Annotated in this window: 94 protein-coding genes and 1 pseudogene (1 of these 95 only partly in view); 40 read left to right on the top strand and 55 right to left on the bottom strand. The window is 68.9% G+C overall.

The window, feature by feature from the left end; translation table 11 throughout:
• Nucleotides 1-198: 198 nt before the first annotated feature.
• Nucleotides 199-468 carry a DUF2061 domain-containing protein gene (locus AC1RCS_RS13755; protein WP_492245127.1) on the bottom strand — a complete coding sequence of 90 codons (270 nt, stop codon included), beginning with the start codon at nt 466-468 and terminating at the stop codon, nt 199-201.
• Between the two features lie 265 nt (nt 469-733).
• Between AC1RCS_RS13755 and AC1RCS_RS13760 the strand changes: the two genes are divergently transcribed.
• The 6 genes from AC1RCS_RS13760 (at nt 734) to AC1RCS_RS13785 (ending at nt 7,742) form a co-directional block, all read left to right on the top strand.
• On the top strand, nt 734-1,789 hold the full coding sequence (locus AC1RCS_RS13760) for an SPFH domain-containing protein (RefSeq protein WP_218297064.1): 1,056 nt from the start codon (nt 734-736) through the stop codon (nt 1,787-1,789).
• Between the two features lie 104 nt (nt 1,790-1,893).
• Nucleotides 1,894-3,405, top strand: a complete 1,512-nt coding sequence (locus tag AC1RCS_RS13765) for a DUF4178 domain-containing protein (protein ID WP_492245128.1) — start codon at nt 1,894-1,896, stop codon at nt 3,403-3,405.
• A gap of 98 nt (nt 3,406-3,503) precedes the next feature.
• A complete protein-coding gene (locus tag AC1RCS_RS13770) occupies nt 3,504-3,725 on the top strand; it encodes a DUF350 domain-containing protein (protein WP_370627755.1) in 222 nt (73 codons plus the stop codon).
• Between the two features lie 91 nt (nt 3,726-3,816).
• A complete protein-coding gene (locus AC1RCS_RS13775) occupies nt 3,817-5,337 on the top strand; it encodes a polyamine aminopropyltransferase (RefSeq protein ID WP_492245265.1) in 1,521 nt (506 codons plus the stop codon).
• A 195-nt stretch (nt 5,338-5,532) separates the two neighbouring features.
• Nucleotides 5,533-7,239 (top strand): NAD(P)-binding protein, encoded by a 1,707-nt coding sequence (locus AC1RCS_RS13780; RefSeq protein ID WP_492245129.1) that lies wholly within the window; start codon nt 5,533-5,535, stop codon nt 7,237-7,239.
• A 5-nt stretch (nt 7,240-7,244) separates the two neighbouring features.
• Nucleotides 7,245-7,742, top strand: coding sequence for a L,D-transpeptidase family protein (locus AC1RCS_RS13785; RefSeq protein WP_492245130.1), 498 nt, complete (start codon nt 7,245-7,247; stop codon nt 7,740-7,742).
• A 61-nt stretch (nt 7,743-7,803) separates the two neighbouring features.
• Here the strand turns inward: AC1RCS_RS13785 and AC1RCS_RS13790 are convergent, their stop codons facing one another.
• Nucleotides 7,804-8,355, bottom strand: a complete 552-nt coding sequence (locus tag AC1RCS_RS13790; RefSeq protein WP_492245131.1) for a GNAT family N-acetyltransferase — start codon at nt 8,353-8,355, stop codon at nt 7,804-7,806.
• A 34-nt stretch (nt 8,356-8,389) separates the two neighbouring features.
• Nucleotides 8,390-8,989 carry a helix-turn-helix domain-containing protein gene (locus AC1RCS_RS13795; RefSeq protein ID WP_218339391.1) on the bottom strand — a complete coding sequence of 200 codons (600 nt, stop codon included), beginning with the start codon at nt 8,987-8,989 and terminating at the stop codon, nt 8,390-8,392.
• A gap of 187 nt (nt 8,990-9,176) precedes the next feature.
• On the opposite strand from AC1RCS_RS13795, the gene AC1RCS_RS13800 reads away from it, so the two are divergent.
• The gene (locus tag AC1RCS_RS13800; RefSeq protein ID WP_492245132.1) at nt 9,177-10,532 is read left to right on the top strand and encodes an esterase-like activity of phytase family protein; all 1,356 of its coding nucleotides are present in this window, start codon (nt 9,177-9,179) and stop codon (nt 10,530-10,532) included.
• 205 nt (nt 10,533-10,737) lie between these two features.
• On the opposite strand, the gene ggt is transcribed toward AC1RCS_RS13800, so the two are convergent.
• Nucleotides 10,738-12,369: a gamma-glutamyltransferase gene (gene ggt, locus AC1RCS_RS13805; protein WP_492245133.1), complete on the bottom strand. Its 1,632-nt coding sequence runs from the start codon at nt 12,367-12,369 to the stop codon at nt 10,738-10,740.
• Nucleotides 12,370-12,450: 81 nt separating this feature from the next.
• Nucleotides 12,451-13,401, bottom strand: a complete 951-nt coding sequence (locus AC1RCS_RS13810; protein WP_492245266.1) for a Bug family tripartite tricarboxylate transporter substrate binding protein — start codon at nt 13,399-13,401, stop codon at nt 12,451-12,453.
• Between the two features lie 139 nt (nt 13,402-13,540).
• On the opposite strand from AC1RCS_RS13810, the gene AC1RCS_RS13815 reads away from it, so the two are divergent.
• The 3 genes from AC1RCS_RS13815 (at nt 13,541) to AC1RCS_RS13825 (ending at nt 15,841) form a co-directional block, all read left to right on the top strand.
• A complete protein-coding gene (locus tag AC1RCS_RS13815; protein ID WP_492245134.1) occupies nt 13,541-14,497 on the top strand; it encodes a LysR family transcriptional regulator in 957 nt (318 codons plus the stop codon).
• A gap of 88 nt (nt 14,498-14,585) precedes the next feature.
• Nucleotides 14,586-15,290 (top strand): riboflavin synthase subunit alpha, encoded by a 705-nt coding sequence (locus AC1RCS_RS13820; RefSeq protein WP_218297073.1) that lies wholly within the window; start codon nt 14,586-14,588, stop codon nt 15,288-15,290.
• Nucleotides 15,291-15,337: 47 nt separating this feature from the next.
• Complete coding sequence (locus AC1RCS_RS13825) at nt 15,338-15,841, top strand: GNAT family N-acetyltransferase (protein WP_492245135.1); 504 nt, start codon at nt 15,338-15,340, stop codon at nt 15,839-15,841.
• On the opposite strand, the gene gcvA is transcribed toward AC1RCS_RS13825, so the two are convergent.
• A complete protein-coding gene (gene gcvA / locus AC1RCS_RS13830) occupies nt 15,814-16,716 on the bottom strand; it encodes a transcriptional regulator GcvA (RefSeq protein ID WP_492245136.1) in 903 nt (300 codons plus the stop codon). The genes AC1RCS_RS13825 and gcvA overlap by 28 nt on opposite strands.
• A gap of 80 nt (nt 16,717-16,796) precedes the next feature.
• Here gcvA and AC1RCS_RS13835 point away from each other — a divergent pair, with 80 nt between their 5' ends.
• Both AC1RCS_RS13835 and AC1RCS_RS13840 read left to right on the top strand, forming a co-directional pair.
• Nucleotides 16,797-17,696: a DMT family transporter gene (locus AC1RCS_RS13835; RefSeq protein WP_218297075.1), complete on the top strand. Its 900-nt coding sequence runs from the start codon at nt 16,797-16,799 to the stop codon at nt 17,694-17,696.
• A gap of 74 nt (nt 17,697-17,770) precedes the next feature.
• Nucleotides 17,771-18,268, top strand: coding sequence for an NUDIX hydrolase (locus tag AC1RCS_RS13840; RefSeq protein ID WP_218339396.1), 498 nt, complete (start codon nt 17,771-17,773; stop codon nt 18,266-18,268).
• Nucleotides 18,269-18,375: 107 nt separating this feature from the next.
• Here the strand turns inward: AC1RCS_RS13840 and AC1RCS_RS13845 are convergent, their stop codons facing one another.
• The 5 genes from AC1RCS_RS13845 to AC1RCS_RS13865 form a co-directional block, all read right to left on the bottom strand.
• Complete coding sequence (locus AC1RCS_RS13845; protein WP_218339397.1) at nt 18,376-19,353, bottom strand: Bug family tripartite tricarboxylate transporter substrate binding protein; 978 nt, start codon at nt 19,351-19,353, stop codon at nt 18,376-18,378.
• 38 nt (nt 19,354-19,391) lie between these two features.
• Nucleotides 19,392-20,573 carry a tricarballylate utilization 4Fe-4S protein TcuB gene (gene tcuB / locus AC1RCS_RS13850; protein WP_492245137.1) on the bottom strand — a complete coding sequence of 394 codons (1,182 nt, stop codon included), beginning with the start codon at nt 20,571-20,573 and terminating at the stop codon, nt 19,392-19,394.
• Nucleotides 20,560-22,026: an FAD-dependent tricarballylate dehydrogenase TcuA gene (gene tcuA, locus AC1RCS_RS13855; RefSeq protein WP_492245138.1), complete on the bottom strand. Its 1,467-nt coding sequence runs from the start codon at nt 22,024-22,026 to the stop codon at nt 20,560-20,562. The genes tcuB and tcuA overlap by 14 nt, the downstream gene beginning before the upstream one ends.
• A 192-nt stretch (nt 22,027-22,218) precedes the next feature.
• Complete coding sequence (locus tag AC1RCS_RS13860; protein ID WP_218297080.1) at nt 22,219-23,202, bottom strand: LysR family transcriptional regulator; 984 nt, start codon at nt 23,200-23,202, stop codon at nt 22,219-22,221.
• A 152-nt stretch (nt 23,203-23,354) separates the two neighbouring features.
• Nucleotides 23,355-24,170: an IclR family transcriptional regulator gene (locus tag AC1RCS_RS13865; protein ID WP_492245139.1), complete on the bottom strand. Its 816-nt coding sequence runs from the start codon at nt 24,168-24,170 to the stop codon at nt 23,355-23,357.
• A gap of 101 nt (nt 24,171-24,271) precedes the next feature.
• Between AC1RCS_RS13865 and AC1RCS_RS13870 the strand changes: the two genes are divergently transcribed.
• The 12 genes and pseudogenes from AC1RCS_RS13870 (at nt 24,272) to AC1RCS_RS13925 (ending at nt 40,826) form a co-directional block, all read left to right on the top strand.
• Nucleotides 24,272-25,294, top strand: a complete 1,023-nt coding sequence (locus AC1RCS_RS13870) for a tripartite tricarboxylate transporter substrate binding protein (RefSeq protein ID WP_492245140.1) — start codon at nt 24,272-24,274, stop codon at nt 25,292-25,294.
• Between the two features lie 34 nt (nt 25,295-25,328).
• On the top strand, nt 25,329-26,816 hold the full coding sequence (locus AC1RCS_RS13875) for a class I adenylate-forming enzyme family protein (RefSeq protein WP_492245141.1): 1,488 nt from the start codon (nt 25,329-25,331) through the stop codon (nt 26,814-26,816).
• Nucleotides 26,817-26,829: 13 nt separating this feature from the next.
• The gene (locus AC1RCS_RS13880; protein WP_492245142.1) at nt 26,830-27,621 is read left to right on the top strand and encodes a citryl-CoA lyase; all 792 of its coding nucleotides are present in this window, start codon (nt 26,830-26,832) and stop codon (nt 27,619-27,621) included.
• The gene (locus AC1RCS_RS13885; protein WP_218339403.1) at nt 27,618-28,448 is read left to right on the top strand and encodes an SDR family NAD(P)-dependent oxidoreductase; all 831 of its coding nucleotides are present in this window, start codon (nt 27,618-27,620) and stop codon (nt 28,446-28,448) included. Before AC1RCS_RS13880 ends, AC1RCS_RS13885 begins: the two co-directional genes overlap by 4 nt.
• A gap of 102 nt (nt 28,449-28,550) precedes the next feature.
• Entirely contained in the window at nt 28,551-29,672 is a 1,122-nt protein-coding gene (gene mnmA, locus AC1RCS_RS13890; RefSeq protein WP_218339404.1) for a tRNA 2-thiouridine(34) synthase MnmA, read from the top strand.
• 326 nt (nt 29,673-29,998) lie between these two features.
• Entirely contained in the window at nt 29,999-30,475 is a 477-nt protein-coding gene (bcsD, locus tag AC1RCS_RS13895) for a cellulose biosynthesis protein BcsD (RefSeq protein WP_492245143.1), read from the top strand.
• A 46-nt stretch (nt 30,476-30,521) separates the two neighbouring features.
• Nucleotides 30,522-31,076, top strand: a complete 555-nt coding sequence (gene bcsP / locus AC1RCS_RS13900; RefSeq protein ID WP_492245144.1) for a cellulose biosynthesis protein BcsP — start codon at nt 30,522-30,524, stop codon at nt 31,074-31,076.
• Nucleotides 31,073-31,855: a cellulose biosynthesis protein BcsQ gene (bcsQ, locus tag AC1RCS_RS13905; RefSeq protein WP_218297088.1), complete on the top strand. Its 783-nt coding sequence runs from the start codon at nt 31,073-31,075 to the stop codon at nt 31,853-31,855. The genes bcsP and bcsQ overlap by 4 nt, the downstream gene beginning before the upstream one ends.
• Nucleotides 31,852-34,038 carry a UDP-forming cellulose synthase catalytic subunit gene (gene bcsA, locus AC1RCS_RS13910; protein WP_218297089.1) on the top strand — a complete coding sequence of 729 codons (2,187 nt, stop codon included), beginning with the start codon at nt 31,852-31,854 and terminating at the stop codon, nt 34,036-34,038. Before bcsQ ends, bcsA begins: the two co-directional genes overlap by 4 nt.
• A gap of 49 nt (nt 34,039-34,087) precedes the next feature.
• On the top strand, nt 34,088-36,409 hold the full coding sequence (bcsB, locus tag AC1RCS_RS13915) for a cellulose biosynthesis cyclic di-GMP-binding regulatory protein BcsB (protein WP_218339406.1): 2,322 nt from the start codon (nt 34,088-34,090) through the stop codon (nt 36,407-36,409).
• Nucleotides 36,410-36,556: 147 nt separating this feature from the next.
• Nucleotides 36,557-40,081, top strand: a pseudogene (locus AC1RCS_RS13920) (tetratricopeptide repeat protein); the annotation flags it as partial.
• A gap of 37 nt (nt 40,082-40,118) precedes the next feature.
• Nucleotides 40,119-40,826, top strand: a complete 708-nt coding sequence (locus AC1RCS_RS13925; protein ID WP_492266993.1) for a cellulose synthase subunit BcsC-related outer membrane protein — start codon at nt 40,119-40,121, stop codon at nt 40,824-40,826.
• A 234-nt stretch (nt 40,827-41,060) separates the two neighbouring features.
• Here the strand turns inward: AC1RCS_RS13925 and AC1RCS_RS13930 are convergent, their stop codons facing one another.
• The 13 genes from AC1RCS_RS13930 to cysC form a co-directional block, all read right to left on the bottom strand.
• A complete protein-coding gene (locus AC1RCS_RS13930; protein WP_255590975.1) occupies nt 41,061-42,701 on the bottom strand; it encodes a hypothetical protein in 1,641 nt (546 codons plus the stop codon).
• Nucleotides 42,702-43,136: 435 nt separating this feature from the next.
• Nucleotides 43,137-43,850, bottom strand: coding sequence for a Bax inhibitor-1/YccA family protein (locus AC1RCS_RS13935; protein WP_492245146.1), 714 nt, complete (start codon nt 43,848-43,850; stop codon nt 43,137-43,139).
• An 83-nt stretch (nt 43,851-43,933) separates the two neighbouring features.
• The gene (locus AC1RCS_RS13940) at nt 43,934-44,509 is read right to left on the bottom strand and encodes a hypothetical protein (RefSeq protein ID WP_218297092.1); all 576 of its coding nucleotides are present in this window, start codon (nt 44,507-44,509) and stop codon (nt 43,934-43,936) included.
• Nucleotides 44,510-44,798: 289 nt separating this feature from the next.
• The gene (gene ssb / locus AC1RCS_RS13945; protein ID WP_369643757.1) at nt 44,799-45,359 is read right to left on the bottom strand and encodes a single-stranded DNA-binding protein; all 561 of its coding nucleotides are present in this window, start codon (nt 45,357-45,359) and stop codon (nt 44,799-44,801) included.
• Nucleotides 45,360-45,511: 152 nt separating this feature from the next.
• A complete protein-coding gene (locus AC1RCS_RS13950) occupies nt 45,512-46,690 on the bottom strand; it encodes an MFS transporter (protein WP_492245267.1) in 1,179 nt (392 codons plus the stop codon).
• Between the two features lie 440 nt (nt 46,691-47,130).
• A complete protein-coding gene (locus tag AC1RCS_RS13955; RefSeq protein WP_492245147.1) occupies nt 47,131-51,498 on the bottom strand; it encodes a DUF4347 domain-containing protein in 4,368 nt (1,455 codons plus the stop codon).
• Nucleotides 51,495-52,352: a sulfotransferase gene (locus tag AC1RCS_RS13960; protein WP_492245148.1), complete on the bottom strand. Its 858-nt coding sequence runs from the start codon at nt 52,350-52,352 to the stop codon at nt 51,495-51,497. Before AC1RCS_RS13960 ends, AC1RCS_RS13955 begins: the two co-directional genes overlap by 4 nt.
• A gap of 66 nt (nt 52,353-52,418) precedes the next feature.
• Nucleotides 52,419-52,955 carry a phage tail protein gene (locus tag AC1RCS_RS13965; RefSeq protein WP_492245149.1) on the bottom strand — a complete coding sequence of 179 codons (537 nt, stop codon included), beginning with the start codon at nt 52,953-52,955 and terminating at the stop codon, nt 52,419-52,421.
• Nucleotides 52,956-52,971: 16 nt separating this feature from the next.
• A complete protein-coding gene (locus AC1RCS_RS13970; RefSeq protein WP_492245150.1) occupies nt 52,972-53,499 on the bottom strand; it encodes a phage tail protein in 528 nt (175 codons plus the stop codon).
• 18 nt (nt 53,500-53,517) lie between these two features.
• Nucleotides 53,518-54,036 carry a phage tail protein gene (locus AC1RCS_RS13975; RefSeq protein ID WP_492245151.1) on the bottom strand — a complete coding sequence of 173 codons (519 nt, stop codon included), beginning with the start codon at nt 54,034-54,036 and terminating at the stop codon, nt 53,518-53,520.
• Nucleotides 54,037-54,041: 5 nt separating this feature from the next.
• Nucleotides 54,042-54,605 carry a GNAT family N-acetyltransferase gene (locus AC1RCS_RS13980; protein WP_492245152.1) on the bottom strand — a complete coding sequence of 188 codons (564 nt, stop codon included), beginning with the start codon at nt 54,603-54,605 and terminating at the stop codon, nt 54,042-54,044.
• Nucleotides 54,595-55,596 carry an aspartyl/asparaginyl beta-hydroxylase domain-containing protein gene (locus AC1RCS_RS13985; RefSeq protein WP_492245268.1) on the bottom strand — a complete coding sequence of 334 codons (1,002 nt, stop codon included), beginning with the start codon at nt 55,594-55,596 and terminating at the stop codon, nt 54,595-54,597. Before AC1RCS_RS13985 ends, AC1RCS_RS13980 begins: the two co-directional genes overlap by 11 nt.
• 2 nt (nt 55,597-55,598) lie before the next feature.
• The gene (gene cysC / locus AC1RCS_RS13990) at nt 55,599-56,279 is read right to left on the bottom strand and encodes an adenylyl-sulfate kinase (protein ID WP_492245153.1); all 681 of its coding nucleotides are present in this window, start codon (nt 56,277-56,279) and stop codon (nt 55,599-55,601) included.
• Nucleotides 56,280-56,626: 347 nt separating this feature from the next.
• Here cysC and uvrA point away from each other — a divergent pair, with 347 nt between their 5' ends.
• Entirely contained in the window at nt 56,627-59,707 is a 3,081-nt protein-coding gene (uvrA, locus tag AC1RCS_RS13995) for an excinuclease ABC subunit UvrA (RefSeq protein ID WP_492245269.1), read from the top strand.
• 67 nt (nt 59,708-59,774) lie between these two features.
• On the opposite strand, the gene AC1RCS_RS14000 is transcribed toward uvrA, so the two are convergent.
• Nucleotides 59,775-60,746 carry an alpha/beta hydrolase gene (locus tag AC1RCS_RS14000; RefSeq protein ID WP_492245154.1) on the bottom strand — a complete coding sequence of 324 codons (972 nt, stop codon included), beginning with the start codon at nt 60,744-60,746 and terminating at the stop codon, nt 59,775-59,777.
• A 53-nt stretch (nt 60,747-60,799) separates the two neighbouring features.
• The gene (locus AC1RCS_RS14005; protein ID WP_492245155.1) at nt 60,800-61,396 is read right to left on the bottom strand and encodes a hypothetical protein; all 597 of its coding nucleotides are present in this window, start codon (nt 61,394-61,396) and stop codon (nt 60,800-60,802) included.
• A 216-nt stretch (nt 61,397-61,612) separates the two neighbouring features.
• Between AC1RCS_RS14005 and ompR the strand changes: the two genes are divergently transcribed.
• Together ompR and AC1RCS_RS14015 are read left to right on the top strand one after the other, a co-directional pair.
• On the top strand, nt 61,613-62,368 hold the full coding sequence (gene ompR / locus AC1RCS_RS14010; protein WP_492245156.1) for an osmolarity response regulator transcription factor OmpR: 756 nt from the start codon (nt 61,613-61,615) through the stop codon (nt 62,366-62,368).
• The gene (locus tag AC1RCS_RS14015) at nt 62,365-63,768 is read left to right on the top strand and encodes an ATP-binding protein (protein WP_492245157.1); all 1,404 of its coding nucleotides are present in this window, start codon (nt 62,365-62,367) and stop codon (nt 63,766-63,768) included. Before ompR ends, AC1RCS_RS14015 begins: the two co-directional genes overlap by 4 nt.
• Before the next feature lie 56 nt (nt 63,769-63,824).
• On the opposite strand, the gene AC1RCS_RS14020 is transcribed toward AC1RCS_RS14015, so the two are convergent.
• The gene (locus AC1RCS_RS14020; RefSeq protein ID WP_492245158.1) at nt 63,825-65,807 is read right to left on the bottom strand and encodes a methyl-accepting chemotaxis protein; all 1,983 of its coding nucleotides are present in this window, start codon (nt 65,805-65,807) and stop codon (nt 63,825-63,827) included.
• Nucleotides 65,808-66,062: 255 nt separating this feature from the next.
• Here AC1RCS_RS14020 and AC1RCS_RS14025 point away from each other — a divergent pair, with 255 nt between their 5' ends.
• Nucleotides 66,063-66,503: an acyl-CoA thioesterase gene (locus tag AC1RCS_RS14025; RefSeq protein ID WP_218297101.1), complete on the top strand. Its 441-nt coding sequence runs from the start codon at nt 66,063-66,065 to the stop codon at nt 66,501-66,503.
• A gap of 103 nt (nt 66,504-66,606) precedes the next feature.
• Here AC1RCS_RS14025 and AC1RCS_RS14030 read toward each other — a convergent pair whose 3' ends face one another.
• The 6 genes from AC1RCS_RS14030 to AC1RCS_RS14055 all read right to left on the bottom strand — a co-directional run bounded on the left by AC1RCS_RS14030 (nt 66,607) and on the right by AC1RCS_RS14055 (nt 70,581).
• The gene (locus tag AC1RCS_RS14030) at nt 66,607-67,530 is read right to left on the bottom strand and encodes a DKNYY domain-containing protein (protein ID WP_492245159.1); all 924 of its coding nucleotides are present in this window, start codon (nt 67,528-67,530) and stop codon (nt 66,607-66,609) included.
• A 42-nt stretch (nt 67,531-67,572) separates the two neighbouring features.
• Nucleotides 67,573-67,938 carry a hypothetical protein gene (locus AC1RCS_RS14035; RefSeq protein WP_218297103.1) on the bottom strand — a complete coding sequence of 122 codons (366 nt, stop codon included), beginning with the start codon at nt 67,936-67,938 and terminating at the stop codon, nt 67,573-67,575.
• 12 nt (nt 67,939-67,950) lie between these two features.
• Nucleotides 67,951-68,367 (bottom strand): globin domain-containing protein, encoded by a 417-nt coding sequence (locus tag AC1RCS_RS14040; RefSeq protein WP_492245160.1) that lies wholly within the window; start codon nt 68,365-68,367, stop codon nt 67,951-67,953.
• A 96-nt stretch (nt 68,368-68,463) separates the two neighbouring features.
• Entirely contained in the window at nt 68,464-69,132 is a 669-nt protein-coding gene (locus tag AC1RCS_RS14045; protein ID WP_492245161.1) for an IPTL-CTERM sorting domain-containing protein, read from the bottom strand.
• A 58-nt stretch (nt 69,133-69,190) separates the two neighbouring features.
• On the bottom strand, nt 69,191-69,676 hold the full coding sequence (locus tag AC1RCS_RS14050) for a hypothetical protein (RefSeq protein WP_492266992.1): 486 nt from the start codon (nt 69,674-69,676) through the stop codon (nt 69,191-69,193).
• A 236-nt stretch (nt 69,677-69,912) separates the two neighbouring features.
• Nucleotides 69,913-70,581 carry a hypothetical protein gene (locus AC1RCS_RS14055; RefSeq protein ID WP_492245163.1) on the bottom strand — a complete coding sequence of 223 codons (669 nt, stop codon included), beginning with the start codon at nt 70,579-70,581 and terminating at the stop codon, nt 69,913-69,915.
• Nucleotides 70,582-70,792: 211 nt separating this feature from the next.
• Between AC1RCS_RS14055 and AC1RCS_RS14060 the strand changes: the two genes are divergently transcribed.
• A complete protein-coding gene (locus tag AC1RCS_RS14060) occupies nt 70,793-71,911 on the top strand; it encodes a helix-turn-helix transcriptional regulator (protein ID WP_492245164.1) in 1,119 nt (372 codons plus the stop codon).
• 80 nt (nt 71,912-71,991) lie between these two features.
• On the opposite strand, the gene AC1RCS_RS14065 is transcribed toward AC1RCS_RS14060, so the two are convergent.
• From AC1RCS_RS14065 to def, 12 genes are all read right to left on the bottom strand, one after another.
• Nucleotides 71,992-72,984, bottom strand: a complete 993-nt coding sequence (locus AC1RCS_RS14065; RefSeq protein ID WP_369643742.1) for a M14 family metallopeptidase — start codon at nt 72,982-72,984, stop codon at nt 71,992-71,994.
• Nucleotides 72,981-73,970 (bottom strand): Bug family tripartite tricarboxylate transporter substrate binding protein, encoded by a 990-nt coding sequence (locus AC1RCS_RS14070; RefSeq protein ID WP_492245165.1) that lies wholly within the window; start codon nt 73,968-73,970, stop codon nt 72,981-72,983. Before AC1RCS_RS14070 ends, AC1RCS_RS14065 begins: the two co-directional genes overlap by 4 nt.
• A 197-nt stretch (nt 73,971-74,167) precedes the next feature.
• Nucleotides 74,168-75,064: a LysR family transcriptional regulator gene (locus tag AC1RCS_RS14075; RefSeq protein WP_218339419.1), complete on the bottom strand. Its 897-nt coding sequence runs from the start codon at nt 75,062-75,064 to the stop codon at nt 74,168-74,170.
• A 54-nt stretch (nt 75,065-75,118) separates the two neighbouring features.
• Nucleotides 75,119-75,946 (bottom strand): orotidine-5'-phosphate decarboxylase, encoded by an 828-nt coding sequence (gene pyrF / locus AC1RCS_RS14080; RefSeq protein WP_218297112.1) that lies wholly within the window; start codon nt 75,944-75,946, stop codon nt 75,119-75,121.
• Between the two features lie 165 nt (nt 75,947-76,111).
• Nucleotides 76,112-76,669, bottom strand: a complete 558-nt coding sequence (locus AC1RCS_RS14085) for a FlgO family outer membrane protein (RefSeq protein WP_218297113.1) — start codon at nt 76,667-76,669, stop codon at nt 76,112-76,114.
• Nucleotides 76,666-77,355: a hypothetical protein gene (locus AC1RCS_RS14090; RefSeq protein ID WP_218297114.1), complete on the bottom strand. Its 690-nt coding sequence runs from the start codon at nt 77,353-77,355 to the stop codon at nt 76,666-76,668. The genes AC1RCS_RS14085 and AC1RCS_RS14090 overlap by 4 nt, the downstream gene beginning before the upstream one ends.
• A gap of 209 nt (nt 77,356-77,564) precedes the next feature.
• Nucleotides 77,565-78,764, bottom strand: a complete 1,200-nt coding sequence (locus AC1RCS_RS14095) for a phosphoglycerate kinase (RefSeq protein ID WP_218297115.1) — start codon at nt 78,762-78,764, stop codon at nt 77,565-77,567.
• A 99-nt stretch (nt 78,765-78,863) separates the two neighbouring features.
• Nucleotides 78,864-79,217, bottom strand: a complete 354-nt coding sequence (locus AC1RCS_RS14100) for an AzlD domain-containing protein (protein WP_218297116.1) — start codon at nt 79,215-79,217, stop codon at nt 78,864-78,866.
• Nucleotides 79,214-80,038, bottom strand: coding sequence for an AzlC family ABC transporter permease (locus tag AC1RCS_RS14105; protein WP_369643740.1), 825 nt, complete (start codon nt 80,036-80,038; stop codon nt 79,214-79,216). Before AC1RCS_RS14105 ends, AC1RCS_RS14100 begins: the two co-directional genes overlap by 4 nt.
• A complete protein-coding gene (gene fmt, locus AC1RCS_RS14110; RefSeq protein ID WP_369643739.1) occupies nt 80,035-81,024 on the bottom strand; it encodes a methionyl-tRNA formyltransferase in 990 nt (329 codons plus the stop codon). The genes AC1RCS_RS14105 and fmt overlap by 4 nt, the downstream gene beginning before the upstream one ends.
• 28 nt (nt 81,025-81,052) lie before the next feature.
• Nucleotides 81,053-81,523, bottom strand: a complete 471-nt coding sequence (locus AC1RCS_RS14115; RefSeq protein ID WP_369643738.1) for a hypothetical protein — start codon at nt 81,521-81,523, stop codon at nt 81,053-81,055.
• A 35-nt stretch (nt 81,524-81,558) separates the two neighbouring features.
• Nucleotides 81,559-82,068 (bottom strand): peptide deformylase, encoded by a 510-nt coding sequence (def, locus tag AC1RCS_RS14120; protein WP_218297120.1) that lies wholly within the window; start codon nt 82,066-82,068, stop codon nt 81,559-81,561.
• A 199-nt stretch (nt 82,069-82,267) separates the two neighbouring features.
• On the opposite strand from def, the gene AC1RCS_RS14125 reads away from it, so the two are divergent.
• Both AC1RCS_RS14125 and dprA read left to right on the top strand, forming a co-directional pair.
• Nucleotides 82,268-83,485 (top strand): LysM peptidoglycan-binding domain-containing protein, encoded by a 1,218-nt coding sequence (locus AC1RCS_RS14125; protein ID WP_369643737.1) that lies wholly within the window; start codon nt 82,268-82,270, stop codon nt 83,483-83,485.
• A 90-nt stretch (nt 83,486-83,575) separates the two neighbouring features.
• Entirely contained in the window at nt 83,576-84,760 is a 1,185-nt protein-coding gene (dprA, locus tag AC1RCS_RS14130) for a DNA-processing protein DprA (protein WP_369643736.1), read from the top strand.
• A 64-nt stretch (nt 84,761-84,824) separates the two neighbouring features.
• Here the strand turns inward: dprA and AC1RCS_RS14135 are convergent, their stop codons facing one another.
• The 5 genes from AC1RCS_RS14135 to AC1RCS_RS14155 form a co-directional block, all read right to left on the bottom strand.
• Nucleotides 84,825-87,200: a DUF1631 domain-containing protein gene (locus tag AC1RCS_RS14135; RefSeq protein WP_492245166.1), complete on the bottom strand. Its 2,376-nt coding sequence runs from the start codon at nt 87,198-87,200 to the stop codon at nt 84,825-84,827.
• 17 nt (nt 87,201-87,217) lie between these two features.
• Complete coding sequence (gene secF, locus AC1RCS_RS14140; RefSeq protein ID WP_218297124.1) at nt 87,218-88,168, bottom strand: protein translocase subunit SecF; 951 nt, start codon at nt 88,166-88,168, stop codon at nt 87,218-87,220.
• 26 nt (nt 88,169-88,194) lie between these two features.
• Nucleotides 88,195-90,078 (bottom strand): protein translocase subunit SecD, encoded by a 1,884-nt coding sequence (gene secD / locus AC1RCS_RS14145; protein WP_218297125.1) that lies wholly within the window; start codon nt 90,076-90,078, stop codon nt 88,195-88,197.
• A gap of 156 nt (nt 90,079-90,234) precedes the next feature.
• Nucleotides 90,235-90,570 carry a preprotein translocase subunit YajC gene (yajC, locus tag AC1RCS_RS14150; protein ID WP_218297126.1) on the bottom strand — a complete coding sequence of 112 codons (336 nt, stop codon included), beginning with the start codon at nt 90,568-90,570 and terminating at the stop codon, nt 90,235-90,237.
• 300 nt (nt 90,571-90,870) lie between these two features.
• On the bottom strand, nt 90,871-94,449 hold the full coding sequence (locus AC1RCS_RS14155; RefSeq protein ID WP_492245167.1) for an indolepyruvate ferredoxin oxidoreductase family protein: 3,579 nt from the start codon (nt 94,447-94,449) through the stop codon (nt 90,871-90,873).
• Nucleotides 94,450-94,639: 190 nt separating this feature from the next.
• Between AC1RCS_RS14155 and AC1RCS_RS14160 the strand changes: the two genes are divergently transcribed.
• The 3 genes from AC1RCS_RS14160 to AC1RCS_RS14170 all read left to right on the top strand — a co-directional run bounded on the left by AC1RCS_RS14160 (nt 94,640) and on the right by AC1RCS_RS14170 (nt 97,585).
• Nucleotides 94,640-95,125, top strand: a complete 486-nt coding sequence (locus tag AC1RCS_RS14160) for an Lrp/AsnC family transcriptional regulator (RefSeq protein ID WP_218297128.1) — start codon at nt 94,640-94,642, stop codon at nt 95,123-95,125.
• Nucleotides 95,126-95,278: 153 nt separating this feature from the next.
• On the top strand, nt 95,279-97,018 hold the full coding sequence (locus AC1RCS_RS14165) for an MFS transporter (protein ID WP_218339426.1): 1,740 nt from the start codon (nt 95,279-95,281) through the stop codon (nt 97,016-97,018).
• 123 nt (nt 97,019-97,141) lie between these two features.
• On the top strand, nt 97,142-97,585 hold the full coding sequence (locus AC1RCS_RS14170) for a hypothetical protein (RefSeq protein WP_255594852.1): 444 nt from the start codon (nt 97,142-97,144) through the stop codon (nt 97,583-97,585).
• A 117-nt stretch (nt 97,586-97,702) separates the two neighbouring features.
• On the opposite strand, the gene mltA is transcribed toward AC1RCS_RS14170, so the two are convergent.
• A complete protein-coding gene (gene mltA, locus AC1RCS_RS14175; RefSeq protein ID WP_369643732.1) occupies nt 97,703-98,833 on the bottom strand; it encodes a murein transglycosylase A in 1,131 nt (376 codons plus the stop codon).
• A 295-nt stretch (nt 98,834-99,128) separates the two neighbouring features.
• On the opposite strand from mltA, the gene AC1RCS_RS14180 reads away from it, so the two are divergent.
• Together AC1RCS_RS14180 and AC1RCS_RS14185 are read left to right on the top strand one after the other, a co-directional pair.
• Entirely contained in the window at nt 99,129-99,287 is a 159-nt protein-coding gene (locus AC1RCS_RS14180; RefSeq protein WP_218297131.1) for a hypothetical protein, read from the top strand.
• A gap of 204 nt (nt 99,288-99,491) precedes the next feature.
• The gene (locus AC1RCS_RS14185; protein ID WP_218297132.1) at nt 99,492-100,139 is read left to right on the top strand and encodes a YiaD family glycine zipper/OmpA-like lipoprotein; all 648 of its coding nucleotides are present in this window, start codon (nt 99,492-99,494) and stop codon (nt 100,137-100,139) included.
• A 42-nt stretch (nt 100,140-100,181) separates the two neighbouring features.
• On the opposite strand, the gene AC1RCS_RS14190 is transcribed toward AC1RCS_RS14185, so the two are convergent.
• Genes AC1RCS_RS14190 through AC1RCS_RS14205 form a run of 4 tightly spaced genes read right to left on the bottom strand, consistent with a single transcriptional unit; the run spans nt 100,182 to nt 107,843 of the window.
• The gene (locus AC1RCS_RS14190) at nt 100,182-100,811 is read right to left on the bottom strand and encodes a response regulator transcription factor (protein ID WP_492245168.1); all 630 of its coding nucleotides are present in this window, start codon (nt 100,809-100,811) and stop codon (nt 100,182-100,184) included.
• Nucleotides 100,811-102,865 (bottom strand): two-component system sensor histidine kinase NtrB, encoded by a 2,055-nt coding sequence (locus AC1RCS_RS14195; protein ID WP_492245270.1) that lies wholly within the window; start codon nt 102,863-102,865, stop codon nt 100,811-100,813. Before AC1RCS_RS14195 ends, AC1RCS_RS14190 begins: the two co-directional genes overlap by 1 nt.
• Before the next feature lie 2 nt (nt 102,866-102,867).
• Entirely contained in the window at nt 102,868-103,683 is an 816-nt protein-coding gene (locus AC1RCS_RS14200; protein WP_218297221.1) for a carbon-nitrogen hydrolase family protein, read from the bottom strand.
• The gene (locus tag AC1RCS_RS14205) at nt 103,683-107,843 is read right to left on the bottom strand and encodes a YhdP family protein (protein ID WP_492245169.1); all 4,161 of its coding nucleotides are present in this window, start codon (nt 107,841-107,843) and stop codon (nt 103,683-103,685) included. Before AC1RCS_RS14205 ends, AC1RCS_RS14200 begins: the two co-directional genes overlap by 1 nt.
• Before the next feature lie 98 nt (nt 107,844-107,941).
• Here AC1RCS_RS14205 and glnE point away from each other — a divergent pair, with 98 nt between their 5' ends.
• From glnE to AC1RCS_RS14225, 4 genes are all read left to right on the top strand, one after another.
• Entirely contained in the window at nt 107,942-110,689 is a 2,748-nt protein-coding gene (gene glnE / locus AC1RCS_RS14210) for a bifunctional [glutamate--ammonia ligase]-adenylyl-L-tyrosine phosphorylase/[glutamate--ammonia-ligase] adenylyltransferase (RefSeq protein ID WP_492245271.1), read from the top strand.
• A gap of 105 nt (nt 110,690-110,794) precedes the next feature.
• Nucleotides 110,795-111,523, top strand: coding sequence for a TetR/AcrR family transcriptional regulator (locus AC1RCS_RS14215; RefSeq protein ID WP_218339431.1), 729 nt, complete (start codon nt 110,795-110,797; stop codon nt 111,521-111,523).
• On the top strand, nt 111,520-112,905 hold the full coding sequence (locus AC1RCS_RS14220; protein WP_492245170.1) for an efflux transporter outer membrane subunit: 1,386 nt from the start codon (nt 111,520-111,522) through the stop codon (nt 112,903-112,905). Before AC1RCS_RS14215 ends, AC1RCS_RS14220 begins: the two co-directional genes overlap by 4 nt.
• Nucleotides 112,906-113,097: 192 nt before the next feature.
• Nucleotides 113,098-113,139 carry the 5' portion of an efflux RND transporter periplasmic adaptor subunit gene (locus AC1RCS_RS14225; protein WP_492245171.1) on the top strand. It continues 1,164 nt past the right edge of the window, so only the first 42 of its 1,206 coding nucleotides appear in the window; it begins with the start codon at nt 113,098-113,100; its stop codon lies off the right edge, out of view.

A 113,139-nucleotide genomic window follows, 5' to 3' on the forward strand; every position in this document is an offset into this window, starting at 1 on the left:
TTGAGTGGCTTGGCCTGGTAACCACAGCTTCCCAAATCCGAGACGGATGAACAACCTATTGAGACATCACACCTAGCCGGGGCCGGCGGGGGCCAGCCCGGCCAGGCGCTGGACCAGCCAGCGCTGAAAAGCCAGGCCCGTGGCGGTGCGGCTGCGCAGGGGGATTGTGTACATGGTGGCTCCTTGGGATGACGGGGGTCAGCCGGCCTGCAGCGCCGCGTTGGGCGTGTGGGCCAGGGCGGCATCGCGCGCGCGGCGCCGGGCGGCGCGGTCCCAGGCCTTCTCATGGAAGAAGAAGGCCACCGCCTGCACCGTGGGTTCGAGCAGGCTCAGCGTGAGCGAGGCCCACAGGTTGCCGGTCACGGCGTAGGCCACCAGGGCGGCCACGCCAATGTGGATCAGGTAGTAGCTGCCCGTCTTCAGCAGCATGGTCTTGTTCTGGCGGGCGGCGCGGCGGATGTGGGACATGGAGGACTCCGGGTATCTGCAGGCCCCGCCGTGGCGGCAGGGATGAAGGAATGGTAGTCATTCTCAATAGCAAAAGCCAATTGGTACTGGCTAATACAAACATAGGCGCTATCAAACGCCCGCGCCGGACGGGTGGTGCGGCGGGGCCGCGCCCGGGTGGGAAGCCCTTCACGCCGGCGGGCTGAAAAAAGCGCCGGCCGGCACCGGTGCCGTTGCTATGATGGCCGCTCTTTTCAACCCCCTCTTACAACCGCCGGGAGCACACATGGCCCTCATGGACTTCATCAAGAAACAGTTCATTGACATCATCCAGTGGACTGAAGAGGGGGACGGCACCCTGGCCTGGCGTTTCCCGATGGCGGGCATGGAAATCCAGAACGGCGGCACGCTGGTGGTGCGCGAGTCGCAGATGGCGGTGTTCGTGAACGAGGGCCAGGTGGCCGACGTGTTCGCGCCCGGCACCTACAAGCTCACCACGCAGACGCTGCCGGTGCTCACCTACCTCAAGAACTGGGACAAGCTCTTCGAGTCCCCCTTCAAGAGCGACGTCTACTTCTTCAGCACGCGCCAGCAGATCGACCAGAAGTGGGGCACGCCCCAGCCCATCACGATCCGCGACAAGGACTTCGGCGCCGTGCGCCTGCGCGCGTTCGGCAACTACGCGTTCCGCATCGCCGACCCCAAGCTGTTCCACACCGAGATCTCCGGCACGCGCGAGTCCTACCCCGTGGCCGACCTCGAAGGCCAGCTGCGCGGCCTGGTGCTGCAGAACATCAGCAACGCCATCGCGGGCAGCGGCCTGCCGTTCCTGGACCTGGCGGCCAACCAGGTCATGTTCGCCGATGCGTTGACCAAGGAACTCGCGCCCGTCTTCGCCAAGCTGGGCCTCCTGATCGAGAACCTCACGGTGCAGAACGTCTCGCTGCCCGAGGAGCTGCAAAAGATCCTCGACCAGAAGATCGGCATGGGCATGGTGGGCAACGACATGGGCAAGTTCATGCAGTACCAGACGGCGCAGGCCATCCCCAAGTTCGCCGAAGGCGCGGGCAATGGCGGTGGCGGCATCGCGGGCGACGCCATGGGCCTGGGCGCGGGCGTGGCGCTGGGCCAGGTGCTGGCGCAGAACCTGCAGCAGGGCCTGCAAGGCGGCGGTGCGGCCGCGCAGGCAGCGCCTGCGGCGGCTGCTGCTGCCGCAGTGGGCGTCAAGCCCGAGGACGTGATGGCCACGCTGGAGAAGCTGGGCGAGCTCAAGTCCAAGGGCATCCTGACCCAGGAAGAGTTCGACGCCAAGAAGGCCGAACTGCTCAAGAAGCTGGTCTGATTCCGGTTGCTATCATAAATATAGCTGCTTGCGCTGGAGGGATCAGCGCCAGAGGCCAAAAAGGCCCCAAAGCCGCGTAGCGCGGCGCAGGCAGCAGCCCCCCGATGGCCACCGACCCCACACAGCGTTACTACCGCGCGCCCTGCCCGGGCTGCGGCGCGCCGGTTGAATTCCGCAGCGCGCAGTCCACGCACGCCGTCTGCGGCTACTGCCAGAGCACCGTGGTGCGCAACGGCGACGTGCTCCAGCGCCTGGGCAAGATGGCCGAGCTGTTCGACGACCACAGCCCGCTGCAGCTCATGGCCAGCGGGCGCATCCAGCTCGATGGCAAGGATGTGCCCTTCACCCTCATCGGCCGCCTGCAGTACAAGGGCGACGCGGGCACCTGGACCGAATGGGCCGCCTTTTTGCAGGACGGCACCCTGGCCACGCTGGGCGAGGACAACGGCGCCTACGTCTTCACCCGCCCCATCGACCCGGGCCGCGAGATGCCCGAGGCCGCGCGCTTTCGCATCGGCAGCACCACCGCCATCAACGGCAAGCCCTACAGCGTGGCCTACACGGGCCAGGCATCGCTCATCTCGGCCCAGGGCGAGCTGCCCAAGCTGCCGCCGCTGGGCCATCCGTTCGGCATGGTCGAGCTGCGCAGCGCCGACGGCGAAGTGGTCAGCATCGACTACGGCCACACGCCGCCCAACGTCGAGCGCGGCAAGGCCGTGCTGCTGGAAGACCTGCAGCTCACCGGCCTCAAGGACGAATCGGCCAAGGACGAAAAAGGCCGGCAGTTCAACTGCCCGCACTGCGGCGCGCCCGTGCAGGTGCAGCTGTCCACCTCCAAGAGCGTCACCTGCGGCTCGTGCGCCAGCATCATCAGCCTGGACAGCGGTGTGGGCGGCGAGCTGCGCTCGGCCGAGCAGGACGAGCCCGTGCAGCCCCTCATTCCGCTGGGCAGCAAGGGCCAGCTGCAGGGCGTGCACTGGCAGGTGGTGGGCTTTCAGCACCGCATGGGCGTGGAGCCCGGCGACGACGAGCATTTCGGCTGGAGCGAATACCTGCTCTACAACCAGAAGCGCGGTTTTGCCTTCCTGGTCGATTCCGAAGAAGGCTGGAGCATGGTGCGCCCCACCACGGGCGCGCCGCAGATGGCGGCCACGGGGCGCTCGGCCACCTACATAGGCACCAAGTACGACCTCAAGTACACCTACGAGGCCGAAACCACCTATGTGCTGGGCGAGTTCTACTGGCAGGTCACGCGCGGGCAGAAAACCACCAACCGCGACTTCGCCAGTGCCAAAGGCCTGCTCTCGATGGAGCAAAGCCCCAATGAGATCACCTGGTCGGCCGGCGACAAGCTCGCCAGCGACACGGTGGCCAAGGCCTTCAAGCTCGACGACAAGAAAGACGTGCTGCAGCGCGACGACCCGGGGCCCTTCGTGGCCAAGTCCGGGCTGGGCTGCGGCACCGTCATCCTCATCGCCATTGTCATCCTCATCCTGCTGTTGCTGCTCAGCCGCTGCAGCCGCTGCGACCCGCGGGTGGAGAACTGCTCGTCGTCCAGCTACCGCAGCTCGGGCGGCTCGTATGGCGGGTATTCGTCCGGCGGCAGCCACAAGTAGCCCCGGGTTGCCGCAAGCCCCCGGGGGGCGCCGGCAGTTTTGCAACCTTTCCCGCCAGCCTGTCTGGCGGCAACCTTTTCGTTCAAGGAGATCACATCATGATGGGAATCGAATGGCTCAGGCCCGCGGCGTTCCTCGGGTCCATCCTGTATGCGCTGATTGGCGTGGTCATCTTCTGGCTGTGCTTCGTCATCGTCGACAAGATCACGCCGTATGACCTGTGGCGCGAAATCGTCGAGAAGCAGAACCAGGCGCTGGGCCTGGTGGTGGCGGCGATGTGCCTGGGCATCAGCATCATCGTGGCGGCGGCGATCCACTGACGCACCTTGCCTGAAGCGGCGCCCCCCCGGGGCCGCGCCGGTGACCGCCTTGCAATCCGACCTGAATTCCCCCGCCTCCCCGCCCGAGGCCATGGGCGCCCGCTCCGGCCCCCGCCCCATCGAGATCGCCCTGCTCACCAGCGTCTTCGTCGTGGCCGCCTGCGGCCTGCTGTACGAGCTGGCCGCGGGCGCGCTCGCGTCCTATGTGCTGGGCGACTCGGTGCTGCAGTTCTCCACCATCATCGGCACCTACCTGTTCGCCATGGGCGTGGGTTCGTGGCTGTCGCGCTACTTCGAGCGGCAGCTGCCCGCGCACTTCCTGCGCATCGAGCTGCTGGTGGCGCTGGTTGGCGGCGCGCTGCCGGCCACCCTGTTCCTGGCCAACGCCTACACGCCGGGCGCGTTCCGCTTCCTGCTGTACGGCATGGTGCTCATGGTGGGCACGCTGGTGGGGCTGGAGATCCCGCTGGTCATGCGCATCCTCAAGCGCAACGTGGCGCTCAAGGACCTGGTCTCGCAGGTGCTCACGTTCGACTACCTGGGCGCGCTGGCGGTGTCGCTGGCGTTCCCGCTGCTGCTGGTGCCGCACCTGGGGCTCATCCGCACGGGGCTGCTCTTCGGCCTGATGAACGCGGCCGTGGCGCTGTGGGCGGTGTGGCTGTTCCGGCATGAATTGCGGCGCCTGAAGGCGCACCTGGTGGCCTGCGTGATGGTGCTGGGCATTTTGCTGGCCGCCCTGGCGGGGGCCGAGTACATCACCAGCGTGGCCGAAGACAAGTTCTACCAGGACCGCATCGTGTTCAGCACCGCATCGCCCTACCAGCGCATCGTGGTCACGCACGGGCGTGTGGGGCACCGGCTGTACCTCAACGGCAACCTGCAGTTCGCGCAGTCCGACGAGTACCGCTACCACGAGGCCCTGGTGCACCCCGCCATGTCGGCACACGGCGCGCCCAAACGCGTGGCGGTGCTGGGCGGTGGCGACGGCATGGCGGTGCGCGAGATCCTCAAGTACCCGTCGGTCGAGTCCGTGACGCTGGTCGAACTGGACCCGGCCATGACAAAGATCTTCAGCGAGAACCCCACGCTCGCGCGCCTGAACGGCAACGCCTTGCAGAACCCCAAGGTGAAGATCGTCAACACCGATGCCTTTGGCTGGCTGCAGGAGGGATCGGACACGTTTGATGTCATCGTGGTGGACTTTCCCGACCCCACCAATTTTTCCATCGGCAAGCTCTACACCAACAGCTTCTATGCGCTGCTGGACAAGCGCCTGGCGGCCAGCGGCTACGCGGTGGTGCAGACCACGTCGCCGCTGGTGGCGCGCCAGAGCTTCTGGACCGTGGTGCAGACCATCGAGTCCGTGGGCCTGCAGGCCGCGCCGTACCACGCCCATGTGCCCAGTTTTGGCGAATGGGGCTTCATCATCGCCAGCCGCAGGCCCTGGCGCCTGCCCGGGGCCTTGCCCGATGGCCTGCGGTTTCTGGGCACCGACTCGCTGCCCCTGCTGTTCGATTTTCCGCGCGACATGGCGCGGGTGCCCGCCGAGGTGAACCGGCTGTCCAACCAGGCGCTGGTGCACACGTACGAGCGCGAGTGGGGAAAACATTGAGAAGCCCCCCTGAGCCGCTTCGCGTCTTCCCCCCGCTCTCGCAGCGCTGCGCGCAGCGGGCAGGGGGACGCCCCCAGCGCACGCCAGCGAAGCGCCGCCAATGCGGCTTTGTGGCCCTTGCGCGGGGGCCGCTGGTCTGGGCCGCGCCGGTCGCAAGCCGCGCAGGCGTTGCGTACACCCGGAGACACTGACGCCATGCAACGTCGCCATTTCCTAGCCACCGCCGCCGCCTCGACTGCCGCCGCGGTGCTCCTGCCGGGTTGCGACAAGGCCCCTCGCGTCTTGGAAGGCGGCTTCACCGGCATCGACATGGCGCGCGGCCACCAGCTGCGCGACTGGCTCAAGACCGGCTCCTGGCCCGCGCCGGCCGTGGTGCGGCGCGCGCAGGTCATCATCGCGGGCGGCGGCGTGGCGGGGCTGGCGGCGGCGCGGTCGCTGCGGCTGGCGGGCATCGCGGACTTCGCGCTGCTGGAGCTGGAGGACAGCGCGGGCGGCAACAGCCGGGGCGGCGCGGTCCAGGGCGTCGCCTGCCCGCTGGGCGCGCACTACCTGCCGGTGCCCGGCGACGATGCGCGCGAGGTGCAGGACCTGCTGGAAGAGCTGGGCCTGCGCCAGCGCGTGGCCGGCCGCTGGCGCTACGACGAGCGCCACCTGTGCCACAGCCCGCAGGAGCGCCTGTTCTTCGAGGGCGCATGGCAGGAAGGCCTGCTGCCGGTGCAGGGCGTGGACGATGCAACCCTGGCCCAGTACCGCCGCTTCGCGCAGGCCGTGGCGCAGCAGTCCAAGGCCGCGCGCTTCACCATGCCGGTGCTCAAGTCGCTGGACGCCAGAAAGCCCCTGGCACCCGCGCACCAGGCGCTGGATGCGGTGACGTTCGACGCCTGGCTGCAGCAGCAGGAGCTGGACGATCCGCACCTGCGCTGGTACCTCGACTACTGCTGCCGCGACGACTACGGCGCGGGCACCGCGCGCGTGTCGGCATGGGCGGGCATCCACTACTTTGCGAGCCGCCATGGTTTTCACGCCCCGGGCGAGGCCGCGGACGAGGCACGCGAAAGCGTGCTCACCTGGCCGCAGGGCAATGGCTGGATCACCCAGCGCCTGGCGGCCCCGCTGCAGAACAGTGCCCAAGGTGGCGGCCAGCTGCGCGCCGCCACCAGCGTATTGCGCATCACCGAGAATCGCCACGGCGTGGAGGTGGATGCCTTCAACCACGCCACCGACAGCGTGGAGCGCTGGCAGGCGCCGCGCTGCATCGTGGCGCTGCCGGTGTTCATGGCGGCGCGCGTGGTGCAAAACCCGCCCGCGTTCCTCACCGGCGCCGCAAGGCGCCTGGGCTGGGCGCCCTGGCTCGTGGCCAACATCCACATCGACAGTGCCCTGACCGACAGGCCCGGCGCCGCCCCCGCCTGGGACAACGTTCTGTACGCCGACCCCACGGCGGGCGGCCTGGGCTACGTGAACGCCGGACACCAGCGCCTGGACGCGCGTGCCGTGCTCGCGGGGCCCACGGTGCTGACCTACTACCAGGCGCTGGGCGATGCTCCCGACGGCCGCCAGCAACTCGCCACCCAGCCCTGGCAGCACTGGGCCGATCCGATCCTGGCCGCACTGGCGGTGCCCCACCCCGACCTGCGCCAGCGTGCCACGCGCGTGGACATCACGCGCTACGGCCACGCCATGGCCATCCCCACGCCCGGGATGCTCGGCTTTTTAAGTCAAATTGGCCTCCAGCGCTTACCAGGAAAGCGCAGGCAGCTATCAAATGGTGAGCAAACGCCCTGGATTCCCACCCCCGCCACGGCGCGGCTGGCGTTCGCGCACAGCGACTGGTCGGGCTACTCGGTGTTCGAAGAGGCCTTCACGCGCGGGCACGGCGCGGGGCTGGTGGCGGCGGGCTGACCCCGATGGCCGGGCCTGAACTGCACATCCACGTGGCGCAGCAGCGATTGCACCTGGTGGTGGCCGGGGCCATCGAGCGCAGCTACCAGGTATCGACCGCCCTGAACGGCGTGGGCGAACGCAAGGGCAGCGGCTGCACCCCGCGCGGCCAGCACCGCGTGCGCGCCAAGGTGGGCGCGGGCTGCGCGCCGGGCACGGTGTTCGTCGGGCGGCGGGCCACCGGCGAGATCTATTCGCCCGCGCTGGCGGCACGGCACCCGGGGCGCGACTGGATCCTGTGCCGCATCCTCTGGCTGGCCGGCTGCGAACCCGGCGTGAACCGGGGCGGCGCGGTGGACACGCTGCGCCGCTTCATCTACATCCATGGCTGCCCGGAGGGCTCGCCCCTCGGGGTGCCCGCCTCGCACGGCTGCGTGCGCATGGCCAATGCCGACGTGATGGACCTGTTCGACCGGGTCGCCGTCGGCACGCTGGTGCGCATCGAGGAGGGCGCCGCCTCCTGACAGGGGGCGGGCGCCATGACACCAGGCCCCACCCTTGCCAGGGGCGGCGCCCTCCTCGGTGTCAGCCGTCGATGGGGGTGCGGGGGGTGTCCAGCGTGAGCTGGTAGAACGCCGCATCCAGCCATCGCCCAAACTTGAAACCCACCTGGGGCATCGTGCCCGTGTGCACGAACCCCAGCTGCTGGTGCAGCCGGATGCTGCCTGCGTTCGCCGCGTCGATGCACCCCACGATGGCGTGGATGTCGGCGGCCTTCGCCCGCTCGATCAAGGCCCGCATCAGCCAGGCGCCCAGTCCGCGGCCCCGGCAGTCCTTGTGGACATAGACACTGTGCTCGACCGTGTACTTGTAGGCCGGAAACGCGCGGAATGTGCCCCACGAGGCAAAGCCCAGCAGCCTGCCCTGGGCATCGGCGGCCCCCAGCACCGGGAATCCGCCGGCCCGCTTGGCGGCGAACCAGCTGGCCATGGCCGGCGGCGGGCGGGGCACATAGTCATACAGCGCCGTCGAGGTCACGATGGCATCGTTGAGGATGTCCAGAATGGCGCTGGCATGCGCTGGCTCGGTGCAGTCGATGAGATGGACGTCGGGAGAGGGCGTGGTGGTGGAGTTCATGGTGGCGGAGATGGACAAAGTGGCGGGAATCCGGTCAGCGGTGGCCGTGGGCGGCCACATCGCAGAGAGCGACCAGGTAGTGGGCCTCCTGGTCGGCGGGATTGGAAAAGACCAGGGGCTCCGTGAGCCGCACGGCCAGGCAGTCGCCCTTGCGCAGCACATGGAGCGTGTCTCCCTGCGAGATCTCCATGCGGCCTTTGAGCACCCACACCTGCTGGTGCAGCGAGCCGTCCAGCCGGCCGCCCTCGTAGGCCACGCGCGCGCCGGCGGGAAACCGCACCTCCGCCAGCTGCAGCGGTGAGGGCCACGCGGGGGGCGACACCTGCTTTCTCACATAGCCGGACTGCGGGTCCACCCACTCCACCTGGTCGCCATGCCGCACCAGCGGAGCGGCCCGCGCCGGGGTGGGCGGCGCCTCGCCGAACAGTTCGCCCAGCGACACGCCCAGCGCCGATGCCAGGCGGTCGAGCACCACCGCCGTCGGGTTGGTCTGGCCCCGTTCGATCACGGAGATCATCGAGCGGCTCACGCCGGAACGGGCGGCCAGGCTGTCGAGGCTGTCGTTGCGCGACGCACGCAGCCCATGGATGCGGCGGCCAATCCTGGCGCTGATGTCCTCGGCGGAGAGGGGCATTGGATTTCCATCAAATGGGATTTTGTCCATCATATTGGATTTTTGGCCGCGTCGGACCACCCGCCCGCACGGCAAGGGGGGTGTCCAGGTTTTCCGGTGCGTAGAAAAGAACGCGCGCGTGCCCTCCGTCACTTCCCTGTCACACCGCCCCGGCATCGTCCGCCTTTTGTTTCTTCAAAGTCGACGCATGTTTCACCTCTCACGCATTGCTGCTGGCGCCACCTTGGCCTGCGCTGCCCTGGTTCCTTCCCACGCCCAGCAGGCCTACCCCGCCACGCTGGCGGGCCACGCCGTGCTGCCGGCCTTCACGCTGATCGCCGCGCCCAAGGACGCCCCGCAGGACCTGCAGGCCAGCGGCAAGTTCACTACCCCGCGCCGCGTGGAGGCCGTGGGCACCGTGATGGGCCAGTCGGGCGGGCGCGACACCGGCGTGTCCGTGCCCTTCAGGGGCCAGCCCATCCAGGGCCATTCGGGCATCAAGCGCATGGCCGACGGCTCGTTCTGGATCCTCACCGACAACGGCGCGGGCGCCAAGGCCAATTCGCCGGATTTCATGCTCTACCTCAACCACTACGCCGTGGACTTCAAGAGCGGCCAGTTCAACCGGATCAAGACCGTGTTCCTGCACGACCCGGACAAGAAGGTGCCGTTTCGCATCACGCACGAAGGCACGGAACAGCGCTACCTGACCGGTGCCGACTTCGACCCCGAGAGCTTCCAGTTCGCGGGCGGCGCGCTGTGGATCGGCGACGAGTTCGGTCCCTCCCTCATCAAGGCCGACCTGAACGGCAAGGTGCTGGGTGTGTTCGAGACCAAGGTGGGCGGCAAGGTGGTGCGCTCGCCCGACGCCCCCGGCGTGCTGATGCCCGGCGCGCCGGACGCCAAGCCCACGCCGTTCGAGGTCAAGCGTTCCAAGGGCTACGAAGGCATGGCCGCGTCCAGGGACGGCAGCAAGCTCTATGCGCTGCTGGAAGGCGCGCTGTGGAACGAGGAGGCCAAGGCGTATGAGAACGTGGGCGGCAGGCAGTACCTGCGCGTGCTGGAGTTCGATGTGAAGTCCGAGCAGTGGACGGGCCGCCACTGGAAGTACGTGCTGGAGGCCAACCACCACGCGATCGGCGACTTCAACATGATCGACAGCACCACGGGTTTGATCATCGAACGCGACAACGGCGAAGGCACAGCCGACAAGGCCTGCCCGGAAGGCCACAAGCGCACCGACTGCTTCCACGACCTGGCCAAGTTCAAGCGCGTCTACAAGGTCGAGATGAGCGACGCCAACGTGGGCGGCGAGATCCGCAAGGTGGGCTACATTGACCTGATGAACATCCAGGACCCGCAGCGCCTGGCCCGGAAGCCGCTGAACAACGGCGTGCTCACCTTCCCGTTCTTCACCATCGAGAACGTGGACGTGGTGGACGGCACACACATCGTCGTGGGCAACGACAACAACCTGCCCTTCAGCAGCAGCCGCGAGCCGAACAAGGCCGATGACAACGAGCTGGTGCTGCTGGAAGTGGGCGAACTGCTGCGGGCCAGGTAGGGGCAAGCCGGTCGGCGCATGCCGGGAGCGGGCTGATGATGCCTTGGCGCCCCGGCCCGCGCACCCCGCCCTGCGCTGCGTTACGTTGAGCGGCCGATCAGGGGCCGGCGAGGCGGGTGCGCTGATCGATGAATCGCCACCAGCTATCCAAAGAGGAGCGAGTGACGCGGCTTCGCCGCGGGCCCGCCTGCCCGCCCGCTGGCGCTCAGTGCGCCGCGTCCATGCGCAGCTTGTACGCCACGCCATCGCGCCCGGGGTCGGCGCCGCCGTGCAGGCCGTCGGGCTGCACCTGCACGCCGTGCACCCAGCCAATGGTGTAGTTGTAGGGGTTGCGGCCGACCGCGTAGCCCTGGGCTTCGAGCGCGCGCGTGGTGTGGCGCGGGATGCGGTTGCACACGTCGATGGCGTTGCTGGTGGACGAAAACCGCGGCGCCGACACGGCGGCCTGCATCTCCATGCCGTGGTCGATCACGTTGAGCAGCACCTGCAGCACGCCCATGGCGATCTGCGTTCCACCCGGTGCGCCCAGCACGGTGTCCAGCCCGCCGTCCTTGAACGTCATGGTGGGGCAGGACGACGTGAAGCGGCTCTTGCCCGGCTGGATGCTGCCCGCACGGCCCGGGCGCGGGTCGAACACGCCCATGCAGCCGTTGTACAGGAAGCCCATGCCCGGCGTGATGATGCCCGAGGGCATGGCCAGCGAGTGCGTCATCGACACGGCGTTGCCGTCCGCATCGACCACGCTCAGGTGCGTGGTGTCGCGTGGCACGGGCGCGCCGGGGTTCACGCGCTCCACGCTGAAGCGCTGGCCCGCGCGGATCTGTTCGGCCGCCTCGCGGGCCATGTCCTTGGACAGGAGCTTGTCGAGCGGCACGTCGAAGAATTTCGGATCGCCGATGCAGCGGTCCTTGTCGGCCGTCGCCTTCTTCATCGCCTCGCACACCAGCCGGAGGTATTCGGGGCTGTTGTGCTCCATGCCGCGCAGCTCGAAGTGCTCCAGGATGTTGAGCATCTCCAGCAGCATGGCGCCGCCGCCGGGGGGCTGGTTGGTGGTGACGGTGCGGTCGCGGTAGCTGCCCACCAGCGGCGGGTTGCGCGTGACCTCGTACCGGGCCAGGTCCTCGAGCGTGATCAGCGCGCCCAGCGACTGCAGGTGCGCGAACATCTTCTGGGCCAGATCGCCCCGGTAGAACGGCTGCGAGCCCTCTTCGGCGATCTGGCGCAGCACGCTGGCCATGCCAACGTTCCGCAGCGGCGTGCCGATGGGCTTGGGGCGGCCGTCGGGGCGGCAGTATAGGTTGCGGCTGTCCTCGCAGTACTGCAGGCGCTCCAGGTTGCCGACGCGGCCCATGGCGGGCTCGTCGATCCAGAAGGCGTGCATGCCGGGGCGCACAAAGAAACCGTCCGAGGCCCAGCGGATCGCGGGCTCCACCACCTGCTTCCACGGCAGGCGGCCGTGCGCCTGGTGCATGGCTTCCAGGCCCTTGAGCGTGGCGGGTGTGCCAATCGACTGGGGGCCGATGTCGTTGACGCGGCCTGTCAAGATGAAGCCGAAGCCGTCCTTGGTCTCGCCTTCGAGCAGGTGCTCCCACATGTTCTCCCGGGCCGCCAGCGGCGCGGGCGAGTGGAAGTCGAAATACTCATGCACTTGGGCGCCGGGCAGGTACACGGCGGCCGTGCCAAAGCCCGCAATGCCGCACATCAGCGGATCGACCACCGTCTGGGCCAGGGCGCAGGCGACCGCCGCATCCACGGCATTGCCGCCGGCGCGCAGGATGTCGATACCGGATTCGGCGGCCTCGGGCTGCGGGCAGACCACCATGGCTTCTTTTTTCATAGCATTCAAGGGCGAACCCCGTGCGGCATCAGTGACACGGCACGGGGTGGATTGAGAGAGAGGGGCTTGCGGGGCGCGGGCTTACTTGGCGCTGAGGTTCAGCTTCTCGAGCGTGGGGCCCCAGGCCTTGGCGTCGCGCACCGTGGTTTCCATGACCAGCGACGCAGGCCCGGACACGGCGATCACGCCCATGGTCTTGAGCTTGGCCTGCACTTCGGGGCTCTTGTGGAAGCTTTCCGTGGCCTTGTTGAGCTTGTCCACGATGTCGGCCGGCGTGCCGGCGCGCGCCACCACGGCGCTCCATCCCAGGGAGTCAAAACCCTTCACGCCCAGCTCGCCCAGGGTGGGCACATCGGGCAGCTCGGGTGCGCGCTGGGGGGACAGCACGGCCAGCGCATTGAGTTTCTTGGCCTTGATGTGCGGCAACGCTGTGCCATACACCACGCCCATCAGTTCGGTCTGCCCGCCCATGGTGGCCATGACGCCGTCGGCTTCGCCCTTGTAGGGGATGTGGGTCATCGAAATGCCCAGCGCTTCATTCACCAGTTCCACGGCGAGGTGGGTGGAATTGCCCAGTCCGGCGGACGCGAAGTTGAGCTTGCCGGGGGCCGCCTTGGCCTTCTCCGTCAGGTCTTTCAGCGTCTTGATGCCCGTGGCGGGATTGGCCGACAGCACGATCGGCACGGTGGTCAGCATGGCCACGCCCGTGAAATCCTTCTCGGGGTTGTAGGCCAGGGGTTTGTAGGTGAACTGGTTGAGCACCATGAGCGACACGCTGCCGTACAGCAGGGTGTAGCCGTCGGCGGGCGCGCTCAGCGCGTTCTGTGCGGCAATGAGCCCCCCTGCGCCGGGCTTGTTTTCCACCACGATGGTGCCGCCCAGGGCCTTGCCGGCATGTTCTGCCCACAGGCGCGCGATCGTGTCGGAGCTGCCGCCCGCCGCCTGCGAGACCACCAGGCGCACGGGACGGTTTGGGTAGGCGCCTTGCGCATGCGCGGCGGTGGCCGTGGCGGCTGCGGCAGCGACGCCCATCAGTAGCCTGGAGACGTTGTTGATTGTGTTGAACACGGTGACCTCGACGGGGAAGTTACAGAAAAGATGAGCACATTGTCATGACGAATACTGCTGATTGCCTAGTGAAAAGGCAGAATGGGGCCATGAGGATTTGTTCATGATTGATCGTTCGGAAGGCACGTCCTGGGCGCGGCGCATCAAGGTCCGGCACCTGGAGTCGTTCCTGGTGCTGGACGAGGCGGGCACGCTCACGCTGGCGGCGGCGCGGCTGCACATGACGCAGTCGGCCATGTCGCACTGGCTGGCCGAGATGGAGGGCGTGGTGGGCTCGGCGCTCGTGGTGCGTGGGCGCAAGGTGCAGCTCACGCCCGCCGGGCACCTGCTCAAGCGGCTGGCCATCAACGTGCTGGGCGACATTGCCCGCACGGGCCGGGAGATGCACGCCATGGCCGAGGGACGCGTGCCGCGCCTGAACGTGGGCAGTGTCTGGGCGGGTATCGCCGGCGGCCTGCCCGAGGCCGTGAGCGCCTTTCAGCAGGACCATGCCGATGTGGCCGTGTCGATCCACGACGGGCCGTTCGACCATCTGCTCAAGGGGCTGGAGACGGGCGCGCTCGATGCCGTGATCGGCGTGCTCGATGCGCGGGCCCACCGGCCGGGGCTGGACCACCAGGTCCTGTTTGACGACCAGGTGGCCGTCGTCATCGGGCACGGCAGCAAGCACTGGTCGCGCAGCGCGGGGCTGGGCTTCGCGGACGTGCTGCACGAAAACTGGGTCATGCCGCCCAGCGGCACGCTGACGCGCATCCAGATGGATGCCTACCTGATCGCGCAGGAGGCCTCATGGCTGGTGCCGAAGGCCGAGACGGCGTCGCTGGCCATGATGCAGGCGCTGTTGCACAAGGGCGACTATGTGGGCGTGTGTTCGGAATCCATGGCCGACTACATGGCGTCGCTGGGGCTGTTCAGGAAGATCGCCATCGACTCCAGCATCCGCTTCGGGCCCATCACCGTGGTCTGGCACCGCGAGCGTGTCTCGGCCACGCTCATGGACTTTGTCGGCTGCCTGGTGGGCCAGGCGCGGCGTGCGCCCCCGCTGGCGCACAGCCCGTAGGCGCGGCGGGACCGCGCCGCCCCGGCGCGCGGGGCCGGGTGGCAAAATTGAAGGCCCTCCCCTCTGCCACCTACCCGGAAACCGCGCCATGTTCACAGGCATCGTCCAAGCCACGGCAGGCATTGCCGCCATCCACGATCGCGCAGGCCTGCGCACCTTCACGCTCGACTTCCCGGAAGGCTTCTGCCAGGACCTCGCCATCGGCGCCAGCGTGTCCACCGACGGCGTGTGCCTCACGGTGACGGAAATCCTCTCGCCCACGCAGGCCAGCTTCGACGTGATGCTGCAGAGCCTGAACATCACCACGCTGGGCGGCTACCAGCAGGGCGACCGCGTGAACGTGGAACGCGCGGCCAAGGACGGCGCCGAGATCGGCGGCCACCCGCTGTCGGGCCATGTGGACTTCACCGGCACGCTCATCGAGCGCCGCGAGTTCGACAACAACCTGGTGTGGCGCGTGGCCGTGCCCGAGGCGTTTCGCCGCTACATCTTTGCCAAGGGCTACATCGCCATCCACGGCGCGAGCCTCACGGTGGCCGAGGTGAACCGGCAGGAGGGCTGGTTCGAGATCTGGATGATTCCCGAAACGCGCCGTGCGACGGTGTTTGAACACAAGAAGGTGGGCGACCCGCTCAACATCGAGATCGAGCGCAGCACCCAGGTGGTGGTGGACACGGTGCGCGAGGCCGTGCAGGAAAGCCTGGGCCGGCTGCAGCCGGTGCTGGAAGCCCTGCTCAGGGAAAAGGGCCTGTCGCTCGACGACTTCGTGCAGCCGCCGGTGTTGCCGCATTGAATGGAACACATCCGGGCCCTGGCGTGGTGGCCCCTTCCGATGATCCGATGACGAGGGTGCGCCCCCTGGCCGTCACCGACCTGCCCGGCCTGCTCGCGGTGCAGCTGGCCTGCTATGGCGCGGGCTTCGTGGAGAGCGGCGAGGTCTTCGCGGCCCGCCTGGCCAGCCCGGCCAACTGCTCGCTGGTGCTGGAGCGCGCGGGCGTGGTGTGCGCCTATCTGGCGGCCTACCGGTCGGTGATGGGCAAGGTGACGCCACTGCATGGCGGCTTCGAAGCCGTGCCGCAGCCCGATACGCTCTACCTGCACGACATGGCCGTGCTGCCCGGCTGCGCGGGCCGGGGCCTGGCCCGTGCGCTGCTGCAGCCGATGTGGGAAGGGGCGCGGGGCCAGGGCCTGCGGCACACGGCGCTGGTGTCGGTGCAGGGCTCGCAGGCGTACTGGGAGCGGCAAGGCTATGCCGTGCAACCCCTGGCCGATGCGGCGCAGCGCGAACGGCTGGCGAGCTATGGAGACGGCGCGGTCTACATGGTGCGTGCACTCGCTCCCTGACCGGCGCTCCCCTGCGCCATGACCCAGTCGCGAAAGCGGCGCAGCGCGGGGTCGATCAGGGCTTCGGGCCGGTACACCAGGTGGTAGGCCAGCGGCGCCGGAAGGGGCTTGCAGTGCACGCAGACCAGCTCGCGCGCGTCCAGCTCCTGCTGCACGAGCGCACGCCTTGCCAGCGCAAAACCCCGCCCGGCCACGGCGGCCTCGATGGCCGCGTTCGAATGCGCGAACACCACGCCGCCGTCGCAATCCACGCCCGCCACGCCATGCGCCTCGCACCACAGGCGCCAGTCGCCACGGTGCTCGTCGTGCAGCAGCCGGGCGCTGGTGATGTCGGCCACGCGCGCCGACCGGCGCGGCGCGAGCAGGCGCGGGCTGCACACGGGCACCAGGTCGTCGGCCACCAGCACCTCGGAGCGCAGGCCGGTGTATGCACCCTGCCCATGGCGCACGGCAAAGTGCACGCCTTCGGCCGCGAGGTCCACCGCGCGGTTGGTCGTGCCCACGTGCACGTCCATGTCCGGATGCTGCTGCAGGAAGCCATGCAGGCGCGGCACCAGCCACTGCACGGCGAAGCCCGGCGTGCAGCTCACCAGCACCACGTGCCGCCGGTTCGTCGACGCGATGCGCGAGGTGGCATGCCCGATCAGGGCCAGGCCCTCGGCACAGGCCGCCTGGTAGTCGCGCCCGGCCGCCGTGAGCGCCAGGCCGCGCGGCTGGCGCTCGAACAGCGCGCAGCCGAGGAACTCCTCGAGCTTGCGCACCTGCTGCGAGACGGCGCCGGGCGTGACATGCAGCTCCTCGGCCGCGCGCCGCACGCTGGCGTGGCGGGCCGTGGCCTCGAAGAAGCGGACGGCGATCAGGGGCGGCAGGCGCATGGTGCTTGTATAGCGTGGCTAAACGGGTGTGCAGGATAAATGGTTTGCCGCCACGGCACCATGCCCCGAAGATGCCGGGCATGAACCTCCCCAGCCTGCTCCGTCTTTTCGCCCTGGCCGCCCTGTGGGGCGGCAGCTTTCTCTTCATGCGCATCGCCGCGCCGGTGTGGGGGGCGGTGCCCACCGCGTTCGGCCGCGTGGTGCTGGGCGCGGCGGGGCTGCTCGCGCTGCTGGCGGTGGTGCGGCTGCGGCCCGCGTTCGGGGGCAAGCTGGGCGCCGCGCTGGTGCTGGGCGCCATCAATTCGGGCATACCGTTCCTGATGTTCGCGCTGGCCGCGCGCGTGCTGCCAGCGGGCTACAGCGCCATCCTCAATGCCACCACGCCGCTCATGGGCGTGGTGATCGGTGCGCTGGCATTCGGTGAGCGCCTCACGCCCGCCCGCGTGGGCGGCGTGCTGCTGGGCATGGCGGGCGTGGCGGTGCTCGCGCAGGCGGGGCCGGTGGCGCTCAGCGCGCCGGTGCTGGGCGGCATCGCCGCCTGCCTGGTGGCCACGGCCTGCTACGGCCTGGCGGGCTTTCTCACGCGGCGCTGGATCACGCAGCGCGGCGGGCTCGACAGCCGCCTGGTGGCGCTGGGCAGCCAGTGGGGGGCCGTGCTCGCGCTGGCGCCGTTCGCCCTGTGGGAGGCGGCGCACCAGCCGGTGGCCACCTGGCTCGCGGCCGGCCCCGCCGTCTGGGGCGCGATGCTGGCGCTGGGCCTGCTGTGCACCTCGGCCGCCTACGTGCTGTATTTCCGGCTCATCGCGGACGTGGGGCCCGTCAAGGCGCTCACCGTGACCTTCTTGATCCCGCTGTTCGGCGTGGCCTGGGGCTGGCTGGTGCTGGGCGAGGTGGCCACGCTGGCGCACGCCGCTGGCGGCGTGCTGATCGCGCTGGCGCTGTGGCTGGTGCTGCGGCCCGCACCGGCCCCGCAGCGCTGAGCGCGGCACGGAGCTGCGAAGGGCGATGCCGGCCGCGGCAGCGCGCGTCATGGCCCGTGGTCATAATGCGCGCCATGCCCCACCGCTGGAAACCCAACGTCACCGTGGCCGCCCTCATCGAGCGCGATGGCCGTTTTTTGCTGGTCGAGGAAGAGACGACCGACGGTCTCAAGCTCAACAACCCCGCCGGCCACCTGGACCCGGGCGAATCGCCCATCCAGGCCTGCGCGCGCGAGGTGCTGGAAGAGACGGCCCATGATTTCGTGCCCACGGCGCTCGTGGGGGTGTACATGAACCGGTTCACCAAGACGCGCACGGGCGACGACATCACCTACATGCGCTTTGCGTTCGCCGGCACCCTGGGCACGCACCATGCGTGGCGCCCGCTGGACGCGGGCATCGTGCGTTCGGTCTGGATGACGCTGGACGAGATCAGGTCCTGCGCCGACCGCCACCGCACGCCACTGGTGCTGCAGTGCATCCAGGACTACCTGGCCGGGCAGCGCTTTCCGCTGGACTTGATCCATACCGACCCCAGCGTGCTGCAGATGCCGGACACGGCGCGGCCCTGAGGCCCGGGACTGCCGCATCCTCTTCACCGGCGTGCCGTGCTGGCAGCGGTCACGGCCCCAGGTCCACGCACGCCGTGCAGTGCCTCAAGGGAGTGATTCTTCCCCCTCTACTCCGCCGTGAGCTTGCGCTCCTTGATGATGGTGGCCCACTGGGTCGATTCCTTCTTCATGAAGGCCGTGAGTTCGGCGCGCGTGGTGGGCTGGGGCGTGAGGCCATGCTTGTTGAGCGCCTCTTTCACGCCCGCGTCGTTCAGCACCTTCACGATCTCCTGGTTCCAGCGTTCCAGCAGCGGCACCGGCGTTTTGCCCGGCGCCACGAAGGCGTACCAGTTGAGCGCCTCGAAGCCGGGAAAGCCCGATTCCGCCACGGTGGGGATATTGGGCAGATAGGCCGGCCGCGTGAGGCCCGTGGTGGCCAGCGGGATCAGCTTGCCCGTTTCGACATGCGGCAGCGCGGTGGGGGGCGCGGCAAAGTACGAGGTGACGCGTTCGCCCAGCAAATCCTGCAAGGCGGGTGCCCCGCCCTTGTAGGGCACATGGGTCATGTCGATGCCCGCGCGCTGGTTGAACAATTCGCCCGCCAGGTGGGATGCCGAGCCCGCGCCCGTGGAGGCGAAGTCCACGCTGCCGGGCTTCTTCCTGGACAGCTGCACGAATTCTGCGAGCGTCTTCGCGCCCGCAGCCTTGTGCACCACCAGCACGTTCGGAAAGTTCACACCCCCCGACACCGCCGCCAGGTCCTTGAACGGGTCATAGGTGAGCTTCATCAGGTGCGGCGCGATGGTGAGCGGTCCCACCGAGCCCAGCAGCAGCACCGTGCCGTCCGGCGCCGCATTGGCCACGAACTGGTGCGCGATGTTGCCGCCCGCCCCGCCCTTGTTGTCCACCACCACCGACTGGCCGATGTTCTCGGAGAGCTTCTTGGCGATCAGGCGGGCGGCCGCATCGGCCGCGCCGCCCGCGGCAAAGCCCACGACCAGGGTGACGGGCTTCTTGGGCGGAAAGTCTTGCGCGGCGGCGCCGAAGGCCAGGGGCAGGATTGCCAGCGCCAGGGCGCATTGCAGCAGGGTTCGTTTGGGGGTCATGGGGTCTCCTTCATCGTGGGTTGTGTGGTGTCAGTGAATCAATCAGCGCCCAGCCCGATGGGGTTGGGCTGGCGCTTTTCCACCGCATGGCGCAGCAGCGATGCGGTGCGGAAAATGCCGTGCGCGAACTTGCCGTAGGGCAGGGTGGCGAACAGCGCCATCACCGCGCCCAGGTGCAGGCACAGCAGCAGCGGCAGGGCGGGCGTGCCGCGCGCGGCCCAGAGCAGCAGGCCGCTGGTGGCGGTGAGGAACAGCAGCGCGATGAAGGCGCGGTCCATGGGCTTTTGCGCGGCGTCGCCATGCTGTGGGTGACGGCGCAGGTTCAAGCGCCACAGGCCCGCCGTGCCGATGGCAAGGCTGATGCCGCCCACGCCGCCCAGCAGCTTGGGCAGGCTGGGCAGGTCGTACGGTGCGGGCGCGCCCAGCAGGTAGTGGTACAGCGTGGCGACGCTGGTGGCGGCAAAGCACAGCATGAAGCCGTAGAACGTGAGGTGGTGAAACCGCCGGCGCGACAGGGTGTAGGCATCGTCCTCGTTGTGGCAGCCGTCGCCATGGCCGCCGTCCAGGTATTTGAGGCGCAGCACCGCGTCGGCGGCCTCGGCCGTGGCGGGCGCGCTCAGTGGCGCGCCGCTGGTGGCGGGCGTGATATCGCGCCAGAAGCGGCGCACGCCCAGGCCCAGCGCCAGCGTGGCGAACAGGAACACCGGCGCGAACAGGCCCACCAGCAGGTTGTGCGGAAAGATGCCGTAGAAGCCGCCCACGGGCGACTGCCACAGCGCACCCAGGCCCTGGCCATGCAGCGCTACGGCCAGCACCATGAACAGCGTGAGGCCTGCCACCAGGGCCAGTGCCAGGGTCAGCCCGTTGCGCTGGTAGAGCGCACCGAGCGCCAGGGGCCAGGCGTAGTCGGTGTAGGTCTGCCCCCGCACCTGGGCCATGGCCTGCGGTACGTTCACCGCAAATTCATGCGGCGGCGCGTATTGGCAGGCGTGCAGGCAGGCACCGCAGTTGTGGCACAGGTTGGCAATGAAGTGGATGTCGGCCTTGCCAAACTCCAGCCGCCGCGTCATGGCGGGGAAGACGGCGCAAAAGCCCTCGCAGTAGCGGCAGGCGTTGCAGATCTGCAGCTGACGGGCCACTTCGGTTTCGGGGGCCGACAGCACGATGTTGCCGTTCGCCAGCGCCCGGGCGTCGCGCGTCAGGGCTTCAAGCGTTTGCATCACTAACTCCTGTTTTCATAGCTGCTGGCGCTTTGTGGATAAGCGCTGGAGTCTGTTTGGATGCCAAAGCGGCCTGTGCGCCCGCGATGCGGCCGAAGGCCGTGCCGATGCTCATACCCACCCCGGCCGTGTAGCCCTTGCCCAGCACGTTGCCGGCCATCATTTCGCCGGCCACGAACAGGTTGGGGCTCGGCACGTCGCCAAAGCGCACGGCGGCGGTGTCGTCGGTGCGCAGGCCCAGGTAGGTGAAGGTCACGCCGGGCCTGAGCGCGTAGCCGTAGAACGGGCCGGTGGCGATGGGCCGCGCCCAGTGGGTCTTGGCGGGCGCGATGCCCTCGGTGTGGCAGTCGTCCAGCGTGGTGTGGTCGAAGGTGCCCACGCGGCAGGCGGCGTTGTAGCTGTCCAGCGTGCGCATGAAGCGGTCCACGGGCAGGCCGAGTTGTTGCGCCAGCTCGGGCAGGGTGTCGGCCTTCACGCCCGGGAACACGGGCGGCATGAAGCGGCCGATGGCCTGGCTGTCGATGACCGAGTAGCCGATCTGCCCCGGCTGCTGCGCCACCAGGCGGCCCCAGATCGCGTATCGCTTGGGCCAGAAGTCCTCGCCCTCGTCGTAGAAACGCTCGCCATCGCGGTTGACCACCACGCCCAGCGACACGCAGTCGATGCGCGTGCAGATGCCGCCGTCGTACAGCGGCGCGCGCGCGTCGATGGCCACCATGTGCGCCTGCGTGGGGTCGCCGATGCGGTCGGCGCCGTGGTCGTCGAGCAGGTGGCGCAGCAGCACGCCCCGGTTGTAGGCCGTGCCGCGGATGAGGAAGTTGTCCGACGGCCACTCGCCGCGTTCGTTCTGGCCCCAGGCCTCGCGCAGCCATTCGCGATTGGACTCGAACCCGCCCGCCGCGAGCACGCAGCTCTTGGCCGTGATGCGCTCGCCGCCGGCCAGGTGCGCCGCGACGAAGCGGCCGTTGTCGATGTCCAGGCGCTCCACCGGGGCTTCGTAGCGCACCCGCACGCCCAGCGCCTCGGCGCTGCGGTAGTAGGCATTGACCAGCGCCTTGCCCCCGCCCATGAAGAACGCGTTGGTGCGCGCCACGTGCAGCGTGCCGGCCAACGCGGGCTGAAAGTGCACGCCGTGGCGGCGCATCCAGGGCCGGCAGGTGCTCGACTCGCGGATCACCAGGCGCGCCAGGTGTTCGTTGGTGAGGCCGCCCGTCACCTTGAGCAGGTCTTGCCAGAACTCTTCTTCGGGGTAGGCGCCGACCAGCACGTCCTGCGGCGCGTCGTGCATGCAGCGCAGGTTGCGGGTGTGGGCCGAGTTGCCGCCGCGCCAGGCGCGTGGGGCCGATTCGAGCAACAGCACGCTGGCGCCCGCCTCGCGCGCCATCAGGGCGGCGCACAGGGCGGCATTGCCGCCGCCGATGACGAGCACATCAACCACAGCGTCGCCGCTCATGGCCGGTAGCTCCAGGCCATGCGCTGTGCGTGGGGGAATGAAGAAGGGGTTTTGGGGCCCATGGGGTGTCTCCTGGCGAGGTCGCCGTGTCGTTCATCGTGGTGATGGCGACTGTAGGGAGACGTGGGCCCTCCGTGCAGCAGGCTCAGGTCATGGGGGTATCACGGATCGAGATGGCAGCGCGTGGCAGGTTCAAGCGGGCGCGCCCTCGCCACCGATCCATGTCGTTCCGAACCACTGGCCGGTGGCCACGAGTTGGCGCACGCAGTCGGCCACCACCACGCGCGTGGCCAGCGCGGCGGGCGAGAGCTCTTCGTCCGGCAGGCTGCACAGCAGGTTGACGCGGCGCGCGGGCGCGTCGGTCAGGCGCGCGCACTGGAAGCGCAGGGCGGCATCCGGGTAGCGGCCCATGGCGGCCCAGGGCTGCACGGTGGAGCCCAGGCCCGCGTCCACGGCGGCCATCACCATGGCGAGCGAGTCCACCTCCAGCACCACGTGCGGCGCCACGCGGTCGCGCGCGAAGGCGGTGTCCAGCGTGCTGCGCAGGCCGTGCGGGCCGGTGGGCAGGATCAGGGGTTCATGGACCAGTTCGGCCACCGTCAGGGTCTCGGGCAGCTGCCGGCCGCCGGGGTTGCCGGGGCCGCTGCGCGCGCAGATGAGGAACAGGTCTTCCTCGAGCAAAGGCGCCATCTCCCAGCGGCGCGCGCCGCTGGCCTGGCGCGCCTGGTGCAGGCGGGTGTCGAACAGCACGGCCAGGTCCAGCTCGCGCGCGTTGAGCATGGCCGTGAGGTGGCCCGACATGCTCTCGACCATGTGCAGCCGCACGTCGGGGTAGCGCGCGCGCATGGCCTGCATCAGCGGCAGGCCCAGCACGCTCGACGTGGTGGGCGCCAGGCCCACGGTGACGGTGCCCGACAGCCGCGCCTGCTGCGCGGCGCGCACGGCCTGGTCGGCATGGCGCAGGGTGAGCTGCGCCTCGCGGAAGAAGGCCAGCCCCGCCTCGGTGGGCGCCACGCCGCGCGGCGTGCGGTGCAGCAGGCGCGTGGCCAGCTCGCCCTCCAGCCGGGTGATCTGCTGGCTCAGCGCGGACTGCACCACGTCCAGGTCCAGCGCGGCGCGGCTCATGGAGCCGCGCTCCACCACGCGCACGAAGTAGCGCAGTTGTCTCAGTTCCATCGGGGTCCTCGGGGCCGCGGCCATCACGGCGCGTGATGGGGCGGATGTTCGCACATTCCGGCGCGACCGAGGTTTTGGTCGAAATAGGCCTGTAGCGCTTTATCCATAAGCGCTGACAGCTACTGTTTTGATAGTATCTGGCGCCCGGCCGCTCACACCCCGCCCGGCAGCAGCGCCGCCAGCGCCTCGCGCATCCAGCGCGCGATGAGCTGCTGGCGCTCGCGCGGCATGCGGTCCACGGTGGATGCCACGCTGATCGCGGCCACGGGCTCGCCGGCCACGTTGCGCACGGCCATGCCGGCGGCCAGCACGCCCTGGGTGGCGTGGTTGCCCACCACCGACCAGCCGCGCTCGCGCGTGGCGCGCACCAGGATGGCCAGGCGCTCGGGCGTCATGCCGCCGTAGCGCGGCAGCGCCTGCGCGTTGGCGGCGATGGCGGCCTGCATCTCGGCATCGGGCAATGCGGCCAGCAGCGCCAGGCCCGCCGCGCCCACGCCCAGCGGCTGGCGCGTGCCCACCTGGATCACGAGGATCTGCACCGGGTGCGTGCCCACGTGGCGGGCGATGCAGTGCGAGGTGGGCCCCTCGCGCACGATGGCGAAGGCCGCATCGCCGCAGGCGCGGCTCACGCGCTCCAGCACGGGCGCCAGGCGCATGGCCATGTTGGGCTGGCCCGCGGGCTCGGCCATGGCCGCAAGGCGCGGGCCCGCCACGTAGCGAAAGCGCCCGCGCTGCGCCACATAGCCGCTCTCCAGCAGCGTGGCCAGCAGGCGGTAGACGGTGGCGCGCTCCAGCCCCGCCGCGCGGCACAGGTCGACCACGCGCGCGCCGTCGCGACCCTGGGCCAGCACGGCGTCCAGCACCTGCAGGCCCCGGCGCAGCGTGCGGCTGCCGGGGTCGTCGGGGGCTTCGGGCGGGGATGGAACGTCCGGCAGGCGGACGTTTCGATTCGCAGGTCGGGAGGGCATGGGAAAGAATTTGTCCGTCGATGCAACCAGCGCGCAGTGTGCCGCAGAGCCACGCCGCCGGGGCGCCCAGACGGATTTTCAGACACACCAGGAGACAAGACATGACCTCGCACACCACCCCCTCTGCCACCCCCGGCACGGCCCCGCGCCGGCGCCTGCTGGCCCTGGCCGCCGCCATCGCCTGCACCGCCGCCCTGCCCCTGCAGGCCCAGACCGCCAGCGCCACGGGCTGGCCCGCCAAGCCCGTGAAGCTCGTCGTGGGCTATGCAGCCGGCGGCGCCACCGATGTGATCGCGCGGCTGGTGGCCGCCAGGCTCGGCGACCAGCTCGGCCAGCCCGTGGTGGTGGACAACCGCGCGGGCGCCAACAGCAACGTGGGCGCCGAGGCCGTGGCGCGCGCGCCGGCCGACGGCTACACGCTGTACGTCTACACCATCGCCAACACCATCAACGCCACGCTGTACCCCAAGCTCGGCTACGACCCGGTCAAGGACTTCGAGCCCATCGGCATGATCGCCAGGATTCCGAACATCCTGGTGGTCAACCCCAGGCTGCCCATCAAGAACCTGGCCGACTACGTGCGCTACGCCAAGGAGTCCAAGGACGGCATCACCTTCGCGTCCTCGGGCAGCGGCTCGTCCATCCATCTCTCGGGCGAGATGTTCAAGATGCAGTCCAAGCTCAAGATGCTGCACGTGCCTTACCGGGGCAGCGCGCCTGCCGTCACCGACTTGCTGGGCGGCCAGGTGGATTCGATGTTCGACAACACGCCCTCGGCGCTGCCGCATGTGCAGGCGGGCAAGCTGCGCGCCATTGCCATCACCAGCGCCCAGCGCTCGCCCTTGCTGCCGGATGTGCCCACGCTGGCCGAGTCGGGCTATGCGGGCTTCGACGTGCAGTCGTGGTTTGGTCTGGCCGCACCGGCGGGCACGCCGCGCGCCGTGGTCGAGCAGGTCAATGCGGCCCTCAACAAGGTGCTGGCCCAGCCCGAGGTGCGCAACCGCCTGCAGGAGCTGGCCGCCACGCCCGATGGGGGCACGCCCGACAAGATGCGCGGCTTTGCCGCCGCCGAGATCAAGCGCTGGCGCGAGGTCGTCAAGGAATCGGGCGCATCGGCCGAGTAATACGCAACCTCCCGCAACCTCCCCTGCCGCCCCTATGTTCCCCATCGACTTCTTCTGGCGCGCCGCCCAGCGCTGGCCCGACCGCATCGCCATCGACGCGCCCGAGGGCGCCATCCGCTACGACGCGCTGGCCGCCCGCGTGGCAGCGCTGGCGGCGGGCTTCACCGCCATCGACCCCACACCCCAAAGCCGCGTGGGCATCTGCGCGGGCAACAGCGCCGACCACATCGCTGCGCTGCTGGCGGTGCTGGCCTGCGGCAAGGTCTGGGTGCCGCTCAACCCCAAGAGCACCCGACCCGAAATCCGCCGCATCATCGACGCGACCGAGCCCTCCATCCTGGTGCTGGACGCGGCCTGCGCCGAGCTGCTCGACGGCGCGCCTGGCTTCCACCTGCCGACCGCAGGCTTGGCGGACCTTGCAGCCGCGCATGCCGGCGCGCCGCGCCCCGTGATCGATCTGCCGGGCGACGCGACCCAGGCCATCAAGTTCACGGGCGGCACCACGGGCGCGCCCAAGGGCGTGATGCAGCCCTACCGCGCGTGGATGGCCAACATCACCAACCAGATCCACGCCTGGGGCTTCGACGAGCACGAGCGCTACATCGTGGCCGCGCCCATCACGCACGGCACCTCCACCTACCTGCTGCCCATCCTGGCGCAGGGCGGCTGCCACGTGGTGCTGGCCGGCGCGGGCGCCGAGGCGGTGCGCACGGCCTTCCGCGAGCGCGGCGGCACGGTGTGCTTCATGCCGCCCACGCTGGTCTACATGCTGATGGCGCTGCCCGGCGTATCGCGCGCGGACTTTCCGCGCCTGCGCCGGCTCATCTACGGCGGCGCGCCCATGCCACCCGAGAAGATCCGCCAGGTGCGCGACTTCTTCGGCCCCGTGCTGGGCACCACCTACGGCCAGACCGAGGCGCCGCAGATCCTCACCGTGATGCAGCCCGGGGACTTCGAGGACCCGGCCAACTGGGCGGCCGTGGGCCGCACCACCTGGTTCAGCGACGTGGCCATCATGGCGCCCGACGGCCGCCTGCTGCCCCCGGGTGAGGTGGGCGAGGTGGTGGCGCGCGGCGACCTGCTGATGACCGGCTACTGGCGCCTGCCCGAGAAGACCGCCGAGACCCTGGTGGACGGCTGGCTGCACACGGGCGACCGCGGCCTTATCGACGAGCGCGGTTACCTCTACCTCAAGGACCGGCTCAAGGACATGGTGATCACCGGCGGCTTCAACGTCTACCCCGTGGATGTGGAGAACGCGCTGGGCCAGCACCCGGCCGTGCACGAATGCACCGTGTTCGGCCTGCCCGACGACAAGTGGGGCGAGACCGTGCAGGCCGCCGTGCAATTGCGCCCCGGCGCGCAGGCCAGCGAGGCCGAGCTGATCGCCTTCGTGCGCGAACGCCTGGGGCCGGTGCAGACGCCCAAGCACGTCCATTTCCACGAGAGCCTGCCGCGGTCGCCCGTGGGCAAGGTGCTCAAGTCCGCCGTGCGCGATGCGGCACTGGCCGCTACGGCCTGAAGGAACCATCCATATGACCACCAACGCCTCCAAGACCCCCGTCACCAGCCTGTGCACCCACACCCTCACCAGCCTGCATTACCGAGATGCGAACCTGGTCGAGGACTTGATGGGGAAGAAGACCTTCACCGAGGTGATGCTCATGCAGATCCTGGGCCGCGCGCCGCGCGGCGTGGACCTGCGCATCACCGACGTGGTGCTCATCGTGCTCATGGAGCACGGCCTCACGCCCAGTGCGATCGCCACGCGGCTGATCTACATGAGCGCGCCCGAGAACCTGCAGGGTGCCGTGAGTGCGGGCCTGCTGGCCGTGGGCAGCTCCTTCGTGGGCACCATGGAGAACTGCTCCAGTCTGCTCGACCGCATCGCGGCGGCTGAGGACCCCGAAGCCGAAGCGCTGGCCATTGCACGCCACTACAAGGGCCTGAAATCCCCCGTGCCCGGCTTTGGCCACCACCTGCACAAGCCCGTGGACCCGCGCGCCTACAAGCTGCTGGAGATGGGCCGCGCCGAGGCCGAGCTGAAAGGCGACAAGATCCGCGCGCTGGAGATGCTGTCCAGCGCCGTCGATGAGGTCGCAGGCCGCGCCATCACCATCAACGCCACGGGCGCGGTGGCGGCGCTGCTCGGCGAGATCGGCGTGCCCACGGCGGTGATGCGCGGCTTTGCCGTGATCTCGCGCGCGGCCGGGCTGGTGGCGCACATCGTGGAGGAGCAGAACAGCCCGTCGGGCCGCTTCATCTGGGACACGGTGGAGCATGCGATCCCCTTCGTCGGCGGCGCGGGCCAGGGCGGCCCGGCGTGAGCGCCGTACCGCATCCCCCCGCCCTGCCGCTGGACCTGTCGGGCCGTGTGGTCTTCGTGGCCGGGGGCGGGTCAGCCGGACCGGGCTGGAGCATTGGCCGCGCTGCCTGCGTGACCTACGCCCGCCTGGGCGCCAGCGTCTGCGTGGCCGACCGCGATGCGGCCTCCGCTGAAGAGACCACGGCGTTGATCCATGCCGAGGGCGGCACCGCCGCCACCTTCGTGGGCGATGTGGCCGAGGCGGCGGAGGTGAAGCGCCTGTTCGCCGAGGCGCGCGAACGCTTCGGCGGCGCCATCGACGTGCTGCACCACAACGTGGGCATCGGCAAGACCGGCGGCCCGCTGGAGACCAGCGCCGAGGACTTCGACCGCATCCACGGCGTGAACGTGAACAGCCTGCTGCTGGCCTGCCAGCAGGTGCTGCCCGGCATGGTGGAGCGGGGCCGGGGCTCGATCATCACGATCTCGTCCATCGCGGGCATGCGCTACCTGGGCTACCCGCACCTGGCGTATGGCGTCACCAAGGCGGCGGTCACCCACTTCACGCGTCTGGTGGCGCAGCAGTACGCGGGCCAGGGCGTGCGCGCCAACACCGTGGTGCCGGGGCTCATCGACACGCCGCGCATCGCGACCACGGTGGCGAAGATGTTCTCGGACGCCAGCCTCGACGAGGCCCGCGCCGCGCGCGCCCGCCAGGTGCCCATGGGCCGCATGGGCACCGCCTGGGACGTGGCACACGCCTGCGCCTTCCTGGCCAGCGATGCGGCGGCCTATGTGACCGGCACCGAACTGGTGGTGGACGGCGGCATCACGGGCAAGTTCGTGTAGTTCCGCCCAGCCCTGTCCCCGGCCGCCGGATGGCCTGCCGGGGGACAGGGCGTTCCTGGCGCCCGCGCGTGCCCTGCCGCTACAAAAAATACAATCGGTGCGATGACAGCATCCCCCAAGCAGCGCGTCGTCGTCGGCCTCTCCGGCGGCGTGGACTCCGCCGTGACCGCCCACCTGCTCAAACAGCAGGGCCATGAGGTGGTCGGCATCTTCATGAAGAACTGGGAAGACGACGACGACAGCGAGTTCTGCTCGTCCAACATCGACTTCGTGGACGCGGCCGCCGTGGCCGACGTGATCGGCATCGAGATCGAGCACGTCAACTTCGCGGCCGACTACAAGGACCGCGTGTTCGCCGAGTTCCTGCGCGAGTACCAGGCCGGCCGCACGCCCAACCCCGACGTGCTGTGCAACGCCGAAATCAAGTTCAAGGCCTTCCTGGACCACGCCATGCGCCTGGGCGCCGAGAAGATCGCCACGGGACATTACGCGCGGGTGCGCCGGAACCCGGCCTCGGGCCTGTTCGAGCTGCTCAAGGGGCTCGACCCGTCCAAGGACCAGAGCTACTTCCTGCACCGCCTGAACCAGGCCCAGCTGTCCAAGACCCTGTTCCCGGTGGGCGAGCTGCACAAGACCGAGGTGCGCCGCATCGCCGAGGAGATCGGGCTGCCCAACGCCAGGAAGAAGGACTCCACCGGCATCTGCTTCATCGGCGAGCGGCCGTTCCGCGAGTTCCTGAACCGCTACATCAGCCACGCACCGGGCCCCATCCAGGACGACCGGGGGCGCACCATCGGCAAGCATGTGGGCTTGAGCTTCTACACGCTGGGCCAGCGCCAGGGGCTGGGCATTGGCGGCATCAAGGAAAAAGGCGTGCAGCGCGGCGGCGGCGATCACGCGCCCTGGTTTGTCGCCCGCAAGGATCTCGCCACGAACACGCTGCGCGTGGTGCAAGGGCATGACCATCCCTGGCTCCTGTCCCACGCCCTGCAGGCCCAGGATGCCAGCTGGACGTCGGGCCACCCACCGGTTCCCGGCCACTACGGCGCCAAGACCCGCTATCGGCAGCAGGACGCCGCCTGCTCGGTCGTCAGCGCGGCGGGCACGGATTTCCAGCTGCGGTTTTCCCAGGCGCAATGGGCGGTCACGCCCGGCCAGAGCGCGGTCCTGTACGACGGGGAGGTGTGCCTGGGTGGCGGGGTCATCGGGTCGGCTACAGACTGAAACACTCGGAATTTTTCCAGCGCAGCCCAGTTGGCGGCGGGTCGCAAATGCGGGCTTTTCAATTGTCACTGACTATCGAATGAAAAATTCAATAGCAATTGATGCAAGATATGTGGTGTGGCACCCACAACCCTCTACGTAGATACCGCCAGTTGAACTAAGTTGACCTTCTGTTCGCTGCGGCAAGTGCCATTTCGGCGGGCAGGGCTCCTAAAATTCCTGCAAACGCTGTTTGAAACCACATGTATCAACCGATGCATATGGTAAACCCTTAGTCCACCCCGCCGAGGGCCATCACCGGCCCGATGCTTGCTCGCGTGCGCGCCATGTCCTCCATCGTTTCCATGCCCTCCAGTCCCGAGATCGCCGAACACCTGGCCCAGCAGCAGTGCACGGTCCAGTGGAGGGGGTTCTTTCAGGCCCTGGCGTCGGAGTTTGCCGCCGCACTCGCGCCGGAAGACCTGCGCGCGCTGATGTTCCGGGTGGGGGCACGGTTCGCGGCGGAGCATCCCCTGCCGGCGTGCGCCACCCTGCAGGAGCTGGAGCAGGCCATGTCGGCCGTGTGGACCCGCATCGACTGGGGCTGGGTCCGCCTGGTGCAGGACGTGGCGCAACTGGACATCCACCACAGCCTGTCGCCCGTATCCGCTGCGTTCGGGCCCGACCACGCACCATGGTCGGGTGGTTTCCTGGAGGGCGTCTATCAGGGCTGGTTCGAACTGGCCGGCGCTGGCCAGCTCAAGGTGGTGCAGCGCGAGCCCGCGGATGCCTGGGGGTGCGTGCACCTCCAGCTGGCACGCTGAGCCCTGCGGATTTCGGATTTCTACGTTTCGGCATTGACGGTGACCCATGAAGCATTCAGACGACATCGTGAACCTCTTTCAGCAGTTCGGCGCCAAGGCGGACCCTTACCATGAGCTGGCCCGCCAGCAGGAGCACAAGCTCTCCAGGGAGCGCTGGCCCCTGGTGTCGGCCGTCCGGGACGCCGTCGCCGATGACGTTCCTTCCGTAGACCGCCGCGCCGGCGCCCCCGGCGCCCCGACGCCCCAGGCGGCCTTCGCGCCCGCGCCGGCTTCGGCACGGCCCGTCCCCGCGGGCTGGGCGCAACCCGCCGCGCGGCCTGCGGCCGAGGTTCCTCCGCCCGTGGTGGCGCCCACGCCCATGCCTGCGCCTATGACCCCGGCGGACCGCGTGCCACCGTCGGCCGCGCTGGCCGCCCGTTCGCCCCTGGCCGGCCTGGCCGGCCTGCGCACCGCGGCGGCCCCTTCCCCTTCCGATGCGGCGGCGGTGCAACCCGGTTCGCTGCCCGCCGATCTGCCGTCGGTGTTTGCGCGCCTGGCGGGCGCGGGCGACACCCCGGCCCGGCCCGCAGCGGCCTGGCAGCCTCGCAAGGGCCACCCATGAAAGTGATTGCCATCGTTTCTGCCAAGGGCGGCGTGGGCAAGACGACACTGACCGCGAACCTGGCCACCGCGCTGGAGCGCCAGGGCGTGGCGACCTTGCTGGTGGTGGACATGGACCCTCAGAATGCGCTGGGCCTGCACTTCGGGGCCGATCCCCGCTCCCTCGCGGGCGTGTCCCGGGCCAGCCTGGCGGGCGAAGGCTGGGCCTCCGTCTGCGTGGAAAGCCCCTCGGGGGTGCATGTGCTGCCCTATGGGGTGGTGAACGAGGCCGACCGCGTGGCCTTCGAGCGGCATCTGGATGCGCATCCGCACTGGCTGGCACAGCAGCTGGAGAGCCTGGAACTGCCGCAGGACGCGGTCGTGCTGATCGACACGCCGCCCGGCCCCTCCGTCTACATGCAGCAGGCGCTGGCGGCGGCCCAGGTGGTCGTCGTGGTCAGCCTGCCCGACGCGGCATCGTATGCCTCGCTCGCCCTGATGCAGCGCCTGGTGCACACGTACTGCACGCCGCGCCCCGACTTTTCCGAAACGCTCTATGTGCTCAACCAGGCCGACGGCGCGCGCCAGCTGTCCAAGGACATCACGCGCGTCATGCAGGACAACCTGGGCGAGCGGCTGGTGGGCGTGATCCACGAGGACCAGGCCGTGCGCGAAGCGCTGGCCTACGACCAGAGCGTGCTGGAGTACGACGCACAGGGCCAGGCGGCCGATGATCTGCGCGCCTGCGCGCGCGTCCTGGCGCAGCGCCTGCGCCTGCCGCTGGCGGGGGCCGCGCGATGAGCGTCGACCAGCGTCCCCGGGCCGACGAAGTCGCCGACGCCGACTCCCACAGCCCCCAGGCCCGCTGGCGCACCGTGGTGCATGCCATCACCGGGTGGAACCTGTGGCAGCACCCCGTGGTGCGTGTCGCGGCGGTGGTGTTCAGCGCCCTCCTGATGGGGCTGGTCATCAGCGTGCCGCTCGACCTCCAGGGCCAGATCCTCTTTTCCGTGGGCTCGTTCGGTGCCGCCCTGCTGCTGAGCAAGACGCCCGGCCGCCTGTCCACGCTGGCCATGATCGTGCTGTCGATCTCGGCGTCGTCGCGCTACATCTACTGGCGCTTCACGGACACCATCGGGTTCACCAACCTGCTGGATGCGGCTTTCGGGTACGGCCTGGTGCTGGCGGAGCTGTATGCGTTCGCGGTGCTGCTCATCGGCTACTTCCAGACGGCGTGGCCGCTGCAACGTCGCCCGGTTCCCATGCCCCAGGACATCAGCACCTGGCCCAGCGTGGACGTGTTCATCCCTTCGTACAACGAGCCGCTCGAAGTGGTGCGCCAGACCGTGTTCTCGGCCATGAGCCTGGACTGGCCGGCCGACCGGCTTCACGTGTACGTGCTCGACGACGGCCGCCGCCCCGAGTTCCGCGAATTCTGCGAAGAGCTGGGCGTGGGCTACCTGATCCGCGACAACAACCACCATGCCAAGGCCGGGAACATCAACGCGGCGCTGAAGGTCACGCACTCCGAATACATCGCCATCTTCGACTGCGACCACATTCCCACGCGCTCGTTCCTGCAGATCTGCATGGGCTGGTTCTTCAAGGACACCAACCTGGTGATGCTGCAGACGCCGCACGTGTTCTTCTCGCCGGACCCGTTCGAGCGCAACCTGGACACGTTCCACCGCATGCCCAACGAGGGCGAACTGTTCTACGGCATCGTGCAGGACGGCAATGACCTGTGGAATGCCTCGTTCTTCTGCGGTTCCTGCGCCATCATCCGCCGCAAGGAGCTGCTGGAAGTGGGCGGCATCGCGGTGGAAACCGTGACTGAGGACGCGCACACCGCGCTCAAGCTCAGCCGCCTGGGCTACAACACGGCCTACCTCGAGGTGCCCCAGGCCGCGGGCCTGGCCACCGAGAGCCTGTCCGGCCACGTGGGCCAGCGCATCCGCTGGGCACGCGGCATGGCGCAGATCGCGCGCACCGACAATCCGCTGTTCGGCAAGGGCCTCAAGTTCGGGCAGCGCCTGTGCTACCTGAACGCGATGCTGCACTTCTTCTACGGCCTGCCGCGCCTGGTTTTCCTGACGGCGCCGCTGGCCTACCTGTTCTTTGGCGCGCACGTGTTCCAGGCCACCGCCCTGATGATCACCGCCTACGCGCTGCCCCACCTGGCCCACGCCAGCGTGACCAACTCCCGCATCCAGGGGCGCTTTCGCCATTCGTTCTGGAACGAGGTGTACGAATCGGTGCTGGCCTGGTACATCATGCGCCCGGTGCTGGTGGCGTTCATCAACCCCAAGCTGGGCAAGTTCAACGTGACGGCCAAGGGCGGGGTGATCGAGAAGGCCTATTTCGACTGGACCATCGCACGGCCCTACGTGGTGCTGCTCCTCATCAATCTCGTCGGGTTCGCGGTGGGAATCTGGAAGCTGTTCTCGTCGGCGGGCGATGAAACCACGACGCTGGTCATCAACATGGTCTGGACCACCTACAACGTCATCCTGCTGGGCGCCAGCGTCGCGGTGGCCAGCGAGACCCGCCAGATCCGGGGCACGCCGCGCGTGGCCGCCTCCCTGCCCGCCGTGATCCGCTTCGACAACGGGCGCACGCTGGTGTGCAAGACCGAAGACTTTTCCCAGCACGGGCTGGGCCTGTCCGTGCCCCCGGACAGCGACATTCCCATGGGCAGCCGCCTTTCGGTGTCGCTGTTCCGGTCGGACGAAGAAGGTGTCTTTCCCGCGGTCGTCACGTTCAGCGGCAAGGGCCGCCTGGGCGTGAAGTTCGACAACCTCAGCCTGCACCAGCAGGCCGAGCTGGCGTCGCTGACCTTCGCGCGGGCCGATGCGTGGATCACCAGCTGGGGCACCGGCCAGCGCGACAAGCCACTGCGCTCGCTCCGAAGCGTGATCGTGATCGGGCTGCGCGGCATGGGGCAGCTGACCGTCTCGGCCGTCAAGTCCCTGAAGCCCCGCTGAGAACACCGACACGTTCCAAGCCTTTCCCTGTTTCCAAAGACTCCACACCATGATTTCCAAAAGACATCCGACAGCGCGGCTGCCGCGCAAGCGCATGCTGCCTGCCATGCTGGCCTTGGTACTGGCAGGGACGGCCGTGCCGGTTTCGCAGCTCTCCGCCGCCCCCGCGCCCGTGGCGGCCGGCGTGGACGCGGCGGCGGCGGCACCGCAGTCCGACGGCGGCGTGCGCGTGCACCGCACCAGCTTCAAGGACCTGGGCGCCCTTTTTCCCCTGCAACTGCGGGGCGTGGACGGCACCAGCGGCGTGGCCTTCAGCGTGCGCGGCGACGAGGTGGTCACCGGCGCCCGGCTGAAGCTGAACTATTCGTACTCGCCCGCCCTGCTCACCAACTTGTCCCACATCAAGGTGCTGGTGAACGAGCAGGTGGCCGCGACGATTCCGGTGACCACGCAGCAGGCGGGCGAGAACCTGCAGCGCGAGATCACCATCCCGCCGCGCCTCATCACCGAGTTCAACCGGCTGAACCTGCAGCTCATCGGCCACTACACCATGGAGTGCGAGGACCCGCTGCACTCCAGCCTGTGGGCCAACATCGGCAACGACAGCGTGCTGGAGCTCACCGTCGCGCCGGTGGCGCAGACGAACGATCTGGCGCTGCTGCCCCAGCCGTTCTTCGACCGCCGGGACGTGCGGCCGCTGGACCTGCCCATCGTGTTCAACGCGGCGCCCAACGCGGGCATGCTGCAGGCCGCGGGAACCATGTCTTCCTGGTTCGGCGCGCTGGCGGGTTTCCGGGGCGCGAAGTTCCCCTCCTTCATTGGCGAACTGCCACCGCGCGGCAATGCCGTCGTGATGGTGGCCGGCCGGGGCCAGGCCCCGGCGGGCCTGGCGCTGCCCGAAATCCAGGGCCCCACGGTGGCTGTGGTCAGCCACCCGGCCGACCGCAACGGCAAGCTGCTGCTGGTCATGGGGCGTGACGAGGCTGAGCTGGCCGTGGCCGCCAAGGCGCTGGCCATCGGCTCCTCGGCCCTGTCCGGCCCGCTGGCGCGGATCACCGAGGTCACGGAACTCAAGCCCCGCAAGCCCTACGATGCGCCCAACTGGCTGGCCAACGACCGTCCGGTGAAGTTTGGCGAGCTGGTCGAAGCCCAGGCGCTCAACGTGTCCGGTTATTCGCCCGACCTGATCCGCGTGAACTTCTTCCTGCCGCCCGACCTGTTCGCGTGGCGCCAGAAGGGCATCCCGGTGGACCTGCGCTACCGCTATACGCCGCGCCCCAACGCGGACAAGTCCACGCTCAATATCAACGTGAACCAGCAGTTCCTGCGGTCCCTGCCGCTGCATGCGGTGAACCATGAGGAGCCGGGCGCGCTCGACCGCCTGTTGACGACGGTGATGCCCAAGGGCGAGATGGCGCCGGAGCGCGAGAGCTTCCACATCCCGCTGTTCAAGCTGCCAGCCCAGTCGCAGCTGCAGATGCACTACTACTACGACGTGGTCAAGCAGGGCGCGTGCAAGGACGTGCCGCTGGACAACGTGCGCGGCTCGGTGGAGGCCGATTCGACCATCGACATCTCCGGCTTCCCGCATTTCATCGCGATGCCCGACCTGGCCGCCTTCGGCAATGCCGGGTTCCCGTTCACCCGCATGGCCGATCTCTCGGAGTCCGCCGTGGTCATGCCGGACAAGCCGGGGGTGCAGGAGTACACGGCCTACCTGGGGCTGATGGGCGTCATGGGGCGCGTGACGGGGTACCCCGCCCTGGGCGTGACCGTGGCGCAGGCCCAGCAGGTGGACAGGCTCGCCGACAAGGACCTGCTGGTCATTGCCTCCGGCGGCAACCAGCCCTTGCTCAAGCAGTGGGCCAGCGCCATCCCCGCGGCCTTGCAGGGCGATGCGAAGAGCTTCCAGATGTCGGACTTCGCCAACCGCCTGCTGCGCTGGTGGGGTTTTGGCCAGGAGTCCAGCGTGCACGCGCGGCGCAACCAGGTCGCGTTCTCCAGCAACAGCACCGATGCGCTGGTGGCTGGTTTTGAATCGCCCCTGCGCAGCGGCCGCAGCGTGGTGCTCGTGGCCAGCAACCAGCCCGCGGGGCTGGGGCAGGTGATGGATGCCCTGCTGGACGCCGAATTGCTCAAGCACGTGCAGGGCAGCACCACGGTGATCCGCGGCAAGCAGGTGGACAGCCTGGTCGCCGAGAAAAACTACCATGTGGGCCAGCTGGGCCCCCTGCTGTACGCGCAGTGGTTTCTTTCGCGCAACCCGCTGCTGCTGATCCTGCTGGGCGTGTCGGCGGCGGTGCTGATTGCGATCATCATGTACCTGTCGCTCAGGGCGCGCGCACGGGCGCGGCTCAAGCAAAAAGGTTGAGGCAAGGCGCAGCACGCCCGGTATTTTCTGAATCACGCAACACAGTCCCGGCACCTCGGTGGCCGGGAACCTCGCAGGGAGAAGGAAGGCATGTCCTCCAAACGTCGTCGTCACCACACACTGGCCATGGGGCTGCTGGCCTCGCTGATGGCGCCCGCCGCGGCCTGGGCGCAGACCGGGGCGGAGCAGACCCTGCTGGACCAGGGACAGTACTGGCAGGAGCGCGGTGACACCGAGCGGGCGGGCGAGGCATGGCAGAAGCTGCTGCGCATCAACCCGCAGAATGCCCAGGCGCTGTACGGGATGGCGCTGGTGGAGCTCAATGCCCAGCGCCCCGAGGGCGCGCAGCGCTACCTGAACCAGCTGCAGGCGGCGCACCCGCGCAGCCCCCTGGTGAGCCGGCTGCAGGAGTCCATCCGCACGGGGCGCAGCGCGCCGCAGATCGAAACCGCGCGCCAGCAGGCCCGCAGCGGCCAGGCCAGCCAGGCGCTGAGCACCTACCAGGCGGCGCTGGGAGACCGCGCCCCCACCGGGCCGCTGGCCCTGGAGTACTACCAGACCCTGGGCGCCACGGCGGGCGGCTGGGACGAAGCCCGCCGCGGCCTGAGCCGCCTGGCGCAGGAGTCGCCCGAGGATCCGCAGATCGCGCTGGCCCTGGCGCAGCACCTGACCTACCGCGAGTCCACGCGCCGCGACGGCATCGCCCAGCTGGCGCGGCTGGCGGGGCGTCCCGACGTGGGCAAGGCTGCCACGGAAAGCTGGCGCAAGGCGCTGGCCTGGACAGGCAATCGCTCGGCCGACATCCCGCTGTACCAGGAGTTCCTGCGCGCCAATCCTGGCGACACGGCGGTGCAGACACGCCTGGTGCAGGCGCAGAACCTGCAAAAGCAGTCCCAGGCCGCTCCCGGCCGCACGGCCGATCCGCTGCGCCAGCGCACCACGGCAGGATTCCAGGCCCTGGACGACGGCGAACTGGATGCGGCGGAGGCCGCCTTCCTGAACGTGCTCGAATCGCGCCCCAGCGATGGCGACGCCCTGGGCGGCCTGGGCATCCTGCGGCTGCGCCAGGAGCGGTTTGCCGAGGCGCGGGGGCTGCTGGAGCGCGCCTCGCGCGCCGGATCGGCCAGCCGCTGGAAGCAGGCCCTGGACAGCGCCACCTACTGGAGCCTGGTGGAGCAGGCCACCACGGAACGCGAACGCGGCGACACGTCGGCGGCCCGGCGTTCGCTGGAACAGGCCGTGCGGCTCAATCCCGCCGAGGTGACGGCGGAGAGCGATCTGGCGGACCTGCTGGTCGAAGACGGCCAATACGACGCGGCGGAGGCGGCCTACCGGCGCGTGCTGGCGCGCCAGGCCGACAACCCCGACGCGGTGCGCGGCCTGGTGGGCGTGCTGGCGCAGAACAACAAGGCCGCCGAAGCGCTGGCGCTCGTCGAGAAACTGTCCCCCTCGCAGCAGGAAAAAGTGGGCGCCCTGGGGCGCCTGCGCGCCGCGCAGGCCCTGGGCCAGGCGCGCGCAGCCACGGAGCGCGGCGATGTCGCGGCTGCCCGCGCCGCGCTGGAAGACGCGCTGCTGAACGACCCGGCCAGCCCCTGGGTGCGGCTGGACCTCGCGCGCCTGTACCTGCGCATGGGCGCGGTGGCCGAGGCCCGCGGCGTGATGGACGGGCTGCTGCTGTCCAACCCCAACATGCCCGAGGCGCTGTACGCGGGCGCCCTGCTGGCCTCCGAGGCCGGTGACTGGCCGGGTGCGCTGGCCCTCCTGGACCGCATTCCCGAAAAGCACCGCACCCGGGACATCGCCGCGCTGCAAAAGCGCGTGTGGGTGCATGTGCAGGCCTCGGCGGCGTCGGCGCTGGCGGCGCAAGGCCGGCAGTCCGAGGCGCTGGCCGCCCTGGCGCAGGCGGAGTCCTTTGCCACGCAAGATCCCGAGCTGCTGGGGGCCATGGCCCTGGCCTACGCGGACGCGGGCGAGCCGCAGCGCGCCCTGGGCATGGTGCGCCAGGTGCTGGCACGCACCGCCCGGCCCGACGTGGGCCTGCGCCTGCAATACGCGGCGACCCTGCTCAAGACCCAGCAGGACGTGGAACTGGCGGGCATCCTGCGGCAGTTGCAGACCGCCCCCATGAACGACCGCGAGCGCAAGAGCTTCAGCGACATCCGCCGGGCCTACATCGTGCGCCAGGCCGAGGGCCTGCGCGAAGCGGGCGACCTGGTCGCCGCCTACGACACGCTCGCCCCCCTGCTGGCCGAGCAGCCCGACGAACCCCTGGCCATGGCGGCGCTGGCCCGCATGTACGCGGCCAACAACGACTATGCCCAGGCGCAGGCGCTGTATGCGCGGCTGCTGGAAAAGTCGCCCAATGATGTGTCCCTGCTCCTGCAGACCGCGGCCATGGCCACCGGCGCCAAGGACTACGGCTACGCGGAGTCGCTGCTGTCCGTGGCGCTGGCGCGCGCACCCCGCGATCCCGAGGTGCTGACCGCCACCGGGCGGCTGTACCGCGCGCAAGGCAAGAACTCCAAGGCCACCGAGTTCTTCACGGCGGCCGTTGCGGCCGAAAACGCGCAGCGCGATGCCGTGCTGGCCGCCAGTGGCGTGCCGGCGGGTCCGGCGCGCTCCGGGAATCCATTCGCCCAGCGCGCCGGGCAGCAGTTCCAGCGTGCCGGCGGTGGGCTGTCGGTGCCGGGCGCCGCCACGACGGCAGTGCGCTCGCCGGTGGGCTACACCCCCCAGCAGTACGCCCCGCAGCCCGTGGCGCGCAGCAATGCGCCCGCAGGCCTGTACATTCCGGATCCGGCGGGGGCCAGCCGCTTTGGCACGGCGCCACAGGCCTACGCCCCGGCCGCCCCCATGACGCCCGCCAGCTACTACCCCGAGGCCGCCAGCCCGGCCGCGGTGGCCGATGCGGCTGCATCCGCAGGCACCGCGCGCCGCGCCACGGCGACACGCGGCGCGGCGCCACAGGCCCCCGTCCAGCGGTCGTCCGCCGCCGCGCCCGCGGCACCGGCCGTGGCGCCCGCGTACGCTGCTCCGTCCGCCTCCCAGGTGCCTGCGCAGCCCGCCGCCAGCGGGGGCTACCTCACGCCCGCGCAGGCCTATGGCGGGTATGCGGCGGCACCCCAGCCGCTGCAGCGCGGTGGTGCGCCTGCCGCGGCGGCTCCCTCGGCCTGGGCCACGGCCGGGATGGGCAACGTGCCGGACCCTGCGCGGCCCCGTACGGCCCGCGACGAGCTGCGGGAAGTCCAGCAAAGCCAGATATCCAGCTTCTCGGTCGGTGCCACGGCGCGTGCCCGGCAGGGCGAGGCGGGCATGAGCCAGCATTCCGAGATCGAAGCCCCCGTCCAGCTGAAGATGAGCGTGGGCGACGGGCACCTGCTCCTGGGCGTGACCCCCACGGGCGCCAGCGCGGGATCGCCCGGGTCTCCGTACGGCACCGTCAGCCGCTTTGGCGGCGGCCCGGTCACCGCGCTGGACATGCCCGAGCGCGCGGCGGGGTCGCAGAGCGACAGCGGCATCGGGCTGAGCGTGGGCTATGAAAACGGCGGCTTCCGGGCCGACATCGGCAGCACGCCGCTGGGCTTCGGCCAGTCGGACGTCACGGCCGGCGTGCGATACCGCACGGCCCTCACCGACAACCTCACCGTGGCGGGAGACCTGTCGCGCCGCCCGGTGACCGACAGCCTGCTGTCGTTCGCCGGTGCCCGCGATGCGCGCACGGGAGACCGCTGGGGGGGGGGTGTCGGCCACGGGCGGGCGCCTGGACCTCACCTGGGACGATGGCGAGCTGGGCGTGTACGGCTACGGCTCGCTGCACGGCCTGACCGGCACCCGTGTGCGCAGCAATGCGCGGGCCGAACTGGGCGGCGGCATGTACTGGCATGTGCACCGCACCTCCAACGAGGACCTCACGGCCGGCCTGAGTTTCACGGGCCTGTCGTACCAGCGCAACCTGCGCTACTTCACCGTGGGCCACGGCGGGTACTTCAGCCCGCAGCAATTCGTGTCCTTCGGCATTCCGGTCGAATGGGCGCAGCGCAATGGCCGCCTGTCCTACCAGCTCAAGGGCTCGGTGGGCGTGCAGTACTTCAAGGAAGACGCGGCACCGTACTTCCCCAACAGCCCGTCGCGGCAGGCCAGTGCCGTCCAGGCGGCCAGCGACGCGCTGGCCTTCGGCGAAACCGGCGCCACCGCCATCTACCCCGGCCAGTCCCGCACGGGCCTGGGCTACAACCTGGGCGCCGCCATGGAGTACCAGATGCACCCGCAGGTGTTCCTGGGCGGGCACCTGTCGCTCAACAACGCGCGCAACTACCGCGAATTCGCGGGGGGCCTGTATGTGCGGTACGCGTTCCAGCCCTACAGCGGCCTGCAGGCCTTCCCGGTCAACCCGCTGCGGTCGCCCTATAGCTACTGAGGCCACAGAACTTCCCAGAGGGCCCACCAGCTTTCTGCAGGCAACAAAAAGGCCCGCCGCACATGAAGTGCGGCGGGCCTTTTTGTTGCTGGCGGCCACGCGTGTGGCCTGCTTGCCAGCCTACCTACCTGTGTGCCTCAGCCTGCCTGCACGCACGCAAGGCATCGCATGCACAAGCCGTCGAGGGGCCGGCGGGTGGCCCCCGTCTTGCGGCAGAGTGCCACCCCCTTACCTTCAGGGCGTGGCCTGCTTGGCGCCCACAAACACCGTGTGGGCGCGCGATCCCGCGACGGACAGCCCGGCGGTCAGGATACGCAGGCCGACCACGTTGCCGTTGGCGTCGAACTGCGCAGCCGCTGAACCGGACTGCGGCGGGCCGGACGACAGGCCGCAGGTGATGGGGGCATTCGGGCTGTTGAGGTAGCCGAACGCCTCCACGCGGTACAGGTTCAGGCCGCTGCCGAGTTCGCCCAGGAGCTTGCCCGCGACCTCGCAGCCGCTGGTGGTCAGGCCCGTGATCGCGCCATCGGCGAAGACCGTGAGCGTCGTGGTGTCACCGCCAAAGCCGGTGCCTGCCATCTTGTAGGTGCCGACGATCAGGGCCGTGGTGGGCACCTTGCCGGCGGGCAGCGCATACAGGGGGTCGGGCTGGACGCTGAAGCGGGTCGGGGCGCCGCCGGGCTGGGTGGGGTAGCTGAAGGTGCCGGTGAACAGGCTGGCGGTGCTGGAGCCCGTGGCGCTTTGCAGCGTGCCGTCGATCAGCACGGACTCGTTGTAGGCGCCCGTGTTGGCCAGCAGCCGGTTGAAGAACACCCCGTCGTTCGCGGTCACGAAGCGGTTGTTCGTCGCGTTGTTCGCGTAGCGGATGAGCCGACCGTACAGCGCATTGTGGTCCAGGCTGCTGTTGGTGTAGAAGAACAGGCCGCCATCCGGGAGCACGCTGCCCCAGACGGACGTGTCGCCAATCACGCCTGTGGGCAGCGTGAAGGCGCCCTGCCAGTTGCCCGCCACGGACAGCGGCGTGGCCGAGGGCGGCGTCGTGGTGCGCGGGTCGGCGATGCCGTTGAGGGTGTAGGTGTTGTCGGGGCCCGTTGCGTTGCGCGTGAACGCCCAGATGCCGTTGGGTACGCCCGCCGCGTCGAAGCGCAGCACGGCGATGCCGGACTGCTGGGTGCCGCTGGCCCCGCAGGAGGTCGTGTCGCCGGAGAGGTTCAGCGTGAGCGAGTACAGGGGCGAGCCCGCGGCGCGGGGCGTTGCCGAGCCCGTGACCAGGCAGCCGCCAATGCGGCCCGAGAGCTGGCCCTGGGGAGTGACGGTGAGCACCCATCCGCCGCCAAACAGGCCCGTGCCCCGGTAGGTGCCCTCGATCAGCGTGGCGGTCGCGGTGTGGAAATTGAGGCTGCTGTACGAGAGCTTCAACGGCACCACGGCGCCGGAGGCGGCCGCCGTCTGCGCCGGATCGCTGTAGTTGCCGCTGATGCCGTCGGTGCGGCCGATCTTGCCGCTGTTCGATGCCGTTCCGCGCAGCGTCAGGCCGGTGGCGAATTTGCCGTCCTGCACCGAGAAATACGTCACGCCGGTGGCCAGCACCGCGGTGACGTTGACATTCAGGCGCCCGTAGAGCGCATCGAAGCCCGCCGCGCCGGGAGCTTCGCGCGCCAGGTAGAACTCCCCGCCGGTGCCCATCGGGCCCGGATCGATGTAGCCCACGACCTGGCGCTGCGCCGCGCCCGTGCCCACCGTGCCTTCCCACACGCCGCCAGGGAACTGCTGAACCCCCGGGGCGGGGCCCACATCCGCTCCATCGGAGGAGCCGCCGCCGCAACTGGCGAGCAAGGCCGCACAGGACAAAGAAAGCCAAAGAGATTTGCGCATGATGGACAGAAAGAAAGATCAGTGGGTGGCAGGTGGGTGGCGCGGGTGCGCAAGCACGGCACCTGCCGCAGTGCTGGAGACCTCCGCACCGGGGCATGGCGCAAGGCGCACTCGGCGCGCCAGCCGGCGCGCATGCGCGGCATGCAGGCTGGCTGGCGGTGTCCAATTGTGCCAGCAGCAGGCCCAAAGGACGATGGGAAATGGGGCACCGCAAGGGGCTGCGGGCTTGCTGGGCGGGGCGCGGCGGCCCGGCGCATCCCGCAGCCGGCAGGGCGCACGGCGTGGCGTGTACTGGTTTGCTATTATTTTTGTAGCTTCTGGTGCTTTGCCAGCAAGGGGTGAGGCGGTTTTTTTGCCTCCATCTGTGGCCGCTCAACAAAAAAGGCCGGACTCCGGGCGGGAGTCCGGCCTTGCGGGCCGCGCGGGCGGCTCGGCTCAGTCTTCGTTGGTCGCCAGGCTGATCAGGATGCGCAGCACGTACCAGAGCATCAGCGCGATCGAGGCGAACAGGTGCAGCGCGGCGCCCGCAGGGCGGTCGGCGGGGTAGTCGTGGATGATGCGCGAGGTGTCGTACAGCACGCAGGCGCCCGCGAACAGCACCATGATCCCGGAGAACCAGATGCCCAGCTTGAAGCCGAAGATGGCGCCGGCAATGATGGTGCCCAGGGCCACCAGGCCCCCCACCTTCAGGATGCCGCCCAGGAACGAGAAGTCGGTCTTGGTGGTGAACGCCGTCCAGGTGAGCGCGCCCACCAGCAGCAGCGTGATGAAGGCCGCCGCCCCGATGGCGCCGGGGGCCACGATCTGCGCGATGCCGAACATCGGCGCGAAGATCAGGCCTTCGGCCAGCACGTACAGGCCCAGGCCCATGAGCTGTGTTTGCGGGTTTTCAGAGTTGTCGGCCATGTACGAGGCCAGCCAGCCCACGAGCATGAACGCGCCCATGACGCCCAGCCACAGGAACTTGTTGCCGCTGCCCAGCAGCATCTTGGCCGTTGCGCCGGAAAAGCCGGTCGCCATCAGCACGGCGGAAAGCACCACGAAGGCCAGCATGGCGGCGCCCAGGTGCTTGTAGGTGGAGACGATGAAGTCGCGCCGTTCAAACGGCGCGCCCTCGGGCGTCGAAGGGGTCAGTGCATTGGGGTTCATGGCGCATTCCTCCATTGGATCGTTGTGAAAACAGGGGAAGGGCATGGCCACAGCGCCCCTCCCTCCCTCTCTGTGAAAAATTCTCAGGCAGCGCTGAGCTGCTGCTCCTGGTCGGCGGCGCGCAGCTTGCGGTTGCACCACACGCCCAAGGCGCCCAGCAGGGTGAGCACAATCGCGAAGATCCAGGTGCCCGCGCCGCTGAAGGACCGTGCGGAGGAGGCCGCCTCGGCCTGCAGGCGCTGCCGGGTCGCCTCGTAGCTGATCACGGGCTTGCCATCGACCGCCACTTCGTACACCAGGTCGCTGTCGCTCTTGTCCACCAGGGCGGTGATCTTCTCGTCAATGAGGTTGCCAACCAGCTGCTGGGGCGTGCTGTAGTCGATGCGCAGCTTGCGCTCCTCGGCGCCCGCGGCATCGGGCTTCACGCTGATTTCGTAGTACTTCTTGGTGGAGCGGCGCTTGCGCTTGACCGTCACCTCGGACGCCTGCGTCACGGTGCCTGCCACGGACTGCAGGCTCTCGCGCGCCGCGTAGGCATGGTCGCCCTCGGCCTTCCAGCCGCTGTACAGCGACAGGCCGATCAGGCCCGGGCCGGCCAGCAGCAGCAGCCATGCGTAGCCGGTGATGAAAATCAGAATCTTGCGGACGAATCCTGGCATGACGTTCCCTCTCTCTCGTTCTTGCTTGAATGTTGTGGATACAGGCTGAAATTGCCGCCGCTGCTGGATGCAGCGGCCGGCAAGGACGAGATGATCTTCGAGTTGGGCGCGCCGGATGTAAAAAAGTGTTGGCCCCGTTGCGGCGGTGCCGCACTGGACAAAGTGGCGGGGTGGGCAGCGCCGCGGCCGGTGTAAAAGCGCCGCGCGGCGCCCGCCGGGGCAAAAAAAAGGGCCCGCAGCGTCCGTGCTGCGGGCCCCTGGCCGGGTCATTGCAAGAGGGGTGGGTCCATCAGAACGGGATGTCGTCATCCATGTCGTCAAAGCCCGAGGCCGCGCGCGGTGCCTGGGCCGCGGGTGCGGGGGCGGGGCGCTGGGCGGGTGCCGCCATGGGGCGCGGCGCGGGCGCGGCGCGGCGGGGGGCCTGGTCATAGCCGCCGCCCTGGTCGCCGCCGCCGTAGCCGCCATCGTCATAGCCGCCGCCCTGCTGGCCACCACCACCCTGGCCGCCCATGCCCTGGCGGCTGCCCAGCATCTGCATCTGGTCGGCGCGGATTTCGGTGCTGTACTTTTCCACGCCGCTCTGGTCGGTCCACTTGCGCGTGCGCAGGGAGCCTTCGACGTACACCTGCGAGCCCTTGCGCAGGTACTGGCCGGCGATCTCGGCGAGGCGGCCGTTGAAGACCACGCGGTGCCATTCCGTGGCTTCCCGCATTTCGCCAGACTGCTTGTCTTTCCACTTGTCGGTGGTGGCGATCGTCACGTTGGCCACCTGGTCGCCACTGGGGAAAGTGCGCATTTCAGGGTCGCGGCCCAGGTTGCCGACGATGATGACTTTGTTTACGGATGCCATGGTGCTGTCTTTGCCTTAAGGAAGTAACAAAGCGCCGGATTTGGAGAGAGTTTCCGGGCGCCAAACGCGCCATTGTGCCGCAAGCGGGGGGCAATGGAAGCCCCCACCCGGCAGCGCCCGGCCGTGCCCAGGCCCGCCGCCGCTTGTTGTGCTCAATGGCCGCCGCGGCCCACGGGCCGCAGCGGCCAGGTCAGCGCCAGCCACAGGGCCGTGAGTGCGGCGGTCGCCGCGAACAGGCCCGGAGCCCCGGCCCATTTCACCAGCGCGCCGCCCAGCGCGCCGCCGGCGAACAGCCCCAGCGACTGCAGCGTGTTGTAGCTGCCCAGCGCGGCGCCACGCAGCTGGGGCGGCGCCATGCGCGAGACCAGGCTGGGCTGGCTGGCCTCCAGCGCGTTGAACCCGCAGAAGAAGACGAACAGCAGCGGCCCCAGCACCCACAGCGTCGGCGGCGCGGCGCTGGACGCCAGCGTGCCCAGGCCCACCTGCACGAGCAGCACCAGCGCGATGGCGCCCAGCAGCGCCGCGCGCAGCCTGCCGGCGCGTTCCAGCGCGAAGAGCCCGCCCATGGCCCCGAACGACAGCACCACGGCGGGCAGGTAGACCTGCCAGTGGTGGTCCTTGGCGAGGCCGGCCTGCACCAGCAGGGCCGGCACGGCCACCCACATCGATAGCTGCACGGTGTGCAGAACGAACACGCCCAGGTTCAGGCGCAGCAGATCCGGGTGGCTCCACACGTCGGCCAGGCGGCCCCGTGCGGCATCGCCGTGCCGCGCGGGCTCCGCAGGCACCCACCAGATCACCACCGCCACCCCGGCCAGTGCGAGGGCGCAGGTCAGGCCGAACAGGCCCGCCAGCCCGATGTGGGCCGCCAGCACGGGGGCCGCCACCAGCGCCACGGCGAACATCAGGCCGATGCTGCCGCCCACCAGCGCCATGGCCTTGGTGCGCACGGCGTCGCGCGTCTGGTCGGCCAGCAGGGCGGTCACGGCGGCCGACACGGCCCCCGCGCCCTGGAGCGCGCGGCCCGCGAGCAGGCCCGTGAGCGAATCGGCCAGCGCCGCCAGCAGGCTGCCGGCGGCGAACACCAAAAGCCCCAGCACGATCACGCGCTTGCGCCCGAACCGGTCGGAGGCCATGCCCAGCGGCAGCTGCAGCAGCGCCTGCGTGAGACCGTAGATGCCCATGGCCAGTCCCACCAGCGCCGGATCGTCCCCGCCGGGGTACTTGCGTGCCTCCAGCGCGAAAACCGGCAGGACCAGGAACAGGCCCAGCATGCGCAGCGCGAAGATCAGCGCCAGGCTGATGCTGGAGCGGCGCTCCAGCGGGGTCATGGTGGAGGGTGTCACGGGCGCGGAAGTGGCGGTTGGCAAGGGCTGAGGCACGTCTGGGCGCACGAGTGGGGGCGTGGGTGAAAGCAAGCGAAGCTGCGATTTTCGCCCATCGCCTTGCTGGGACTCCAACATCCGTCGCAGCCCCGGGCTGATTTGCGCAGACCTTGTGCTCTGAACGGCGGCTATCGCCGGACTGGTAACAAGTGGTTGCTATATTGGTTATAGCAAGCAATTTTTCCGGTATGCCCGGTCCGCCGCGTGGCGGCATCACCGTGGCCAACCCGCGTGCCAGCTTGTCCCCAGACCGGCACGCGTCACACGCAGTCCTCCGCGAGGACGGCCCATCGAAGGCTGCGCAGTGCGCGAAGTTCCGCGCGTGCAACTGCAGGCACCAACTGCACCCGCAGGGCGTCCGCAACGGGGGCATTGGCGCCCCGTCCTCAGGTGGCGCGGCGCTGGCGGTATCTCGCTCCCAGCCAGCCCACGAGGGTTGCCATCATGGCCAGCGCCCAGGGGTTGTCGACAGGAATCCCCACGGCGCCTCCTGGGGCGGCCAGGGCGGGTGCGAAGGGGTCGCGGATGGTGCCCACTGCCGCTTCGGAATCCCCGATGCCGTTGTCGGCCACGGTGTAGGCCACGGTGCGGCGGTCCAAGCTCAGGGTGGCGCCCGTCCAAGCAAACCATGTGGATGTGGGTGCACCCGGCGTAGCAGGCCCAAGCTTCCAGAACTGAACCCCTGCAGGCAGGGGCTGCGGATAGTCCAGCGTGAGAGTGACGCTGCCCGCGCAACCCGTGGCCAGGAATTCGAAGCCACCATGGGGGAGCGTATGGCCTCCCGGCGCGCTGCCAGGTGTCATGAATCCAGTGCCGCTGTTGAGCGTGCAACTGGCACCGCCACCCGACAGCGTGGCCGTGGCCAGACCTGCCATGCCTGGCACTGTGCCCGACACCGTCAGCTGCGCATTCACGGTAAAGATACGGGTAACCTGCGTGGCTGCCAGGTAGCTGCCGTTGCCCGCCTGGTCCGCGTTGATGGTACAGCTGCCTGCCGTCACGAAGGTCAGTGCACCACCTGCAGTGATGGTGCAAACGCCCGTCGATCCGGAGGTGAATGTCGGAGTCAGGCCAGAGTCGGAGGTCGCTGTCAGCGTGGGCGTGGTACCGAAGTTCTGCGGGCCCGGGTTGGTGAAGGTGATGGTCTGGGTCGCTTTGGGTATGACGGAATTGGATGCCGCCGAGGCCGGGCCGGTGCCAGCGACGTTGTCCGCCGTCACGGTGAAGGTATAGGCCTGGCCGTTGGTCAGGCCCGTGACGACGATGGGCGACGCCGCACCGTTGACCGGCGCCACGTCTGCCGGGCTCACGGTCACGGTGTAGCTGGTGATGGCGGAGCCCCCGATGTTGGTGGGCGCGACAAACGCCACCGACACCTGGGTATCGCCCGCAGTGGCCACCACGGACGTGGGCGCAGCCGGCACAACAGGGTTCACCGTGAACGAGCGTGTGACCTGGGTGGCCGGCAGAAAGCTGCTGTTGCCCCCCTGGTCGGCGTTGATCGCGCAGGTGCCCGCCGCAACGAAGGTCAACACCCCGGCAGAGGTGATGGTGCACACGCCCGTCGTCGCCGAAGTGAAGGTCACCGGCAGCCCCGACGTGGAAGAGGCGCCGCCGCCCAGGATGGAGAGGTTCGGGTTGGTGCCGTAGTTCTGCGCTCCGGGGTTGGCGAAGGTGATGGTCTGTGGTGCTGCCGGCGTGACCGAATTGGAGGCCGCCGACGCCGCGCCCGTACCCGCACTGTTGGTGGCGGTAACGGTGAAGGTGTAGGCCAACCCGTTCGTCAGGCCGGTCACGGTGATGGGCGAACTGGAAGCGGTGCCGGTGGCGCCACCTGGACTGGCGGTGGCGGTGTAGCCCCCTGCGATGATGGCCGCGCCGCCAGTGGAGGCTGGCGCGGTGAAAGTGACCGAGGCCTGGGTGTCGCCAGCGGTTGCCGTCCCGATGGTGGGCGCACCGGGCACGATGGCATTCACGGTGAAAGTGCGGCTGACGGTGGCGGCCGCATTCCACATGACATTGCCGGCCTGGTCGGCATTGATCGTGCACGAGCCTGCCGTCACAAACGTCAGCGTGCCGCCGCTGGTGATGGTGCAAACGCCTGTGGTGGACGAACTGAACGTCGGCGTCAAGCTGGACGAGGCGGTAGCCGTCAGCGTGGGCGAGGTGCCGAAGTTCTGTGAGCCGGGGGTCGCAAAGGTGATCGTCTGGTTGCCCTTGGGGATCACGGAGTTGGATGCGCCAGACGCCGTGCTGGTGCCGACACCGTTGGTGGCTGTGACGGTGAAGGTATAGGCCGTGCCGTTGCTCAGTCCCGTCACCGTCACGGTGCATGCTGCCGGCCCTGCGCAAGAGCCAGAGGCCCCGTCTGGGCTGGCGGTGGCGGTGTAGGTGGAGATGGCGGAGCCACCGTCGCTGCCCGGTGCGCTGAAGGTCACGCTCGCCTGCGCATCGCCGGCCGTGGCCGTGCCGATGGTGGGAGCCCCCGGCGCGGTGAGGATATTCACTGTGTGCGTGCTGCCGCTGCTGTACGCAGCTGCCGCATTGCCAACGCCATCGACGATATTGGTGCCTCCATTCAGGTTGACCTTGAGCGTGCCCGTGCCGCTGATGCCGCTGACATTCACGTTGATGGCTGTCCCCGAGCTGGCGGACACGCTGGCGATGGTGCCGGAAGCCGAGCCTGTGCTCGCGAGCGTGAAGTCGTCAGTGGATACGTTGCCGACAAGCTCGCTGAAATTCACCGTGAAGGCCATGCTGGTATCGCCGCTGGTAGGCGTGCCGCTCACCGCGATGCTGCTGACCGTCGGTGCGATGGTGTCCACCGTGGCGTTGGTGCTGTCGCTGGCGGTGGCGGCATTGCCAGCGTTGTCTGTGGCGGTGACGCTCACGTTGCGGTTTGTCAGTGCGATGGCGCCGGCTGTGATGGTGTAGGTGGCCGTCCAGGTGCCACTGCTGTTGGTCGCCGACACCGCGGAGCCGCCACCAAACTGGCTGAAGTTCACCGTCGCGCTGCTGATGGTGTCGAGGTTGTTGTCGCCGCCAGCCGTGTTGTTCCAGGTTGCGGTGACGGTGTCGCCAATCCTGTAGGCGTCGCCTGCGCCCGAGGCGCCGCTAATGCCAATGTTTCCGTCGGTGACGGTGGGAGCGATGCTGTCCACGGTGGCACTGGTGGTGTCGGCCGTGGTGGTGCTTCCGCCAGCGTTGGTGGCTGTGACACTGACGTTGAGGCTGGCGGCGTCGATGGCGCCTGAAGTGATGGTGTAGCTGGCCGTCCAGGTATTGCTGCTATTAGTGGCCGCCACCGCAGTGCCGCCGCCGAACTGGCTGAAGTCCACCGTCACCCCAGTGATGGTGCTGCTGTTGTTGTCGCCGCTGGCGGTGTTGTTCCAGGTGGCGGTGATGGTGTCGCCGATCTTGTATGCGCCACTGGTGCCTGATGAGCCCGAGATGCTGATGCCGCCGTTGGTAACTGTGGGCGGCGGCGGCGTGTTGATGGCGCCTTGAATAGTAAAGTTGTTGAAACTGAAAAATGCCGGCTCGTCGTTTGCCGCAACGCTGCAGGGCGTGGAGCAGTCGAAAAGGAGCTTGAAGCCTTTCAGCTTTTGGCCTGCAAAGGTGGTTAACTGCGCACCACTAAATACAAAACTATCTGTGCCAGCTGTTCCATTGATGGCGCTGGAAGTCACCGACCCACCGGACTGCAGATACCCGACAACCCTTACATTGGTGAATTCAGAGGCCCGACCAGAACCCAAGGGTGCTTCAAAACCCTGTACCTGGGTCAGCTCAAATGCAGTGGTATTTACACCATCTGCCTGAACATAGAAGAAGTTGCCCGTAGCACCCGCCATGTTGGGCGAGAAAGCATATGAGTTCCCTCCGTAGGTGTATTTCCCGACATTGGCACCACCCTTTGCTGTGATTTTGAAGTCGGTCGCACTCACTGTGGGAGTATAGAAACCGCTCCAGGAGACAGTCCCATTGAAATCTTTCAATCCGTTGGACGCAACTAAAACGCTGGAAAAATCCAGTAGTGCTTTCTCTGAAAACGCCAGAGTTGCCTCGATATCTCCGCGTTGGACTTCCAGGTCCCAGTCGCCCCCCAATGCCGTGCTGCCCGTCAGATTGCTCGATGCGGCCACGTCGAGGCCAGTCTGCTGCTGGACGATGTCCAGCAGCGCACCGCCTTCGCTGCTAGCGGCCAAGTCGCAGCCGTAGAACAGCAGATCTGCGCCAGGGCGTACAGCCTCACGCAAGGTGGAAAGCGCTGCCAGCTCCTCGTGGGCATTGTCGGGTGTGATGCGGCTGTTACCCAAGAGCAGCATGCCAGCGCTGGCATGCGAGACCACGTGGATGGCAGCCAGGTTGCGATGGCCGCGCAAGGCGTCGGCCAGCTGTGGCAGGCCAGGCAGTGAGGGGTCGATCTCCACGGCCACCACGCCGGGCTTCAGGCCCCGGTACAGCGTGGCCTTGTCGGAGACGGAGCCATCGATGACCACCAGCTCGGTGGCAACGGGCAGCTGGAGGATATCCAGACTTTCCACATCGGTCTGCGCGGCGGCACGTCGGGCCGATGGTTTGGCCCTCAGAGGGGTTTTGATGGTGGGGCCCAAGGCTTCCATCTGCAAACGCGCATGACCGCGCGGCTGATAGCCCCCACGCATCAGGTAGCCCCCGGCCGAGGTGGCCGCGGCATGGGCGGCAAAAGGAAACAGCAGCGCGGAAAGGCCGCCTAGCAGGGCTCGGTTCATGGTGTTTCCTTATTGGTCTTCGTGTTCTGAACGTTGGCCCGGCGCGGGGCGACGATGCTGGCCGAGGTACCCGTCTGATCCTGCCAGAAATCCATGTCCTGGTATTTTGCGAAAAGATCGGGGGGAAGAATGCTGCGGCGTGGCTTGAAAGCGACCTTCTTCTTCACGTCGTGCAGGCCCTTGACACCCAGATTCTGGTCGAACTCGTTTTCCGAATACTCGACGTTGTCGAAGTCATGCTCGAACCACGGTTCACCGATGAAGCGGTACACCAGCTCCAGCGTGCGCCGGGGGTGCTGGGTGAGGAGGTCGTAGTCCAGCAGCAGGAGCCGGTCTGAAAATTCGCCGTAGTAGGCTTCTTTGAGTGCTGTCCAGGCGCTGCCCACAGCACCACCGGCCGACATCATGACCTCGCAGCGTGAATACACGGTCTGCCTGCCACCCGCACTGTACATGCGGCTGTAGTCAAACGGATTCTTGCGGTGGATGACCTCAAAGCTATCCATGACCCAGGCCGGGTTGCGCACACAACAAATCATCTTGAAGCCGTCCACCAGTTCGACGAGCTGGTGCATGCGCGCCGTCCACTGGCGGTTGGTGTCGAAGATGACGGGCTCGGTCTTGTCGGCGTAGTAGGCGTCGATCAATGCGCGGCAAATGGCTTTGCGCTTGGCGGTATCGAAAAAGGGATACGACTCGCTGCCTGCACCCATCTGCTCGAGCACACCATTGACCAACCCCGCCACAGGGCTGCTCATGGCGGCATGAAAGCGTGGGTTCTGGCGCAAGATGCCCGCCAGCAGCGTGGAGCCCGAGCGGGGAAGGCCGGAAATGAAGTGCAGTGTGTGCGACATGGAAATGGGGCAAGGGACGCGCACCGATGACCGGCTGGTGATCACCTGGGCGCTGCAGGGGCTGTTTCAGTTACGGGCCGGAAATATGCCTCTTAACGCGATGCAGTAGTTCAACACTTGGAAAGGCTGTCTATTCTCATGCGGCATGGTTCCACCACTAGGCCCCAAGGTGGCGGGCGCCATGGGAGCCGAAGGCGTGGCCCCGGTCTGCATGTATTGAACAACACCGCTGCCTCCGCGTACATCGCGACTCAGGTAGCTGCCGCTTCCAGGCGCAAGTTCGGTGCCGGCATTGTTCATCCCGGTGATCTGGTGGGTGTGCGCGGGCATTTCGGTCGGCAAGAGCGTCACGTTGTCCGATCCGTTCGCCTGGCCCAGATCCCAGGCGCTGAGTCCCGGCCCCTGGCCGGGGGCTACCACCACGTGGCCCTGCAGATCGGGCAGGCCGAAGGTGGTCTGGCCATTCCCCCCATACACCGTTCCCAGGATGGAAAACAGGGCCGTGTTGCTCGATATGGCCAGCAGCTGGCCATTGCAAAGGGCCCAGTCCTTGGGGGCGAAGTTGAAGGGAAATGCCCTGATTTCTCCGATGAACTGTTCCATGTGATCCTCCGGGGGGTCAGTTGCGGCTAGGGAAAACGCCTTCGAAGGCAATGATGTAGTTCAGCGCCATGCTGGGCATGATGTTGCTGTGGGGCAGGCTGCCACCTGCCGGCAACACCGTGTTTGCCGCCATGGTTTGTGGCTGAGGGGCGGTGCCTGGAGCCGGGCCGTACAGCTTGTCCAACCCGGTTTGTGCGAACAGCATGCTGCCAGGCTGGGCGCTGGTCGCTGCTGCGGCGGTGGCATTGAGCGCATGATTGTGCGGCGGCAACTGCGCGGGCAGCAAGGTAACGTTTTCGCTGCCGTAGGCCTGCGACAAAACGCGAGCGCTCAAGCCCGGTCCCGTGCCCTGGCCCACGGGTACACGGCCCCGCAGATCAGGCAGCGCGAACGTGGTCTGTCCATCGCCCCCGTAGGCGGTGCCGATCAGCATGAACAGTGTTTCATAGTTGCTGATGCTGAGGACGGCTCCGTTGCACAACATCCAGCCTCGGGGCGCAAAAGTGCCTGCAAAAAGGCGGATATCTCCGATGTAGCTTTCCATAAGCGGCCTCCCCTTCCGTCAGTTGCGAGACGGGAAAATACCCGTCACGGCGATGCAATAGTTCAGCACCAGCGAAGGCTGGCAGTTCTCATGCGGCTGGCCCCCGCCCTGGGTGCTGACCGAAGCCGGCACCAAGGCCTGCGAGGGGTTTGCGGCATCTGCATACAGGTTCACGGGATTGCCCCCCACCACCGCAGCCGCTACAGAGGCACCTGCAAATCCTGTGGTATTGCCATTGCCTGTACTGGCCACCACGGCGTGGGTGTGGGCAGGCATTTGATTCGATGACAGTGTCACCGTCTCCTGCCCCGCCTTGGCCCCCAGCGGCAGGCCAGGCCCGGCATGCAGGATCGCACGCCCGCGCAGGTCAGGCAGCTGGAAGGTGGTAACGCCATCTCCTCCATAAGTGGTGCCCAGCAAGGAAAACAGAGCCTGGTTGCTGTTGATGGACAGCAGTTGCCCCTGGCACGGCAGCCAGTTCTTGGGCGGCCACTCATAGGGCAGCAGGCGAATCTCTCCGAGGTAAGGTTCTGACATGGGTTTCAACCTTTCGTTAGGGTGAAGATGGACGGGGTTGTCGGCACCAGCACATCCTGTTTCCCGCCGCACGGAGCGGGATGCCATGCCATGCGCCATTGAACCGGGTGTGTTTCAACGATTTCGAACCCCAGCGCGAGGTACAGGCGCAGGGCCCCCTGGTTCACAGGATCCACAGACAGGGTGACCGCCTCGCGAGGGGCATTGCGGGCTTGGTCCTGCACCTGACGGACCAATGCACTGCCATAGCCGCGGCCCTGCACGGGCGGCGCCATGGCGATGTCCACGATGTGCAGGGTGGTGCCATCGTCGTTGACCACCATCTGCCCCACGGGCTCTTGGGCAACCAGCGCAATGAGCGTGCGGGCCTGGGGAAAACGGCGGCTGTAGTCCATCTGCCGGAAAGCGTATTGCTGGTCAATCAGGGCATCCAGGGCGGGGCGCGGCAAATCCAGTGCGTGAAACTGTGTGGAGTTCGCCACGAAGAGCGCATGCAGAAACGAAGCGTCCCCAGGCCCGCTAGGGCGGGTCTGCAGATTGCAAGACGAGGGTGTTGTGTCAGCAGGCATTCACCGCCCTTTGCCTTGCGGTGCCCTGTACCGCCGACGAGATCAGTGGCTGGTGCAACGAGGACAGCCACCGCCGGATGGCATCGCACACCAGCGCCACTGCGGAACCGCACCAGGAAAGATGAAAAATGAAGCCTGGGGGATGCACCCTGGACTCCCGTCCCCTGCCGGCGGCCCCCGTGGCGGGGAGGTCTTCACGGTTGAGCGCATCGAGGGCCCGCGGGATTCTGGCATCACTCCCTTTGGGCAGGCACCAAAGGGTTTGCAGCGTGACCAACAGATCCGACACCGAATGCGCTTGGCGGCACGGTGCCATCTGTTGGGGTGAGCGGACAGGTGCGTGGCAGGCGTCCCACAGGTCAAGCATGGCATGCCCCTCGTGGATGCGCCGTGCCAGCCATGGCGTGGCAACGCAGTCCATGACCAAATGGGTGCGGTCTTCGCGGCTGTGGTTGACGACCGCATGCTCTTCATCGGCATTGAAGTACCACACCTCGCCCGCGCGCATGGGCATTTCACGGCCTGCCACGATGAAGCGCACGCCAGGGTTCGTCCACACAGGAAGGTGCAGGCGCGCTTCGCCGCATTGCAGGTGCAGGCCTTTGTCCCGGTGCGGCCTGATGCTCGCGCCGGCATGCAGCCGCATCAGCCGCACGGACTTGAGCGGACACTGCAGTTGTTCCAGCAGCCGCCTTATGGCGGGGCATTGCGCCAGTACCGGCAGGTCGCACCAGCTTCCCGGCGCGGCGTGCAGGGCAAACCCTTGCAGGATCGGGTGCGCATCGGCATGCTGCTTCTGGCAGCGCAGGGGCATCACATCCCATCCGCCCTCGTAGTCGCCGCGGTTCACATGGGGCAGCCAGTCCCCGGCCATCAATGGCGATACCTCGCTTCGCAGCTGAGCAAGCGGTACGTGAATCGCCAGCTGCGAGAACACCAGTTCGCCATCCGCCCCCCCTGCGTGGGGCGAGCTCTCAAGGCGCAGCGGCATGTTCACGCTGCGGACACCAGGGTTTCCGGCCGGCATCGATCCTGCTGCCGCGCGCTGCGGGCTGCGGCAGCGGGTTGCTCGCCCGCTTTCAGGAGGTCCATCATCCTGGCCACGCAGGCCTCGACCGGCAGCCGGTCCGTGCGCAAAACCAGGTCCGGTGCAACAGGGGGTTCATAGGGCGAATCAATGCCCGTCAGCTGAGGCAAGGCGCCACTGCGCGCCTTCTTGTACAGGCCTTTGGTGTCTCGCTGCTCGGCCACCGCGAGCGGCACATCGACAAAGACCTCGAGGAAGTCCCCGGCAGCAAACAGCTCCCGCGCCGCCTGGCGCTCGGCCCGGAAGGGAGAAATGAAAGCAACCAGGACAACGATGCCCGCATCGACGAAAAGCCGCGCGACTTCGGCCACCCTGCGCATGTTCTCCACGCGGTCTGCGTTGGAGAACCCCAAGTCTCTGCAAAGGCCGCGCCGAACGTTGTCGCCATCGAGCACGTAAGTTTGCTGGCCTGCTCCGTGAAGCGCCACTTCCAGCGCATTGGCCAGCGTGGATTTGCCCGCACCGGACAAACCCGTGAACCAGACCACCCGCCCGCAGTGTCCGGTCAACTGCTCCCGGTGGGCTCGGACGATGGTATATGCCTGCGGTATCACTCCGTCCTGGCCTTTGGAATCTGGTGGTGGCATGTGAAGCTGGGGCAACAATGAACGCCGTCGGCGGCGTGCGCATGGCCTGCCGAATATCTGCGAATCCCGCCAAGCGCACAAGAAGAAAATTCCAGGCGCGGTTTTTCGGTGCCATGGTGGGGTGTTTTCTGCTGGAAATATCGAGGCGGTACGGTGAGGATGCCGGGAGACCAGGTTTTGAAGCTGCTTGGTTCCGTTTGTGGCAGCGCAAACCGCCGGTCGGCGCACTTTCTCGGGCCGGCCTTCCCCAGGCACGTCACCGTGCGGGGTGCGATGGCACACCGGGGTGCCGGGGCCAACGATGCGTTGCTTCAGGAACTGGGCATAAATGAAGGCCGTGACCTATGATGGTCGGTTTTCCCGCTCCAAGCCGTTCCGTGACCGACACATCCGCACCGCCGCCGCAATCACTCGATGACGGCGCCTATCTCGCCCATGCCCTGCGCGAGCAGCGCATCAGCATCCGCGGCGCGCGCACGCACAACCTCAAGAACATCGACCTGGACATCCCGCGCAACCAGCTCGTGGTGATCACGGGGCTGTCGGGCTCGGGCAAGTCCAGCCTGGCCTTCGACACGCTCTATGCCGAAGGCCAGCGCCGCTACGTGGAAAGCCTGTCAGCCTATGCGCGGCAGTTCCTCGGGCGGCTGGACAAGCCCGACGTGGACCTGATCGAGGGCCTGTCGCCCGCCATCAGCATCGAGCAGAAGGCCACCAGCCACAACCCGCGCTCCACCGTGGGCACGGTGACCGAGATCCACGACTACCTGCGCCTTCTGTACGCCCGCGCCGGCACCCCCTACTGCCCCGACCACGGCCTGCCGCTGGCCGCGCAGACCGTGAGCCAGATGGTGGACGCCGTGCTGGCGCTGCCCGAGGACACGCGCCTCATGCTGCTGGCCCCCGTGGCACGCGAGAAGAAGGGCGAGTTCACCGAGCTCTTCACGCAGATGCAGGCGCTGGGCTACATCCGCTTTCGCGTGGACGGCACCATCTACGAATACGAGAGCCTGCCCGCGCTCAAGAAGACCGAGAAGCACAGCATCGACGTGGTGATCGACCGCCTGAAGGTGCGCCCCGAGATGCAGCAGCGCCTGGCCGAGAGCATCGAGGCCGTGCTGCGCGTGGGTGGCAACGACGGCAACGGCCGCGTGCTCGCGCTGGAGATGGACACGGGCCGGGAGCACCTGTTCAGCAGCAAGTTCGCCTGCCCGGTGTGCAGCTACTCGCTGGCCGAGCTGGAGCCGCGCCTGTTCTCGTTCAACTCGCCCATGGGCGCCTGCCCGGCGTGCGACGGCATCGGCCAGCGCGAGGTGTTCGATGCGGCGCGCGTGGTGGCCTTCCCCGGCTTGAGCCTGGCCAGCGGCGCCATCAAGGGCTGGGACCGGCGCAACGGCTACTACTTCGCGATGCTGGAGAGCCTGGGGCGGCACTACGGTTTCGACGTGGAGGCGCCGTTCGAGTCGCTGCCCGCCGCCGTGCAGCATGCCGTGCTGCACGGCTCGGGCGAGGACGAGATCGCGTTCAGCTACATCCTCGACAGCGGCGCCAACAAGGGCAAGGTCTACACCAAGAAGCACCCGTTCGAAGGCATCCTGCCCAACATGGCGCGGCGCTACCGCGAGACCGATTCGGTCGTGGTGCGCGAGGACCTGGCCCGCTACCGCAGCAGCCAGCCCTGCCCCGAATGCCACGGCACCCGCCTGCGCCGCGAGGCGCGCCACGTGAAGGTGGGCGAGGGCGCGCAGGCCCGCGCGATCTTCGAGGTGAGCCACGCCACGCTCAGCGCCGCGCACGGCTGGTTCCAGGCGCTCACGCTCACGGGCGCCAAGGCCGAGATCGCCGACAAGGTGGTGCGCGAGATCACCACGCGGCTGCAGTTCCTCAACGACGTGGGCTTGAACTACCTGAGCCTGGACCGCAGCGCCGAGACGCTGTCGGGCGGCGAGGCGCAGCGCATCCGCCTCGCGTCGCAGATCGGCTCGGGCCTCACCGGCGTGATGTACGTGCTCGACGAGCCCAGCATCGGCCTGCACCAGCGCGACAACGACCGGCTCATCGCCACCTTGCAGCACCTGCGCGACATCGGCAACAGCGTGATCGTGGTCGAGCACGACGAGGACATGATGCGCGCGGCCGACCACGTGATCGACATGGGCCCGGGCGCCGGCGTGCACGGCGGCCGCGTGATGGCGCAGGGCACGTACGACGCGGTGCGCAGCCACCCTGAATCGCTGACCGGCAAGTACCTGTCGGGCACGTTGTCCATCGCCGTGCCGAAGCGGCGCACGCCCTGGCTGCCGGTGGTGGAGCAGGCGGCGCCGGTGGTGGAGGCCAAGGGCAAGTCGCGCTTTCCGCAGACCGAGGCCAGCAAGCGCCGCGCCGAGCGCATGGCCGAACACCACGCGCGCCAGGGCGCGGTGCAGGCGCTGCGCGTGGCGGGCGCCACGGGCAACAACCTCCAGAACGTGACCGTGGACTTCCCCGTGGGCCTGCTCACCTGCGTGACGGGCGTCTCGGGCTCGGGCAAGAGCACCCTGGTCAACGACACGCTGTACGCCGCCGTGGCGCGCCAGATCTACCGTGCCCACGAAGAGCCCGCCGCGCACGAAGAGATCGTGGGCATCGAGTACTTCGACAAGGTCATCAACGTCGACCAGAGCCCCATCGGCCGCACGCCGCGCAGCAACCCGGCCACCTACACCGGCCTGTTCACCCCCATCCGCGAGCTGATGGCCGAGGTGAACACCGCCAAGGAGCGGGGCTATGGCCCCGGGCGTTTCAGCTTCAACGTGGCCGGCGGCCGCTGCGAGGCCTGCCAGGGCGACGGCGTGGTGAAGGTGGAGATGCACTTCCTGCCCGACGTGTACGTGCCCTGCGACGTGTGCCACGGCCAGCGCTACAACCGCGAGACGCTGGAAGTTCTGTGGAAGGGCAAGAACATCGCGCAGATACTGGAACTCACCGTGGAGGACGCGCACGCGTTCTTCAAGGACGTGCCGGCCATCGCGCGCAAGCTGCAGACGCTGCTGGACGTGGGGCTCTCCTACATCCGCCTGGGCCAGGCGGCGACCACGCTCTCGGGCGGCGAGGCGCAGCGCGTGAAGCTGGCGCAGGAACTCTCCAAGCGCGACACCGGCCGCACGCTCTACATCCTGGACGAACCGACCACCGGCCTGCACTTCGCGGACATCGACCTCTTGCTCAAGGTGCTGCACCAGCTGCGCGACGCGGGCAACACCATCGTCATCATCGAGCACAACCTCGACGTCATCAAGACGGCCGACTGGCTCATCGACATGGGCCCCGAGGGCGGTGCGGGCGGCGGCACCGTGGTGGGGGTGGGCACGCCCGAGGACCTGGCGGCCAACCCGGCAAGCCATACGGGGCGGTACCTGGCGCCTTACCTGCGAACGAAATCTGAATGAAAATGGCTGCTAGCGCTTATCTATCAAGCGTTATAAGCTATTGATTTGGTAGCAAACTGCCGCTGCATCACTGCAGGCGGCGGGCCACTTCGGCGTCCAGCGATCCCATGAAGGTCTCCACGGCCCGGGTGTAGTCGCTGTCCAGGCCCAGTTGGGCGTTGATTTCGCCATGGTCCAGGTCCTGCGGCAGCACCTCGGCGCGGCCGCCCTGGTGGCGCACATGGCGGGCCATGGCATCGGATTGCCGGCAGGGGTCGTCCGCACGCTGGGCCGAGCACACCATCTGCATCGGCGGGGCGCCCGCCGTCCATTGGTGCAAGGGCGACATGGCCACCCAATATGCTGGGTCAGCGCCGAATGCGTCGTCATACAGCGGCAGGTGCGGGGCGCGCATGCGGGCGGGCACGTTCATCATGGCGCTGTCGAGTGACACCGTGCCCAGCCACGGCCAGGCGCCTTCGCGCAGTGCCTGCGGGGCGCGGGCATTGAGCAGGGCCACCAGGTGGGCCCCGGCCGAGTGGCCCATGAGGATGAAGCGGCTCGGGTCTCCGCCCCAGGTGCCCGCGCGCTGCTGCGCGGCCATGAGGGCGGCCTGCACATCGCGCTCCTGCACGGCCACGGGGGCATCGGGCAGCATGCGGTAGTTGATGGAGATGAGGATGAAGCCCTTGGGCACCCAGCGGTTCACCTTCTCCTGCACCACGCGGCCCATGGCCTTGTCGCCATGCCGCCAGCCGCCGCCGTGCACCATGAAGATGACCGGCGCGCGCACCGCGCTGGCCACCAGGCTGTTGGTTCCTGTGGTGGGGCTGGTGGGTACATACACGTCCATGCGCTGCGCCGGGTCGGCGCCGTAGGGCACATCGGCGATGCGCTGCACGCCGGCGGCCAGCGTGGCCGGTGCGGCGGCGGCCTGCTTCTGCGCGATGAGGGCGCGCAGGCGGCCGCCGTTCTGCGCGGTGGTCTGGGCCTGCACGCTGGCGGTGGCCAGCGTGAGGGCAGCCAGGGCGGTCATGGTCAGAAGATGGCGTGGGGACATGGCGAGGCTCCTGAGGTCAGAGGGTGGCAAGCGGTAGCTGGGTCCAGAGGGCGTCAAGGCCGCGTTGGACAAGCCAAGGCCGTGCCGCTCGCGTCGTGGCAGGTGGCGCTGCGGCTCCAGCCGTTGTCCTTGCTGTAGCTGCTTTGCGCCTGCACGCTGTTGCCGGTCGTCGCGTTGGTGGCGGTGGTGCTGCGGGCCTGCGTCACGGTGCCGTCGGCGTTGCGGCTCGCCCCGCCGCTGCTCTGCAGGCTGCCCTGGGCATTCTGGGCGGACACGGTGCCGCTGTGGCTGGCGCTGCCGTCTGCACTGCGGGTGGTGCTGCCCTGGCGCTCGGCCACTCCGCCCTGCGCACCCACGGCGGCGCCCCGGCCCGTCACGCTCGCGTTGCCCTGCCCATCGGTGGTGGCTGTGCGCCCGCGCAGCACCGCGCCATTCGGGCCGTTGCGGGCCACACCGGTGCGGGCGGTGGTGCTGCCATCGGCGTTGTGTTCCACGTTGCGGCGGGTGCGGGCCTGCGCTTCGGTGGGGGCGGCCAGCGCCAGCACGGCGCTCAGCCCCAGGGTGGTGAGGGTGGAGAACACCAACACACCCGCTGCCAGTGCGGGGCGTTGCAGCAGGTCGTTGTCAGCGGGGCGTGTCGGCAAAGGCATGGTGGTCAACTCCTTGGGGTTTGCCTGGGGGGGTGGCATGGCTGTACTGTGGGTCCCAGGTGTGAGCCATTGATGGCAGGAATCCGCCGATGTATGACAAACCATGACAAACGCCTGCGGCCCCGTCATCCCTTGTCATGGCTGGGGGTGCGTGGCCCGCGCCAGCGCCTACCATTGCCACCACGCCGCCTTCACCTGCCACGTTGCTCCCTGCCCATGACCGACACCCTGGCCAAGATCCTGGTCGCCGATGACGAGCCCGACCTGCGCGCCCTGCTGCAGCGCTACCTGAGCGACCAGGGCTACGCCGTGCGCACGGTGGAGGGCGCGGGCCCGCTCGACGTGCTGCTGCAGCGCGAGAGGTTTGATGTGCTGGTGCTGGACGTGATGATGCCGGGCGAAGACGGCCTGGCCATCTGCCGCCGCCTGCGTGCGCAGGGCGAGACCATTCCCATCCTGATGCTCACCGCGCGTGGCGACCCGGTGGACCGCATCGTGGGCCTGGAAATGGGGGCGGACGACTACCTGCCCAAGCCCTTCAACCCGCGCGAGCTGCTGGCCCGCATCCAGGCCATGGTGCGCCGCCAGCGCATGCTGGGCGCGCACACCGGGCCCCAGGGAACGCACGGGCGCCTGACGTTCGGCGACTTCGTGTTGCTGCCGACTGAACGGCGGCTGGAGCGGGCGGGCGCGAGGGCCGGCGAGGACGTGCCCCTCACCACCGGTGAATTCGCCCTGCTGCTGGCCCTGGCCCAGAACCCTCAGCGCCCGCTGGGCCGCGACCGGCTCATGGCCCTGGCCTATGGCCCCGACCACACGGCCACCGACCGCAGCATTGACGTGCAGATCATGCGGCTGCGCAAACTCATCGAGGCCGACCCGGCCCAGCCGCGCCACATCCGCACCGTGTGGGGCGTGGGCTATGTGTTCGTGCCCGATGGCGCCGCGCCCGCCGGAGGGCGGCAGCCATGACGGCACCCGCAACCCCCGCCCGCCGCCACGGGGAGCTCTGGCCGCGCAGCCTGCTCGGGCGCAACCTGCTGCTGATGGCCGTGCTCATCGTGCTGGGCCAGCTGGTGGCGGCGGTGCTGGTGCGGCAGATGATCTTCCAGCCCCGCGTGGCGCAGGTGGCCGATGGCGTGGCGCGCAATGTGGCCGCGCTGCGGGCGGGGCTGCAGGCGCTGCCCCCGGCGCAGCGTGGGGCGTTTGTGGAGGCGTTCAACCGGCAGGCCGCGTTGGCCACGCCGCCCGTTGCGCCGGAAAGCGCAGCGCGGCGCGCGCTGCTGTCGCCGTTGGAGCGGCAGTTTGTGCAGGCGGTGGCCCGCCGCCTGGGTGTGGGTGATGCGCCTGCGCAGAGCCCGCAGCCCCTGTGGCGCCGCGACAGCACCGGCGTGCTGGCCCTGCGCATGGTGCACGAGGGCGCTGACTACTGGCTCAACCTGCCCAGCGTGTTCCCCACGCGCGAGTTCACCGGGGCCTGGCTGGTGGCCACGCTGGCCAGCATGCTGCTGGCGCTGCTGGGCGCGTGGTGGCTGCAGCGCCACATCCACCAGCCGCTGGCCCAGGTGGTGGCGGCGGCGCGGCAGCTCGCGCGGGGCCAGACACCCGCGGTGCTGCCCGAGGCCGGGCCCGAAGAAATCGCCACCGTGGGCCGCAGCTTCAACCAGATGGCACAGAGCCTGGCCGCCGCCGGCCACGAGCGCGCGCTGATGCTGGCCGGTGTGTCGCACGACCTGCGCACGCCGCTGACCAAGCTGCGCCTGGGCGTGGAGATCGCCGGGGCACAGGTGGATGCGCCGCTGACGGCCAGCATGGCGCGCAGCATCGACGAGATGGATGCGATCGTGGGCCAGTTCCTGGACTTTGCGCGGGTGGGCGCTGACGCGGGCGAGGCCGAGGCGCCCGCCACCGCATCGCTCAACGACCTGGCCCAGACCGTGGCCGAAGCGCAGGCCGACCACGGCCGTGTGCTGGCGCTGGAACTGGGCGGCCTGCCCAACCTGCCCGTGCGCCCGCAGGCGCTGCGCCGTGCGCTGGACAACCTCGTGGAAAACGCCTGGCGCCACGGCGCCGCCCCGGTGGTGCTGCGCACGGGCGGCAGCGCGCAGCAGGCGTGGATCGAGGTGGCCGACCACGGCACCGGCATGGACGCCAAAGAGCTGGACCACATGCGCCAGCCTTTCGCGCGGGGCGGCGGCGCGGCGCGCGCGGGTGTTCCCGGGGCCGGGCTGGGCCTGGCGATTGCCGAGCGCGTGGCGCGCGCCCATGGGGGAGCGCTGGAGCTGCACAGCGCACCCGGCCAGGGCCTGCGCGCGCGGCTGGTGCTGCCGCTGGCGGGGCCGGCCGCTGCGGCTCAGCCCCCAGGGGAATAGGGGCGCAGAATCTGAATGAAATTGGCCGCCAGCGATGGATGGATAAGCGCCAATAGCTACTGAATTTGTAGCGAATTTGCCGGGCGCAGCGCCCTGTGCTGGCCCTGGCCTTCGTCGCCCAGCCGGAACACCGACACCACGTGCACCAGGTCTTCGGCCTGCACCTTGAGGCTGCCGGCGGCGGCGGCCATTTCTTCCACCAGCGCGGCGTTCTGCTGCGTGACCTGGTCCATCTGCGTCACGGCCTCGCCCACCTGGGCCACGCCCAGCGACTGCTCGTGGCTGGCCGTGCTGATTTCGCCCACGATGTCCGTCACGCGGCGGATGGCGGTCACCACCTCGTTCATCGTGGTGCCCGCGCGGTCCACCAGGGCCGTGCCCTGCTCCACGCGCTCCACGCTGGCGCTGATGAGGGCCTTGATCTCGCGCGCCGCCTCGGCGCTGCGCCCGGCCAGCGAGCGCACCTCCGACGCGACCACCGCGAATCCCCGGCCCTGTTCGCCCGCGCGGGCCGCCTCGACGGCGGCGTTGAGCGCGAGGATATTGGTCTGGAACGCGATGGAGTCGATCACGCCGATGATGTCCGAGATCTTCTGCGACGAGGCGTTGATGCCCTGCATGGTGTCCACCACCTGGGCCACCACCTCGCCGCCCTGCACGGCCACGGTGCTCGCGCTGTGGGCCAGCGTGCTGGCCTGGCGCGCGCTGTCGGCGTTCTGGCGCACGGTGGAGCTGAGCTGCTCCATCGACGCGGCGGTTTCCTCCAGCGCGCTGGCCTGGCTTTCGGTGCGGGCCGACAGGTCGCTGTTGCCCTGCGCGATCTGCACGCTGGCCGTGGCCACGCTCTCCGATCCGTTGCGCACCTGGCGCACCACCTGCGTGAGCTGGGCGCGCATCTGCATCAGGGCCTCCAGCAGCTGGCCGACCTCGTTGGTGCCGTGGGCCAGCGCGCTGCCGCTCAGGTCGCCCTGGGCCACGGCGCGCGACAGCGCCACGGCCTGCGAAAGCGGCCCCGTCATGGAGCGCACGAACACCAGGGCCATGGCGCTGGTGGCCGAGAGCGTGACGGCGAGGGCGAGCGCCACCCACAGCAGCCGGCGCTGCAGCGCGCTCACGCGGTCTTGCAGGGCCTGGTCCAGGCTCGACAGCGACTGTGCATTGAGCGTGTTGAGCGCATCGATGGTGCGGGTGAACGCGTCAAAGTAATCCTTGGAGGCGAACTTGAGCTCGCCGGCGTTCATCACCTCGCGCTCGGCCAGCTGCAGCGACTGCTGGATCTGGCCCTGGATGGCCTGCACCCCGCTGCCCAGCGCCTGCTTGAACTGCGCATTGCCCTGCAGGGCGCGGCCGAGGCCGCGGAAGGTGTCGGCCTGCAGCTCCGCCACCCGCTGCTGCAGCACGAGCAGCTGGCCCTTGCCCTGGGGCGAGAGTTCGCCACGGCCGAGCGCCCCGGCGCCCTGGGCGCGCAGCATGCCCAGGTTCTCGCCCAGCTGCGGCGCCTGCACCAGCGATGCCTGGATCAGCGCATGCGTCGGTGCCTCGGGGTCCACCTGCAGGCCGTAGGCGTGCACCAGCGACTCGGTCAGCTGCAGCAGCGCGGCGATGAGCTGGGTGTGCTGCGCCGTGCTTTGCGCCAGCCCGATGCTGCGGGCGGCCACCGCCTGCTCCAGCGTGCGCCAGGCCTGCTGGGCATCGGTCCAGGCGGCCATCTGCTGCGCCGGCACCTGGGCTGCCGCGAAGTGCGCGGCGGCGTCGGCCAGGGCTTTTTCCACCGCGTCGCGGGCGGCGGGGCGCCGCGTCGCCAGCGACTCGTCGCCGCCGAACATGCCCGCCGACAGCCCCCGGTGCACCTGCACCAGCTGCACCACGCGGGTCAGCGCCTGCGCGGGCGGCACGCCCCGGGCCTCCTGCCGGGCGTGGCCGATGGCGCGCAGCGCATCGGACACATACAGGTATGTGGGAAGCGCGCTCATCATCAACCCGATGGTTCCCAGGATGAGGAATTTCTCGAGCAGGTTCAGTCGGTGAAGCAGTGACATGGCAGAAGACACGCTGGGCGTGCGGGTAGGGAAGGCCGGGTCGGCGGGGGCGGCCATTGCCCCGGCTGGGCGGGCCCGGTGTCGCAGGGGCCCGCAGAGTTGTTACGCAATGTAGGCAACTGTCGCCCGCAGGGTTTTGACTCAGGTCAAGATGCGGGTGCGCGCGCCTTCGAGGGGGGCGGCCCGCGCACCGCCCCGCGCCGCCGCCAGGGGCTGGAGAATAATGGCCCACCAACTCCCGTGGAGCACCCCGGCATGCAATCCCTCACCCTGCGTTTCCTGGCGTCTCAAAGCACCTTGCCGCAGGCGGGGCGGGTGCCCGGCGGCACCGTGCTGCGCTGGGTGGACGAGGCGGGTTTTGCCTGTGCGAGCGCCTGGGCCAAGGGCCCCTGCATCACCGAGTTCGTGGGCGGCGCGCACTTCGTGCGCCCCATCCGGCCCGGAGACCTGGTGGAAGTGCATGCGCGCCTGGCCTTCACCACCGAGACCGGCATGCACCTGGCCGTGGAGGTGCGCAGCGGCGGCATCCATGGCGAGCCGCAGCACGAGGTGCTGCATTGCGTGGCGGTGTACACCGCCGTGGACGCCGATGAACAGCCCCGCGCCATCGACAGGTGGAGCCCCGAAACCCCGGGCGACATGGCCCTGGCGCAGCGGGTGAAGGCGCATGTGGAGGCCGCGCGCGCGGCGCAGTGACGGGGGCGGGCGGCGTTGTTCCGCCCGCCGGTGGCCTTCGGGCCCTGGCAACGCGCGGCAGGCCCCTGCCCCTGGAGGGCGGCGGGTGGGGACACGGCGTGCCTCACCTCACGCCGGGGCTGGGGCCTGGATCGTTGCCCGCAACGGCCCGCCCGCGCTGCCATGCCTGCGCGCGGTCGCGTGCGTCCACCTCCGCGGTCGCCTCGGTCAGCACCGTGAAGCTGGCCGCATCCGCCCGCGCCAGCGGCTCGCCCTGGTACCACACCCGCCGCGCATCGGCCGCGTAGCCCCGCCCCAGGGCGCGCAGCGTGGCCATGTCGGCGCCCTGCAAGGGGCGCAGCACCGGGTGCGGGCCCCGGTTCGGCTGGTTGACCTCGATGTGGCCGTGCCAGGCGTGCGCGCGGTCGCGGGCGTAGCCGGGATCGTCTTCGTCCATCAGCGCAAAGCTTGCGCCGTGGCTGCCGGGGATGTCGGCATGCTCGAAATAACCGCGCTGCGCATCGCGCGCGAAGCGGGGGCTGAGCGGCTCGAAGCTGGCCGCATCGCGCACCGCGAAGGGCTGGCCCCGGTCGTAGGCGCGGTGCCGGTCGCGGGCATGGCGGTGGGCCAGCACGCGGTAGCTGGCCGCGTCGGCGCCGGGAATGGTGGCGATGCGCAGGTGCTGGTAGGCCCAGTACTCCTGCGCCTTGCGGTAGGTGCTGCAGTAGTAGACCGCGCGGCCGTCGCGCGCCTCGTGCTCCGACAGCGCCTCGAACGTGGCGCCCTCGCTGCCCTCCACGGCACTGCCCCGGCAGTAGCCTTGCCGCGCGTCGCGCCCGAAGTGCGGCGAGAGCGGCTGGAACGTGGCCGGGTCGGCCGGGGCAAAGGCCGCGCCGCCGTAGGTCCAGGCGCCCGCCCAGCCGCGCTGGTAGCCCGTGGCACTGCCGTCGCAGCCGCACAGCGCGGCCTGCGCCCCGAGCGCCAGCGCGCAGGCGCGGGTGAGCCCGGTGGCAGCCGACCCTGTCAGCGCAGGCGTGCGGACCCGCATGGGGAACGTGGACAGGCACTCACGGCGCGGTGCGCGGCGGGCCTATGGCACCGGCACGACCCGCAGCGCGGGCGGGTACGGCTCCACGCGCAGGCTGTCGTGCGCCAGCACGCTGATCCTGGCGCGGGGGGCCAGCTCCAGCGCGCCGTCGGTGCCCTTGCGCGGGGCGTATTGCCAGAGGCTGAGCGCGCCCTTGGCGGCCAGGGCCTGGCCGATGGCGGCCGCCTCGGGGCGCGGGGCCCCGGCCTCGTCCGGCGGCACGGCGACAAGGATCTCGTCGCGCACCGTGACGATCTTGAACAGCAGGGGCGTTGCGGTCTGGGCCATGGCAGTGACGCAAGAGATGGCCAGTGCGGCCGCCAGGCAGGCGGCGGCGCGGGCGCGAAGGCGGGGCGTGGTGGGGGTCATGGGGCTTTCTGGCTAGTGCTGCAGTTGTGCCTGCGCCTGCATCGTACGCGCCACGTGGGCATACATGGCGCCCCAGGCCTCGCGCGTGGCGGGGGTGAAGGCACCGCTCAGCGCGTCGGACAGCGTCTCCAGCAGGGCGGCGCCCACCGTGTCGTAGTGCGCCGCCTGCACGCCGTAGACCGTGTGGCGCTGGCCCAGGGCGCGCAGCGCGGCGTCCAGCCGCTCGGGGTGGTCAAGCAGGCGCACGGCATCGCCGATCATGTCCAGCAGCTTGCGTGCCTGCACGTGCATGTCGGACGACCCGAACAGCCCCTGGATGGCCGGGTCGCGCGCGAACAGCTTCGAGTAGAAAAGCGCGCCGGCCTGCGCGGCGACGGGCGCAACCTGCGCAAAGCTCTGGCGCACGAGGTGGATCTGTTCGGGGGACATGGGGAAACTCCTGAAGGAAAAAGGGTGGGCCGTGGCCTCCAGCACGGCGGGGAACGAGCCGTTGTCCACAGCGGCGAATGCACGCCAGGAAAAAAATCAAGCCTTGCGCCGCTGGCGCAGGCCCAGCGCGGCCAAGGCCCCCGCCAGCAACATCAACCCCCACTCGCTGAGCGTGGGCACCGCGGTGGGCACCGCTGGTGGCAGTGCGGCAAGCGTCCAGACGCCGCCAGCATTGGCGTCGTGCCAACTGGAGTACACGTCGCCCATATAGGTCGTGCCGCACATGACGGCGCCTTGCGTTGTGGACACGGGCACGGTTTGGCATTCCGCGTTGTGGCCGCCGCCATAGCGGACGTTCATCCAGTCGAGGTGGTCGCCCTGCACATGGGGGGCCGGTGCTTGCCAGCGTTGCAAGGTGACACCGAAGTCCAGGTTTCCTCCGGTGGTGGTGGCCGTGATGCTCACCAACGCCACCTGCGGATCACTGCTGGCGTAGGTGGTCAGCCCGTCGGAGAACGAGAACGAGGTGATCTGCGCCGTGATGTCGTCGCCGTTGAGGGTGCCCGGCAGGGGCGCCGCCGTGGTGAACGAGCCTGCCTGCGCCATGGCGGTGGTGTAGGTGCCGCAGTTGCCAAAGCCGGGAATGCAGTTGGTGTAGTTGTGCAGGTTGGCGGCGCCGTAGGGTGGGCCCGCGTAGGTGTAGGTGGCGGACCAGGCGCTGGCCTGGACGAAAAGCGCGGCCAGCAGGAGAAGAGTTTTTTTCATGGTGTTGAAGTTCTTGTATAAAAAAAGCCTTGAGCCAAATGGCAGCAAGCGCGAGAAGCTATCTTTTGAGGAGCAAACCACGCCGCCCGCGCAAGGCGATGCCGAGCAGGCCGGCGGCAGTCAGCCACAAGGCAAAGGGGTTGTCCACCGGCACGGCCTGCGCGGCCGCGGGGGCGATGGGTGCCCAGCCACCGTTGACCGCCTGGGCGAAGGCGTAGCTGGTGGCGGTGTCTTCGGCGGTTCCCGTGCACATGCCGGGGTTGCCCATGCCCGCGCAGACCTCGTTGGAGAAGCTGCCCTGATTGACCGCGATGTGGTCGATCCGCCCGCCGATCAGGTGGTTCGCGGTTTGCCAGCGGATGATGACGATGTCGCTGCCGGTGATGTTTCCCGCCGCATCCGTGGTGACATAGGCGTACAGCAATCGCTCAGGAATGCCGGAGCTGTTGTATTGGGTGACGCCGTCGCTGAATGAATAGCCGGAAATGTAGGAAGAGACTTCCACATGATTCAAGTTGGGCGGCAGGGGTTGGTTGGTGGTCATGCTGCCGGTTTGCCGCATGGCCGTGGTGAAGTTCGTGCAGGTGCCCGCAGCGCACGGGGCCGTGAAGTCGTGGGTGGGGCTGCTGTAGGTGGGGCCGGTGTACGTGTAGGTGAGTGCCCAGGCGCCCGCCTGGAGGAATGCGGAGGCCAGGAGCACGAGGTATTTCTTCATGGGGGCGTACTGGTTGTTCTTATCATTGGGAAGGCCGCTGGCACAGGTGCAGCAAGCGCAATTCGCTATCTGTTGAGGAGCGTCTTGCGGCGCTTGCGCAAGGCCAGGCCCAGCACTGCCGCGGCGGTCAACACCAGGGCAAAGGGGTTGTCTACGGGCACGGACTGTGCCCCGACCGGTCCCACGACCACCGGGATGTCACTCGTCCAGCCGCCGCTGCCGTGGGCAAAGGCGTGGCTGGTGGCGCCGTCGTCAGCGAAGGTATTGCAGATGTCGGGGCTGGCCAGGGAAATGCAGGGCCGGTTGAAGTAGCTGGCAAAGTTGACCGACATGTAGCTCAGGCGGTCGCCTGCGCCATGGCTGCCGGTTTGCCACCACATGAACACGATGTCGGCATCGATGATCTGACCCGCTGCGTCGGTGGACACCTTGGCGTGGGCCAGGCGGGTATAGAGTCCGTTCATGCTGTAGCTGGTCACGCCGTCGTTGAAGTCGTACCAGGTGATGTAGGGCACGATGTCCAGGCTGCTTTGGCTGGCCGGCAGCGGCTGGCTGGTATTGAAGTGGCCTGTTTGCCGCATGGCCGTGCTGAAATTGGCGCAGGTGCCGGCGGCGCAGGGTGCCGTGTAGTCGTGCGGGCTGGCGTAGGTGGGGCCGGTGAAGGTGTAGGTGGCGGCCCACGCGCCCGCGTGGGTGAGGGCGGCCAGGGCCAGCAAGGCAAGATGTTTTCGCATGGGGCGGTGTGTGGATGTGTGGGGAAAGCAATGGCGGAGAAGCCGCCCCAACGCTTGCCCATCAAGCACAAAAGCTATGCTTTCAGGAGCAATCTCGCGTCTGCTGCCCAGTCTATGGATTCCCCCGGCGTGGCGCCCCACCCCCGGGGGCGGGATGGCAAAGCGCGGTGATGTGCTAGCTTTGTTTGCTGGCACATACGCCCACTACCCCATGCCATTCACCCGCCCTCAAAGGCACGCCTTGGCGCGCCTGCAGCAACTGGCCTGCCTGGATTTCAGCGGCCCCCAACTCATCGAGTGCGTGCTGTACGAGTTGCACCAGCTGATCGGCTTCGACACGGGCGTGTACTTTCACCCGGATGCTGACGGGGCGCTGGACGCCTACATCGAGCCCTCACCCGCGCGCGAGTGGATGCACCTGTACTTCGACCCGCGGATGAAGGCGCAGGAGCTGAAGCTAGTGCGCTACAGCCTGCACGACTTCGACGCGGCCGTGCGCCATGAGCATGGGGTGCTGTTGATGGAGCAGATCCTCCAGGTCACTCACCACGAATTCATCCGCAGCGATTTCTACAACGAGCTGGCGCGGCCGTCGGAGTGGCAGGATTTTCTGAGCCTGGTGCTGCGCACGCCGCAAGGCCGGGGCGTGGGCTCGCTCAAGTTGTGCCGCAGGCCTGGCGCGCCGCGCTTTGCGCCTGAAGACATCGCCCTGCTTGAACGGACCTCGCCCTGGCTGGCGCGTGCCCTGCAGCCGGGCGAGCTGGATGCGCAGGACAGTGTGGTGCATGACAGCGCCATGCTGGTCGCCACGCCGCAGGGCAGGCTGCTGTGGACATCGCCCCAGGCAGACCAGCTGATGGCGCTGGCCTTTGGCATGCGCTGGTACCGCCGCAACGAGCTGCCACACGCGCTGTGCGTGCTGCTGGAGCGCCTGCGCTGGGTGGAGCAGGGCGGCACCGGCCGGGGCCGGGCGCCAGCGCTGCCGCAACTGGACCTGCACAACGCCAGCGGCTGGTTTTCGCTGCGCGCCACGCAGATGGCGGCCGCGGCGGGGGCCGGTGAAGGCGACTTCGACGGCGGCCGGGCGGTGGGCATCCACATCACGCAGCGGGTGGCGCGCGTGGCGCGGCTGCTGCCCACGCTGCGCGCGCTGGGCCTGCCGCAGCGCCAGCACGAGCTGGCGTACTGGCTGGCGCGCGGAGTGCCCGGGGAGCAGATCGCCACGCGCATGGGCATCAGCGCCAACACGGCCACGTACCACCGGCGGCAGATCTACACGCGGCTGGGGGTCCAGAGCCGCAAGGAGCTGCAGGCCTATCTGATGAAATAGCCGTCAATGACCTGCTGGCGCTTGCTCATCAAGCGCAGAATGCTATCAAATTAGAAGCATCTTGATGATCTGGCCACCGCCTACAGCAGGCGCCGCCGCGCGTAGCGCACCACCGTCACGCCCGCCCGCGCCTGCCGCACCGAGGGCATCACCAGCACGCAGTCGTCGTAGGGCGTGGTCACGGGCACGCCGTCGTTGTCACCAATCAGGGTGCCGGCTTTCTCGAACACCTCCAGCCCGGTGTAAGGCGCCACGAAGCGGAAGGCGCTGCTGGTGGCCACCACCGGGCCGGTCACCTCCAGCGCCCACTGGCGCGGGGCGTCGGGCAGGCGCCAGCCGGGCAGTTGCCGTGCGAGTGCCTCGTCGCCGAGCGCGCCGGACTGCGCGAGGAAACGCACGCACTGGTCCTGCGCCACGGCGCGGCTGGCGGGGTCGCCGTGGAAGCCGCATTCGATGAGCAGCGAACGGGTGCCGTTGTCCTCCAGCTCGCCAAAGCGGCCGTAGTCGCGCATGCGCACGCCGTCCTTGTGGCCCGCGTCCACCACGATGTGCTCGGGCGAGCGCATGGCGCGCGCCAACTCCAGGTTGCGCGGCTGGATGCCGGTGAGCAGCAGGGGCGCCGAGGGCTCGTGCATGGAGTGGATGTCGAGCAGCCAGTCCGCGCGCGCCACGAAGGGCCGCAGCGCGGCGGCGCGGCGGCGTTCGGCCGTGTCGGCCGCGTCGATGCGCTCGTCCAGCCACTGGCGGTTGAGGTCTTCATCGGTGAAGCGCGAGGCGTCGTGCTGGCGGGCGTCGAACCGGTCGAATGCATCGAGATTGCAGAACGCGAGCGTGAGGGTGCCGCGTTCGGGGCGCACGCCCGCTTCGAGCAGCCCCTTGAGGGCCCACGCGCCGCACAGCTCGTTGCCATGCACCAGGGCACTGACCATCACGTGGCGCCCGGGCTGCCCCGAGTCGAAATGCCACACGCCCTCGGTGCCGGTGTTGCCCGCGCGCCAGGCGCCGAGGTCGGGTGCGGGCAGTTCAAAACGCAGCGGCTGGGCCGCGTTGCTGTGGTCGTGTTGGGCGTTCATTCTTCGATCTTGGCGAATTCAACAATCTTCTTGTACTTGGCCACTTCGGCGGACAGGAACTGGTCGATGTTCACGTTGGTGGCGGCCACGGTGGAGCCGGTGGCTTCCATCTTCTTGCGGAATTCGGGCGACTGCAGGCTGTCGTTCAAGGCCTTCTTCACCTTGTCGAACACCGGCTTGGGCAGGTTCGCGGGTGCCATGAGGGCAAACCACACGCCGATGTCCACGTTCTTGTACTGCGGTGTTTCGGCCAGCGCCGGGATCTCGGGCGTGGTGGCCGAACGCTTGGCCTCGGTGGTGCCCAGGGCGATCACCTTGCCACTTCGGATGTGCGGCAGGCCGCTGGAGAGCACGAACACGCCGTACTCCAGGTTGTTGCCCATGAGGTCGTTGGTCAGCGGCGCCACGCCGCGGTAGGGGATGTGCGTCATGAACAGCTTGCCCTGCTCCTTGACCATCTCGCCCGCCAGGTGCAGCGAGGTGCCCACGCCCGAGCTGCCGTAGCTGAACTTGCCGGGGTTCTTCGAGACCTTCTGCGTGAATTCGGCCAGGTTCTTCACGCCCGCGCCGGTGGACGCCACGAGCACCAGGGGCTGCGAGGCGATCAGGCCGATGGCGGTGAAGTCCTTCACGTCGTACTTCACCTTCTTGGTCACGAGCTTGTTGATGGCGATCTCGTTGCTCGCGCCCACCAGCAGGGTGTAGCCGTCCGGGGCCGCGCTGGCCACCTTCTGCGCGCCAATGGCGCCGCCCGCGCCGCCGACGTTCTCGATCACCACGGGCACGCCGAGCTTGTTGCCCAGCTCCGTGGCCACGGTGCGCGCCGTCAGGTCGGTGCTGCCCCCCGGCGGGTAGCCCACGACGATGGTGATGGGCTTGGAGGGGTAGGCGTCCTGCGCCAGCGCGGACGCGGCGGGCAAGCACAGGCCGCACAGCAGGGCGGTGGCGGCGGCCGTGGCACGGCGGCGGGAAAAGGTGTGGGGCATGGTTCGGGCTCCTGGGTCGTCGTGGGGGCTGGGCACCGCGCGCCCCGGGCCGGCGGTGCATGCATGCATGCAGGCCGGCCCCGGCGGCACGCGCGGTGGGTGGCACGATTGTGAAAAGGCGCGCCCCCCAGCGTGGTGCCGAAACGGCACGGTCTGTTGCCAAATGGGTTGCAGGCCCTGGTGGAAACCCCTGGGCTTCAGCGCTGGGAGAGGGCTTTCCACAGCGCCTCGGCCAGGGGCCCCAGGCGGCGCTTGGGCCGGTACAGGCGCACGTCGAAGCGCACTTCCATGCGCGCGTCGCCCGCGGGCGCCAGGCGCCGGGCCTTGCAATCGGCATGCACCATGGACCAGGGCAGCCAGGCCACGCCCAGGCCCTTTTGCACGTATTCGTAGTGGGCGTCGGCGGAGTCGCACTCCACCACGCGCTGCAGGCGCGGCGCGTGGGGGTTCTGCGTGAGGTGGTCTTCCACCAGCCGGCCCAGGGCCAGCTGGGGCGCGTAGGCCAGGTAGGGCACCAGTGCCGTGCCCTGCCCGAACCGGTGCAGCGCCTGGCCCTGCGCGGTGGCGCGCGACACGGGCACCAGCCGGTCGGAGGCCACGGTGACGTGCGTGAACTGGCGCGCGTCCAGCCGGATCGCCAGTGCCGGATGGTGGTAGACCAGCGAGAAGTCGGCCTCGTTGCGCTCGAGCATCGCCACGGTGTCGGCCAGGGCGCGGGTGCGGATGCACAGTTCGCCGTTCTGCAGGAGGGGCTGCAGCCGCACGAGCCAGTCGGCCACTACGGTGCGTGCCAGCGTGCGGCCCGTGGCGAGCGTCACGGTGCGGGCCTGCCGGCCGGCCAGGCTCTGCAGTTCCTCGTGCGATTGCGCCAGGCTGCGCGCCATGTGGCCTGCGGTCTCCAGAAAGCTCTGCCCCGCGGGCGTGAGCGAGACGGGGCCGCCACCCCGCTCCACCAGCGGCGTTCCCGCCCAGGCCTCCAGCGCGCGGATGCGCCGGCCAAATGCGGGGTGCGTCACATGCCGCAGTTCGGCCGCGCGCGTGAAGCTGCGCTCCTGCGCGAGAACGATGAAGTCTTCAAGCCACTTGAGCTGCATGGGCCGATCCGGGGTGCGGCGGCGGCGCGGGGCTGGGGGCCGTGCGCGGGCGGATCAGCGCGCGCGCGCCGCTTCGAGCACCGCGCGGGTGCGCTGGGCCTCGGTACGGGCGGCGGCCGCAAAGTCGCTGCCCTTGGATGCGTACAGGATCGAGCGCGACGAGTTCACGATGATCGGCCCTCCGTCGCGCAGCCCCGCCCGCACCGTGGCCACGGCATCGCCCCCCTGGGCTCCCACGCCGGGAATCAGCAGCGGCAGCGTGGGCGCGATGCCGCGCACGCGTTCGATCTCCTGCGGGTAGGTGGCGCCAACCACCAGCCCCAGCTGGCCGTTCTTGTTCCAGGGGCCCTGCGCCAGACGCGCCACGTGCTCGTACATCAGCGGCTGGCCTTCGACGCTGGCCAGGCGCTGGGTCTGCAGGTCGTCGCCGCCCGGGTTGGAGGTGCGGCACAGCAGGAAGGCCCCCTTGCCGTGGTAGGCCAGGTAGGGCTCGATGGAGTCGAACCCCATGAAGGGCGACAGCGTGACCGCATCGGCGCCATAGCGCTCGAAGGCTTCCTTGGCGTACTGCTCGGCCGTGGAGCCGATGTCGCCCCGCTTGGCGTCCAGGATCACCGGCACGTGCGGCGCGTTGGCGCGCATGTGCTGCATCAGGCGCTCAAGCTGGTCTTCGGCGCCATGCGCGGCGAAGTAGGCGATCTGGGGCTTGAACGCACAGACCAGGTCGGCCGTGGCGTCCACGATGGCCGCGCAGAAGTCGTAGATCCTGTGCGTTTCGCCCTGCATTCCCGCGGGAAACCGCGTGGGTTCCGGGTCCAGGCCCACGCACAGCAGGGAGTTGTTCTGCGCCGTGGCGTCGCGCAGCATGTCGGTGAAAGTCATGGGCGTGATTTTAGGTGGGGGCATCCGCCGCGGCGGGGTTTTCTGGCGGCCGGGACGGCTGCCGTGGCACCGGCATGGCCTGGTGGCCGCCGGCGGGCAACAAAAAAGGCCGTCGAGACGGCCTTTTTGATTGCTCTTGTGCGGGACCGGCTTGCGGCCGGCCGCTCAGCGCTGTACGGCCAGCAGGCGCTGCACGTCGCGGTCGTTGGGCAGTGCGTAGTCGTAGCCGCGGATGATGCGGCTGTCTTCGGTGCGCACGAGTTTCAGGCTCACGTAGGTGTAGTTGGCCGCGGCCGAGTACGTACCGACGAGCACCAGCGACGCGTTGTGGCTGCGCGCGATGTCCTTGATCTCGCGCGACAGCAGCAGCTCGCCGGCGCCTTCGCGCACGAACACGTCGCCACGCAGCTTGATTTCCTTGACGTTGAAGCCGCTGGACGCCATGTGCGAGGCGTACTGCTCGGACAGCGTGCGGCCCAGGGGGGCCGAGCGGCTCAGGTCGTTCACGTTCACGACGGTGGCCACCAGGACCGGGCCGCTGCCTGCGGCGCTCAGGTCAAAGCCCGCGGTGAGCTTGGCGACGGCATCGCGGCTGTTGGCCAGGAACTGGTTGTTGGCGGCTTCCTGGTACGTGGGCTCCGTGCGCACGGGCGTGCCGTTGTTGGCGCAACCTGCCAGCAGGGCTGCGGCGGCCAGCGCGGTCAGAAGTGCTGTGGATTTCATTGCGAGACCACCTTCATGTTGACGTTCTTGTAGTACGAGGGGCGCAGGAACAACGGCGTGTCCGCGTTTTCCAGGTAGTACACATCGGTCTTGCGTGCCACGTACTGGCCGCCCCGCGTCACGGTGGTGGTCAGGATCATTTCGGTGTTGGTGGGGCCGCCCGAGTTGATGCTGGCGCCGTAGTCGGCCAGCGAGGTCAGGCCCAGCGTGGCCAGCATCTGCGCGTCCAGGTGTTCGTGGCGCAGGCCGTAGGCGGCCATCAGGCCCGCGGCGATCATGGTGAACTGGCCGGGGATGAAATGGGGGCGCGGGCTGTTGTGGCGAACGACCTGCGTGTTGTAGGTCACGTTGAGCGTCTGGCCGGGGTCTTGCAGCACGGGGGCGCCGCTCTGGACCAGCTTGGTGATCAGGAAGTCGCGGAACGCCAGGTCGAACGGGCTGGGGTTGGGCGGCAAGGCCACATGCAGCGGCGTACCCGGCGCCATGCCAGACTTGTCGAGCGTGCTGAGCGTTTGCGCCACCACGTCGTTGGAAACCAGTTCCCAGTGACCGGCGGAGCGGACCTTGGGTTGTACCGTGAGCTCAAAGTTTTCCGCCAGGGGAATGGGCGAACGATAAGCACATCCCGCCAAAGTAGCCACAGCGCCGGCGAGCACCGCCAAGCTGACTGCCTTTGAAAATTTCATGATTCCCTCCTACGGACTTTGAGAGGCGGGGACATGAACAGATACATCCCACGCGATTGAAAAATAATTCTGGGCGCGATACTCAACAAAAACAAGAAAAAATTGAGGTAACTACGCCCAGACACACGCAATTCGTTGTTTTTGGTCACAGATTGGCGTGCTTGCTTACGCGCGGCTGCATTTGCTTGTGCGTCCGCGTGTAACAAATTTCAAACACTGGTAACGGCGCGTTTTTCGAGGATTTCAAACGCGGGCAGCGTCTTGCCTTCCAGCACTTCCAGAAAGGCCCCACCTCCCGTGGAGATGTAGCCCACCTGCTTGTCGATGCCGTATTTGGCGATGGCCGCCAGGGTGTCGCCACCACCGGCGATGCTGAACGCGGGCGAGTCGGCGATGGCCTTGGCGATCTCGCGCGTGCCGTTCTCAAAGGCGGCGAATTCGAAGACGCCCACGGGGCCGTTCCAGACGATGGTGCCCGCCGACTTGAGCTGGGCGGCCAGGCGGGCGGCGGTGTCGGGGCCGATGTCCAGGATCAGGTCGTCCTCGGCCACATCGGCCGCGGCCTTGACGGTGGCGGGGGCGTCGGCGGCAAAGCTCTTGGCGGTGACCACGTCGGTCGGGATCGGCACTTCCGCGCCCCGCGCCTTCATGGCGGCGATCACGGCGCGCGCTTCTTCCAGCAGGTCGGGCTCGGCCAGGCTCTTGCCGATGGGCAGGCCCGCCGCCAGCATGAAGGTGTTGGCAATGCCGCCCCCCACGATGAGCTGGTCCACCTTGTCGGCCAGGCTCTTGAGGATGGTGAGCTTGGTCGATACCTTGGAGCCCGCCACGATGGCCGCCAGCGGGCGCTGGGGATGGGCCAGGGCCTTGGTCAGGGCATCGATCTCGGCCGACAGCAGCGGGCCGGCGCAGGCGATCGGTGCGAACTGGGCGATGCCGTAGGTCGTGCCTTCGGCGCGGTGGGCGGTGCCAAAGGCATCGTTCACGAAGATGTCGCACAGCGCGGCCAGCTTGCGGGCCAGGTCTTCCTTGTTCTTCTTCTCGCCCACGTTCAGGCGGCAGTTCTCCAGCAGCACGACCTGGCCGGGGGCGACGGCGACGCCGTCCACCCAGTTCGAGACCAGGGGCACCTCGCGGCCCAGCAGCTCGGCCAGGCGCGCGGCCACGGGGGCCAGGGAATCCTCGGGTTTGAATTCGCCTTCGGTCGGACGGCCCAGGTGGCTGGTCACCATCACCGCGGCGCCCGCGTCCAGCGCCATGCGGATGCAGGGAATGGATGCGCGGATGCGGGTGTCTTCGGTGATGCGGCCGGCGTCGTCCTGTGGAACGTTCAGGTCGGCGCGGATGAAGACGCGCTGGCCTTGGGCCTTGCCCTGGGCACAGAGATCGGAAAAACGGAGGATGTTCATGGGAGGGAGGCTTCCTGGTGGGGGCACGTGGATCAGGGCCGCCATTTTAGGCGGCCCCACCCGCGGCCCCATCCCGCGGCCCCGCCCCGCCACCGATCCCTACCAGCCCCATCCGATGTGCAGCGGCAGGTACACGGCCATGCCGACCACGATGGTCCCCAGGATGCCCCGCCGCCAGAAGTAGTACGCGCTCGCGCACAGGACGGCGGGGAGCCGGGCGTCCATAAGCGTATCGATGAGCTCGCCCCGGGTGATGAGGATCTCGGGCGCGATCACGGCCGTCAGGGCGGCCAGTGGCGCGTACTTGAGGCCGCGCTTGAGCCAGTCGGGCAGGGGCAGCTCGCGCTCGGGAATCATGAAGAAGGAACGCGAGACCACCGTGATGACGGCCAGCCCCGCCACGGCGATGAAGGGTTCCAGCAGATCCCACCAGGACGACCAGGGCGCATTCATGGGTGGCGCTCCTCGCGCAGCGGCACGATGTCGCCCGCCTCGACGTGTTCGCGTTCCTCGGGCGGCATCACGCTGTCGGCGGGTACCAGCAGCAGTTCCGGCTTGTGGCGGCGGCGGTCCACGGCCTCCATGAGCAACCCCGCGGCCACGGCGGCGGCCAGGGCCACCAGGATGTTGAGCTTGAGCGGCAGCGCGAAGGCCGCGATCGCGGCCGTCGCGGCGACACCCGTGGCGAGCCAGGTGGCCCGGTCGAACAGCAGCGACAGCAGCACGCCCAGCAGCGCCAGCACGCCCGCGAACCCCAGGCCCCAGGACAGCGGCACGGCATTGGCCAGGAAGATGCCCGCGATGGACGGCACCTGCCAGGCCAGCCAGTTGGTGGCCGCCGCGCCCCAGAAGTACGGCAACTGCTCGGGCTGCGGGCGCGGTTCGGGAAAGCGTTTCATGAAGGCCACATAGATCACGTCGCCGCTGAAATAGCCCACGGCCAGCCGCTGCCGCACGGGCAGGTGCGCGAAGTAGCTGCGCCACATGCTGCTGAAGATCACGAAGCGCAGGTTCACGCAACTGGCCGTGAGCCAGACCACCCACAGCGGCGCGCCCGCCGCCATCAGCGGGATGACCGCCAGCTGCGCGCTGCCGGCATACACCACCAGGGACATGAAGACGGCCATGCCGATGGGCAGGCCGCTCTTGACCATGACCACCCCGGTGACCAGGCCCCACGCGCCAATGCCCACGGCCGTGCCCACCATGTCGGTGGCGGCCATGCGAAAGGAGGGGTGGCGCAACGTGCGGCCGACGAGGTCCCTGCGGCTCATGCCGGCGCCACCGCCGCGGCGGGCGCGGCGCCCAGCACCATGCCGGGCTGCAGGTCGAACCCCCGCAGGAAATCCGCTGCCGCCAGCCGCTTGCCGCCGGCGCGCTGCAAGGTGGTCAGGCGCAGCGCGCCTTCGCCGCAGGCCACCGCCACGCCCTGGCTGTCCACCGAGATTATCTGGCCGTGGCGCTTGCCAGTATTTGGTGTATTGCTATCTATTTCATAGCTCCATACCTTGATCGTTTCTCCTGCGCATTCGGTGCTGGCGCCAGGAAAGGGATCGAAGGCCCGGATGCGCTGCCCGATCAGCGTGGCAGGCTGAGACCAGTCGATGGTGCTTTCGGCTTTTTCGATCTTGTGGGCATAGGTGATGCCTTCGGCTGGCTGGGGCTCTGCCCGCAGGCCCCCGCAGGCGGCCAGTTCGAGCGCTTCCACGATCATGCGGCCGCCCAGGGAGGCCAGCCGGCCGTGCAGGGAGGCGGTCGTGTCCGTCGGCGCGATGGCCAGCCGCTCCGTGAGCAGCATGGGCCCGGTATCGAGGCCAGCGTCCATCTGCATGATCGTGATGCCGGTTTCCCCGTCCCCGGCTTCGATGGCGCGGTGGATGGGCGCCGCGCCGCGCCAGCGCGGCAGAAGGCTGGCATGGATGTTCAGGCATCCCCGTGGCGGGAGGTCCAGCACCCACTGCGGCAGGATGAGCCCATAGGCGGCCACCACCATCACATCGGCCTGGGCGGCCAGCAGGGCGTCGCGCGCTGCGGCGGCATCGTCCGGGTATTTGCCTTCCAGGCGCAGGCTGCGCGGCTGGGCGACGGGAATGCGGTGGTCCAGCGCGCACTGCTTGACGGGAGACGCCTGGAGCTTCATGCCGCGGCCCGCGGGGCGATCGGGCTGGGTGAGGACCAGCGGGACGGTGAAGCCTGCGGCCAGAAGCTGTTCCAGCGCCGCGCGGGCGAATTCGGGCGTGCCGGCAAAAATGACTCTCATGGAAACCAATGGGGTGGTGCGCGGCAGGTCAGTCGCGCGTGTTGTCGAAGTTGGGCTGTTCGTCCGTGAACATCACGAGCCGCACCACGCCCTGGCGGTCCAGGTGGACATGGGCCAGGCGCGGGTCGGAATTCTGGCGGAAGCGGTAGGTCCAGATGTCGCCATCAAAACGCGCCACCCGTTCCACGCGCAAGGGGGCGCCGAAGGTGCGCTGCACATCGGCGAGGGTCCAGGCTCCGACGGGGATGTTCTCAAAGCGTGTCTGCGTCAGCACCTGTTCGTTGCGCACCAGCTTGCCGCTGGCGTCGAAATCCAGGTTATAGGCCGCAAACCCCGCGGGAAGCTCGGAGTACAGCAGCCGCTCGCCGCCCGGCAGGGAGAAGGTGGCGGTGGGTGGTCCCAGCCTGGCGATGACATCGGCGCGCAGCGCACCGGGCGCTTCACGGGCGGGCAGCGCGCAGCCCGCGAGCTGGACCACCAGCGCCGACAGCGCCAGCACTCCGCCACCCCTGAGGGTGCAGAGCGCCGGGCGGGTCACTCGCGCGCCCCCCGCTGCTGCTTGATCATCTTGGTCTTGATGCGGTTGCGCTTGAGCGGCGAGAGGTATTCCACGAACACCTTGCCCATCAGGTGGTCCATCTCGTGCTGGATGCAGACGGCCAGCAGGCCATCGGCCTCGATGACGCGCGACTGTCCCTGCGCATCCAGTGCCCGCACATGCACGGCATCGAAGCGCTCCACGCCGTCATAGATACCGGGCACCGAGAGGCAGCCCTCGTCATTGAGGTGTTTTTCCGCACTGGTCCAGACAAGTTCCGGATTGATCAGCACCAAGGGCGCGTCGCGCTCCTCGGACACGTCGATGACGACCAGCCGCTCATGCACGTCCACCTGGGTGGCGGCCAAGCCGATGCCGTGGGCGTCGTACATGGTGGCGAGCATGTCGGCCGCCAGCTTTTGGACGCGGTCATCCACCGCCTCGATGGGGCGGGCGACCTTGTGGAGCCGGGGGTCCGGGTAACAGAGAATGGGAAGGATTGCCATGGATGCTGCCGAGAGATGTCGCTATTTTCGCCACTTTTGAGGTTCGCCGCAGCGTTGCAGGCCAATAATCGTTGCCGAATCAAGGGCTTGAGCAGAGAATCTAAGAGGGTTTGTAACGTATTTGCCCGGTCGCCCGCATGCTGCTGGCACCGAGGCGCCAGTGAGGGGGCGTTTCACAATGCATGAGAAGAGGAACAACATGACGGCATTCACCAGCGTTCGGCGGACCGCCCTGGGCGCGCTCACCATGATCGCTGGCGCTTTGCTGGTCGCCCCGGCCCAGGCGCAGAACCACCCCATCTCCAGCGGCCAGCGCGCGACCGCACAGCAGGTATCGGAGCGTGGCGTTCCCCTTTCGGAGCTGGCCCCCAATGCACCGGATACCTACACCGTCAAGCGCGGCGACACGCTGTGGGGCATTTCGGGCATGTACCTCAAGCGTCCCTGGCGCTGGCCGGAGCTGTGGGGCATGAACCTCCAGTCCATTCCGAACCCCCACCTGATCTACCCGGGCCAGACGCTGTATCTGGACAAGGACGGAGGCTATGCACGCCTGCGGACCACGCCCCCGGGCGTGGCGGAACCCGAGACGCAGACGGTGCGCGTGTCTCCGCGCACCCGCAGCGACAGCCTGGCCAGCACCGCGCTGCCCACCCTCAAGCCCCACCTGATCGAGCCTTTCCTCGTGGAGCCCCTGGTGGTGGATGCCCAGGTGCTGCAGCGCGCTCCCCGCATCATCGCTACCACCGAAGACCGGGTGCTGATGGCCAGTGGCGACCGGGCCTATGTGCGCGGGGATGCCTCCGCACCCGTTCGAGCCGAGGCGGGCGAGCCCCGTTTCTTCCGTGTCTTTCGCGATGCCGTGGCCATGAAGGATCCCGTGACGGGTGAAATCCTGGGGTACGAAGCGCAGTATCTGGGCAAGGCCGAGCTGGTGCGGGGAGAGTCTTTCGAGGACATCCCCAACGGCAAGGGCGGCTATATTTCCGAGTATGTGCCTGCCACGGTGGATCTGTCGGGCACCAAGGAGGAGATCCGCGCGGGGGACCGCATCCTGCCTGCGCCCGCCCGGGTCTTTACCAGCTACACACCCCGTGCGCCCCATATCGACGTCGACGCGCGGGTCGTCTCCATCTACGGTAGTTTTTCGGCGGCCTACGCCGCCCAGAACCAGGTGGTTGCGATCAACCTGGGCTCACAGGACGGCATCGAGCCGGGCCATGTGCTGTCGTTGCTGACCAAGGGCGATCGCATCAAGGATGTGACCGGCGATGCGAAGACCATGGTCAAGCTGCCCAGCGAGAACAACGGGACCGCCATGGTGTTCCGGACCTTCGACCGGGTTTCGTATGCCCTGATCCTGGAGATTCGCAGTGGCGTGCGGGTTGGCGACCGCCTGGTGAATCCCCAGGAGTAACTGCGCGGACCTGCCGGGGCCGCGAAGCCGTCCAGGGGCGGCACGGGCCCTGGCCTGTTTTGCTGCTGTTTGACTTCTACAACCGCCATCATGGACCGCGACGAGCTGGGAGCATGGTTGCGCCTCACCCTCTCCGCGGGGGTGGGCAATGGCGCCGCACGGCGCCTGCTGGCGCGCTTTGGCCTGCCCCAGGCGGTCTTCCAGCAATCGGAGTCTGCGCTGCAGCAATGTGTGACCTTGGCCCAGGCCAAGGCGCTGTGCACCGTGCCCAGCGAATGGGAAGCGCTGCTCGATATCACCTGGCAATGGCTGGAGGGCGCCGATCCCCAGGGGCCTGCGCGCGCGGTGGTCACGCTGGGTGACCACCGGTATCCACAGTCTCTGCTGGATACCGAAGACCCGCCGCTGCTGATGTACCTGATGGGCCCTGCCCGGCTGGTCACGCAGGCCCCGTTTCCTGTTGGCCGGTGCCTCGCGGTGGTCGGAAGCCGCAATCCCACCGCCCAAGGCGCGGACAACGCGCGGCTTTTTTCCCGGACACTGCGCGGGGCGGGCCTCACCATTGTCTCGGGGCTTGCGCTGGGGGTGGATGCTGCGGCCCATGAAGGGGCGCTGGATGTTGTCACTGAAGCCGCGGCGCAGGTTGCACCTGCCACCATTGCCGTGGTGGGCACGGGGCTCGACCGTGTCTATCCGCGCAAGAACCTGGACCTCGCGCACCGCATCGCCACGCACGGGCTTCTGGTCAGCGAGTACCCCCTGGGCACGCCACCGCTGGCCGCCAATTTTCCCAAGCGCAACCGCATCATTTCCGGCCTCTCCCAGGGGACTCTGGTGGTCGAGGCGGCACTGGCCTCGGGGTCGCTGATCACTGCCCGAATGGCGGCCGAACAGGGCCGCGAAGTGTTTGCGATTCCCGGCTCCATCCACGCACCGCAATCACGGGGCTGCCATGCGCTGATACGCCAGGGGGCCAAGCTGGTGGAGTCCGCGCAGGACGTGCTGGAAGAGTTGCGCCTGCCTTCCGCCCCGGCGGTGGACAGGCAGCTCGTTGACTCCGGGTCAGCATGCAGCAACACCGACCCGGGCATCCACGGAGGGGCAGACAGCCCTGTGCTGAAGGCCCTGGGTTTTGACCCCATGGGCGTGGATGCCCTGGTGGCCCGCACCGGCATGGATGCGGCGTCGCTGCAGGTGGCGTTGCTGGAGCTGGAGCTCGAGGGCCGCGTTGCCCGTTTGCCGGGCGGCCTGTTCCAGCGGCTGGGGACCGCCTGAGGCGCCCCCTCTGGACGGTGGTGGTTCGGGCGCGCGTCGCTTCGTTCGGTGCGCCCGGGCCTGGTCAGTCCAGAAGCCGCTCGGGGTTGGCGTCCAGCTTGGCCAGCGCATCGCGCGTGGCGCGCAAGGTCAGGCCCTCTTCTTCCTGGGCCACGAGCAAGCCGGCCTGCAGATAGGCTGCGAGCCTGCGCAACTGGATCAGGTAGCTGCTGCCGTCGACAGCGGCGAACAAATGCAGCTGCTTGCGCTGGCTTTGCCAAGCATATTGGACCTGGGCCGATGCCCCGTTGTGGTCCAGCGTGTACCAGGTGCCAGGCTGCAGTTCCTGGGCCCAGGCGACCATGTCGTCCTGAACGGGCGCGCCGTTGTCGGCGACCACATGGATGGAGGAGGCATCGATGCCCAGCATCATCTCGATGTTGTCGGCGTTGAGCGGCATGTCGCCCAGCGTCGCGTCGTTGATGAAATCCTCAAGGTTGGCCAGGCGCTTGGCCATGGCGTCGATGTGTGCCTGCGGAATGGATGCCGTCTTGGACAGGAAGGCGTCGGCCAGCGTGTCGGTGAGGACCTTGATCTGCGCATCCTGCGCCGGGCCGTTCACCCCCATCAGGGCCAATCCCTGGCGCAGGCGCTGCAGCAGGCCCGGAAGATTCTGGATGACCTGCGCGCGGTCGCTGCGGTTGGGCTTGGCGCTGGCCGCCCAGACCAGGTCCGCGGCCGTGCGCTTGAGCGATACGGTGTCTGCGTGCTGCGGGCCGTCGCGCACGGCCGACAGGGCCAGCACCTCGGCCCAGGTCTTGAAGAGAAACTCGCGGATCTCGTCGCGCACCGGCATGTCGCGCAGCATCGTGCGCAGCTCGATGGTGTACTGGATCGCCAGGGTTTCTTTCTGCTCGACCTGCTGGGCCACCGTGACCAGGCGCGAGGTGGCCTGCTTTTCGGTGAGGAACTTGGACAGGAATTTCTCGAACTCGTCGTAGACCAGCTGGAACACACGCCGGCCGGTCTCGGGGTACTGCTCGATCACCTGGACCACGCGGCGGATTTCCGCCTCCAGCGCGCTGCCATTGATGCTGGTGGCATCAAAGCCCATCACGCACGCCCCCATGCGGTCGATCAACTGGCGCGCGGGGTGGTTGAGGTTGCTGAAGAACTCTGGCTCGGCCAGCGCCACGCGCAGCACGGGCACCTGAAGCCGGGCAAACCAGACACGCACGGCCGGCGGGATGCGGTCTTCGGCCAGGATGCTCTGGAACATCAGGGCCACCACTTCGATGATGGCTTTTTCCCCGGCGGTGGAGGCCTTCTTCTTGAGCTCGGTCGAGCGTTCGCGCACCGCGCCCGCCAACTGCACCACGGCCGCGGGACTGTAGTCTTCCATCAGGGTGGCAACGCCACTGTAGTAGGTGTCGGCGTGCACGCGGTGGGCGGTGAGGGCATGGGCCAGCGCGGCCGAAGCCGGCGGGGCATTGACCATGTCGAACCCGGTCGCCGGTTGCGTCAGCAGCCTGCGCAGTTGCCCCATCACGCCCTGCGCCCGCTGGCGGGCCCGCGCCAGCGGGGTCATGCCCGTGGCAAACCCCGTGGGCAGGCCATGCCGCGGATAGCCCGCCGGCGGCCTGCCGCCGGGCAGGTGATGCTGGGGCATGGGGTGGCCGCCGCCCGGCTGGGGGATGCCGCCGCCGCGCGCCGCAGCCATGGCTTCCCGCGTCTGGGCCAACGCCTGGGACGCCAGGCCCCCGGCACCAGAGTTGCTGGCGCCACCGGCAACCGTGCCGCCCGAAGTGCGCCGCACGCGCGACTTGAGGTCGGCCTGGGGCGTGACGCCCTGCTCCACATAGAACACATTGACGGCCTGGTACTGCTTCTGGAGCAGGTTGGCCAGTTCCCGCTGCAACGGGTCCACCACGGTCTGCAGGTCGGTGCGGGGCAAGCCGGCCTCGACCCACTGCTCGACCAGCAGCAGGCACACGGCGTCGGGCCGGAGGATGTCGCTGCTGTCGAGCTCCTGCCCTTCCAGCGACTGGGTGCGCTGGCGCAAGGTGTCGAACTGGTGGCTGACCTGTTCGCTGACCGTGAGGGCCATGCGGGAAGCCAGGATCTTGTTTTCCACCACGTCGTCGCTCAGCAGCTCGAACTGGGGGCTCGCGCCGCCGGTGGCGAGGGTGCCGCGGGTGGTGCTGCTGTGCGGCGCCAGCGCATCGCGCCAGGCCTTGCCGGTGCGTTCGGTCCAGGCAGCATGGTGCTGCTGATATTGCATCCAGGCATCGCGGTGCGCCTGCATTTCGCGCGCTGTGCCCGTTTGGGACATCAGCGTTGTCAGGAAGTCCAGGACCGTCTTGTCCAGGTCCGGGAGTCCGCCGCACAGCCCCTCTACGAACCGCTGGCGCGCCTGGCGGGCCAGGCGGCGCTGTGGAACGGAAGGGGGCGTGGCTTGCATGGACCGATATTAGCGGTTCAGACGGTGGCCCCGGCATGGGGATCGTTCGGATCACCATCCTTCTTCACGGGCTTGACAAGGTCTTCGCGCTTCACACCGAGCCACATGGCGATGGCCGCGGCCACGAACACGGAGGAGTAGATGCCGAACAGGATGCCGATGGTGAGCGCGAGGGCAAAGTAGTGCAGGCTCGGGCCGCCAAAGAAGAACATCGACAGCACCATGGCCTCGGTGGATGCGTGGGTGATGATCGTGCGGCTCATCGTGCTCGTGATGGCGTGGTCGATCACCTCGTGCGTCGTCATCTTGCGGTACTTGCGGAAGGCCTCGCGGATCCGGTCGAAGATCACGACCGATTCGTTGACCGAATACCCCAGCACGGCCAGCACGGCCGCCAGCACCGACAGTGAGAACTCCCACTGGAAGAACGCGAAGAAGCCCAGGATGATCACCACGTCGTGCAGGTTGGCGATGATGGCCGCCACGCCGAACTTCCACTCGAAGCGGAAGGCCAGGTAGATCACGATGCCCACCACGACCATGGCCAGCGCCATCAAGCCGCCGTGCACCAGTTCCTCGCCCACCTGCGGGCCCACGAACTCGGTGCGCCGCAGCGTGACCTCGGGGTTGGCGGCCTTGAGCGCGCCCAGTACCTGTTCGCTTTGCTGCGCCGACGTCACGCCCTTTTGCACGGGCAGCCGGATCATCACGTCGCGGGCCGTGCCGAAGTTCTGCACCTGCACGTCGGGATAGCCCAGGCCGGAGACCGTCTCGCGGACCTTGGCCAGCTCGGCCGGCTGGCTGTAGGCCACTTCCATGACCGTGCCGCCCGTGAACTCCACCGACAGGTGCAGCCCGCGCGTGAGCAGGAAGAACACGGCCAGCGCGAACGTGATGAAGGAGATCGCGTTGAAGATCAACGCGTGCTTCATGAACGGGATGTCTTTTCGAATGCGGAAAAACTCCATGATCTTTGTTCCTTCCTTGGAGTTTCTTAGTTCGTCTTGGCCACGGCGGCATCGGCGTCCGGCTTCCAGACCTGGCCGATCGACACGCTCTTGAGCTTCTTCTGGCGGCCATACCACAGGTTCACCAGGCCGCGCGAGAAGAACACGGCCGAGAACATGCTGGTCAGGATGCCGATGCAGTGCACCACGGCAAAGCCGCGCACCGGGCCGGAGCCGAAGGCCAGCAGCGCCAGGCCCGCGATCAGCGTCGTCACGTTCGAGTCCAGGATGGTCGCCCAGGCGCGCTCGTAGCCCGCATGGATGGCCGCCTGCGGCGACATGCCGGAGCGCAGTTCCTCGCGGATGCGTTCGTTGATCAGCACGTTCGAGTCGATGGCCACGCCGATGGCCAGCGCCATGGCGGCAATGCCCGGCAAGGTCAGGGTGGCCTGGAGCATCGACAGGATGGCCACCAGCAGCAGCACGTTCACGGCCAGCGCGATGCTGGAGAACACGCCGAACAGCGTGTAGTAGAAGCACATGAAGACCGCGATGGCCGCCAGGCCCCAGACCACGCTGTGGATGCCGCGTTCGATGTTGTCTGCGCCCAGCGTCGGGCCGATGGTGAATTCCTCGATGATTTCCATCGGTGCGGCCAGCGAGCCCGCGCGCAGCAGCAGCGCGGTGTCGTTGGCTTCCGCCGTGGTCATGCGGCCGGAGATCTGCACCCGGCCGCCGCCGATTTCGCTGCGGATCACGGGGGCCGTCACCACCTCGCCCTTGCCCTTTTCAAACAGCACGATGGCCATGCGCTTGCCCACGTTCTCGCGCGTGATGTCGCGGAAGATGCGCGAGCCCTTGGCGTCCAGCGTGAGGTTGACGGTCGGCTCCTGCGTCTGGCCGTCGAAGCCGGGCTGCGCGTCGGTCAGGTTCTCGCCGGTCAGGATGACCTGCTTCTTGACGATCACGGGCTGGCCGCTGCGCTCCAGGTAGCGTTCGGAGCCGAACGGCACGGGGCCGCGGCCGGTCTCGGCGGTGCGGGCCTCGGTGCCCTCGTCCACCATGCGCACTTCCAGCGTGGCCGTGCGGCCCAGGATGTCCTTGGCCTTGGCGGTGTCCTGCACGCCGGGCAGCTGCACCACGATGCGGTCCAGGCCCTGCTGCTGGATCACGGGCTCGGCCACGCCCAGCTCATTGATCCGGTTGTGCAGCGTGACGATGTTCTGCTTGAGGGCCTGCTCCTGCACGCGGCGCGTGGCTTCGGGCTTGATGGAGGCGCGCAGCTTGAATTCGCTGCCTTCGGGCGTGCTGGCGACCTGCAGGTCGGTGAACTGGTCCGCGATCAGGTTGCGGGCCGCCGTCAGCATGGCCTCGTCGCGCACCTTGATGTCGATGTTCTGGCCTTCGCGGCTGATGCCGCCGTGGCGGATGCTCTTGTCGCGCAGCGCGGTGCGGATGTCGCCCGCATAGGACTCGGCCTTCTTGGTCAGGGCCGCCTGCATGTCCACCTGCAGCATGAAGTGCACGCCACCGCGCAAGTCCAGGCCCAGGTACATGGGGTTGGCATGCAGGGATTTGAGCCAGACGGGCGAGCGGGACACGAGGTTCAGCGCCACGATGTACGACGGATCGCTGGCATCGGGCACCAGGGCCTTCTGGATCGCGTCCTTGGCTTTGAGTTGGGTGTCGGGCGTGTCAAAGCGCGCGCGCACCGAGTTGCCCTCCAGCGCCACGAAGTCGGGCGTGACGCCCGCGGCCTTGAGCGCTTCTTCCACCCGCTGCTGCACGGCGGTGTCCACCTTGACGGTGGCCTTGGCCGACGAAACCTGCACCGCAGGCGCTTCGCCAAAGAAATTGGGCAGGGTGTACAGGACCCCCACCAGCAGCACGATCACCAGGATCGCGTACTTCCAGACCGGATAACGGTTCATGATCGCGCTCTTATCTCAGTTGTGCATGGCGCCATGCGCCGACCCCTGCCAGGGACGCCGTGGATCTGGCTCTGCCAGTCCGGGGGCGTCGTCCCCCTCCCGCGCGGCGCGGGGGCAAGGGGAAGGCGCGCAGCGCCTCAGGGGAATGTTCATTGATTACTTGACCGAACCCTTGGGCAGGACCTGAACCACGGCGCTGCGCTGCAGCTGCACTTCGACGCCGTTGGCGATCTCGATGTGCAGGAAACCTTCGGACAGGCGCGTGACCTTGCCGACGATGCCGCCGGAGGTGGCCACTTCATCACCCTTGGCGATGGCGTCGATCATGGCGCGGTGTTCCTTCTGGCGCTTCATCTGGGGGCGGATCATGACGAAGTAGAGCACCACAAACATGAGCACCAGGGGCAGCATGCCGGTCAGCGAGGACATGATGTCGGTACCACCAGCGGCTGCGGCGGGTGCGGTTTGGGCAAAAGCGGAAGAAATAAACACGGACTGGACTCCACAACGGATGGTCAAAATTCACAAAACCCGCCAGGGGCCGGCGCGAGGGCGCCTTCCAGGGCGGAACAGGGCATTGTATGCGGCCCCCTGTGCGCGGCCCAAGGGGGAAGACCCAAGCCGCTGGCGGGTGTTTGCCGCGGGCGGGCGGTGCGCCGCGATGGCGGGAAAAAATCAGATCAAAATGGCCATGGACGCCGGCCTGTCAATCATTTGATGCTCCTGACTTAATAGTAAAAAGCCCGCGCGGTGCGCGGGCTCTTCACGGCAGGGCTGCCACGGCAGCCGGCTTCACGCCGCCTGGCGCTGCGGCTGGGCGGTGGTGCCGCCGGCGCGCCACTGCGCCATCAGGCCGTCCCACTTGGGGCGTGCGGCCGACAGGTGGCGCTCCTTCACGTGGCCATAGCCCCGGATTTCCTCGGGGATGCGGGCGATCTCCACGGCCAGGGCCAGGTTGTCCGCGTTCAGGCGGGCCAGCAGCTCCTCGATGCAGGCGCGGTATTCCACGATCAGCGCGCGCTCCATGCGGCGCTCCTCGGTCTTGCCGAACACATCCAGTGCCGTGCCACGCAACCCCTTCATCTTGGCCAGCAGACCAAAGGCGCTGCGCATCCAGGGGCCGAACGGCTGCTTGACGAGTTCGCCCTTGTCGTTCTTCTTGGCCGTCATCGGAGGGGCCAGGTGGTGCACCAGCTTGTAGTCGCCTTCGAACATGTTCGCGATCTTGTCCGTGAAGGCCTTGTCGGTGTGCAGGCGCGCGACCTCGTACTCGTCCTTGTAGGCCATCAGCTTGAACAGGTAGCGGGCCACGGCCTCCGACAGGCGGGTGGTGGTGCCCAGCTTGCTTTCGGCGGCGCGCACCTTCTCTACGAAGGCCGTGTACTCGGACGCGTAGGCGGCATTCTGGTAGCCCGTGAGGAACTCCACGCGCTTGGCGATCATTTCGGCCAGCGAAGGCTTCTTGACGAACTGGATCACCTGCGCGGCGGCAAACAGCGCCTGCACCGAGGCCAGGTCATGGGCGCAGCGGCGGCCCCATTCGAAGGCCGCCTTGTTGTTGTCCACCTGCACGCCGTTCAATTCCATGGCGCGCATCAGCGACGCGTAGGTCAAGGGCACGCGGCCCTTTTGCCAGGCGTAGCCCAGCATCAGCGGGTTGGTGTAGATGCTGTCGCCCAGCAGCTGGGTGGCCACCTGTTCGGCATCGAAGCTCCCCACGCCACCCGCGCCGACCGCCGCCGCGATGGCGCTGTCGCAATTGGCGCCCGGGAACTGCCAGTCCGGGTTGGTCACGAAGGCCGCCGTGGGCGTGCCATGCGTGTTCAGCGCCACGAAGGTGCGGCCCGGCTGCATCACGGCCAGTGTGTACTTGTGCGCCGCCACGATGGAGTCGCAGCCGATCACCAGGTCGGCCTTGGCGGTGTCGACCTTGGTGGTGTAGATGGCCTCGGGGCGGTTGGCGATCTGGATGTGGCTCCAGGTGGCGCCGCCCTTCTGGGCCAGACCACCGGCGTCCTGCGTGATGACGCCCTTGCCGTCCAGGTGCGCGGCCATGCCCAGCAGCGAACCGATGGTGATCACGCCCGTGCCGCCCACGCCGCCGACCACGATGCCCCAGGCCGCTTCGGCCACGGGCAGCACCGGCTCAGGGATGGCCGGCAGGCTGGCCAGGTCGCCCTTCTTTTCCTTCTTGGGCTTCTTGAGCTTGCCGCCTTCCACCGTGACGAAGCTCGGGCAGAAGCCGTTCACGCACGAGTAGTCCTTGTTGCAGGTACTCTGGTTGATGCGGCGCTTGCGGCCGAATTCCGTCTCCACCGGCTCCACGCTCAGGCAATTGGACTTGGTGGAGCAGTCGCCGCAGCCCTCGCACACCAGCTCGTTGATGACGACGGTCTTGTCGGGCGTGGCCAGGGTGCCGCGCTTTCTGCGGCGGCGCTTTTCGGTCGCGCAGGTCTGGTCGTAGATGATGACCGTGCAGCCCTTGATCTCGCGGAACTGGCGCTGCAGCGTGTCGAGCTCGTCGCGGTGGTGCACCGTCACGCCCTCGGCCAGCGCCACGCCGTCGTACTTCTGCGGCTCATCGGTCACGATGATGAGCTTGGCCACGCCCTCGGATTTGAGGCTGTTCATGATCTGCAGCACCGAGTGGCCCTCGGGCCGCTCGCCTACCTGCTGGCCGCCGGTCATGGCCACGGCGTCGTTGTAGAGCACCTTGTAGGTGATGCTGGTGCCCGCCGCGATGCTCTGGCGGATGGCCAGCAGGCCGCTGTGGAAGTAGGTGCCGTCGCCCAGGTTGGCGAACACATGCTGGTCGGTGGTGAACGGGGCCTGGCCCACCCAGGTCACGCCCTCGCCGCCCATCTGCGTGAAGGTCGACGTGTTGCGGTCGGGCATCCAGTTGGCCATGTAGTGGCAGCCGATGCCGGCCACGGCGCGCGAGCCTTCGGGCACGCGGGTGCTGGTGTTGTGCGGGCAGCCGCTGCAGAACCAGGGGGCGCGCTCGCCCGTGTCCACCTTGAGCTCGGCCATGCCGCGCTCGCTCGCCTCGATGATGGCGATGCGCGAATCCATGCGCGCGATGATGTCGCTGGAGACGCCCAGCTTCTTCAGGCGCTTGGCGATCGCCTTGGCGATGATGGCCGGCGTCAGGTCGGCCTTGGCGCGCAGCAGCCAGTTCTGGCTGGGGTTGGGCATGGACCATTCGCCGCCCGTGGCATCACCCTCGGGCTCGTCGAACTTGCCCAGCACGTTGGGGCGCACGTCGGCGCGCCAGTTGTACAGCTCTTCCTTGAGCTGGTATTCGATGACCTGGCGCTTTTCCTCGACCACCAGGATCTCCTGCAGGCCCTGGGCGAAGTCGCGCGTGATGGTGGCTTCGAGCGGCCACACCACGTTGACCTTGTGCACGCGGATGCCCAGCTGGCGGCAGGTGTCATCGTCCAGGCCCAGGTCCACCAGGGCCTGGCGCGTGTCGTTGTAGGCCTTGCCGCTGGCGATGATGCCGAAGCGGTCGTTCTTGCCTTCGATCACGTTGTAGTTGAGCTTGTTGGCACGCACATAGGCCAGGGCCGCGTACCATTTGTAGTCCATGAGGCGCGCTTCCTGCTCCAGCGGCGCGTCGGGCCAGCGGATGTGCAGGCCGCCGGGCGGCATCACGAAGTCCTCGGGCATCACGATCTTCACGCGGTCCGGGTCCACCGAGATGCTGCTCGAGGACTCCACCACCTCCTGGATGGTCTTCATGCCCGACCACACGCCCGAGAAGCGGCTCATGGCGAAGGCGTGCAGGCCCATGTCCAGGATTTCCTGCACGCTGCTCGGGAAGAACACTGGCGTGCCGCAGGCCTTGAAGATGTGGTCGCTCTGGTGAGCGGCCGTGCTGCTCTTGCTGATGTGGTCGTCGCCCGCAATCGCGATCACGCCGCCGTGCTTGGCGGTGCCGGCCATGTTGGCGTGCTTGAACACGTCCGAGCAGCGGTCCACGCCCGGGCCTTTGCCGTACCAGATGCCGAAGACGCCGTCGAACTTCTTGGATTGGGGATACAGGTCGAGCTGCTGCGTGCCCCAGACGGCCGTCGCGCCGAGTTCCTCGTTCACGCCGGGCTGGAAGACGATGTTGTTGGCCGCCAGATGCTTCTTGGCCGCCCACAGCGCCTGGTCGTACGTGCCCAGGGGCGAGCCCCGGTAGCCGCTGATGAAACCGGCGGTGTTCAGGCCGGCCACGGCGTCGCGCTGGCGCTGCAGCATGGGCAGGCGGACCAGGGCCTGCACCCCGCTCATGAACGCCCGGCCGTGGTCCAAAGAGTATTTGTCGTCGAGGGTGACGGTTTCGAGGGCCTTGCGGATGTGCTCTGGCAGTGGGGCGTTCATGGCTATGTCTCCAATGGCTTTTTTGTGGGGCCGGGCCTTGTGGGCCCGGTCGGGGCGCAGTCCTTCCGCCCGTTTAGGGCAGCGACTCCAGTGTGCAGAGAAGTGTATGTCTGCATTGCTGATATGTCTTTGCGTTCTGTGCCGTGTTTGGGCTATTCTGAGAAAGGATCTTTCTCGGTACGGCCATTTTGTGAACACTCTCGACAAATTCGACATCGCCATCCTCAATGAGCTGCAGGCTGACGCACGCCTGACGAACGCCGAACTGGCCCAGCGCGTGGGCCTTTCGGCCGCGCCCTGCTGGCGGCGGGTGCGGGCGCTGGAGGAGCAGGGCTTCATCAAGGGCTACCGCGCCGAGATCGACCGGCACAAGATCGGCCTGGGGGTGCTGGCGTTCGTGCGGCTGGATGCCGACCGCAGCACCGGCGACCTCACGCGCGAGATGGAGGCGGCGATCGCGCGCATCCCCGAGGTGGTGGCCTGCCACTACATCAGCGGCACGGGCACCTTCGAGCTGCAGGTGGTGGCGCGCGACCTGGACAGCTTTTCGCAGTTCGCGCGCGACGTGCTGCTCAACCTGCCCAACGTGAAAGACATGCACACCAGCTTTTCGCTGGGCGAGGTCAAGGCCAGCAGCGCGCTGCCGCTCACGCACCTGGCGCGCGCCAAATCCTGATTGCTATAATTTCAATAGCTTTTGGCGCTTGCTGGGAAAGCGCCAGGTGCCCAAAAGGCATCGGGCCGCTGGCCCGGGCCATGCCCCTGCACCGGCGTCGGACGCGCCGCCGGGCGCAGCGCGGCGGCAGAACCCGTCGCACAATGCGCGGACATGCCACCTTTGCCGTCCCACGAAAGCACGCGCAGCGTTGCGCCCCCGCCCCCTCCTGAACTGAGCCCGGCCCCCGAAGCGCCCGCCGACCTCGCGGCGCGTGAAGCGGCCGCGGACCGCGCGGCCCTCGCCCAGGGCACGGAAGAATCCGTGGCTGCGCGGCTCGACCACTCCGCCTCGCTCTCGCCCCTGGCGCCGCTGTCGGTGCCAGTGTTCCGCATGCTCTGGCTCACCTGGGTGGCGGCCAACACCTGCATGTGGATGAACGACGTGGCGGCCGCCTGGCTCATGACCACGCTCACCACCTCGCCCATCCTGGTGGCCCTGGTGCAGTCGGCCTCGACGCTGCCCGTGTTCCTGCTGGGCCTGCCCAGCGGTGCGCTGGCCGACATCCTGGACCGGCGGCGCTACTTCATCGCCACGCAGTTCTGGGTGGCCGCCGTGGCGCTGGTGCTGTGCGTGGCCATCATGGCGGGCGGCATGACGGCGCCGCTGCTGCTCGCGCTCACGTTCGCCAACGGCATCGGCCTGGCCATGCGCTGGCCGGTGTTCGCGGCCATCGTGCCCGAGCTGGTCAGCCGCCCGCAGCTGCCCGCGGCGCTGGCGCTCAACGGCGTGGCCATGAACGCCTCGCGCATCATCGGCCCGCTGCTGGCCGGTGCCATCATCGCCAGCGCGGGCAGCGCCTGGGTGTTCGTGCTCAACGCCGTGCTGTCCGTCATCTCGGGCCTGGTCATCATGCGCTGGAAGCGCACCCACGTGCCCAGCCCGCTCGGCCGCGAGAAGCTGCCCAGCGCCATGCGCGTGGGCCTGCAGTTCGTGCGGCAGTCGCCCAGCATGCGGGCCGTGCTGTGGCGCATTTCCATCTTCTTCCTGCACGCCACCGCGCTGCTGGCCCTGCTGCCGCTGCTGGCGCGGGGCCTGGAAGGCGGCGGCGCGGGCACCTTCACCCTGCTGCTCGCGTCCATGGGCGCGGGGGCCATCACCGCCGCCATGTTCCTGCCGCGCCTGCGCCAGGCCATGGCGCGCGACGTGCTGGTGATCCGGGGCACGCTGCTGCAGGCGGCGGCCACCGGCGTGATGGCCGTGGCCCCCAACGTGTATGTGGCCGTGCCCGCGATGTTCGTGGCCGGCATGGCGTGGATCACCACGGCCAATTCACTGAGCGTGTCGGCCCAGCTGGCGCTGCCCAACTGGGTGCGCGCGCGCGGCATGTCGATCTACCAGATGGCCATCATGGGCTCCACGGCCCTGGGCGCCGCCGTGTGGGGCCAGGTGGCCACGGTGAGCGACGTGCACGCGAGCCTGGGAATCGCCGCAGGCACCGGCGTGGTGGCCATGCTGCTGGTGCAGCGCCTGGTGGCCGACCGCAGCATGGAGGAGGACCTGAGCCCCTCGCGCGCCTTCCAGGCGCCCGTGGCCGACGTGCCGCCGGGGGCGGGGCACCTCGTGGTCACGATCGAGTATTTCATCGACCCGGCCCGCGCGGCCGAATTCCGCGCCGCCATGCAGGAAAGCCGCCGCAGCCGCCTGCGCCAAGGTGCCCTGGGCTGGCAGCTGCTGCACGACATCAGCCAGCCCGCGCGGTATGTGGAGCGCATCGAGGACGAGTCGTGGACCGAGCACCTGCGGCGCTTCGACCGGGTGACGGCCTCGGACGTGGCCCTGCGCGACCGCAAGCTGGCCTTCCACGTGGGCGATGCGCCGCCGCGGGTGACGCGGTGGACGGTGGAGCCGTAGGGCGCCAGGGCCCCGGGGGGCGGGCAGCCCTGCAGCGCGGGGCGCCAGGGACGATGCCTCTACCATCGCGGGATGCCCTGCAAAGGCCCGCCCCAGCCCCTGACCTTGCACGTTGACCTCCCTATGAAGTGCTTCACGCGTTCCAGCTTCCTCTCCCTTGCCCTCGCGGCCTCCTGGGCCTGCGCGGCGGCCCCCGACCCCTCCCTGCTCGGCTGCTGGCGCGCCGCCAGGATCGTGCTGACCGCCCCGGATGGCGAAAAGGCCGAAGACACCTCCGGCCGCTGCACCCTGCAATTCAAGGCGGACCAGTTCGAATCCACCTGCAAGACCACCAGCGGGACGGCCACCACCACGTACCGGTATCAGGTCGTCCGCCCCCGGGTGTATGCGGCCACCATGGCGGGCAGCACCTTCAGGACGGAGATGGTGGGCTCGACGCGCGAGTACGAGTACCGCATCGAAGGGGATCAACTGCACACCGTGACCGTGCCGCCGGCCATGGCGTTCGCGGCGGCCGCTGCGGCCCAGCGGGTGGAAACCGATGCGGCGCGGGTGCCGTGCCCGTGAACGGGGCTGCCCGTCGCGGGGCGTTGGGGCACAGGGACACTTGAAGAAAATGCTCCTGATTCAATAGCTTTTAGCGCTTGTCCAATAAGGGCTGGAAGCCAAAAAGACCTAAAAAAATCACCGGGGCCACAGCGCCCACAGCCGCAGGTTCTGCTTCAGGCGCCCGGCGATGTCGCCCGCCTCCGGTCCCCAGCCCGTGAAGAAGTCCGCGCGCACCGCGCCCAGGATGGCGCTGCCGGTGTCCTGGGCCATCACCATGCGGTTGAGCTGCACCTGCGGCCCGCTGGACGCGAGCCACACGGGCGTGCCGTAGGGAATGCTCTGGCGGTCCACGGCGATGGAGCGGCCGGGCGTGAGCGGCACGCCCTGCGCGCCGCGCGGGCCAAAGCCCGCGTCCAGCGGGCTCAGCGGCTCCTCGCGGAAGAACACGTAGCGCGGGTTGGTCCACATCAGCTCATTCGTGCGCTGGGGGTTGGCGGCCAGCCAGGCGCGGATGCCGGGCCAGGTGGCGTCGCGGGTGTAGCCCTGGTCCAGCAGCCAGCGGCCGATGCTCTGGTAGGGCTGGTCGTTGGTGCCCGCGTAGGCCACGCGCACCAGCGACACCGTGCCGTCCGCCTCGGCGATGCGCAGGCGGCCCGAGCCCTGGATGTGCAGCACCATCGATTCGACCGGGTCGCGCAGCCAGGCGATGGCCCGGCCGGCCAGCGCGGCCTGGGCCTCGGGCAGTGTCTCGATCTGCTGGCGCGTGTACCAGGGCTTGCGCGTCCCGAGCCCGGCGGGCACGCGGTAGACCGGCACGTTGAAACCGTTGCCGGGCTGGCGGGAGCCCTCCATCATCGGCTCGTAGTAGGCCGTTAGCAGGCCGTCGGGGTTGCCGTCGGTCGCCTCCACGCGGTAGGGCTGCAGCCGCGCGATGAGCCAGGCGCGTTGCTCCTCACCTGTGGCGATGCTCAGCTGGCGCACGTCGCTGCACAGCGAGGTGAAGGGCGGCGCGGGCCGCTCGCAGCTCTTGATCCAGGCGTTCCAGGCCTCGTGCAGCGCGTCTTCGGTGAAGCCGGGCAGCTCGGCCCAGCGCACGGGCACCCAGCGGCTCTTGGGCTGGGACATCGGCGGGGGCAGCGGGCCGGTGTCGCCCGGCAGAACCACCGCGCCGGGCGGCAGGGGCGCCGGGATGGCCGGGGGGCGGGAGGGGCTTGCGGGCGGTGGGCTCGAGCAGGCGGCCAGCGTTCCTACAATCAGTGCCGTCAATACAAGGCCTAGAAGGTGTTTGCGATCATGCCGTGGCCGTGTTGGAGTGCCTTCGGGATGAGTGGATGGCTCGGATGCGCCGCAGGGGCTCGCGCTTGTGCAAGCAGCCGGGGCGTCCCATCGCCCGCTTTCACTCCAGCCCGAAGGGCCGAGGGCTTTGCGGTCGGTCTGCTGCGTTGCGGCGCTTGCCAATAGCGGGGCCATGGGCCGCAGACCGCGCCTTGTATCCCATCCCGCAAAGGCCTCTGCGCGGCCACGGGGTGACCGTAAATACGTTCTTGGGAGTGTCAATTTCATGGGGCTGATTTTGCTTGAAGCGCTGCTCGCGCTGGTGCTGCTGGTCGCCATCGTCTGGTGGACCATGTTCTCAGGCCGCAAGGGTGGTGAGCTGCAGCAGCCCCCGAAGGATTCCCCGCCGCCGCCCCCCGCCCCTCCACCGCCCCCGGCGCAGTGACTTGGCATGCGCGCGGGGCGCGGGCGCCAGGCGGTGCCGTCCTACAGCCAGGGTGCCGCTGTGCCGATGGCGCCCGTGTCCGCCCGCGGCCACGATGGCGTTGAGCTGGGCGCACCCGAGGCCGGGGCCAGGGACAGGCCACACGGCACGCGAACGGAACTCCCGAAGCGCCCAGCTCCAACGAATCTTTCAAGGAGCACCACCATGCGCAAACACATTCTTCTCGGCGCCACCGCCGTCATCGTCCTGGCCACGGGCTGCGCCAGCATGGACGACACCCAGCGCCGTACCGCCACAGGGGCCGGCGTGGGCGCGCTGGCCGGCGCCGTCATCGGCTCCGCCACCGGCGGCAGCGCCGGCACGGGGGCGGTCGTGGGCGCGGGCGTGGGGGCGCTGGGCACCTACATCTGGTCGCAGAACATGGAGCGGCAAAAGCGCGAGATGGAGCGTGCGACCCAGGGCACCGGCATCGCCGTGACACAGACAGCCGACAACCAGCTCATGCTCAACATCCCGAGCGACATCTCGTTCGCCGTGGGCCGCTCGGACATCCAGCCCAACTTTGCCCCGGTGCTCGACCAGTTCGCTGCCGGCCTGCGCAACAACCCCAACACCGATGTGCGCATCGTGGGCCACACGGACAACACCGGCAGCGACGCCATCAACAACCCGCTCTCGGTGGACCGCGCCGCCAGCACGCGCAGCTACCTCACGGCACGGGGCGTGGACGGGCGCCGCATCGCCATCGATGGCATGGGCGAGCGCTACCCGATCGCCACCAACGACTCGGCCGACGGCCGCGCCCGCAACCGGCGGGTGGAAATCTTCGTGGGTGAGCGCCCGCGCGGCTAGCGGCTAGCCGCCGCACCCCGGCGCGCGGGCGCGGGGGCCGGCCTACTGCCCCGTGCGCAGCAGGTTGGCCAGCTCCACCGCCGACTTGACCTGCATCTTGTCGAACACCCGCGAGCGGTGCACTTCCACCGTGCGCACGCTGATGTCCAGCTGGTCGGCGATCAGTTTGTTGGGCAGGCCCGCCACCACCAGGTCCATCACATCGCGCTCGCGCTCCGTCAGGTCCGCGAGCCGCACCTGCAGGTCGCTGCGCTCGCGCAGCTGCGCCAGCCGCTCCGCCGACTGCGCCAGCGCCTGCTCGATCCGGTCCACCAGGGCATTGTCGGAAAAGGGCTTCTCGCAAAAATCGAAGGCGCCCCGCTTGACCGTGTCCACGGCCGTGGGCACGTCGGCGTGGCCCGTGAGGAAGATCACCGGCATGGTGGCCAGGTCGCCACGCACGCCGAGCAGGTCGAACAGCGCCAGGCCGCTCATGCCGGGCATGCGCACGTCCAGCAGCAGGCAGCAGGGCTGGCGCTGCGCCGGGCGGCTTTGCAGCATGGCATCAAACGCCTCGGCGCTGTCGAACGATTCGCTCGGGAGCCGGCGCGAGCGCAGCAGCCAGGCCAGCGCCTCGCGCACGCTGGCGTCGTCGTCCACGATGTACACGGTGGCGTTGGATACGGGTTCCATCAGGTGTCAGGCGAAGGTTGGGGAACGGGCAGCGTGAAGGTAAAGACCGTACCACGCGGCTCGTGGGGGGCAAATCCGAGAAAACCACCGTGCTGCTCGATCACCGTGCGGCACATCGAGAGGCCCAGGCCCATGCCTTCGGCGCGGGTGGTGAAGAAGGGCGTGAAGAGTTTTTTCGCCACGTCCGCGGCGATGCCGGTTCCGAGGTCCGTCACCGCGAACTCGATCCATCCGCTGTGCTGGTTCGAGGCGGCGCGCCGCACGCGGATGTCGAGCACGCGCGTGGGAATGGCGGGGTCGTCCATGGCCTGCATGGCGTTGCGCGCCAGGTTGAGCAGCACCTGCTCGACCATGGTGCGGTCGCACAGGACGGGGGGCAGGTTCGGCTCCACCGTGGTGTTCACCCGCACGGCCAGCTTGCGCGCCTGCAGGCTCACCAGCGGGAGGATGGCGTCGAGCAGCTGGCGCGCCTGCACGGCCTCCCGCGCCTGGTCGCGCCGGCGCACGAAGTCGTGCACGCTCTTGATCACCTTGCCCGCGCGCTCGGCCTGCCGCGCGATGTGCTGCATGGCCATGCGCACGTCCTGCAGCTGCTCCGCGTTGGGAGCGGCGCCCGCCGGGCTTCCCGCCTGGGGCGCCGGCGCCTCCAGCAGGTTGATGGAGCCCGTGGCGTAGCTGGAGATGGCGGCCAGGGGCTGGTTGAGTTCGTGGCTCAGCAGCGAGGCCATCTCGCCCACGGTGGCCAGCCGGGCGGTGGCCTGCAGCCGCTCTTGCGAGGCACGCGAAAGCTCCTCCACCCGCCGCTGCTCGCTGATGTCGAGGAACGCGCTCATCCATCCCGTGTGCAGGCCCTGGGCGTTGATGAGCGGGGCCTCGATGATGAGCACCGGAAAGCGCGTGCCGTCCTTGCGCATGAATTCGGACTCGAACCCCTCGCGCGGCGGCATGGTGCCCGCGAAGCGGATGGCCTGGCGCTGGCGGTACTCCTCCACGCGCTCGGGCGGCCAGTAGGGTGCGGTCACGCTCTGGCCCAGCAGTTCCGGGGCGCTGAACCCCACCATGGCGCAGAACGCGGGGTTCACATAGGTGATGCGGCCTTCCAGGTCGCGGGCGCGCAGGCCCGTGACCAGCGAGTCCTCCATCGCCTTGCGGAATGCCAGCGCGTCGGCCAGGTCGCGCTCGGCGCGCAGGCGCCGGCGGTTGTCGCGCACCAGCACCACCATCACGGTGACCAGCGCGATCGACATGGCGGTGACCAGCGCGGTCAATACATTGGGGAACAGGCTGGGCGCGCTGTGCCAGGTGTCCATGCGCAGCACCAGCGTGCTGCCGGGCAGATCCAGCAGGTGCGTGGCCGTGAACATGCGCGAGCCCCGGCGCGCGGCGCCCAGCACGGCCAGCCGGGTGCCGTCGGCCTCGGTGAAGGAGGCCTCCTGGCTGCGCGTGAGGTTGTGCGCCACCAGGTTGATCAGCACGTCCTGCAGGGCGTAGGTGGCCACGAGGAAGCCCGTGCTGCGCCCCCCCGCGCTCAGGGGCAGGCACAGCTCCATCATTTCCGAGCCCAGCCCGTCGCCGTGCGGCTGGAAGTAGCTGCTGGAATAGGCGGGGCTGCTCAGGCGGCGCGCGTTGGCGCAGGCAATGGCGGCGTCGGACTGGTTGCCTTCGCGCAGCCGCGCGTCCCAGGCCACGGGGCGGTAGGGCGACTGGGCATGCGTGCGCACCCGCAGGCTGGTATCCCGCCACTCGATGCGCACCAGCTCGCGCCGGTTGCGCAGCAGCTCCGAGGCATCCACTTCCCAGGCGAGCTGGCCCGGGTCGCCCGCGTGCAGCGCCTGCAGGCTCTGCAGGTTGCGCGTGAGCGCCACGCGGATGTCGGACACCGCGTCGGCCGTGTCGCGCTCCAGGCGGGACTGCACCTGGCTGGCCTCGTACCGCCCCGCAAGCCACACCATGGTGGCGAGCATGGAGATCACGAGCAGCACCAGCAGGGTCCACAGCGACCAACGCCGCCATGCGCCCCGCCAGCGCCTGAAAAGTGTGCGCTGCTGCGGGATCTTCACAGGACGCGGTGCGACAGGGAGGGAAGCTGCAGGCGCACGTCGCGCAGGCGCTGCGCGTCGACCACGCCCGACACCACGCCCGCCTGCTGGTCCTGCTCGGCCAGGATGGTGCCCCAGGGGTCCACCAGCATGCTGTGGCCCCAGGTGTGCCGGCCGTTCTCGTGCACGCCGCCCTGGGCGGGGGCCAACACGTACGCCAGGTTCTCCACGGCGCGGGCGCGCAGCAGCACCTCCCAGTGCGCCTGGCCGGTGGTGTGGGTGAACGCGCTGGGCACCAGCAGGAGGTCCGCTCCGGCGCTGGCATGCAGGCGGTACAGCTCGGGGAAGCGCAGGTCATAGCACACGGAAAGGCCCACCCGCCAGCGGTGGCCGTCGCGCGATGGCAGCTCGAACTGCACGGGCGTGCCACCGGCCTCGATGACCCGGCCTTCGTGGTACTGCTCGCGGCCGTTGTCGAAGTAAAAGAGGTGGATCTTGTCGTAGCGTGCCACGCAGCCGCCCGTGGGGTCGAACACCAGGGTGGTGTTGCGCACCCGGTCCGGCGCGGCGGTCTGCAGCGGCAAGGTGCCGCCCACCACCCACATCCGCAGGTCGCGCGCCGCGCTGGCCAGGAAATCCTGAATCCGGCCTTCGCCCAGGGTCTCGCGCAGCGCGAGCTTGTCGGTGTCCTTGTGCCCCATCGCGCAGAAGTACTCGGGCAGCACCGCCAGCTCGGCGCCGGTGCCGGCCGCCTGCTCCAGCAGCGTGCGCGCGGCGCGCAGGTTGTCTTCCAGGCGGGTGCCCGACACCATCTGGATCGCGGCGACTTTCATCATGAGGCTTCTCCGGTTCTGGCGGGGCTGGTGCGGGGCGCTGCGTCGCTGGCGGGGCCGGGCTCGCGCCCGCGGCGGGGGACGCGCACGACGCGCGGGTCTGTCCAGGTGCCGTCGATGCGGAACTCCTGCGTGGCGGCCTCGATGAGCGGTCCGCGCAGGAACACCTGGGCCAGGAAGCTGCCCAGGCCGATCACGGGGTTGATGGCGGTGGCCACCAGCGATGCCGTCATGGCATTGATCTCGGGCACCACCACCACGCGCAGATCCTGGGTCTCGTGGTCGATGTTGACGCTGCCCTCCATCAGCACGGCGGCATTCACGCCCTTCATCTGCAGGTTGTTCGTGGTGGCCACGCCCTGCTCGATGCGCACGTCGCCGCGCACGAAGTCGAACGCGAAGCCTTCGCTGAACACGTCGCGGAAATCGAGCGTGAGGCGCCGCGGCAGCGACTGCAGGCTGAGCACGCTGAGCAGCTTGGCCAGGCCCGGCTCGGCCTTGAGGAACTGGCCTGCTTCGATGTTCACGTTGATCTGGCCCGTCATGGACCGGTAGTCCGGGCTGAAGGGCGCGCCCATCCAGGCCACCTGGCCCTCCATGCGTCCCTTGCCGCGCCGCACCACGCCCGGCATGCCCATGCGCCCCAGCAGGTCGCCGGAGTCGCGGATGTCCAGCCTGAAATTGAGCACCGTGCGCCGGTCGGGGGTGCGCGGCCCGCCTCCCGCGGCATTCATCACCGCCCAGTTGCCGTTGGCGGTGAAATTCGCCTCGGGGGCGGTGATGTTGAATTTGGAGAGGCGCCATTCGCGCTGCGCGCCATCGCCGCCGCGGTTCTGCGCTTCGATCTCCACGCGCCCCAGCCGCTTGCCGCGCAACTCGAAGTCGTCCACCACGATGTCCAGCGCGGGCAGGGCTCCGGGCTGTTCATCCAGCAGCGCTTCGACCTGGTTCACATCGCTTTGCGGCATGTTCACGCGGGACAGCCGTGCGAACAGGCGCCCGTTGGGCTGGTCGGCGGCGCCGGGCTGGCGGTATTCCAGGTAGCCGTTGAGTTCGGTGGCATCGAGGTTGGCGCGCCAGGTGGTGCCGTCGCGCAGGGCCCCGGCCACGATGTTGTGCAGCGTCCGGCCCTGGAGGGTGAGCTCGCGCGCGCGCAGGGCCAGCGTGGTGGGCAGGTAGTCCTGCGCCAGGCTGTGCGCGCTGGCCGGGGCCGCGGCGGCCGGCGCGCGCGCGGCGGTTTCCACGCGGGAGGTGGCCTGCGTCAGCACGTCCTCCCAGGCATCCACATCCAGCTTGCCCTGGTTGATGTTGGCGGCCACGCCCTGGGCGGGCATGGGGGCCGATTCGCCGCCCGACAGGCCGACGCCGATGGTGCCCCGCAGCACCCGGGCCTGGGGCCCGCTGATATCGCGCACGTACACGGCTGAACCCAGCGCGCCCAGGTCCACCGTGACCTGGTCGCGCAGGGGCGGGGCGTCGGCACCGCTCCCGTGCCCGGCCTGGGTCACGCCGGCCAGGGATTCGCGCGCCACCTGGGTTTCAAAGCGCAGGGGCAGGCTGGTCTCCGCGGTCTTGCCCAGCGGCGGCGGGAGCGCCAGCGCCAGCCCCTGCAGGCTGGTCGTCACCTGCACCTCCGGCACGCCCCGGCGAAACGCCAGCGTCATGGCGTACGGCGTGCTGCCCGTGGCGTGGCGCGCCAGCTGCGAGAGCATGCCCAACTGCGGCGCCTGCTGCAGCCCTTCGGCCGTCGCAGTGCCCTGGGCGCGCACCTGCACGGCCGACTCGGCCGCCGGCGCGTGGGCCGGCAGCGCGCGCATGCCGCCTTCCAGCTTGACGCTGCCACCCAGCGCCTGCGCCTGCACGGCGTTGAGCGAGAAGCCGCCCTCGGTGAACTGCACCACGCCCCGCACGCGGCTCAGCGCAGGGGTGTCGGGCGTGATGCGCAGTTCGTTGCCGGCCAGCGTGACGCTGCCCTGGACCTTGGACTTGTTGATGTCGCTGATGGGCAGGGACAGGCGCAGCTGGAAGTCCGCATTGCCCGTGCCGCTGGCCTGGTCGAGCGCGTTGCCGGTCATGCGGCCCAGGGGCGACGTGCCCATGAGCGCGAGCAGTTCGGGCAGCGGCCCCCGGGCGTCGGCGCTGACGCTGACCACGGTGTGGGCCAGGTCCGGGATGCGGGCATCCACCTTGGACAGGCGCAGGCCCTGGCGCCCCGCGAAGCTGCCGGTGGCGCCGCGCACCTGCATGGACGAGCGCTCGAAGATCAGCTCGCCGCCCAGTTCCGTCAGCGCGGGCCAGGGCAGGGTGCCCGCCGGCTGCAGGCTGGGGGGCACGTAGGCGTAGGTCACGTCCTTGACGCGCGCGGCGATGCGGAATTCGCCCTGCCTGGGGTCGTTGAACGGCAGGTGGTGCAGGTCGCCCTTCACGCGGAACTGCACGTTGCTGGCGCTGCCCGCGACGACCGCGTCGCGCACATAGTGGCGCGAATCCGCCGGAATGGACAGCGGCAGGTAGCGGTGCACGCGGGTGCCGTCGGCGCGGTGCAGCGTGCCGGTGAGATCCAGCACGCCGGGAAACCGCGACTGGTGCGGCACCTTGGCCGCATCGCTCGTGTGCCAGGTCGCCCGTGCCTCGCCCTGCGCGTCGGCGTTGGCGAACTGCACGTCGTTGGCCTGCACCGCGATGCGGCTGCCCTCGAGCTGCCAGCGCACGTCGGCGCTGAGCCGGTCCAGGGGCAGCACGGGGTCCTCGAACACGCCGGGCAGCACCAGGGCGCCCGAGGCGATGGTCAGGGCCGCCTTGCCTCCTCCCTGGGTCATGTCCACGTCCACCGTGGCCCCGCGCAGGCCCAGGTGGGCGGTGGCCCCGGCGGAGGTATCGCCGGCCAGCGCGAGGCCGCGGATGCGCCCGCGCAGCTGGTACTGCTGCAGGTTGTCCAGGGGGCCTTTCCAGGTGGCCTGGATCTCATCCACCAGGCCTTGCGGCGCGTAGGTGCGTACCGCATCGTGCGCCGTGGCCCCCAGCGGCAGGCGGCTCGCGATCTGCGCGAGCGCGGCCAGGTCCAGGCGGTCCGCGCGGAACTCGCCCTGGGCGGGCACCTTGCCCGCGGCGGCCGTGTGGACCAGCCGCAAATTGCCGCCCGGCCAGGTCAGTCCGTCATCGGTCTGGAACAGCAGGCCCTGGGTTGAAAACTCGAAACCCCCGTTCAGCCGGCGGCCGCCGAGACGCCCCTGGATCGAGGGCAGCACCAGCGCCTGCAAATCGGGGCCCAGCTTCGCGTTGACGTCGGCCAGCGCCAGGTCGGCCGTGCCGCCCACGATCTGCCCGCGCTGCACGTCAGCCCAGGCGCGCAGCGCGCCACGGCCGTGGGCCACCTCCACGCCCACGTCGGCGTGGTGGCGCAGCCGCGAAACGTCCACCCGCGCGAAATCTGCAAACACCTGCCCGTTCCAGTGCTTCCAGTTGCCGTCGCGTGCGCTCAGCAGCGGCGCGCGGAACAGCCCCACCACCGTGAAGCGGTCGCCCCAGGCCTCCGGCGGGGTGGCGTCCAGCCGCAGGTGGTGGTGCCAGTTGCCATTGCGCAGCAGAAGGTCCACCTTCTCCAGGGCAAGCTCGGGGGCACCGCGCTGCTCGTCGGTCCAGCGCACCGTGCCATTGCGGATGAACACTTCGCCCTGCGAAAACAGCCAGTCGGCCGCGGCGTTGTCCTCGCCCTGCTGCTGGGAAAAGTCCAGGCCCGCCACCTGGATGCGCCCGTCGGCGGTGCGCCGCGCCTCCAGCTCGGGCCCTTCAATGTAGAGCTGCTCGAAACCCCCATTGAGCAAGGAGCGGGGCGACAGCGCCACGACCACGCGCGGCAGGCGCAGCGCGGAACGGCCCGCGGCGTCCAGCAGCGCGACATCCGAGAGTTCGACCGATGGGATCAGGCCCTCCGTGTGCGCCGCGATGGCCCCAATCCGCACCGGAACCCCCAGGGCCCGTGCGGCATGCGCCTCCAGCTGCGGGCGGAAATCGCCGATTCGCGGCACAATCCAGCCATGAAGTGCCCCCCACGCGATGGCCAGCAGCAGCCAGAAGGCCAGCAGCAAACCCAGCGACCACCGCGCGAGACCTGCCACGAATTTCAGCAGGCGGGTGGGGTGCGTGGTGGGAGCGATCATGGTGGGATTGAATGTGGCAGGAATTATGACCCGCGGCCTTAGCGCGGGTTCACTACAAACCAGTGTCCTTATGTATGTGGCCCCTTGCCATGTCTGCCATGCCCGCGTCTCCCGCTGATCCCCGCTGCCACCAGCCCCGTCCCGAGGGCCCGCTGGCCGCGCATTCGCGCTTCTACCAGCGCCTGCACCGCCGCTATGCGGACGATCTGTCCCTGCTGCCCGCAGGGGCGCCGGTCCTGGCCACCATGGAGACGGCCTACGATGCGCTGCGCTCGCGCGGCTGCGACACGGGCACGGCCCTGCGCGTGCTGCGCCAGCTTGTCATGGAGCGGCTCATCCAGCTGGACTGCGACGCGCAGGCGCCGCTCGCCGACATCACCCGCGCCGTCACCGAGCTGGCCGAGCTGGCGCTGGACCGTGCCAGCCGCCAGGCGCGGCAGGAGCTGGACGAGCGCCACGGCGCGCCACGCGGACCGGACGGCCAGCCCGTGCAGCTGTGGATCATCGGCATGGGCAAGCTGGGTGCGCGCGAGCTCAATGTCTCCAGCGACATCGACCTGATCTACGTGTACGAACACGATGGCGAGACCGCGGGCACGGCCGACGGCCGGGGGCGCATCTCCAACCACGAATACTTCGCGCGGGCGGTCAAGGCCATCTACAGCCTGGTGGGGGATACCACCGAGCACGGCTTTGTGTTCCGCGTGGACCTGGCGCTGCGCCCCAATGGCAACTCCGGCCCGCCGTCGGTCTCGTTGTCGGCGCTGGAGGAGTACCTGCAGCTGCATGGCCGCGAATGGGAGCGTTTTGCCTGGCTCAAGAGCCGGGTGGTGGCGCCGCACGACTGCATTGGCAGCCCCGAAGTGCAGGCGCTGCGGGGCGTGGTGCTGCCCTTTGTGTTCCGCCGCTACCTGGACTACAGCGTGTTCGATGCGCTGCGTTCCCTGCACCGCCAGATCCGAGACCATGCGGCCAAGCGCAGCGCGGGCCACCCCGAGCGCGCCAACGACGTCAAGCTCTCGCGCGGCGGTATTCGCGAGATCGAGTTCACGGTGCAGCTGCTGCAGGTGGTGCGCGGCGGCCAGTTCCCCGAGCTGCGCCGCCGGCCCACGCTCGATGCGCTCACGCGCCTGGCCCAGGCGGGCCTCATGCCGCAGGAAACCGCCGATGCCCTGGCGCGCGCCTATGTCTTCTTGCGCCGGGTGGAGCACCGCATCCAGTACCTGGACGACCAGCAGACCCACGTGCTGCCCACGCGCGACGACGACCTCGCCTGGATCGCCTACACCCTGGGCTACCCTGACTGCTGCGCCTTCCTGCACGAGCTGGACGCGCACCGCGAACTCGTGGCCCAGGAGTTCGACACCTTGCTGGGTGGCGCGGGCAAGAAGCAGTGCAATGGGGGCGGCTGCGGCGGCCCCCGCGCCTCGGCGCCCCCGCCTCCCGAATTCGACACCCTGCTGGAACAGCTGCCGCCCGGATTCCGCGAGCGCGTGGCCGAGTGGCGCAGCCACCCGCGCGTGGCGGGCCTGCGCGACGAAGCCCGCGCCCGCCTGTTCCGGCTGGTGCAGCGCACCGCGCAGTGGCTCAAGGAGGGCCGCGTCACCGAAGAGGCCGCGCTGCGCCTGGCCAACTGGCTGGAGCCACTGCTGCGCCGCGAGAGCTATCTGGCGCTGCTGCTGGAGCGCCCCTCCGTGCACGAACAACTGCTGCACCTGCTGGGCGCGGCCAAATGGCCCGCCCGCTACCTGCTGCAGCACCCAGGCGTGATCGATGAACTGGTGGGGGATTCGCTGCTGGCCGAGCGCTTCGTGGTGGCGGACTTCGAGCGGGAGCTGGCCGTGCGGCTCGCGTCGCTGCAGTCCACGGGCGAGGACGATGACGAAACCCTGCTGAACCTGCTGCGCCGCGCCCAGCACGCGGAAACCTTCCGCACCCTCGCGCGCGACGTGGAGCGGCGCATCACCGTCGAGCAGGTGGCGGATGACCTGTCCGCCCTGGCCGACAGCGTGCTGCGCATCACGGCCCAATGGTGCTGGAGCCGCCTCAAGACGCGCCACCGCGACAGCCCGCAGTTCGCCATCATTGGCTACGGCAAGCTGGGCGGCAAGGAGCTGGGCTACGGCAGCGACCTGGACATCGTCTTCGTGTTCGACGACGACGATGAGCGCGCGCCCGAGGTCTACGCCGCTTTCGTGCGCAAGCTCATCAACTGGCTCACCGTGAAGACGGGCGAGGGCGACCTGTACGAGATCGACACCGCACTGCGGCCCAATGGCAGCTCGGGCCTGCTGGTCACGAGCTTCGAGGCCTACGCCAACTACCAGCAGCGCCGGGGCAGCAACACCGCCTGGACCTGGGAGCACCAGGCCATGACGCGCGCGCGCTTCGTGATGGGCAGCGATGCCCTGCAGGCGCGCTTCGATGCCGTGCGCGAGGCCGTGATCACCTCCGAGCGCGACCCCGCCGCCCTGCGTGAGGAGATCGTGCTCATGCGCGAGCGCGTGCGCGCGGCGCACCCCACGCGCGACGGGCAGTTCGATGTGAAACACAGCCCGGGCGGCATGGTGGATGCGGAGTTCGCGGTGCAGTACCTCGTGCTCTCGCAATCCGCGAACCACCCGGAGCTGGTGGGCAACGTGGGCAACATCGCGCTGCTGCAGCGCGCCGAGCAGGTGGGCCTGCTGCCGCCCGGCGTGGGCATGGCGGCGGCCGACGCCTACCGCGAACTGCGGCGCGTGCAGCACGTGGCGCGCCTGGACGAGGCGCCCACCCAGGTTGCTCCGCCCGCGCTGCAGGCCGAGCGGAATGCGGTGCTGGCGCTGTGGAGGGCGGTGTTCGGCTGAGGCCGGTCCCGGCGTGACGTTTCGTTGCATTTTTGGCGGGCGAATTTTCCGCTGGCCTTCGCCAATTCAAACAACTGTTTGAATTCTGGTGTTTAATCCGGTGCCATGAGTTTTGGCGCCCATTTCATTCCCGCAGCCCAGCGCACCGCCCGCAGTGATGGCGAGGACACGCGCGCGCGCCTGCTGCACGCGGCGCTGCAGCTGTTCTCCGAGCGGGGCTTCGCACAGACCTCGGTGCGCGCCATCGCCGAGGCCGCTGGCACCAATGTCGCCGCGATCGCCTACCACTTTGGCGACAAGGCCCGGCTGTACACGGCCACGTTCTATGAACCCTTTGGCAGCGGCAGCGACCTCATCGCCGTGTTCGCCGATCCCGCACTGACCCTGCCGCAGGCGCTCGCCTCCTATTTCGGGGGGTTTCTGGAGCCGCTCAAGCACGATGACCTCGTGACCCAGTCGCTGCGCCTGCATGTGCGCGAGCTGCTGGACCCGACCCACGTGTGGCCCGAGCTCATCGAGCGCGAGTGCCGGGCCCCCCACCTGGCCCTGGTCCAGGTGCTGTGCCGCCACATGGGCGTGCAGGAGGTGGACGACGACATGCACCGCCTCGCCTTTTCGCTGGCCGGGCTGATCATGCAGATGTGGACCCAGCGCGACCCGCTGCAGGTCATTGCGCCGCAGCTGGCAGGGTCGGGGGCTGTGGATGAGTGGGTGGACCGGCTGACCGGCTACGCCCTGAGCATGGTGCAGGGCGAGATCGCCCGGCGGCAGGCCGCACAACGGCCCGCGCGCCGCAGTACTTCACGGAATTCGCACAAGGAATCCAACGCATGACTTTGAGCAAGACCCGATTCTTCTGGGCCGCCTGCCTGCCGCTGGCCCTGGGCGCCTGTGCCGTCACGGCGCCCCCCGCGCAGGTGCCCGCGCCGCCGCCGGTGGCGTGGCAGGCGCCCTTGCCGCACCAGGGCTCGCTGGGGGATCTGGCGCGGTGGTGGACGCAGCTGGGCGACCCGCTGCTCGTCGAGCTGATCGATGCCGCGCAAGCCATCAGCCCTGGCGTGGCGCAGGCCCAGGCCCGCATCGCGCAGGCGCGTGCCACGCAGGTGAGCAGCCGCGCCGCGCTGCTGCCGTCGCTCGATGCGCAAGCCAGCGCCAGCCGGGGATTCAACGAGCAGCTCGCGGGCATCGCCACCACGGCGCAGGCCGGGCTGCAGGCGAGCTGGGAGATCGACCTCTTCGGCGCCAACCGGGCCACCAAGACGGCGGCCGACGAGCGGCTGGCGGGCGCGCAGGCGCTGTGGCACGAGGCGCGCGTGAGCGTGGCCGCCGAGGTGGCGCAGCAGACGAGCAGCCTGCGCACCTGCCTGGAGCAGCTGCGTGTGGCCGAGCGCGATGCGCAGTCGCGCGGCGAGACCTCGCGGCTGTCCGACCTCAGCGAACGCGCCGGTTTCACGGCGCCCGCCACCGCCGCCCTGGCGCGTGCCAGCGCCGCCGAAGCCCAGGCGCGCGCATCGCAGCAGCGCATGCAATGCGATGTCGAAGTCAAGACCATGGTGGCGCTGACCGGGTGGGAAGAGCCCGCGCTGCGCGCGCGCCTGTCCACGCCGGCATCCGCCGCGCCCGACACCCTGTTCGCCATCGCCGCCCTGCCCGCCCAGGTGCTGGCCCAGCGCCCCGACGTGTACAACGCCGAGCGCGAAGTCGCCGCCGCCAGCGCCGACGTGGGCAGCGCGCAGGCCCAGCGCTACCCGCGCCTGTCGCTCAGCGGCTCGGTGGGAACGGCCTGGGTGCGCAGCGGCGGCGTGACGACCGACCTGAACACCTGGACCATCGGCCCGCTGGCGCTCAGCGTGCCCCTGTTCGACGGCGGCCGCCGTGGCGCCCAGGTGGAGGCGGCGCAGGCACGCTACGACGAGGCCGCCGCGCTCTACCGCGCCAAGGTGCGCCAGGCCGTGAGCGAGGTCGAGCAGGCGCTGGTGCGGCTGCAGAGCACGGCCGAGCGCAATGCGAGTGCGCGGGTGGCGGCGGCGGGCTACCGCACCTCGTTCGATGCCACGGAGGCGCGCTGGCGCGGCGGGCTGGCGAGCCTGGTGGAGCTGGAAGACGCGCGCCGCACCTCCCTGGCGGCCGAGAACGCGCTGATCGCGCTGCAGCACGAACGCCAGGCCGCCTGGGTTTCGCTGTACCGCGCCGCGGGCGGTGGCTGGAAAGAGTGAAACACCCCCCTGAGTCGCTTCGCGCATTCCCCCTCTCCCGACTCGCTGGGCGAGTCGGGAGAGGGGGACGCCCCCGGCGCGGCGGGGCGGCCCTTGCGCGGGGGCACTGGCCTGCGCCGCGCCAGTTTCATCCCGTGCGAGTGGCGCGTAGCGCCGTGGAAAGTTGATATGAATTCTTCAGGACGAAAGCAAATGCAAAATTTCTCTTCCTTCAAGTTCTCTCCGACGGCCTTC

Source organism: Acidovorax sp. GW823-FHT01C06, from assembly GCF_058798375.1.

What these genes read in the sequence shown, in the direction of transcription:
- AC1RCS_RS13755 (WP_492245127.1), bottom strand. Translation starts at nt 468, where the DNA reads ATGTCCCACATCCGCCGCGCCGCCCGCCAGAACAAGACCATGCTGCTG.
- AC1RCS_RS13760 (WP_218297064.1), top strand. Translation starts at nt 734, where the DNA reads ATGGCCCTCATGGACTTCATCAAGAAACAGTTCATTGACATCATCCAG.
- AC1RCS_RS13765 (WP_492245128.1), top strand. Translation starts at nt 1,894, where the DNA reads ATGGCCACCGACCCCACACAGCGTTACTACCGCGCGCCCTGCCCGGGC.
- AC1RCS_RS13770 (WP_370627755.1), top strand. Translation starts at nt 3,504, where the DNA reads ATGATGGGAATCGAATGGCTCAGGCCCGCGGCGTTCCTCGGGTCCATC.
- AC1RCS_RS13775 (WP_492245265.1), top strand. Translation starts at nt 3,817, where the DNA reads ATGGGCGCCCGCTCCGGCCCCCGCCCCATCGAGATCGCCCTGCTCACC.
- AC1RCS_RS13780 (WP_492245129.1), top strand. Translation starts at nt 5,533, where the DNA reads ATGCAACGTCGCCATTTCCTAGCCACCGCCGCCGCCTCGACTGCCGCC.
- AC1RCS_RS13785 (WP_492245130.1), top strand. Translation starts at nt 7,245, where the DNA reads ATGGCCGGGCCTGAACTGCACATCCACGTGGCGCAGCAGCGATTGCAC.
- AC1RCS_RS13790 (WP_492245131.1), bottom strand. Translation starts at nt 8,355, where the DNA reads ATGAACTCCACCACCACGCCCTCTCCCGACGTCCATCTCATCGACTGC.
- AC1RCS_RS13795 (WP_218339391.1), bottom strand. Translation starts at nt 8,989, where the DNA reads ATGCCCCTCTCCGCCGAGGACATCAGCGCCAGGATTGGCCGCCGCATC.
- AC1RCS_RS13800 (WP_492245132.1), top strand. Translation starts at nt 9,177, where the DNA reads ATGTTTCACCTCTCACGCATTGCTGCTGGCGCCACCTTGGCCTGCGCT.
- ggt (WP_492245133.1), bottom strand. Translation starts at nt 12,369, where the DNA reads ATGAAAAAAGAAGCCATGGTGGTCTGCCCGCAGCCCGAGGCCGCCGAA.
- AC1RCS_RS13810 (WP_492245266.1), bottom strand. Translation starts at nt 13,401, where the DNA reads ATGGGCGTCGCTGCCGCAGCCGCCACGGCCACCGCCGCGCATGCGCAA.
- AC1RCS_RS13815 (WP_492245134.1), top strand. Translation starts at nt 13,541, where the DNA reads ATGATTGATCGTTCGGAAGGCACGTCCTGGGCGCGGCGCATCAAGGTC.
- AC1RCS_RS13820 (WP_218297073.1), top strand. Translation starts at nt 14,586, where the DNA reads ATGTTCACAGGCATCGTCCAAGCCACGGCAGGCATTGCCGCCATCCAC.
- AC1RCS_RS13825 (WP_492245135.1), top strand. Translation starts at nt 15,338, where the DNA reads ATGACGAGGGTGCGCCCCCTGGCCGTCACCGACCTGCCCGGCCTGCTC.
- gcvA (WP_492245136.1), bottom strand. Translation starts at nt 16,716, where the DNA reads ATGCGCCTGCCGCCCCTGATCGCCGTCCGCTTCTTCGAGGCCACGGCC.
- AC1RCS_RS13835 (WP_218297075.1), top strand. Translation starts at nt 16,797, where the DNA reads ATGAACCTCCCCAGCCTGCTCCGTCTTTTCGCCCTGGCCGCCCTGTGG.
- AC1RCS_RS13840 (WP_218339396.1), top strand. Translation starts at nt 17,771, where the DNA reads ATGCCCCACCGCTGGAAACCCAACGTCACCGTGGCCGCCCTCATCGAG.
- AC1RCS_RS13845 (WP_218339397.1), bottom strand. Translation starts at nt 19,353, where the DNA reads ATGACCCCCAAACGAACCCTGCTGCAATGCGCCCTGGCGCTGGCAATC.
- tcuB (WP_492245137.1), bottom strand. Translation starts at nt 20,573, where the DNA reads ATGCAAACGCTTGAAGCCCTGACGCGCGACGCCCGGGCGCTGGCGAAC.
- tcuA (WP_492245138.1), bottom strand. Translation starts at nt 22,026, where the DNA reads ATGAGCGGCGACGCTGTGGTTGATGTGCTCGTCATCGGCGGCGGCAAT.
- AC1RCS_RS13860 (WP_218297080.1), bottom strand. Translation starts at nt 23,202, where the DNA reads ATGGAACTGAGACAACTGCGCTACTTCGTGCGCGTGGTGGAGCGCGGC.
- AC1RCS_RS13865 (WP_492245139.1), bottom strand. Translation starts at nt 24,170, where the DNA reads ATGCCCTCCCGACCTGCGAATCGAAACGTCCGCCTGCCGGACGTTCCA.
- AC1RCS_RS13870 (WP_492245140.1), top strand. Translation starts at nt 24,272, where the DNA reads ATGACCTCGCACACCACCCCCTCTGCCACCCCCGGCACGGCCCCGCGC.
- AC1RCS_RS13875 (WP_492245141.1), top strand. Translation starts at nt 25,329, where the DNA reads ATGTTCCCCATCGACTTCTTCTGGCGCGCCGCCCAGCGCTGGCCCGAC.
- AC1RCS_RS13880 (WP_492245142.1), top strand. Translation starts at nt 26,830, where the DNA reads ATGACCACCAACGCCTCCAAGACCCCCGTCACCAGCCTGTGCACCCAC.
- mnmA (WP_218339404.1), top strand. Translation starts at nt 28,551, where the DNA reads ATGACAGCATCCCCCAAGCAGCGCGTCGTCGTCGGCCTCTCCGGCGGC.
- bcsD (WP_492245143.1), top strand. Translation starts at nt 29,999, where the DNA reads ATGTCCTCCATCGTTTCCATGCCCTCCAGTCCCGAGATCGCCGAACAC.
- bcsP (WP_492245144.1), top strand. Translation starts at nt 30,522, where the DNA reads ATGAAGCATTCAGACGACATCGTGAACCTCTTTCAGCAGTTCGGCGCC.
- bcsQ (WP_218297088.1), top strand. Translation starts at nt 31,073, where the DNA reads ATGAAAGTGATTGCCATCGTTTCTGCCAAGGGCGGCGTGGGCAAGACG.
- bcsA (WP_218297089.1), top strand. Translation starts at nt 31,852, where the DNA reads ATGAGCGTCGACCAGCGTCCCCGGGCCGACGAAGTCGCCGACGCCGAC.
- bcsB (WP_218339406.1), top strand. Translation starts at nt 34,088, where the DNA reads ATGATTTCCAAAAGACATCCGACAGCGCGGCTGCCGCGCAAGCGCATG.
- AC1RCS_RS13925 (WP_492266993.1), top strand. Translation starts at nt 40,119, where the DNA reads ATGCGCGCACGGGAGACCGCTGGGGGGGGGGTGTCGGCCACGGGCGGG.
- AC1RCS_RS13930 (WP_255590975.1), bottom strand. Translation starts at nt 42,701, where the DNA reads ATGCGCAAATCTCTTTGGCTTTCTTTGTCCTGTGCGGCCTTGCTCGCC.
- AC1RCS_RS13935 (WP_492245146.1), bottom strand. Translation starts at nt 43,850, where the DNA reads ATGAACCCCAATGCACTGACCCCTTCGACGCCCGAGGGCGCGCCGTTT.
- AC1RCS_RS13940 (WP_218297092.1), bottom strand. Translation starts at nt 44,509, where the DNA reads ATGCCAGGATTCGTCCGCAAGATTCTGATTTTCATCACCGGCTACGCA.
- ssb (WP_369643757.1), bottom strand. Translation starts at nt 45,359, where the DNA reads ATGGCATCCGTAAACAAAGTCATCATCGTCGGCAACCTGGGCCGCGAC.
- AC1RCS_RS13950 (WP_492245267.1), bottom strand. Translation starts at nt 46,690, where the DNA reads ATGACCCCGCTGGAGCGCCGCTCCAGCATCAGCCTGGCGCTGATCTTC.
- AC1RCS_RS13955 (WP_492245147.1), bottom strand. Translation starts at nt 51,498, where the DNA reads ATGAACCGAGCCCTGCTAGGCGGCCTTTCCGCGCTGCTGTTTCCTTTT.
- AC1RCS_RS13960 (WP_492245148.1), bottom strand. Translation starts at nt 52,352, where the DNA reads ATGTCGCACACACTGCACTTCATTTCCGGCCTTCCCCGCTCGGGCTCC.
- AC1RCS_RS13965 (WP_492245149.1), bottom strand. Translation starts at nt 52,955, where the DNA reads ATGGAACAGTTCATCGGAGAAATCAGGGCATTTCCCTTCAACTTCGCC.
- AC1RCS_RS13970 (WP_492245150.1), bottom strand. Translation starts at nt 53,499, where the DNA reads ATGGAAAGCTACATCGGAGATATCCGCCTTTTTGCAGGCACTTTTGCG.
- AC1RCS_RS13975 (WP_492245151.1), bottom strand. Translation starts at nt 54,036, where the DNA reads ATGTCAGAACCTTACCTCGGAGAGATTCGCCTGCTGCCCTATGAGTGG.
- AC1RCS_RS13980 (WP_492245152.1), bottom strand. Translation starts at nt 54,605, where the DNA reads ATGCCTGCTGACACAACACCCTCGTCTTGCAATCTGCAGACCCGCCCT.
- AC1RCS_RS13985 (WP_492245268.1), bottom strand. Translation starts at nt 55,596, where the DNA reads ATGCCGCTGCGCCTTGAGAGCTCGCCCCACGCAGGGGGGGCGGATGGC.
- cysC (WP_492245153.1), bottom strand. Translation starts at nt 56,279, where the DNA reads ATGCCACCACCAGATTCCAAAGGCCAGGACGGAGTGATACCGCAGGCA.
- uvrA (WP_492245269.1), top strand. Translation starts at nt 56,627, where the DNA reads ATGGTCGGTTTTCCCGCTCCAAGCCGTTCCGTGACCGACACATCCGCA.
- AC1RCS_RS14000 (WP_492245154.1), bottom strand. Translation starts at nt 60,746, where the DNA reads ATGTCCCCACGCCATCTTCTGACCATGACCGCCCTGGCTGCCCTCACG.
- AC1RCS_RS14005 (WP_492245155.1), bottom strand. Translation starts at nt 61,396, where the DNA reads ATGCCTTTGCCGACACGCCCCGCTGACAACGACCTGCTGCAACGCCCC.
- ompR (WP_492245156.1), top strand. Translation starts at nt 61,613, where the DNA reads ATGACCGACACCCTGGCCAAGATCCTGGTCGCCGATGACGAGCCCGAC.
- AC1RCS_RS14015 (WP_492245157.1), top strand. Translation starts at nt 62,365, where the DNA reads ATGACGGCACCCGCAACCCCCGCCCGCCGCCACGGGGAGCTCTGGCCG.
- AC1RCS_RS14020 (WP_492245158.1), bottom strand. Translation starts at nt 65,807, where the DNA reads ATGTCACTGCTTCACCGACTGAACCTGCTCGAGAAATTCCTCATCCTG.
- AC1RCS_RS14025 (WP_218297101.1), top strand. Translation starts at nt 66,063, where the DNA reads ATGCAATCCCTCACCCTGCGTTTCCTGGCGTCTCAAAGCACCTTGCCG.
- AC1RCS_RS14030 (WP_492245159.1), bottom strand. Translation starts at nt 67,530, where the DNA reads ATGCGGGTCCGCACGCCTGCGCTGACAGGGTCGGCTGCCACCGGGCTC.
- AC1RCS_RS14035 (WP_218297103.1), bottom strand. Translation starts at nt 67,938, where the DNA reads ATGACCCCCACCACGCCCCGCCTTCGCGCCCGCGCCGCCGCCTGCCTG.
- AC1RCS_RS14040 (WP_492245160.1), bottom strand. Translation starts at nt 68,367, where the DNA reads ATGTCCCCCGAACAGATCCACCTCGTGCGCCAGAGCTTTGCGCAGGTT.
- AC1RCS_RS14045 (WP_492245161.1), bottom strand. Translation starts at nt 69,132, where the DNA reads ATGAAAAAAACTCTTCTCCTGCTGGCCGCGCTTTTCGTCCAGGCCAGC.
- AC1RCS_RS14050 (WP_492266992.1), bottom strand. Translation starts at nt 69,676, where the DNA reads ATGACCACCAACCAACCCCTGCCGCCCAACTTGAATCATGTGGAAGTC.
- AC1RCS_RS14055 (WP_492245163.1), bottom strand. Translation starts at nt 70,581, where the DNA reads ATGCGAAAACATCTTGCCTTGCTGGCCCTGGCCGCCCTCACCCACGCG.
- AC1RCS_RS14060 (WP_492245164.1), top strand. Translation starts at nt 70,793, where the DNA reads ATGCCATTCACCCGCCCTCAAAGGCACGCCTTGGCGCGCCTGCAGCAA.
- AC1RCS_RS14065 (WP_369643742.1), bottom strand. Translation starts at nt 72,984, where the DNA reads ATGAACGCCCAACACGACCACAGCAACGCGGCCCAGCCGCTGCGTTTT.
- AC1RCS_RS14070 (WP_492245165.1), bottom strand. Translation starts at nt 73,970, where the DNA reads ATGCCCCACACCTTTTCCCGCCGCCGTGCCACGGCCGCCGCCACCGCC.
- AC1RCS_RS14075 (WP_218339419.1), bottom strand. Translation starts at nt 75,064, where the DNA reads ATGCAGCTCAAGTGGCTTGAAGACTTCATCGTTCTCGCGCAGGAGCGC.
- pyrF (WP_218297112.1), bottom strand. Translation starts at nt 75,946, where the DNA reads ATGACTTTCACCGACATGCTGCGCGACGCCACGGCGCAGAACAACTCC.
- AC1RCS_RS14085 (WP_218297113.1), bottom strand. Translation starts at nt 76,669, where the DNA reads ATGAAATCCACAGCACTTCTGACCGCGCTGGCCGCCGCAGCCCTGCTG.
- AC1RCS_RS14090 (WP_218297114.1), bottom strand. Translation starts at nt 77,355, where the DNA reads ATGAAATTTTCAAAGGCAGTCAGCTTGGCGGTGCTCGCCGGCGCTGTG.
- AC1RCS_RS14095 (WP_218297115.1), bottom strand. Translation starts at nt 78,764, where the DNA reads ATGAACATCCTCCGTTTTTCCGATCTCTGTGCCCAGGGCAAGGCCCAA.
- AC1RCS_RS14100 (WP_218297116.1), bottom strand. Translation starts at nt 79,217, where the DNA reads ATGAATGCGCCCTGGTCGTCCTGGTGGGATCTGCTGGAACCCTTCATC.
- AC1RCS_RS14105 (WP_369643740.1), bottom strand. Translation starts at nt 80,038, where the DNA reads ATGAGCCGCAGGGACCTCGTCGGCCGCACGTTGCGCCACCCCTCCTTT.
- fmt (WP_369643739.1), bottom strand. Translation starts at nt 81,024, where the DNA reads ATGAGAGTCATTTTTGCCGGCACGCCCGAATTCGCCCGCGCGGCGCTG.
- def (WP_218297120.1), bottom strand. Translation starts at nt 82,068, where the DNA reads ATGGCAATCCTTCCCATTCTCTGTTACCCGGACCCCCGGCTCCACAAG.
- AC1RCS_RS14125 (WP_369643737.1), top strand. Translation starts at nt 82,268, where the DNA reads ATGACGGCATTCACCAGCGTTCGGCGGACCGCCCTGGGCGCGCTCACC.
- dprA (WP_369643736.1), top strand. Translation starts at nt 83,576, where the DNA reads ATGGACCGCGACGAGCTGGGAGCATGGTTGCGCCTCACCCTCTCCGCG.
- AC1RCS_RS14135 (WP_492245166.1), bottom strand. Translation starts at nt 87,200, where the DNA reads ATGCAAGCCACGCCCCCTTCCGTTCCACAGCGCCGCCTGGCCCGCCAG.
- secF (WP_218297124.1), bottom strand. Translation starts at nt 88,168, where the DNA reads ATGGAGTTTTTCCGCATTCGAAAAGACATCCCGTTCATGAAGCACGCG.
- secD (WP_218297125.1), bottom strand. Translation starts at nt 90,078, where the DNA reads ATGAACCGTTATCCGGTCTGGAAGTACGCGATCCTGGTGATCGTGCTG.
- AC1RCS_RS14155 (WP_492245167.1), bottom strand. Translation starts at nt 94,449, where the DNA reads ATGAACGCCCCACTGCCAGAGCACATCCGCAAGGCCCTCGAAACCGTC.
- AC1RCS_RS14165 (WP_218339426.1), top strand. Translation starts at nt 95,279, where the DNA reads ATGCCACCTTTGCCGTCCCACGAAAGCACGCGCAGCGTTGCGCCCCCG.
- AC1RCS_RS14170 (WP_255594852.1), top strand. Translation starts at nt 97,142, where the DNA reads ATGAAGTGCTTCACGCGTTCCAGCTTCCTCTCCCTTGCCCTCGCGGCC.
- AC1RCS_RS14180 (WP_218297131.1), top strand. Translation starts at nt 99,129, where the DNA reads ATGGGGCTGATTTTGCTTGAAGCGCTGCTCGCGCTGGTGCTGCTGGTC.
- AC1RCS_RS14185 (WP_218297132.1), top strand. Translation starts at nt 99,492, where the DNA reads ATGCGCAAACACATTCTTCTCGGCGCCACCGCCGTCATCGTCCTGGCC.
- AC1RCS_RS14190 (WP_492245168.1), bottom strand. Translation starts at nt 100,811, where the DNA reads ATGGAACCCGTATCCAACGCCACCGTGTACATCGTGGACGACGACGCC.
- AC1RCS_RS14200 (WP_218297221.1), bottom strand. Translation starts at nt 103,683, where the DNA reads ATGAAAGTCGCCGCGATCCAGATGGTGTCGGGCACCCGCCTGGAAGAC.
- AC1RCS_RS14205 (WP_492245169.1), bottom strand. Translation starts at nt 107,843, where the DNA reads ATGATCGCTCCCACCACGCACCCCACCCGCCTGCTGAAATTCGTGGCA.
- glnE (WP_492245271.1), top strand. Translation starts at nt 107,942, where the DNA reads ATGCCCGCGTCTCCCGCTGATCCCCGCTGCCACCAGCCCCGTCCCGAG.
- AC1RCS_RS14215 (WP_218339431.1), top strand. Translation starts at nt 110,795, where the DNA reads ATGAGTTTTGGCGCCCATTTCATTCCCGCAGCCCAGCGCACCGCCCGC.
- AC1RCS_RS14220 (WP_492245170.1), top strand. Translation starts at nt 111,520, where the DNA reads ATGACTTTGAGCAAGACCCGATTCTTCTGGGCCGCCTGCCTGCCGCTG.